Origin of the sequence: Pseudomonas sp. S11P7, assembly GCF_023195435.1 — a bacterium.
Taxonomy (GTDB): Bacteria; Pseudomonadota; Gammaproteobacteria; order Pseudomonadales; family Pseudomonadaceae; genus Aquipseudomonas; species Aquipseudomonas fluorescens_G.
The window spans coordinates 4618351-4733693 of the sequence record NZ_JALPKS020000002.1 but is presented as its reverse complement, the minus strand read 5'-3'; the positions used below and the strand labels follow the sequence as shown (position 1 = coordinate 4733693).

Here is a 115343-nt window from a genome sequence, read left to right as displayed (position 1 = left end):
GCAGCATCGCTCCGTTAGCCGGGTTGGCCACAGGATCGTTAATCACAGGGTTATCGATGTACTGGTTCAGCACACCGGAGGTGATGGTATTCGCGGTGCTGGCGTTCATTTTCTTGATTGCCGCGGTGGGAGTGGCGATGGTCCCGGAAACGGCGACTCGGCGTGCCGGTGCTTTGGGATCCTTGAAGCCTTGTATTTCGGTGAGTGCCAGGGCCCAGGCTGCTTACGTTCGAAGCATACCTCTGTTGCTCGCCATCTGGGCGCTGTGCGGCCTGTACATGTCACTGGCGCCCTCGATTCTTTATGGAGTATTCAACGTGAACAACGCCGGACTCAACGGTCTTACCGTTGCTGCGCTGTGCGGTCCCGCAGCCATTGCAGCGGCAGTTTTTGGCCGCTTCCTCACGCTCTCTCTTTGCGCTGCAGTGGGCGCTATAGCCATGGTCGTTGGGCTGGGTGTCCTGATCATGTCTCTGTTGGGAGGAGGGGTCGTAGTATTTTTCATCGGCACGCTAATTGCGGGAGTCGGATCTGGAGCGGGATTCTCGGCGGTTCTGCAAACGCTGGCGCCACTCGCCAAAGAACATGAGCGAGCAGAGCTCTTCGCGGCGATTTTTGTGGCCTGTTATTTGTCGTTGAGCCTGCCTCCTATCATGGCCGGATTCGGAGTCGGAATTTTTGGTCTGCTAGACACCAGCTGGGTTTATCTCGTCGCGCTGTTGCTGGTAGCGCTGATCACCAGCCTGACGCATTGGCGAGCGTATCGTGATCATCAAATAAGCACGCCAGCTGTCCAGTCATAAGACCCGTAGGAAAGTTAAGTAAGGAAGGTAGCTGCCAGGCGATGCCTGGCAGAGGGGAATGACAGTCGATTTATGGGTTTCGTTTTTAAAGGAACGCCACTGCCGTTGATGATGTTGGTAATGTCTAAAGTGATTCACTTCAAGGCGGGTATGAGTTCCGGTATCCTGCTCGACGCGTGCATCAACAGATCGCCGAATACTCCTCTGTCCCGTCCGCTGCAGGCTTTCCCAGTATTAGTACCCCATGGGGCAATGAATTCGGCTCAATGATTGAGGACGGCGTTCGTTGAGCGGAGACCTGGCTTGACGGCTCATCACTACTGCTGTGGTGGGCACTGGCGCAGAACCGAAAAGTATCATCGCTCAGATGATCTACAGGAAGCTTTCGAGGCCAGCTTTCTGCTGCGGTTGCAGCAGACGTTGATCATGCGGCATGAATCCGCCACCTGCCAATCAACCAGCTTTGCCGTTTGAGTTATTGCTTTTCCCGCCAAACCCTCCGAACCAGCGATCTTTGATCGCGCTGATCGGAGGGTTCACTCGCTCTTATCGAAGCCATCTCGTTCCACCTTCCCTTTCAAATTTTTGATTAGCGCGCTGTACCGTCATTTCCCGATCAGTAATTAGCCACGATCTCTATCGAGCGCAGCTCCGGTGTCAGTGCGGAGATTGTCGTGGACCATGGCTAGAGAATTGGCGACACCGGCGACACCGGCGACAACCCACGTCGGACTTGCCCTGGAGCATGGCGACAAAAGTGGCGACAGTCGCCACTTCTTGCGCATTTTGGCCGTGATGCTTGACCGCCTTTTCGAGTCGGTATAAAAATTGGCGCACGGATCGCTGTCGTTGACAGCACCAGCCCAGGTAGCCAGGACCTCTAAGGCTACGCCACTTTTGTGGTGGTTCTTCCGAAGTGCGATTAGCGTCCGGCGGCTCGCACGGTCACTCCCCAAGAGTGATGGATGCCTACTCGACTTATCTGTCCACTGCGGCAGATGATGCACCTTCCTCGCTGCGCTGCAGCAACCTCACCTCTCTGCACACTTCGCTGCCAGACTGCGTCCGTCTCTTTCTCCCGGAAAGAGACGGACGCTCGTACCACTGCTGCAAGCCACGTCATGCAAGGCATTGCCGCAACTCTCCTCGTGACAATCGGCCTGACAAATCCGATTCGTCGCCCTCCGCAACGATACAGGCACCGGTGCCGCAGCCCATGGAAAGGCTGCACCTGGCTGACAGTCAGGCATGCCCCCAGGCGTCGATGGTGTTGCCTTCTCCCACTCAGGATCTCCAGGTGCCGGACTCGTCAGTCGGCACAGCCTCCGCCCGCCCGTATCTTCGGTACGTCAAGGAGGTCAGGTTCATGGGGTCATGCCCTCGCTCCCGGTCGTAAGGAGCCGTGCGTTCCGCGTCAGTGAACACCTCACAGGCCGCAGGGGCCTTGATCCCTGATAACACTCAACAGCCGTAGCGGGACTAAGTGAGGACAACCAGCAATCACCGAGGAGAGGGCCCATGCAGCAGTTAGATCCGACGCTTGAACTACCACGACCACCTCGACCGTTGATTGAGTCGAATCCAGTGGCCCAGCCTTATCCGGTGCAGGCACTGGGTGGGATTCTTGGGCCTGCGGTTGAGCGCATGGCCGAGGTGATCGGCGTGCCCCAGGCATTGGCTGCGCAATCGGTGTTGGCTGCCTCGGCCCTGGCCACCCAAGGCCATGCGGGGTTACAACTCGACGGAAGAAATTATCCACTGTCGCTGTACCTGATCACCGTGGCCGCGTCCGGCGATCGCAAAACGGCGGCAGATCGATTTGCATTGCTGCCTGCGCGGCAATGGGAGCGTGAGCAGTGGCAGCGCTATCGCGAACAACTTGCCCGGTACCGTGCCGCACAGCGACAGGAGCAGCGTATCAAGCCTGGCGATTCTGAGCCCGCAAACGGAATGTCGCTCGAAGCAGAGCCCTCAGCCCCTAGGCTGATAACCACAGACCCGACTATCGAGGCCCTGATCAAAGGGCTCTGTAATGACATGCCCAGCATGGGGCTGTTCTGTGATGAGGGCGGACAGTTTCTCGGCAGCAGCACCATGAGCCGGGATAACCGTTTGAAAGCGGTCACAACCTTGTCGTCACTTTGGGATGGCAGTCCGATAGATCGCGCGCGCTCCATGGTTGGTGAAAGCCTACGAGCCTATGACCGGCGTTTGAGCCTGCATCTGATGCTTCAACCGTATTTAGCCATGCAGTTACTCAGTGATCCGTTGCTGCAGGGGCAGGGCATCCTCGGTCGCTGCTTGATGACCTGGCCCACCAGCCTGGCTGGGCAGCGCAGTTATCAGTCTGTCGACTTGTCCAAAGACGCTGCCCTAAAGCGCTATCACCACCGCCTTTCTGCCCTGTTTTATCAGCCGTGGTCACTGTCTCCTGATGGTGCTCTGCAGCTATCACCGCTGACCCTCAGTCCGTTGGCTCGTCGTCGCTGGATTGATCTGCATGATGCCATCGAAGCCCAGATGGGTGAGTTTGGCGAGCTGGCCAGCGTACGGCCTAGCGGATCGAAGGCCGCCGACAATCTGCTGCGCGTCGCCGGCATTCTGGCAGTCGTGGAGGAGAGCAGCGTCGTAGAGGTCGACCATATCCAACGGGCCTCCGCTTTAGTCGGCTACTACCTCACCGAGATCCAGCGCCTGACCGAACAGGAACCGGTGTGCCGGGTAAAGGAGGAGGCGGACCGGCTGCTGCGCTGGCTGCAGGCCAAGGATTGGAAGCGCTTTAATATTCGAGAGCTGAATCGCAACGGTCCCCGTTTTGCCCGTAAGAGCAGTCGCCATGCCGCTAAGCTGCTGGTCGAGTTGATTGATCATCAGTGGTTGACCACCGACGGCCACACCTTCGAGGTGCGCCATGTTCAATCTTGATGAAGCACTGCGCAACCATCTAGCTCAGCGCCAAAATGAGCCGAAAGCGCGGTTTGTCGCCGCGAGTGTCGCCACTTTGTCGCCACGCTCAACGCCGGGCAGGACAAGGGTTGTCGCCGCTGTCGCCGCTGTCGCCGCTGTCGCCGCTGTCGCCGCTGTCGCCGCTGTCGCCACCCTCCGTAAAGCTAGCACCTCGACGACAGTCATCATCCAATGGTTGAAAGAGGAGGGCGCGCACCTTTACGTCACCGATAACACGCTGTGTTTTCGCCCGACTGATTGGGCCCAGTTCGCTATCGTGAGTGCCCACTGGCGAGCCCTTTTGCACGATCTCGCGGCAGTCGATCAGGAACAGAAAAATGGCTCGGATCGGTAAGCGAGCGGGACGTAATTTTGGCTTCGGTCGCCAGCTCAGCTATGCCGGACCACAAGCACTGAAAGATCTGTTTGGCGACGGCCATTTTGCTACTGTCAAAGCCCATAGCGATCGCTGGCAGGCATTCGTGAATTGGTGTCGATCCGAGGAAGGGCCGAGGCTCAATGATGCGCGACAGATCGACCGCGAGATCCTCAGGCGGTACGCCGCCTATATGCGGGAGCAAGTTGACCAGGGCAACGTCGGCATCGCCACCGCGCAGAACCGACTGTCAACCGTGAACCGAACGATAGCTGCGCTGCGCGGTGATCAATACGTCAAAATCCCCAGTCCGAGCAAGGCGCTGGGGCTGCAGCGCTCAAGCGTGCGCGGGGAGGCCCCGCAAGGCCAAGATCGTGCTCAGATCGAGTTGATCGCACGCGCACTGTCAGAGCGAGGTCAGCAACGAGTGGCCGCAATTGTGCATCTGGCCCGGGAGACTGGTATGCGTCTGCGTGAGGCGATCTTGGCGGACCTGCCCCGGCTACAACGAGAGGCCGGGCAACTGGGCAAGATCAACATCCAGGACGGCACCAAAGGCGGTCGATCAGGCGCGTCAGCACCGCGCTGGATCGCGGTCACTGATCAAGTCCGTGGCGCCTTGGATAGGGCCTGGGAGGCTTCACCCTGTCGCAGTAGGAACCTATTGGCCCCCAACGAGAGCTACAAAGAGTTTATGCGATCAGTTGTGCGACCGGCACGGGACATCTTGCATGAGCATGGATTGAAAGGCTTTCATGAGCTGCGGGCGGCTTACGCCTGTGAGCGTTATGAGCAACTGACTGGCTTGAATACACCCGTCAATGGCGGCCGTGTTCATCGAGAAGATCGAGAGCTTGATCAGCGTGCACGACAGCAGATCAGCCACGAATTGGGGCATAACCGCATCGATGTGGTGAGTGCCTACATCGGAGGTCGGCGATGACGTCCGAGTTCGACATAGCGTTATTTCTGCGCCCCGTGCTCAAAGGTGCACATGCCACTCGGCAGCGGCACATCAGGCAAGCAGAAAGGATGCACGAGGTGATTCGTCAGCGCTGGGGTTGCGCGACTCCCTGGTCCTGGAGAGAAAAGCACGTGAGATGGTTTCTGGAGCACTACCTGCGATGCTCAGCTCCAGCTACCGTCTACTACTACGACTTAACAGCAAGGTTGATCCGCCGCAGAAAGGCAAAAGTCGTGGTTGCCTGATAGACCTTTAAGCGTGAGCCCCTGAGTAAGGGAATGCGAAGCCTTCCCATACTCAGGGGCTTGGCTGAAGAAGCGCAGGCATACCAGAGATCTAGCGACTGTCGTCACTCCTTTCGGCCTGCTACACGACACGGATCATAGCCGGTGTCGCGTACCTTTTGGATGCTCAGCGAATTGGTACGACATTGCGGCCCCTGGTTTGATTGATGGCAGATGCCGACAGGCTGCCGGTTGCCGCATTCTGGATATGTTCACTCCACCAAGCCATCATCGGACGCCTGCGTTCGATGTAGTCCGTCCTGTTGTAGGCGCTACGAACTTCGTCCTTGTCGACATGCGCCAGCGCGACCTCGATCAGTTCCGGATCCCAGCCATGCTCATTCAGGATGGTGCTCGCCATCGAGCGCAAGCCGTGGCTGACTAAACGGTCCTGAAAGCCCATGCGCTTCAACGCCATGTTGGCGGTCTGGCTATTGGCATGGGTGCGGGGGTTTCTATCTGAGGGGAACACGTATTCTCTGTTACCGCTGAGTTGCTTGAGCGTCTCCAGTAATGAAAGTGCCTGATCGGTAAGAGGGATTGTGTGCTGGCGACGCTTTTTCATGCGCTCTGGCGGAATGGTCCAAATGCGCTTGTCGAAGTCGATATCTGCCCATCGTGTGGTGGCTGCTTCGGCAGGGCGTGTCATCGTGTGCAACTGCCATTCGATCAGGCAGCGGGTCGTGCGTTTGATGCTGGCATTCGCGATTTCCATCATGAGCTCGGGAAGCTCCTCAGGTGGTAGCGCCGCCATGTTCTCTTTCTTGGGTTTCTTGAACACCGCCCGAATTCCATTGAGGGGGTTCGCAAATATCAGCCCGGAGTTGACCCCGTAGGTCATGATCTCGTTGATTCGTTGGCTCAATCGTTTCACGGTTTCGAGGCTCCCTTTGGCCTCGATTGGGCGAAGGATCTTGATAACCATCGGAGCAGTGATTTGAGAGAGCGGCGTTGTTTTCATGCTTGGGAAAACATGCAGCGTCAGCGATCTCCAAATGTCTTCGGCGTAGGCTTTGGTAACGGAGTCTTTCTTCAGCTCGAACCAGGCCGTGGCCACCTTCTCGAAAGTGTGTTCAGTCTCAGCAAGTTTGGCTTGCCTTACCTCATCACGCTGGGTTTTGGGATCAGTGCCCAAAGCGAGCAACTCTCGCGCCTCTGCGGCTTTCTTCCGGGCGTTGGCTAGCGAGAGGTCGGGGTATGGACCAAGCGCCATGTTGATACGGCTTCTGGTCAACGGCTCGCGGTAATTGAAATTCCACATCATCGAGCCGCTGGCGCGTACTCGAAGCTGCAAGCCATCGCCGTCGCTGAGGACGAAGTCTTTACCAGTTGCCTTGACCGCCTTGAGCTGGCGATCGGAGAGGCGGGTTGCGTTAGTAGGCATGGGGGCTACCTCCAGCACCGTTTTGGTATCCTGAAAATAGCATTTGGCAGTCCGGGATACCACCTGGGATACCAAACCGGCTGGAACTCAGAAACTCTCCAAAGCTTCCATAAGCGTTGAAGCCCCTGTATTTACTGGATTTCAGGCACAAAAAAAGACGTCCGTGGACGTCTTTAGATGATGAAGTGGTGGAGCCGGGGGGATTTGAACCCCCGTCCGCCAGTACTCCGCTGTCGGTACTACATGCGTAGCCGTGTCTATTAAGTTAACCCTCAGCGACCCGACGGGCAGGGTGCTTTGGGCGAGTTGTGTAAGTTTTAGCCGCTTCGTCCACAACGTACTGCACGGCGATTCTGTTCTATATGACAATCATTTCGGGTTTACAGACATCCCCTGATGATTGCTGGACCCGAAGGTACCAGGAGCATTGTCAGCTGCAATTAAGCAGCGAGAGCAACACCGTATTGGTCGTCATTGGCAACTATAAGTAGTTGCAACAGTGGATTTACGACTTCTGTTACCAAGTCGGCATGCACCTAGAGTTTCGCAACCGGCGTCGAATCCTAAACGGCCCCGAACTCATTGCCCGGTGAATCTGTTCGGGCAACAAGCGTGCACAGTGTACGTCAAAACCCGAGTGAGGCCAACCCGAAGGTTGGCCTCGAAAGCATCAGTTACGCGTCGGGTTACGGATCTGCATCTTGCTGATGATGCCGTTGGTAACCTCAATGCATTCCTTGTCGTTGCCGGACGCCTGGGCCGCAGTGGCTTTTTCCTGTGCGTCCTTGATGTTATTCATGGAGCTTTCAGGAAGGGACGGCTGGCTAGTGACGAAATCTTTGATGCTTTGAAGATTCCCGGCACAAAGGTCTTTGTCCGCCGCGAACACCGGCGAGGCCAGAAGTGCACCAGTGATAAACAATCCAGCAATTGCAGAATGCTTCATGGGTATCTCCTTGAACGATGGGGGCTCGGTGCTGCCGGACGGTCTGGCGGCGATGCCGAGGTCAAGACAAGCCAGGTCAGTATAGGACCTGTTGGGTTGACCGCTTCGCTGCGCAGGAATTCGGTTTTATTTGCAACGAATGTTAAAAGGCCAGCTCAACCGAGCAGTGCCGATTCAGCCGACCCGCCATAGGTCGGCTCAGGAATCATTTTTTTGTGTCACCCGTAGCATTTTGAATCTCCAGCAACGTTTGCTGGGTTTCAGCGAGACAGTCATCAATCTTGCCTTGCGCCTTCAATGCACGGGCCTTGCTGACGCTGGCCGAAACGCGCGAGTTCAGATCGGGGGAGGTCTGATATTGCGCCTTGGCGTTATCGATTCTCTGCAGATTGGCATCGCACAAATCGGCAGGTTTTTCAGCGGCGAACGAAGCCGACGCCATCATTGAGGCAGTGACAAACAGACCCAACATCACAGAGCGGTTCATGTGTATCTCCTTGAACTGAGGGTTCAGACTTCGCTGACCGTTGAACAGGCCCCGAATGGTCCGGGGCATGTGCAGTGGACTACCGCCTCGCTCAAGGGTTCTGATTTTTTTCCTCGGCAGGCTTTCGCCTGTGTCACCCGATCCACCAGATAAACCAACCCGTGATAGTCAATCCCGCCATGTTGCGTCAGGCCGATTTCGCACGTGCGGCTGGTGGAAATACCTTCGCTGCAATACTGCACCGCGTCCTTGAGCGTGCGCAGCGAATGGCTGTTGAGCTCTGGCGTGGTGAAGCCTTTGTCGCCGGCAAATCCGCAGCAATGAATGCCTTCGGGGATCACCACGTTTTTGCTGCACTTGCGCGCCAGATCGATCAGCGCCTGGCTTTCGCCCAGATGCTGCGTGCTGCAGGTCACGTGCACGGCAATCGGTGCGTCCTGCGGAGTGAAGTCCAGGCGATCGGCCAGATGAGTACGGATGAAACGCACCGGATCGTACAGATCCAGTCGCGATTCGCCGACATCCTGCACCAGCCGTAACGTACACGGGCTGGTGTCGCAATAGATCGGGTCGAGCCCGCCGCGGCTGGCGTGCAGCAATGCGCTGATCAGCTCCTGGCGCTTATGTTCGGCCTGTTCGGCGTAGCCCTTGGAGGCGAACGGCTGACCGCAGCAGAGGTTGTCGAGGTTGTCCGGGAACATCACCTGGTAACCGGCCTTTTCTAGCAGGCCGCGGGTTTTGTCGTAGAGCGACATTTGCTCTTTGTCGCCCGCCGCCGGGCCCATGACCCGTGATACACACGCGGCCAGATACACCACGCGCGGGCGCTCGTCTGCGACGTTCGGGCTGAAGCGAATGGCTTTTTCTGGCTGCGGCATTGCGTTGGTCCACAGCGGCACCTGGCCTTTGGACAAGCGGGTCAGGGTTGCCGACAGCTTTGCCAGACGCGGTGCACCGAGCAGCATCCGCGCGCCGTTGGCGACATGCAGGGTGAAGCGCGCGCCTTGCAGGGTCTTGGCGAAATTTCCTTCGATCCAGTCGGCGGTTTTCTGGTGGGTTGCGTGTCGGCCGCGGAGCTTTTTTACCAGCTCGCCGGTATTGATGCCGACCGGACAGCGTTGCGCGCACAGACCGGTCGCCGCGCAGGTTTCGATGCCTTGGTACTCGTAGGCTTCTTCCAGTTCACGGGTGTCGATGCCAGCGCGTTTTTTCGCCTGAATATCGCGCCAGATGACGATGCGCTGGCGCGGGCTCAGGGTCAGGCCTTTCGATGGGCAGACCGGTTCGCAGAAACCGCATTCGATGCACTTATCCACAATCTCATCGGCGGCGGGCAGTGGTTTCAGGTGTTTGAGGTGGATTTGCGGGTCTTCGCTGAGAACCACGTCCGGGTTGAGAATGCCGTTGGGGTCGAGCAGGCGCTTGAGCTGCCACATCAACTGATAGGCGTCGCTGCCCCATTCCAGTTCGACGAACGGCGCCATGTTGCGCCCGGTGCCGTGTTCGGCTTTCAGCGAGCCGCCGAATTCCACCGCCACCAATTGCGCGACGTCGTCCATGAACGCTTGATAGCGTGCGACTTCTTCCGGGTTGTTGAAGCCTTGGGTGAAGACGAAGTGCAGATTGCCTTCCAGCGCGTGTCCGAAAAGGATCGCTTCGTCGTAGGCATGTTTGTCGAACAGCTCGATCAGGCGATTGACGCCGATGGCCAGTTGTTCGACCGGAAAGGTCACGTCTTCGATGATCACCGTGGTGCCGGTTTTACGCACGGCGCCGACAGCGGGGAAGGTGTCCTTGCGGATCGCCCACAGCTTGGCGTTTTCCACAGGGTCTTCGGTGAAATCGACCTGCTTCTCCACCGGAAAACCGCTGAGCGACGCCATGATCTGCGCCAGTTGTTCCTGCAGCAACGTGGAAGATGCGGCGCGGGATTCGATGAGCAAGGCGCAGGCATTGTTCGACAGCTGCTGTACGAAAGTGGGCATCCCGGGTTTGTCTTGCACCGAGCGCAGACTGCGCCGGTCGAGCAGTTCGACGGCGGACACCGGTTGGCTTTTCAGCACGGTGACTGCGTTGCAGCAGGTTTCCACATCGGGGAAGACGATCAGCGCCGAGGCTTTGTTCGGGTGGTCGATCACCGTGTCGTAGGTCACCGCGCTGATAAAGCCGAGCGTGCCTTCGGAGCCGACCAGCAAATGGCTCAAGATATCCACAGGCTCGTCGAAATCCACCAGGGCGTTGAGCGACAGGCCGGTGGTATTTTTCAGACGATATTTGTGGCGAATTCTCGCAGCCAGTTCGGCATTGGCGCGGGTCTCGCGGCCCAATGTCGCCAAACGCTCGAGCAACTCGCCGTGGCTTGAGCGGAACGCTGCGACGCTGGCTGCGTCTTCGGTGTCGAGGCGCGTGCCGTCGGCCAGCACCAGACGAATCCCGGCCAGGGTGTGATAGGTGTTTTGCGCGGTGCCGCAGCACATGCCGCTGGCGTTGTTGGCGACGATGCCGCCGATTTTACAGGCGTTGATCGACGCCGGGTCCGGGCCGATCTTGCGTCCGAACGGCGCCAGCCAGGCGTTGGCCTGCGCGCCGATGACGCCCGGTTGCAGACGAATCTGCGTGCCTTGGCCACGGATCTCGCGGGCGTTCCAGTTATCCCCAAGCACGATCAACACCGAATCGCTGATCGCTTGACCGGACAGACTGGTACCCGCGGCGCGGAACGTCACCGGCACGTGATCGCGCTGGGCCAGTTTCAGCAATGCCACGACTTCGTCTTCGGATTCGACGCGGATCACCAGTTGCGGGATCAAGCGATAGAAACTGGCGTCGGTGCCGAACGCCAGGGTCGACAGCGGATCGTCGAAACGGCGCTCGGCCGGGATCAATTGATGCGCATCGCGCAGGAACGTCGCGGGTAGACTCATTGGTCCTCCAGAATCAGCACGGCCAGATCTTTCGGGCCATGCGCGCCATACGCCAGGACCTGCTCAATATCGGCGGTTTTCGAAGGCCCGGAGACCAGCAGCGCGTTGGTCGGCATGCCTTGCACCCATTCGAATTCCGCTTGCACCTGGTAGAAGTTATCGCGAATTTCGCTGGCCTTGAGCAGGGCGAAATGCACCGGCGGCACCAGGCTCATCAAGCGTGGCTCTTCGCGAGTTGGCCAGATAATCAGGCTGCCGGTCGCGGCGATGGCGCCGAGGGTGCCGGTAAGGCTGGCCGGGGTGTCGTTGAACAGCTCGGCTTTCCATTCTTCCACCGGCCGGTCGTAGGATTTCAGCGCGGGCAGCCCGGGATTGTTCGCCCAGTGTTGTGTGATGCGTTGCCCGTGCGGTGTCGTCGGTGCGATCAGCAGACTCGACAACTGGCGATCGCGCAGCAATTGCGCGAGCAGCGCCGGCCATGCTTCGGCCGAGGTCAGATGGATTTCGGTGTGTACCGCTTCCATCAATTTGCGCAATTGCGGGATGCGCTGTTCGGCGCTGTAGGTGTAAGGCTGCGTCACCAGATCGACGTCGAAGTTGTCGGCGATTGGCGTGGTGCCCGCCAGACTTTTCCTCAGTTTGCCGAGGATATTGTGTTTGGCGCTCATCAACGATCTCCCTGTTTGGCCAGATGCTCGCGGGCCATGTCGTGCAATGAGCGAGCGGCGGGTTTCGGTGCGCTGTGGTTTTGCGTCCACGGGCCGACATTTTTCGGCGTGAGCGCGCGCAGCCGGGTGGCGAAGAAACCGAACAGGCGATACAGCGTCGGCGAGCTGTTGAGTTTCGCCCAGGCGTTCCAGATGAAGCGCTCCTTGCGCGAATACTTGCTGCCCTGGCCGCGCATCACTTGATGCGGCGAGTCCGGCGCTTTGACGTTCTCTTCGCGCAAGCGGCGCAGAATGGCCGGGATCGGAATTTTCACCGGACACACTTCACCGCAGGCGCCGCACAGCGAGGACGCGCTCGGGTGGTCCGGGACTTTCGCCAGGCCGACCATGTGCGGGGTGATGATTTTGCCGATCGGCCCAGGGTAGACCTCGCCATAGGTGTGGCCGCCGACGCGGGTGTACACCGGGCAATGGTTCATGCAGGCGCCGCAGCGGATGCAGTTGAGGGTCTGGCGCAATTCACTGTCGGCGAAGGCCTGGCTGCGGCCGTTGTCGAGCAGCACCAGATGCACTTCCTGCGGGCCGTCGAGTTCGTGTTCCTTGCGCGGGCCGGAGATCATGTTGACGTAGGTGGTGATCGGAATACCCAGCGCCGAGCGGGTCAGCAGGGACAGCAACGGCACCACGTCGCGCAGGTTTTCCACGACTTTTTCGATGCCGGTGACGGCGATGTGCACCGGCGGCACGCTGGTGGTCATGCGCCCGTTGCCTTCGTTTTCCACCAGCAGCAGGGTGCCGGTCTCGGCCACGGCGAAGTTGACGCCGGAAACGCCAATGTCCGCTTCGAAGAATTTCTGCCGCAAGACTTTGCGACCGATCTGAATGAGTTGGTCAACGTCCTTGGTGTACTCCACGCCAAGTTTGTCGTGGAACAAGGACGCGACCTGACCGGCATTCTTGTGGATCGCCGGCATAATGATGTGTGAAGGCTTCTCGTGGTCGAGCTGGACGATGTATTCCCCCATGTCGGACTCCAGACATTCAATGTCCCGAGCCTCGAGGAAATGGTTCATCTCCATCTCTTCGCTGACCATCGATTTGCCCTTGATCACTTGCCGCGCCTCGTGAGCGCGGATGATCGAGAGGACGATGCCATTGGCTTCGTCCACCGTTTCCGCCCAGTGCACTGTCACACCGTTGCGGGTCAGGTTCTGTTCCAGTTGCTCGAGCAGGTCGGGCAATTTGGACAATGCGCGGGCCTTGATCGAATTGCCCAGTGCGCGCAAATGTTCTCGTTCATGGGCATCACTGAAAGCGGCGGCGCGCTTGGTCATCAGTGAGTCCATGGCAGTGCGGAAGTTGTTCCTTAACTGCTGGTCACCCAAGGCGTTGTGCGCCCGTGTGCGGAAATCTTCTTCTACGGCGACCGTAGGAATAATCGTCGAGGTGCTCATTGCGCACCTCCGGTTCGTTGCCACAGGAAGCTCGCCAGGTGTTGCCCGCGCAGTGCTTCCCGTTGTTTCTCCAGTGCGCCGTTGATGTTCATCAGGCAGCCACAGTCGGCACTGAGTACCTGGTGCGCGCCGGATTCCTTCAGCGCGCGGGTCTTGTCAGCCACCATCGCCCCGGAAATGTCTGGCATACGGACGCTGAATGTTCCGCCGAAGCCACAGCATTCGCTTTCGTGGTCGTGGTTGACCCGCTCCACATTGCTCAACTGCGCCAACAACTCGCGGCCGTGCAGGTGGGTGTTCATTTCGCGGCGTGCCGAACACGAGGTGTGCAGCGCGACTTTCACCGGTTCGCCGCTGTCCTTGAGCTGCACCTTGCAGACGAACAGCAGGAACTCGGCCAGTTCATAAGTGCGGGCCGCGAGGGCCTGAACCTGTTTCAGCGTTTCCGGCTCGTCCTTGAACAAGTCGGCGTAATGCTCGCGCAGCATGCCGGCGCAGGAACCTGACGGCACCACCACCGGATAATCGCCGGCAAACAGCGCCAGTTGCGAGCGCGCCACGGTCCGCGCCTGCTCGGTGTAGCCCGAGGTGTAGGCCGGTTGCCCGCAGCAACTCTGCCCTTGCGGATACTCGACCCGAATGCCTTCGCGCTCCAGCAGATGGATCGCGTCCATCCCGGCTTCGGGGTAGAACAGGTCAACCACACACGTGCCGAACAGGTAGACCCGCGACGGTTTTTCGCGGGGGTATTGCCGAGGTTCGGGCAGTGGCGGCGCCACGCGGGTCGCGTTTGGCACAGCGTTGTAAAAAAGCTCGCTCATCAGGCGTGTCTCCGGGTGGTCCCGGTTATCCGTCTGCGGCGGCTGCTGAATATAAAGTGCATTGCTTTCAGCAGCCTTACAGACCCGGTGGTGAATGGCTGACGCCGGATCACGGGCCGGCGTCGGTTATTGCTGTGTTGCTTGTAGGCTTAATGCACCAGCATGCCGGTGAACCAGTAGGCCTGAGCCAAGGTGATCAAACCGACGATCGTTGCAAAGAATAGGCTGTGCTTGAGGGTGAAGCGGAACAGATCCGATTCCTTGCCCACCAGCCCGGTCGCGGCGCAGGCCACGGCGATCGATTGCGGCGAGATCATTTTGCCGGTCACGCCGCCGCTGGTATTGGCGGCTACCAGCAGGGTGTCGTTGACGCCGATCTGGTGCGCGGTGGTCGCTTGCAGCGAACTGAACAGCGCGTTGGATGAGGTATCGGAACCGGTGAGGAACACGCCGAGCCAGCCGAGGAACGGCGAAAAGAACGGGAATGCGGCGCCAGTGCCGGCCAGTACCAGGGCCATCGTCGATGACATGCCTGAGTAGTTGGTGACGAAGGCGAACGCCAGCACCATGCCGATCGACAGAATCGGCCAGCGCAGTTCGTAAAAGGTTTCTTTCAAAGTGGTCAGACCAGTTTTGAAGTTGATCTTCAGGACCAGCATCGAAATCAGCGCAGAGAAGAAAATCGCCGTGCCGGTGGCGGAAATCGGGTCGAGTTTGAACACCGCTGGAATGGCGGTCGGGTTGGCCACGATCGGCGCAGTCTTGATCACCAGTTGATCAAGGTGCGGAATCGCGAAGTTGAACACCCAGCTGTACATCGAGCCGCCTGCGGCGAACATCGCTTTGAAAGGCTTCAGCGTCCAGATCGTCACCAACACAGTAAGAATCAGAAACGGCGACCACGCCTTGATGATTTCCCCGAGGCTGTAAGGCGAAGCCACGGTGGTGCGCTTCTGGCCGAAACCGCCGACGCTGGCGCTGACCACCGAAGCGGAAACAGCACCGGCGATGTGCTGCCCGGCGGCGCGTTTTGGCTGCCAGATTTTCAGGAACAGCGTCAGGGAAATCAGGCTGGCCAAGGCCGAGGTGATGTCCGGCAGTTCCGGGCCGATGAAGTTCGACGTGAAGTACTGCGTGATGGCGAAGCTCAAGCCTGCGACCAGCGCGGCCGGCCAGGTTTCGCGCACGCCGCGCAGGCCGTCCATCATGAACACCAGCCAGAACGGCACGAACAGCGACAGCAGCGGCAGTTGGCGACCGGTCATGGCGCCGATCTTGAAGGCGTCGATACCGGTGACTTGACCGGCGACGATGATCGGAATCCCCAGGGCGCCGAAGGCTACCGGTGCCGTGTTGGCAATCAGGCACAGGCCGGCGGCGTACAACGGATTGAAACCCAGGCCCACTAACAGCGCAGCGGTGATCGCCACGGGAGCGCCGAAACCGGCGGCGCCTTCGAGGAATGCACCGAAGCAGAAGCCGATCAGCAGCACTTGCAGGCGCTGATCGTCAGTGATCGACAGCACCGAGCTGCGGATGACTTCGAACTGGCCACTCTTGACCGTCAATTTGTAGAGGAACACCGCCGCGACAATGATCCAGGCAATCGGCCAGAGACCATAGGCGAAGCCATACCCGGCCGCGGCGAACGCCATGTCGACCGGCATCTGGAAGGCAAAGATCGCCACGGCAATCGACAGTGCCAGCGTGATGCTGCCCGCGACATGGCCCTTGAGGCGAAACACCGCCAGGGCGAGAAAGAAGAACACGATGGGAATGACGGCCGCGAGTGCGGAGACGCCGAGACTGCCGAGCGGGCTGTAGAGCTGTTGCCAGGTTTGCATAGTGGGGTGGCCCCTAATTGTTGTTGGTCAGGCACTGTCAGCGTTCTTGGTTAATTGGTAAGACCAATTTACAATCGCTGTTGGCTAGGGTAAAAGCCTTGATATCGGTGTGTCAATTTGTCGCCCTAAAACTTTTGTCGAACATGCGGTGCAGATTGCATCTGCTGCGCTTTCGGCAAGTGGCGTCTGCCAGGTGCCTGTAGAGCGCCGATAGGCCAGAATAGACAGCCCGGCGAGCGGTCGGGATCGTGGAGAAATGAGTTATGGGGTTTGATCAGATACGTTCGCGCCGTTTGTCTGACGACATTGTCGAGCGGCTCGAGGGGATGATTCTCGAGGGCACGCTGAAGTCCGGCGAACGGCTGCCGGCGGAACGCACGCTGGCCGAGCAATTTGGCGTATCACGTCCGTCGCTGCGCGAAGCGATCCAGAAACTCGCCGCCAAGGGCTTGCTGGTCAGTCGTCAGGGCGGCGGCAACTATGTGGTCGAAAGCCTGGGGTCGACGTTCAGCGATCCGCTGTTGCAGCTGCTCGAAAGCAACCCCGAGGCGCAGCGGGATCTGCTGGAATTTCGGCACACTCTGGAAGCATCGTGCGCATATTACGCCGCATTGCGCGCCACCGATGTGGATCGCGAGCGCCTGACCGCCTCGTTCGAAGAACTGCAGGACTGCTATTCGCGCCACGACGAAGTGAGTCGGGCGGAGGAGGGGGCCGCCGATGCGAAATTTCATCTGGCGATTGCCGAGGCCAGCCATAACGCGGTGTTGCTGCACACCATTCGCGGGCTGTTCGATCTGCTCAAGCGCAACGTCGTGACCAACATCGGCGGCATGTACAAGCAGCGTACTGAGACTCGCGACATGCTGATCACTCAGCATCGAGAATTGTATCTGGCGATTATCGAGGGGCGCGCGGAGCAGGCGCGAGAAGTGTCCAGCCGCCACATTCTGTATGTGCAGGAAGTGCTGGAAGAGGTCCGGCAGGAGGTTCAGCGGATGGCGCGGGCGGAGCGGCGCAAGGGGATGTAGTTAGTGCTGCAAACGATCGTTCCCACGCAGGGCGTGGGAGCGATCAGGGTGGAAAATTAATCTTCCTTGCCCTTGTTGCGCACCGCGCGCTGCAATTCGCGACCGGCATCGCGTTCGCGCTCGGTGTCACGCTTGTCGTATTCCTTCTTGCCCTTGCCCAGAGCGATCTCGCACTTGACCATGTGCTTGCTCCAGTACCAGGACAGGCAGACGCAGGCGTAACCCTTTTGCTGCACGGCGGCGGCGAGCTTGTCCAGCTCGCGGCGGTTGAGCAGCAGTTTGCGCGTGCGCACCGGGTCAGCGATGACGTGGGTACTTGCGGTCATCAGCGGCGTGATGTGGCTGCCGAGCAACCACGCTTCGCCATCCTTGAGCAGCACGTAGCTGTCGACCAGCTGTAGCTTGCTCGCCCGCAGACTTTTTACTTCCCAGCCGGCCAGGACCAGACCAGCCTCGAACTTGTGCTCGATGAAGTAATCGTGTCGCGCCTTTTTATTTTGCGCGATGGTCCCTGTTGGGTGTTTCTTCTGTTTAGCCATAGGGGCGGCATTATATGGAGTTGTTCGGCTGTCGGCTACGGTGATGCTGCGTGCTTGAGCAGGTTGAGTGAATCCCGGACAATGCGGCCTCTTTTTCTAACGCTTGGGCGTGATAAACGATGTCGACAGACAAGGTTTCTGTCCACGGCAGTTGGGCTAGCCGCTGGGTATTCATACTCGCCGCGACCGGTTCGGCCGTGGGACTGGGTAGTATCTGGAAGTTCCCCTACATGGTCGGGGTCTACGGCGGCGGCGCCTTTGTGCTGATGTTTCTGGCCTGCATCGCACTGATCGGCGTTCCGGTGATGCTCGCCGAAACCCTGATCGGCCGGCGCGCCCGGCAAAGTCCGGCAAATGCTTTAAAGGTGCTGGCACTGGAAGCCGGGCACTCGCCCAAGTGGTCGTGGGGCGCCTTCGCCGGGATGATCACGGCGTTGCTGATCCTGTCTTTTTATAGTGTGGTCGGCGGCTGGTCGCTGGATTACATCGTCGACATGGGCCGCGGCGATTTCCAGGGCGCGACACCTGATCAGGTCGGCGCATATTTCGGCAATGTCATCGCCGATCCATGGCGCCTGACACTTTGGCACACGATTTTCATGCTGCTGTCGGCGTTCGTTATTGCCAGAGGCGTGGTTGCCGGGCTGGAACGCAGCTTGCGCATCATGATGCCGCTGTTGTTCGTGATGATTCTGGTGTTGCTGGGTTACAGCATGACCACTGGGCATTTCATGGAAGGCGTGCATTTCATGTTCGACTTCCATCCAGAAAAAGTCCTTGATGGCTTGCTGCCGGCGATGGGGCACGCGTTCTTCTCGCTGAGCGTCGGCGTCGGCTCGATCATGATCTACGGCGCCTACATGCCGAAAAACACCTCGTTGTCCCGTACGGTAGTGGGTGTCGCCTTACTCGATACGTTCGTGTCACTGGTCGCTGGTCTGGCGTTGTTTCCGATTGTGTTTGCGGCCGGCCTGAACCCGAGTGAGGGGCCGGGGCTGATGTTTGTCAGCCTGCCATTCGCTTTTGGTAACGTGGTTTTCGGCCAATTGATGGGCGTGGTATTTTTTGTGCTGGTCGCGGTGGCGGCGTGGAGTTCGGCGATTTCGCTGCTTGAGCCGATGGTCGCCTACCTGGTCGAGCGCACGAAAATCAGTCGCGCCTGGGTCACGTTCTGGCTGGCCTTTACCTGCTGGTTCGTCGGATTGGGCACGGTGTTTTCCTTCAATATCTGGAAGGAAGCCAAGTTTTTCGTGAACGAAGGCGGAATGTTCAGCCTCTACCAATGGGGCGCGAAGAGCGGGCTGGATTTCTTCGGCGTGATCGATTTCTTCACCTCGCGGATCATGTTGCCCGTCGGTGGCTTGTGTTTCGTGTTGTTCGCCGGATGGGTGATGGGGCGTGAGGCGGTGCGCGACGAGTTGTCGATCCGCAACCCGGCACTGTTTGCCCTGTCCCTGTTCTTGATGCGCTACGTGGCGCCTATCGGCATTCTTGTAGTATTTGCCGCTCAGCTCTGGAAGTAACGCTTACATGACGACACATATTCAACGATCCGCGCTGCTGCCTTACCCGGCGCAGTTTCTCTACGACCTGGTCAATGACGTGGCGCGGTATCCGGAATTCCTGCCGTGGTGTTCGGCTGCCGAGGTGCTGGAAAGCTCGCCGGACCACATGCGCGCCAGTGTCGGCGTGGCCAAGGGCGGCCTCAGCCAGCATTTCGTGACGCGCAATACCTTGGTGCCAGGGCAGTCGATCGAGATGAACCTGGAAGAAGGGCCTTTCAATCAGCTGCACGGCGTCTGGGTGTTCAAAGCGTTGAACGAAAAAGCCTGCAAGATCAGCCTCGACCTTTCGTTCGATTATGCCGGGCCGCTGGTGCGTGCCACGTTGGGGCCGCTGTTCAATCAGGCGGCCAATCAGCTGGTGGACGCGTTCTGCCAGCGCGCCAAACAGATGCATGGTCAGCCCGGTGCTTGAGATTGAAGTGGTGTATGCCGCAGTCGATCGCCAGGTGCTGCGTTCGGTCAATGTGCCGGAGGGCATGACGGTTCGTGCGGCGGTTCAAGCGTCGGGAATCGCTGCTGACTTTCCTGAGCTCAAGCTGGATGAGTGCCCGTTGGGTATCTTCGGTAAAGCGGTCGCGGACACGCGTGTGATTCAGGCGGGCGATCGCATTGAGATCTACCGGCCGTTGCTTGCCGATCCCAAGGAAGTGCGACGTTTGCGGGCAGCTAAAGCGGCAGAGGCCAAGGCCCGAAATCTTTGAGGCGAACAAAACGCAGGCAATAAAAAACCCGGCATGTCCGGGTTTTTTATTGCCTCGCAAAATTATTGCGGCGAGGTGTCCAGCGGTTCTGGCGTTGGCACCGGAACGGTTTCTACGCCATCGACGTCTTTCTGGATCTGGTCCAGCAAGGAGCCTGGCTTGGCTGGTTTTTCAGCTTCTGGCTTCTCGACGTTTTCAGCAGGCGCGGTGACGGTGGTGCCACTGTCCTTGCCGAGAATGGCTTCGTCACGGCTCACACCCGGCATGAAGTCACCGGACAAGCTGACAAGCTGGTCGTTTGAGTTGAAAATAACGCTGACGCGTTCCTGTTGGCGTTCACCGCCACCCGGTTGCAGGCTGTACAGATAATCCCAGCGATCGGCATGGAACGTGTCGGCAAGCAGAGGGTTGCCCATGATAAACCGTACTTGCGGCCGGGTCATTCCCGGGCGTAACTGGTCTATCATGTCCTGCGTGACGACATTGCCCTGCTGGATGTCGATTTTGTAAACCCCGGGGAATGAACAACCGGCGAGTGCGAGCAGTCCCACAAAGGTGAAACTGGTTAGCAAGAGCTTGGTGTTTTGCATCGGTGGGCGACTTCCACTATCTTGGCTGGGACAACGTAAACGCCGATCATACCCGCATTAAGAGAAGCTGCGAAGCAGCATCGCGAGAAAGCTGACCATGGTTGAAAATAGCGAACTACGCAAAGCCGGCCTCAAAGTGACCCTGCCACGGGTCAAGATCCTGCAAATGCTCGACTCCACCGAGCAGCGCCACATGAGTGCCGAGGACGTCTACAAGGCGTTGATGGAAGCTGGCGAGGACGTCGGTCTGGCCACGGTTTACCGTGTTCTGACCCAGTTCGAAGCGGCCGGCCTCGTGGTCCGCCACAACTTCGACGGCGGCCACGCGGTCTTCGAACTGGCTGACGGTGGCCACCACGACCATATGGTCAACGTGGAATCGGGTGAAGTCATCGAGTTCTTCGACGAAGAAATCGAAAAACTTCAGAAATCGATCGTCGAGAAGCATGGCTTCGAGATGGTTGATCACAACCTGGTGCTGTACGTACGCAAGAAAAAGTAAGCATGTCGCGCGAATTTCACGTTCGCGAAACGAACGAAGGCGACCCAAGGGTCGCCTTCGTGCTTTCTGCTACCGGTCAGGCCTTGGCCGTCACCACCATTTTTTTCGCATGGGCCAGGGATTCCTTGGTCAGATCGATGCCGCCGAGCATGCGTGCGACTTCTTCGATACGTTCGTTCTTGCTCAGCTTCGCCACCGCGGTGTGAGTGGCCTTTTCATCGCGCACCTTGTGCACGAACAGATGCTGATGACCCTGTGCGGCCACCTGCGGCAAGTGCGTCACGGTCAGCACCTGGCCGCGCTCGCCGAGACGCCGCAACAATTGGCCGACAATCTCTGCCGTTGGCCCGCCAATACCGACGTCTACTTCGTCGAACACCAGCGTCGGCACGCGGGACGTCTGTGCCGTGATCACCTGAATCGCCAGGCTGATCCGTGAAAGCTCGCCACCAGAGGCGACTTTCGCCAAGGCTTTCAACGGTTGGCCCGGGTTGGCGCTGACCAGCAATTCAACCTGCTCCAGCCCGTTGGGTTGCAGTTCGTCGCCACTGTTGGCTTTCAATTCGATGGTGAATCGACCGCCGGGCATGCCCAGGCGCTGGATTTCCTGTTCCACCGCGCTGGCGAGACTGCCGGCGGCCTGATGGCGCAGATCGCTCAGCTCGCGCGCCTTCTCCTGATAATGACGGGCATAGGAGGCCAGCTCTTCACCCAGGCGCTCGATGGATTCGTCATTGGCGTTGAGCGTTTCGATTTCATCCAGCAGTTTCTGCTGCATTTCTCCGACTTCAGTCGGCTGGATGCGGTGCTTGCGCGCCAATGTGTAGATGGCGTCGAGACGTTCTTCCAGATATTGCAGGCGCGCCGGATCGGCATCGAAATTGTCGAGAAAGCGGTTGAGCTCGCCGACGGCTTCTTCGACCTGGATCTGTGCACTGGTCAGCAGGCTGCTGGCTTCGCCCAGCGCGCCGGCGGAATGATTGACGCTCGACAGGCGGTTGAGGCTGGCGGTCAGCGCGTTCAGCACATTACCCGAATCGCTTTCGCTGCACTGTTCGACCACCTGGCGGCAGATGCCCAGCAAGGTTTCGGCGTTGGTCAGGTTCTTGTGTTCCTGTTCCAGTTGCTCCAGTTCGTTCTCGCCGAGGCCGAGGTTTTCCAGCTCTTCGAGTTGATAGCTGAGCAACTGATGCCGGGCGCGTTGTTCATCGCCGGAATTGGACAGACGCTCCAGCTCCTGACGAGTCTGGCGCCAGCGCTGGGCGGCAAGCTGCACCTGGCGGGCGAGATCGGTGGCGCCAGCGTACTCATCCAGCAAGCGCCGGTGGGTATCGGTTTTCAGCAGCGACTGGTGTTCATGCTGGCTGTGGATATCGATCAGCAATTCGCCTAGCGACTTGAGATCACCCAGCGGGCAGGGCGTGCCGTTGATATAGCCTCGCGAGCGACCTTCGCAGGTGATGACCCGACGCAGTATGCATGGGCCGTCGATGTCCAGATCGCGCTCGGCCAGCCAGGCGCTGGCTTCCGGGATGTCGGCCAGATCGAACGTCGCCAGGATATCGGCCTTGTCGGCGCCCGGGCGAACCACGCCGCTGTCGGCGCGATCGCCTAGGGTCAGGCCCAGCGCGTCGAGCATGATCGACTTGCCGGCGCCGGTTTCCCCTGTGATCACGCTCATCCCGCGATCGAGTTCAAGATCGAGATGTTCAACGATGGCGTAGTTATGTACGGACAGGTGCACCAGCATAAAGGCCGCTCCCAGGCTTGAGGTCTGGTTATTTATACAGTGTTTTGTTCGGGGCTGACAATGCCCCTGCTTAGCTCGATTCGCTTGGTCAAAAAACTTTCTTAGCGCATTCGAGAATGACTGATCAGCACTTTTTTGTAGGGGCAATCGAATCCAGCCCTTGAAGCCTGATTTTGCGGCCCCATATATCGGGGCAGAAGCGCGAGTCAGGCTCGCGGACGTAATTGAAAGGAGAATTCTATGGCTGACGAATCGACAGTTGATCCGCAAAACCCAGAAGCCAATCAGGCGCCCGAAGGTTCGGGTGACGACCTGGCGACCCGTGTACAAGTGCTCGAAGAGCAATTGGCCGCCGCGCAGGATCAGTCTCTGCGTGTAGCTGCCGATCTGCAGAACGTCCGTCGCCGTGCCGAACAGGACGTCGAGAAGGCGCACAAGTTTGCCCTGGAAAAATTTGCCGGCGACCTGCTGCCTATCGTTGACAGTCTGGAGCGCGGCCTCGAGCTGTCGAGCCCGGACGACGAAAGCATCCGCCCGATGCGCGAAGGCATCGAGCTGACGCTGAAAATGTTTCACGACACCCTCAAGCGTTATCAGCTGGAAGCGATCGACCCGCATGGCGAACCGTTCAACGCCGTTCAGCATCAGGCCATGGCCATGCAGGAAAGCGCTGACGTCGAGCCGAACAGCGTGCTGAAGGTGTTCCAGAAAGGCTACCAGCTCAACGGTCGCCTGTTGCGCCCGGCCATGGTTGTGGTCAGCAAGGCGCCTGCGCCAGTTTCGCCTTCTATTGACGAGCAGGCTTGAAATTAGCCGCAAGGCCCCCATTTAGAAGTCAAGCGTTTAAGTATTACCGCAGTCAGCCACCACTGTTGCGGCAAAAAAATCCAAAGTTTCGGGAGAGTGAACATGGGCAAAATTATCGGTATCGACCTGGGGACTACCAACTCCTGCGTCTCCGTGCTGGAAAACGGCAAGGCCAAAGTTATTGAAAATGCTGAAGGCGCGCGCACCACGCCGTCCATCATCGCTTACGCCAACGATGGCGAAATTCTGGTAGGTCAGTCGGCCAAGCGTCAGGCAGTGACCAACCCGCACAACACTCTGTACGCGGTAAAGCGTCTGATCGGTCGTCGTTTCGACGAAGAAGTTGTGCAGAAAGACATCCAGATGGTCCCGTACAAGATCGTCAAGGCTGACAACAATGACGCCTGGGTTGAAGTGAACGGCCAGAAAATGGCGCCGCCACAAATCTCGGCTGAAATTCTGAAAAAGATGAAGAAGACTGCCGAAGACTACCTCGGCGAAGCAGTGACCGAAGCGGTGATCACCGTTCCGGCGTACTTCAACGACAGTCAGCGTCAGGCGACCAAAGACGCCGGCCGCATCGCCGGTCTGGACGTAAAACGTATCATCAACGAACCAACCGCAGCTGCTCTGGCTTACGGTATGGACAAGGCCAAGGGCGATCACACCGTGATCGTTTATGACCTGGGTGGCGGTACTTTCGACGTATCCGTGATCGAGATCGCTGAAGTTGATGGCGAGCACCAGTTCGAAGTGTTGGCCACCAACGGTGACACGTTCCTGGGCGGTGAAGACTTCGACATTCGTCTGATCGACTACCTCGTCGACGAATTCAAGAAAGAAAGCGGCATGAACCTCAAGGGTGACCCGCTGGCCATGCAGCGCCTGAAAGAAGCCGCTGAGAAAGCCAAGATCGAGCTGTCGTCCGCTCAGTCGACCGACGTCAACCTGCCGTACATCACTGCAGATGCCACCGGTCCTAAGCACCTGAACGTGAAGATTTCGCGTGCCAAGCTCGAAGCACTGGTTGAAGACCTGGTTCAGCGCACCATCGAACCTTGCCGTATCGCCATGAAAGACGCCGGTATCGACGTTGGCGCGATCAACGACGTGATTCTGGTCGGTGGTCAGACCCGTATGCCGCTGGTGCAGAAGCTGGTAACCGATTTCTTCGGTAAAGAAGCTCGCAAAGACGTCAACCCGGACGAAGCTGTTGCCATGGGTGCTGCAATCCAGGGTGCCGTTCTGGCCGGTGATGTGAAAGACGTTCTGCTGCTCGACGTCAGCCCGCTGACCCTGGGTATCGAAACCATGGGTGGCGTGATGACCGCGCTGATCGAGAAAAACACCACGATTCCTACCAAGAAATCGCAAGTGTTCTCGACTGCCGATGACAACCAGGGCGCTGTGACCATTCACGTTCTGCAGGGTGAGCGCAAGCAAGCCGCACAGAACAAGTCGCTGGGCAAGTTCGACCTGGCCGACATTCCGCCTGCTCCACGTGGCGTGCCGCAGATCGAAGTGACCTTCGACATCGATGCCAACGGCATCCTGCACGTAGGTGCGAAAGACAAGGCCACCGGCAAGACTCAGTCGATCGTGATCAAGGCCAACTCCGGTCTGTCCGATGAAGAAATCGAGCGCATGGTGCGTGACGCCGAGGCGAATGCCGAGGAAGACCGCAAGTTCGAAGAACTGGCCGCTGCCCGTAACCAGGGCGACGCACTGGTTCACTCGACTCGCAAGATGGTCGCTGACGCCGGTGACAAGGTGACTGCCGAAGAGAAGACTGCAATCGAAGCTGCCGTAGTTGCCCTCGAAGCCGCTGTTAAAGGCGACGACAAGGCTGCCATCGAAGCCAAGGTTGAAGAGCTGTCGAAAGTCTCCGCCCCGGTTGCGCAGAAGATGTACGCCGAACAGGCTCAGCCAGCTGATGGCGCAGCCCCGCAAGGCGAGTCGGCCGAGAAGGCTGATGATGTTGTGGATGCAGAGTTCGAAGAAGTAAAAGACCAAAAGTAAGTTGTTGGTCGTCCGGTTGACTGCCTTGCGGCGGTGACTGGTAGGATGTCGCCGCGCGGGAGCTTGCCTCCCGCGTTGGCGTATCTGGAATACGCGAATTTTTACAGCATGCGACAACGCTCGGATGCTGTCGGTATGGCTGAAGATGCTCCTGCTTTTCATGCTGCAAATACCGAATGAATCAAGACCAGGATCGTTGAATTGACGTGAGTTGGGTCCGGGCCTTCATGGGGGCTCAACGAGTTTGGCGAGGCTCAGGAGGGGTTTGCCGAACGTCCTTAAGAGTGCAAAGAACTTATGGCAAAGCGTGACTATTACGAAGTATTGGGTGTCGAGCGAAGCACGAGCGAAGCGGACCTGAAGAAGGCCTATCGCCGCCTGGCAATGAAGCACCACCCTGACCGTAATCCGGGCGACAAGGCTTCGGAAGAGGCGTTCAAAGAAGCCAACGAGGCTTATGAAGTGTTGTCCGACGCCAGCAAGCGCGCGGCCTACGACCAGTACGGTCATGCCGGCGTCGACCCAAGCATGGGTGGCGGCGGTGCCGGTTTCGGCGGGCAGAACTTCTCCGATATTTTCGGCGATGTCTTCAGCGACTTTTTCGGCGGCGGTCGCGGCGGTTCCCGTGGCGGCGCTCAGCGTGGCAGCGACTTGCGCTACACCCTGGAGCTGAATCTGGAAGAAGCGGTGCGCGGTACCTCGGTGAATATCCGAGTGCCGACACTGGTCAACTGCAAACCGTGCGATGGCTCGGGGGCGAAGAAAGGCTCGTCGCCGTCGACCTGCCCGACCTGCGGTGGTATCGGTCAGGTACGCATGCAGCAAGGCTTCTTCTCGGTCCAGCAGACCTGCCCGCGCTGCCATGGCCAGGGCAAGATCATTTCCGACCCGTGCGATTCGTGCCACGGTGACGGTCGCGTTGAAGAGTACAAAACCCTGTCGGTCAAAGTGCCGGCCGGCGTCGACACCGGCGACCGCATTCGGCTGTCCGGCGAAGGCGAGGCGGGGACGCAGGGTGGTCCGACGGGCGATCTGTACGTGGTCATCAATGTCCGCGAACACGACATCTTCCAGCGTGACGGCAAGCACCTGTTCTGCGAAGTGCCGATCAGCTTCGTCGACGCAGCGCTGGGCGGCGAGCTGGAGATTCCGACCCTCGACGGTCGGGTCAAACTGAAAATCCCTGAAGGCACCCAGACCGGCAAGCAGTTCCGCGTGCGTGGCAAAGGTGTGGCGCCGGTGCGTGGCGGTGGTGCAGGCGACCTGATGTGCCGCGTTGCGGTCGAGACGCCGGTCAACCTGAATCGTCGTCAGCGTGAACTGCTGGAAGAATTCCGCAGCTCGCTGGCCGACGACAACAGCCATTCGCCGAAAACCACCGGTTGGTTCGACGGTGTGAAGCGCTTTTTCGGCGATCTGTAAGGAGTCGGCATGCGACGTATAGCTGTGATGGGCGCTGCTGGGCGCATGGGCAAGATTCTGGTCGAAGCCGTGCAGCAGCGCGCGCCGCTGACTGGTCTGACGGCCGCGGTGGTGCGTCCCGGCAGTACGCTGATCGGTGTCGACGCCGGTGAGCTGGCTTCGCTGGGGCGTATCGGTGTGCCGTTGTCCGGGCATATCGAGGCCGTGGCGGAAGAGTTCGATGTACTGATCGATTTCACGCTGCCGGAAGTGATGCTGAAAAATCTGGCGTTCTGCCGCAAGGCTGGCAAAGCCATGGTCATCGGCACCACCGGGCTGGATGCAGCGCAGAAGCAGTTGCTGGTCGAGGCGGGCAAGGACATTCCGATCGTCTTCGCGGCCAACTTCAGCGTCGGCGTCAATCTGTCGCTGAAGCTGCTCGACATGGCGGCGCGTGTCCTGGGCGATGAAGCGGACATCGAAATCATCGAAGCGCATCACCGGCACAAGATCGATGCGCCGTCGGGCACCGCACTGCGCATGGGCGAAGTCATCGCCAGCGCGCTGGATCGTGATCTGCAGAAAGTTGCGGTCTACGGTCGCGAAGGTCACACCGGCGCCCGTGAGCGTGAAACCATCGGTTTCGCCACTGTGCGCGGTGGTGATGTGGTGGGTGATCACACCGTGCTGTTCGCCTGCGAGGGCGAGCGCCTGGAAATCACGCACAAGGCGTCGAGCCGTATGACCTTCGCCAAGGGTGCGGTGCGTGCGGCGCTGTGGCTGGATGGTCGTGAGCCGGGTCTTTACGACATGCAGGACGTGCTCGAGCTGCGTTGATGCAGTGCTGAACCCGGTGCAAACGCCCTGTTTGCACCGGTTTTTCTCCGCTTGGCGACGACCTGTCGCATTCTCCGGCCTTTAGGGCTCTTTAGCGGTGGACCAAAAAAGCCTTTTTCTGTAAGCTACAGCTTTAGTGTGTCCACTAAAAGCGCGCAGAATAATTCAGTGAAGAAGCGGGGTGACGTGTCCATACGTCACTCCGCTTTTTTACAACCTGCGATCGCCCTTTCATGCGTTATTTACGGAGGGTCTTCTTGACTAAGCCAGCCATACTTGCCCTTGCTGATGGCAGCATTTTTCGCGGCGAAGCCATTGGAGCCGACGGTCAGACCGTTGGTGAGGTGGTGTTCAACACCGCAATGACCGGCTATCAGGAAATCCTTACCGATCCTTCCTACGCCCAACAGATCGTTACCCTGACTTACCCGCACATCGGCAACACCGGCACCACGCCGGAAGACGCCGAGTCCGACCGCGTATGGTCCGCTGGCCTGGTCATCCGTGACCTGCCGCTGGTAGCGAGCAACTGGCGTAACACGATGTCGCTGTCCGATTACCTGAAAGCCAACAGCGTCGTGGCGATCGCCGGTATCGACACCCGTCGTCTGACCCGCATCCTGCGTGAAAAGGGCGCGCAGAACGGCTGCATCATGGCCGGTGACAACATCTCCGAAGAAGCCGCCATCGCCGCTGCGCAAGGCTTCCCGGGCCTGAAAGGCATGGATCTGGCGAAAGTCGTCAGCACCAAGACCCAATACGAATGGCGCTCGACGGTCTGGGATTTGAAAACCGACAGCCACGCGACCATCGACGCTTCCGAGCTGCCGTATCACGTGGTGGCCTTCGACTACGGCGTCAAGGTCAACATCCTGCGCATGCTGGTCGAGCGCGGCTGCCGCGTCACCGTGGTGCCTGCCCAGACCCCGGCTGCCGATGTCCTGGCGCTGAAGCCGGACGGCGTGTTTCTGTCCAACGGCCCGGGTGACCCGGAGCCATGCGACTACGCGATCCAGGCGATCAAGGACGTGCTGGAAACTGAAATTCCGGTCTTCGGCATCTGCCTCGGTCACCAGCTGCTGGCTCTGGCCTCCGGCGCCAAGACCGTGAAAATGGGCCACGGCCACCACGGTGCCAACCACCCGGTGCAGGATCTGGACACCGGCGTTGTGATGATCACCAGCCAGAACCACGGTTTTGCGGTCGACGAAGCCACCCTGCCGGGCAACGTTCGCGCGATCCACAAATCGCTGTTCGACGGCACCCTGCAAGGCATCGAGCGCACCGACAAGAGCGCGTTCAGCTTCCAGGGCCACCCTGAAGCGAGCCCGGGCCCGAACGACGTCGCGCCACTGTTCGACCGCTTCATCAACGAGATGGCCAAGCGACGCTAAGCGTTCGCCTTGAGACTGTAGAGAGAAGCCCTCGAGGGCGGCCCCGGCACCGGTGGCCCCTTCGAGACTTCAGAAATCGATCAAGACGGCTTGCCGACTGACCTGCGGATTTGAGTGACAACCCATGCCAAAACGTACAGACATTAAAAGCATCCTGATTCTCGGCGCTGGCCCGATCGTTATCGGCCAGGCCTGCGAATTCGACTACTCCGGCGCCCAGGCCTGCAAAGCCCTGCGCGAAGAGGGTTACCGCGTCATCCTGGTGAACTCCAACCCGGCGACCATCATGACCGACCCGGACATGGCCGACGCCACCTACATCGAGCCGATCAAGTGGCAGACCGTTGCCAAGATCATCGAGAAAGAGCGTCCGGACGCCGTACTGCCAACCATGGGCGGCCAGACCGCTCTGAACTGCGCCCTGGACCTGGAGCGCGAAGGCGTTCTGGAGAAGTTCGGCGTGGAAATGATCGGCGCCAACGCCGACACCATCGACAAGGCTGAAGACCGTTCGCGTTTCGACAAGGCGATGAAGTCCATCGGCCTGGCGTGCCCGCGTTCCGGCATCGCGCACAGCATGGAAGAAGCCAACGCCGTCCTCGAGACGCTGGGCTTCCCGTGCATCATCCGTCCGTCCTTCACCATGGGCGGCACCGGTGGCGGTATCGCTTACAACCGTGAAGAGTTCGAAGAAATCTGCGCCCGTGGTCTGGACCTGTCGCCGACCAAAGAGCTGCTGATCGACGAATCGCTGATCGGCTGGAAAGAATATGAAATGGAAGTTGTCCGCGACAAAAAGGACAACTGCATCATCGTCTGCTCGATCGAAAACTTCGACCCGATGGGCGTACACACCGGTGACTCGATCACTGTTGCGCCGGCACAGACCCTGACCGACAAGGAATACCAGATCCTGCGTAACGCCTCGCTGGCGGTACTGCGCGAGATTGGCGTCGAGACTGGCGGTTCCAACGTGCAGTTCGGTATCTGCCCGAACACTGGCCGAATGGTCGTGATCGAAATGAACCCGCGTGTTTCGCGTTCCTCGGCACTGGCTTCGAAAGCCACCGGTTTCCCGATCGCCAAGGTCGCGGCCAAGCTGGCTGTGGGTTACACCCTCGACGAACTGTCGAACGACATCACCGGCGGCAAGACCCCGGCGTCCTTCGAGCCGTCGATCGACTACGTCGTGACCAAGCTGCCACGCTTCGCCTTCGAGAAATTCGCCAAGGCTGACGCGCGTCTGACCACTCAGATGAAGTCGGTGGGTGAAGTCATGGCCATCGGCCGGACGTTCCAGGAATCCCTGCAGAAAGCCCTGCGCGGTCTCGAGGTCGGCGTTTGCGGTCTGGACGAGAAACTCGACCTGAGCAACCCGGAAAGCATGAGCGTGCTCAAGCGCGAGCTGACCGTGCCGGGCGCCGAGCGTATCTGGTACGTGGCTGACGCGTTCCGCGCCGGTCTGTCGGTCGAAGACATCTTCGGCATGAACATGATCGACCCATGGTTCCTGGTGCAGATCGAAGATCTGATCAAGGACGAAGAGAAGGTCAAGACCCTCGGTCTGTCTTCGATCGACCGCGACCTGATGTTCAAGCTCAAGCGCAAAGGCTTCTCCGATCAGCGTCTGGCCAAGCTGCTGGGCGTGACCGAGAAGAACCTGCGCACGCACCGTCAGAAGCTCGAAGTGTTCCCGGTCTACAAGCGCGTTGACACCTGCGCCGCCGAGTTCGCCACCGACACCGCTTACCTCTACTCGACGTACGAGGAAGAGTGCGAAGCCGCGCCGTCGGGCCGCGACAAGATCATGATTCTGGGTGGTGGTCCGAACCGTATCGGCCAGGGCATCGAGTTCGACTACTGCTGTGTTCACGCCGCTCTCGCCCTGCGCGAAGACGGCTACGAAACCATCATGGTCAACTGCAACCCGGAAACCGTTTCCACCGACTACGACACCTCCGACCGTCTGTACTTCGAACCAGTTACCTTGGAAGACGTGCTGGAAATCTGCCGCGTCGAGAAGCCGAAAGGCGTGATCGTCCAGTACGGCGGCCAGACCCCGTTGAAACTGGCTCGCGCCCTGGAAGCCGCTGGCGTGCCGATCATTGGCACCAGCCCTGACGCCATCGACCGCGCCGAAGACCGCGAGCGCTTCCAGCAAATGGTCGAGCGTCTGAACCTGCGTCAGCCGCCGAACGCCACCGTGCGTAGCGAAGACGAAGCCGTCCGTGCTGCCGCGAAGATCGGTTATCCGCTGGTCGTGCGTCCGTCCTACGTACTGGGCGGCCGTGCGATGGAAATCGTTTACAAAGAAGACGAGCTCAAGCGCTACCTGCGTGACGCGGTGCAAGTGTCGAACGACAGCCCGGTGCTGCTCGACCACTTCCTCAACTGCGCCATCGAGATGGACGTGGATGCGGTCTGCGACGGCAAAGACGTGGTGATCGGCGCGATCATGCAGCACATCGAACAGGCGGGCGTTCACTCCGGTGACTCCGCGTGCTCGCTGCCGCCGTACTCGCTGCCGGCGCACATCCAGGACGAAATGCGCGAACAGGTCAAGAAAATGGCCCTGGAACTGGGCGTTGTCGGCCTGATGAACGTGCAGCTGGCCTTGCAGGGCGAAGACATCTACGTCATCGAAGTCAACCCGCGCGCTTCGCGTACCGTACCGTTCGTGTCCAAGTGCATCGGTGTTTCCCTGGCGATGATCGCTGCTCGTGTGATGGCCGGTAAGACGCTGAAGGAAATCGGCTTCACCAAGGAAATCATCCCGAACTTCTACAGCGTGAAAGAGGCGGTGTTCCCGTTCGCCAAATTCCCTGGCGTTGACCCGATCCTCGGCCCAGAGATGAAGTCGACCGGTGAAGTGATGGGTGTCGGCGACACCTTCGGTGAGGCTTTCGCCAAGGCCCAGATGGGTGCCAGCGAAGTGCTGCCGACCGGCGGTACCGCGTTCATCAGCGTACGCGACGACGACAAGCCACTGGTTGCAGGCGTGGCCCGTGATCTGATCAACTTGGGCTTCGAAGTGGTTGCCACTGCCGGCACTGCCAAGCTGATCGAAGCCGCAGGCCTGAAAGTGCGCCGCGTGAACAAGGTGACCGAGGGGCGTCCGCATGTGGTCGACATGATCAAGAATGACGAAGTCACGCTGATCATCAACACCACCGAAGGTCGTCAGTCGATCGCTGATTCGTACTCCATTCGTCGCAATGCCCTGCAGCACAAGATCTACTGCACCACCACTATTGCTGCGGGCGAAGCGATCTGCGAAGCGCTGAAATTCGGTCCGGAAAAGACCGTGCGTCGCTTGCAGGATCTACACGCAGGATTGAAGGCATGATCAAACAAGTACCCAATGACCGTCCAGGGCGCGCGCGCCCTGGAAGAAGAACACGCTCACCTGACCAAGGTCGTTCGTCCGAAGCTCAGCCAGGACATCGGTACGGCCCGCGAGTTGGGTGACTTGAAGGAAAACGCTGAATACCATGCCGCGCGCGAACAGCAGGGCATGGTCGAGGCGCGGATCCGTGACATCGAAGGCCGGATTCAGAATCAGGTCGTCATTGATGTCACGACAATCCCGCACACGGGCAAGGTGATTTTCGGCACGACCGTTGAAATCGCCAATGTCGAGACGGATGAAAGCGTCACTTACCAGATCGTCGGTGAGGATGAAGCTGACTTCAAACTCGGCAAGATTTCGGTCGGCTCGCCGTTGGCCCGTGCCTTGATTGGCAAGGAAGAGGGTGACGTAGTCGCCGTCAAAACGCCAAGCGGCGTGATCGAGTACGAGATTGTCGAAGTTCGTCACATCTGAAAGAAGGCGCCCGCTGCATGCGGGCGCCATGCTTTGGCAGCTGGCCCAGATGCTTTGGGTCGGCGGGCTATGGCTGATTCATCTCGGTTTGCAGCCGGCGTTGGGCCAGATTGGCCTGGCGCCGCTGTTGATCGACGAAGTTGCCGGTGCCTTTGAAGTGCTGGTCGTGGGTTTCGCTGCAGTCTGCGTGATCTTTCAGGCTTTGGTGCTGGTACAGGCCGAGGGCCCTGGCAGTCTATGGCGAGATTTTCGCGGGCAGGTACTGCTGATGGCGTTGTACGCGTGTGCGATGTATGTCGCCGTGCGTGTCGGCTGGCCGGATGCGCAGCGCTGGCAGGTGTTCAGTTATCTGGTGCTGGGTTTTTCCGGGCTGGTGCTGGTCATGCAGCCGGTGCCGGGCTGGAGTGGCAGGGTGCGCGAAGCACACCCTTGACCCTGCGCATCACTTGAAGCGATGAACGTTCGACAGCTGCTTGTTGGCGCTGAAGTTCTTGCGGTAGACCAGAGCCATCTTGCCGATGACCTGAACCAGGTCCGCTTTGCCGACCTTGCACAGCTCGGCGATGTGCGCCAGGCGTGACTCGCGATCGAGGATATTGAGCTTGATCTTGATCAGCTCGTGATCGGCCAAGGCGCGTTCAAGTTCGGCTAAAACACCTTCAGTCAAACCGTTGTCCGCTACCGTCAACACTGGTTTGAGGTGGTGGCCGATGGATTTGTACTGTTTCTTCTGCTCTGGAGTGAGCGGCATAATCTGACCCTTTCGTCTGGATTCTGTAAAATGGCGGCCATTTTACCCGAGGGTTCGTGGATCCGCCCAACTAATCACGACCCTTATCATCGAGGTGCCCAATGGCGCGTTCCAAGACAAGCCTTGGTTGGCTGAAAAGACATGTCAACGATCCCTATGTGAAGCAGGCGCAGAAGGATGGCTACCGCTCGCGTGCGAGTTACAAGCTTCTGGAAATTCAGGAAAAATACAAACTGATCCGCCCCGGTATGAGTGTTGTCGACCTCGGTGCCGCGCCAGGTGGCTGGTCGCAGGTCACCAGTCGACTGATCGGTGGGCAGGGGCGTTTGATCGCTTCGGACATCCTGGAAATGGACAGCATTCCGGACGTCACCTTTATTCATGGGGACTTCACCGAGGACTCGGTACTCGGCCGAATCCTTGAGGCCGTCGGTAATTCGCAAGTGGACCTTGTGATTTCCGATATGGCCCCCAATATGAGTGGTACGCCTGAAGTGGATATGCCCAAGGCCATGTTCCTGTGCGAGCTGGCGCTGGACCTGGCGGAACGGATCCTCAAGCCGGGTGGCAATTTCGTCATCAAGATTTTTCAGGGTGAAGGGTTTGATGTTTACCTGAAGGATGCTCGTCGCAAATTCGACAAGATCCAGATGATCAAGCCGGATTCTTCGCGTGGCAGCTCCCGCGAGCAATACATGCTGGCTTGGGGTTACCGCGGCAACGGCGAATAAAAAGGTTTTTCAGCGGGGCGATAGCTTTTTCATATTTTGCCCCGCGCGCATAAACGAATATTGTGTGGAAAGTGTTTCACAAAGGGTTACAGACGGCGCCTGCCAGAGTTGTAGGTAATGTAGTAAGTTAGGCCGGTGAATATCATGCGAAGCGCGCGCCAGTAGCGGAGCTTGCTTCAGAGGGTAGTTAATTGAACGATATGGCAAAGAATCTGATCCTGTGGTTGATCATCGCGGCTGTCCTGGTGACGGTGATGAACAACTTCTCCAGCCCTAACGAGCCGCAGACCCTCAACTATTCCGACTTCATCCAGCAGGTCAAGGATGGCAAGGTCGAGCGCGTCGCCGTTGACGGTTATGTGATCACCGGCAAGCGCACTGATGGCGACAGCTTCAAGACCATTCGTCCGGCAATCCAGGACAATGGCCTGATCGGCGATCTGGTCGACAACCATGTCGTGGTTGAAGGCAAGCAGCCTGAGCAGCAAAGCATCTGGACTCAATTGCTGGTGGCCAGCTTCCCGATCCTGGTGATCATCGCGGTGTTCATGTTCTTCATGCGCCAGATGCAGGGCGGTGCCGGTGGCAAGGGCGGGCCGATGAGCTTCGGCAAGAGCAAGGCACGCCTGCTCTCCGAAGATCAGGTGAAAACCACATTGGCTGACGTCGCTGGTTGCGACGAAGCCAAGGAAGAAGTCGGCGAGCTGGTCGAGTTCCTGCGTGATCCGGGCAAATTCCAGCGTCTGGGTGGTCGCATTCCTCGCGGTGTGCTGATGGTCGGTCCTCCGGGTACCGGTAAAACCTTGCTGGCCAAGGCGATTGCCGGCGAAGCCAAGGTGCCGTTCTTCACCATTTCCGGTTCTGACTTCGTCGAAATGTTCGTCGGCGTCGGTGCCAGCCGTGTGCGTGACATGTTCGAGCAAGCCAAGAAGCACGCACCATGCATCATCTTCATTGACGAAATCGACGCCGTCGGTCGCCACCGTGGCGCCGGCATGGGCGGCGGACACGACGAGCGTGAGCAGACCCTCAACCAGTTGCTGGTAGAGATGGACGGCTTCGAAATGAACGATGGCATCATCGTCATCGCTGCTACCAACCGTCCGGACGTTCTCGACCCGGCATTGCTGCGTCCGGGCCGTTTCGACCGTCAGGTGGTGGTTGGCTTGCCAGACATCCGTGGTCGCGAGCAGATTCTCAAGGTCCACATGCGCAAAGTGCCAATGGGTGACGATGTTGCTCCAGCGGTGATTGCGCGTGGTACTCCAGGCTTCTCCGGTGCCGACCTGGCCAACCTGGTCAACGAAGCTTCCCTGTTCGCTGCACGCAGCGGCAAGCGCATCGTCGAGATGAAAGAATTCGAACTGGCCAAAGACAAGATCATGATGGGCGCCGAGCGCAAATCGATGGTCATGTCCGAGAAAGAAAAACAGAACACCGCTTATCACGAAGCCGGCCACGCCATTGTTGGTCGGGTAGTGCCTGAGCATGATCCGGTTTACAAGGTCTCGATCATCCCGCGCGGTCGTGCGCTGGGTGTGACCATGTTCCTGCCGGAAGAAGATCGCTACAGCCTGTCCAAGCGTGCGCTGATCAGTCAGATCTGCTCGCTGTACGGTGGTCGTATCGCTGAAGAAATGACTCTTGGCTTCGACGGCGTCACCACCGGTGCCTCCAACGACATCATGCGTGCCAGTCAGATCGCACGGAACATGGTGACCAAGTGGGGCCTGTCGGAAAAACTCGGTCCGCTGATGTATGCGGAAGAGGAAGGTGAAGTGTTCCTCGGTCGCGGCGGCGGTGGTCAGGCAGCCAGCTTCTCGGGTGAGACAGCCAAGCTGATCGACTCCGAAGTGCGCAGCATCATCGATCACTGCTACGGCACGGCCAAGCAGATCCTTACCGACAATCGCGACAAGCTCGATGCGATGGCCGATGCGCTGATGAAGTACGAAACGATCGACGCTGAGCAGATCGATGACATCATGGCAGGGCGTACACCTCGCGAGCCGCGTGACTGGACGGGTGGCACGGGTACTCCGCCGCCACCAGTAGTCCGTGACGAGCGTCCGGAAACACCGATTGGCGGTCCGGCTGCTGACGTTTAAGGCTTGAAATGACTTCTGTACAGTCCCTGACCCGGTTGCCTTGTGGCAACCGGGTTCTTGATTTGGCCCGGACGCATGTCATGGGCATTCTCAATGTCACTCCCGACTCCTTTTCCGACGGCGGCCAATACAGCCAGCTGGACGCTGCATTGCGTCACGCTGAAGCCATGGTGGCTGCCGGCGCGACGCTGATCGATGTCGGTGGCGAATCCACGCGCCCAGGTGCGAGGGCGGTATCGCCGCTGGAAGAGCTTGAGCGCGTGGCGCCGATCGTCGAGCTGATCAATCGCGAGCTCGATGTGATCATTTCGGTCGATACCTCGACGCCAGCGGTCATGCGCGAAACCGCGCGACTCGGCGCCGGCCTGATCAATGATGTTCGTTCGCTGCAGCGCGATGGCGCGCTGGATGCGGCGGCGGCTACCGGTTTGCCGGTGTGCTTGATGCATATGCTCGGCGGGCCCGGAAACATGCAGGACAATCCGCAGTATCAGGATGTTACTCGCGAAGTCGGCGAGTTTCTCACCGAGCGCATGAAACAGTGTGCGGTCGCTGGCATTCCTGCCGAGCGCATCATTCTTGATCCTGGTTTCGGTTTCGCCAAAACCCTCCAGCACAATCTAAGCTTGTTCAAGCACATGGAGGCCCTGCATGCGTTGGGCAGGCCATTGCTCGTGGGTGTTTCGCGAAAGAGCATGATCGGACAGGCCTTGAATCGCCCCGTGGGCGAGCGTCTCCATGGCGGTCTGGCCCTTGCTGCGCTGGCATCGGTAAAAGGTGCGTGTATATTGCGCGTCCATGATGTGGCGGAAACGGTAGACGTCGTGCGGATGATCGCGGCCGTAGAATCAGCCGAATAAGAATGATGGAGCGCTTATGAGCAAAAAATACTTTGGTACCGACGGCATTCGTGGCCGGGTCGGCGAATACCCGATTACTCCTGACTTCATGCTCAAGCTCGGATGGGCTGCAGGTATGGCGTTCCGCAAGATGGGCGCCTGCAAGGTGCTGGTCGGCAAGGACACGCGTATTTCCGGTTACATGTTCGAATCGGCGCTTGAGGCGGGCCTGACGTCGGCGGGCGCCGATGTGATGTTGCTCGGCCCGATGCCGACCCCGGCGATTGCCTACCTGTCGCGCACATTCCAGGCTGAGGCTGGGATCGTGATCAGTGCATCGCACAATCCGCACGACGATAACGGCATCAAGTTCTTCTCCGGCAAAGGCACGAAATTGCCAGATGAGCTGGAGCTGATGATCGAAGAATTGCTCGATACGCCGATGACAGTGGTTGAATCCAGCAAGATCGGCAAGGTGTCGCGAATCAACGATGCCTCTGGCCGCTATATCGAATTCTGCAAAAGCAGTGTGCCGACCGGTACCAGCTTTTCCGGTATGAAGATTGTCATCGATTGCGCACACGGCGCGACCTATAAGGTTGCGCCAAGCGTGTTCCGCGAGTTGGGCGCAGAAGTGGTCGTCCTGTCGGCGCAGCCTAACGGTCTGAACATCAACGATAACTGCGGCTCGACCCACATGGGGCCGTTACAGGCTGCGGTGCTGGCTGAGCACGCCGATCTGGGTATCGCCTTTGACGGTGATGGCGATCGCGTTCTGATGGTCGATCACACCGGCGCCATTGTCGATGGTGACGATTTGCTGTTCATCATTGCTCGTGATCTGCATGAGCGCGGCAAGTTGCAGGGCGGCGTGGTTGGCACGCTGATGAGCAATCTGGGTCTTGAGCTGGCGCTTGCCGATCTTTCGATTCCATTTGTTCGAGCCAACGTCGGTGATCGCTATGTCATCGCTGAACTGCTTGAGCGCAACTGGCTGGTGGGCGGCGAGAATTCCGGGCATGTCGTGTGCTTCAATCACACCACCACCGGTGATGCGATCATCGCGGCGCTGCAGGTGCTGATGGCGCTGAAGACCCGTAATGAAGGTCTGGCGCAAACCCGTCAGGCGTTGCGCAAGTGTCCTCAGGTGTTGATCAACGTGCGTTTCGGTGGCGGCGAAAGCCCGCTGGAGCACCCGGCTGTCAAAGAGGCCAGTGCGCGGGTAACCCAGGCAATGGCTGGCCGTGGTCGCGTGCTTTTGCGCAAGTCGGGAACAGAGCCTTTGGTGCGCGTGATGGTCGAAGGCGAGGACGAAACTCAGGTTCGCGGCTATGCCGAAGAACTGGCAAAACTGGTAACTGAAGTTTCTGCCTGATTCGGCTTGCCAGCCTTCATTCTCTTGGGTAACATCTGCGCCCACTTTGACCGACGAGGTACAGCATGCGTCGCCCTATGGTAGCTGGTAACTGGAAGATGCACGGTACCCGCGCCAGCGTCGCTGAGCTGATCAACGGCCTTCGTCATCTGGCCTTGCCAAGCGGTGTTGATGTCGCGGTATTCCCGCCTTGCTTGCATATCAATCAAGTGATTGATGGCTTGAAAGGCAAGTCGATTTCGGTCGGCGCGCAGAATTCTGCGGTGGAAGCCATGCAAGGTGCGCTGACCGGTGAGGTTGCTCCCAGTCAGTTGGTGGATGCAGGTTGTTCCCTGGTGCTTGTCGGGCACTCCGAACGTCGCCAGATAATGGGCGAGCGCGACGGGATGCTGAATCGCAAGTTCGCAGCGGCACAGGCGTGCGGCCTGGTTCCGGTGTTGTGCGTAGGGGAAACCCTTGAGCAGCGCGAAGCCGGCAAGACTCTTGAGGTTGTCGGGCGTCAGCTGGGCAGCATCATCGAGGAGCTGGGTGTCGGTGCCTTTGCCAAGGCAGTCATTGCTTACGAGCCGGTCTGGGCCATTGGTACCGGACTGACTGCAACGCCGCAACAGGCTCAGGATGTGCATAAAGCCATTCGCGAGCAGTTGGCGGCAGAGAATTCTGAAGTCGCACGAGGTGTGCGGCTTCTATACGGCGGCAGCGTGAAGGCGGCCAATGCGGCCGAACTGTTCGGCATGCCGGATATCGATGGGGGGCTCATTGGTGGAGCTTCCCTGAATGCAGATGAGTTCGGTGCGATCTGTCGCGCCGCGGGAAACTGAGAAAATGCTGGAAACAGTCGTAGTCGTTTTTCATCTGCTGGGTGCATTGGGCGTAGTTGCTCTGGTTTTGCTGCAGCAGGGTAAGGGTGCGGACGCTGGCGCGTCTTTCGGAGCAGGTGCTTCAAATACTGTGTTCGGAAGCCAAGGTTCCTCTACCTTTCTTAGTAAGTTTACTGCTATACTTGCCGCCGGTTTCTTCATAACCAGCTTGGGGTTAGGTTACTTTGCTAAAGAGAAGGCTCATCAGCTGACTCAAGCAGGTTTGCCAGATCCAGCAGTGTTGGAAGTACCTAAGCAACAACAACCGGCTTCTGATGATGTCCCGGTGCTTCAAGAGCAAAAGTCGGCTACTCCAGCGACTGACGTACCTCCAGCTCAAGAGCAGAAGTAAGAAGGGTTTCAAACGTAGTTTTGCCGAGGTGGTGGAATTGGTAGACACGCAACCTTGAGGTGGTTGTGCCCATAGGGTGTAGGGGTTCGAGTCCCCTTCTCGGTACCAATTAGTCAGGAAAGCCCGCTGTTGCGGGCTTTCTTGCAGGTGGAAGGTTACATTGACCCTATAAGGGATCGGTCGTATACTTCCGCCCCAGCTTTGTCGCGGGGTGGAGCAGTCTGGTAGCTCGTCGGGCTCATAACCCGAAGGTCGTCGGTTCAAATCCGGCCCCCGCAACCAGTTTAAGGAGCCCCTTTTCAGGGGCTTTTTGTTAGCTGGACACTTTCAACGCCGCTGTTCGACGGCGTTTCAAGGATGGGCGTTATGCCCATTTTTTTATTTTGCAAAGCATGCACATATCATGCACTAGGGGGTTCAGGTGTCGAGCAAGCTAGAAGAGTTGCAGGCCTTGCTGGCCCCGGTGGTCGTGGCCCTGGGCTATGAATGCTGGGGTATCGAGTTTTCGGCTCAGGGTCGGCACTCGATGTTGCGCGTTTATATCGATAAAGAGGGCGGTGTGCTGGTGGACGATTGCGCCATTGTCAGCCGTCAGATCAGCGGTGTGCTGGATGTTGAAGATCCAATCTCCGTTGAATACACCCTTGAAGTTTCCTCGCCAGGCATGGAGCGCCCACTGTTCACTCTTGAGCAGTTCGCCCAGTTCGTTGGTGAACAAGTGAAGATCAAGCTGCGCTCGCCTTTTGAAGGTCGACGCAACTTTCAGGGCCTTCTGCGCGGTGTAGAAGAGCAGGACGTCGTGGTGCAGGTAGATGACCATGAATTCCTGTTGCCGATCGATATGATCGACAAGGCCAACATTATTCCCAGTTTTGACTGAGACGCGGATCCCGCGGATCCAATGGCTTGCGAAAGGCGAGGCGTACGATGAGCAAAGAAGTACTGCTGGTTGTTGAGTCGGTATCCAATGAAAAGGGCGTACCGGCAAGCGTAATTTTTGAAGCGCTGGAGCTGGCTCTGGCCACTGCTACCAAAAAGCGTTTTGAAGACGAAGTTGACCTGCGTGTGGAAATTAACCGCCACACCGGTTCTTACGAGACTTTCCGTCGCTGGACGGTCGTTGAAGAGAATGATCTCGACGATCCGGCCATCGAAACCTGGCCAAGCAAGGTTGCCGAAACGCATCCGGGCGCCAAGGTCGGCGACGTTGTCGAAGAAAAAATCGAATCCATCGAGTTCGGCCGCATCGCTGCACAGACTGCCAAGCAGGTGATCGTGCAGAAGGTTCGCGAAGCCGAGCGCGCGCAAGTGGTTGACGCCTATCGCGAGCGCCTGGGAGAAATCATCTCCGGCACCGTGAAAAAAGTTACCCGCGACAATGTGATCGTCGATCTGGGCAACAACGCTGAAGCGTTGCTGGCCCGTGAAGACATCATTTCTCGCGAAACCTTCCGTGTCGGCGTGCGTCTGCGTGCGCTGCTCAAGGAAATCCGCACCGAGAACCGCGGCCCGCAGCTGATCCTGTCGCGTACCGCGCCGGAAATGCTGATCGAGCTGTTCCGCATCGAAGTGCCGGAGATTGCCGAAGGCCTCATCGAAGTCATGGCAGCGTCCCGTGATCCGGGTTCGCGCGCCAAGATCGCCGTTCGCTCCAAGGACAAACGCATCGACCCGCAGGGCGCTTGCATCGGTATGCGCGGTTCGCGCGTCCAGGCAGTGTCGGGCGAGTTGGGCGGCGAGCGTGTCGACATCGTGCTGTGGGACGATAACCCGGCCCAGTTCGTGATCAACGCCATGTCCCCGGCCGAGGTTGCGGCAATTATTGTCGACGAGGATGCCCATGCCATGGACATCGCCGTTGGCGCAGATAACCTGGCTCAGGCCATTGGTCGCGGTGGTCAGAACGTGCGTCTGGCCAGCCAGTTGACTGGCTGGACCCTGAACGTGATGACCGAATCGGACATCCAGGCCAAGCAGCAAGCGGAAACCGGCGACATCCTGCGCAACTTCATCGACGAGCTGGAAGTCGACGAAGAGCTGGCACAGGTGCTGGTTGACGAAGGCTTCACCAGCCTGGAAGAGATTGCCTACGTACCGGTGGAGGAGATGCTCAACATCGACGGCTTCGACGAGGATATCGTCGACGAGCTTCGCGCTCGTGCCAAGGATCGCTTGTTGACCAAAGCCATCGCTACTGAGGAAAAGCTGGCAGACGCCCATCCGGCCGAAGACCTGCTCTCGCTTGAGGGTATGGACAAGGATTTGGCGATGGAACTGGCGGTGCGCGGCGTAATTACCCGCGAAGACCTGGCCGAGCAGTCTATTGACGACCTGCTCGACATCGACGGCATTGACGATGATCGTGCCGGCAAGTTGATCATGGCCGCCCGAGCCCACTGGTTCGAGTAATTAGGCGCGGCCTGAGGAGAGAAGTGCATGACGCAAGTCACGGTGAAACAACTGGCCGATGAGGTCAAAACACCGGTAGAGCGCCTGTTGCAGCAGATGCGTGAGGCAGGTCTGCCGCACACCGCCGCCGACGAAAATGTGACTGACAGTGAGAAGCAGTCTTTGCTGACTCACTTGAAAAGCAGCCACAAGGCGAAAGTGGAAGAACCACGCAAGATCACGCTGCAGCGTAAAACCACCAGCACCCTGCGGGTGGCTGGTAGCAAGAGCATCAGCGTAGAAGTTCGCAAGAAGAAAGTTTTCGTACAGCGCAGCCCGGAAGAAATCGAAGCCGAGCGCAAGCGTGAACTGGATGAGCGTCGCGCAGTAGAAAATGCTGCCCGTCAGAAGGCTGAAGAAGAAGCCAAGCAGCGCGCCGAAGAAGAAGCGCGTCGCCAGCCTGCTGCTGCGCAAACCGCTGCCAGCGACGCCGTTGCGGCACCGGCTGCAGTGGCCGAGCCTGTGCGTGAAAGCGCGCCGGTGGCTGCTGCTCCAGCGCCGTCTGCTGACGTTCGCAACAAGCAGAACGAACAGCGCCGTCCGGACAAACCGCGTGCCGACGACAACAATCGTCGCAGCGGTGGTGGTGATGGCGAGCGTAAAAACGCTCCGCATCGCGCATCGGTCAAGGAAAAAGCCCCGGCTCCACGCGTGGCGCCACGCACTACCGACGAAGAAAGCGATGGCTTCCGTCGTGGTGGTCGCGGCAAGGCCAAGCTGAAGAAGCGCAACGCCCACGGTTTCCAGAGCCCTACCGGCCCTGTCGTGCGTGATGTGCAAATCGGCGAGACCATCACGGTTGGCGATCTGGCCAATCAGATGTCGGTCAAAGCGGCTGAAATCATCAAGTTCATGTTCAAACTGGGTACTCCAGCGACCATCAACCAGGTGCTTGATCAGGAAACTGCTCAACTGGTAGCCGAAGAACTGGGCCACAAAGTGACCCTGGTCAGCGACACCGCCCTGGAAGATTCCCTGGCCGAGTCCCTGAAGTTTGAAGGTGAGTCGTTCTCCCGTGCACCTGTCGTGACCGTAATGGGCCACGTTGACCACGGTAAGACGTCCCTGCTCGACTACATCCGTCGTGCCAAGGTAGCTGCTGGCGAAGCCGGCGGTATCACCCAGCACATCGGTGCGTATCACGTTGAGACTGATCGCGGCATGGTCACCTTCCTCGACACCCCGGGTCACGCTGCGTTTACCGCAATGCGTGCCCGTGGTGCCAAGGCGACCGACATCGTGATCCTCGTGGTTGCAGCCGACGACGGCGTGATGCCGCAAACCATCGAAGCGGTCCAGCATGCTCAGGCAGCTGGCGTGCCTCTGGTGGTTGCAGTGAACAAGATCGACAAGCCGGGCGCCGATCTCGATCGCATCCGCAGCGAGCTGTCGGTTCACGGCGTGACCTCCGAAGACTGGGGTGGCGACACTCCATTCGTTCCGGTATCGGCAAAAATGGGTACTGGCGTAGACGAGCTGCTTGAAGCCGTTCTGCTGCAGGCCGAAGTGCTCGAACTGAAAGCGACTCCATCGGCTCCTGGCCGTGGTGTGGTGGTTGAATCGCGTCTCGACAAAGGTCGTGGCCCGGTAGCCACCGTGCTGGTTCAGGACGGTACCCTGCGTCAAGGCGACATGGTTCTGGTCGGTTCGAACTACGGCCGTGTGCGTGCCATGCTCGACGAGAACGGCAAGCCGATCAAGGAAGCCGGTCCTTCCATCCCTGTCGAGATTCTCGGCCTGGACGGTACCCCGGACGCTGGCGACGAGATGAGCGTGGTTGCCGACGAGAAGAAAGCCCGTGAAGTGGCTCTGTTCCGTCAAGGCAAGTTCCGCGAAGTCAAACTGGCTCGCGCTCACGCCGGCAAGCTGGAAAACATCTTTGAAAACATGGGTCAGGCCGAGAAGAAGACGCTCAACATCGTCCTCAAATCCGACGTCCGTGGTTCGCTGGAAGCGTTGAACGGTGCCTTGAATGGCCTGGGCAACGACGAAGTTCAAGTGCGCGTAGTCGGCGGCGGCGTCGGTGGTATCACCGAATCCGATGCCAACCTGGCGCTGGCTTCCAACGCTGTACTGTTCGGCTTCAACGTGCGTGCCGATGCTGGCGCACGGAAGATCGTCGAGCAGGAAGGTCTGGACATGCGTTACTACAACGTGATCTACGACATCATCGAAGACGTCAAGAAAGCCCTGACCGGCATGCTCGGCAGCGATGTTCGCGAGAACATCCTGGGTGTGGCCGAAGTGCGTGACGTGTTCCGTTCGCCGAAGTTTGGCGCGATCGCCGGTTGCATGGTGATCGAAGGTGTTGTGCACCGTAACCGTCCGATCCGTGTACTGCGTGAAGACATCGTTATCTTCGAAGGCGAGCTGGAATCCCTGCGCCGCTTCAAGGATGACGCTTCCGAAGTACGTGCCGGCATGGAATGCGGTATCGGCGTGAAGAGCTACAACGACGTCAAAGTCGGCGACAAGATCGAAGTCTTCGAGAAGGTTCAGGTTGCTCGCAGCCTCTGACTCGCGCACTTCAAGGGCCACGATGCACCGTAGCATGCAAATGCGCGGTGCAGCGTCCGGACTCTAAACGCAACGCCCGGTCTGGCATTTGTCAGGCCGGGCGTTTGCCGCTTTCAGACCTTGCGGGTTTCACCGCTGGGCAGTAACAGGTAACAAATCATGGCAAAAGAATACAGCCGTACCCAACGTATCGGCGATCAGATGCAGCGCGAGCTGGCACAACTGATCCGTCGTGAAGTCAAAGACCCGCGCGTGGGTCTGGTCACCATCACCGCAGTGGAAGTCTCCCGTGACGTCGGTCACGCGAAGATCTTCATCACCGTGATGGGCCAGGACAACGCCGAAGACATCGCGCAAAGCATCAAGGTGCTCAATGCCGCCGCAGGCTTCCTGCGCATGCAGCTGGCCCGTGAAATGAAGCTGCGCAGCGTGCCGCAATTGCACTTCCACTATGACGAATCCGTCGTGCGTGGCGCGCATTTGTCGGCGCTGATCGAGCGCGCCGTGGCTGAAGACAATCAGCACGTGGCGGCGCCTGCACCTGAAGACACCAAGGAGTAACTCGGTGGCTCAGGTCAAACGTATCCGTCGTAACGTCAGCGGCATCATCCTGCTCGACAAACCGCTGGGGTTCACCTCCAATGCCGCGTTGCAGAAGGTGCGCTGGCTGCTCAATGCCGAGAAGGCCGGTCACACCGGCAGCCTCGACCCGCTGGCCACCGGCGTGCTGCCGTTGTGCTTTGGCGAGGCGACCAAGTTCTCGCAATACCTGCTCGATTCCGACAAGGGTTACGAAACCCTGGCGCAACTGGGCAAGACCACCACCACGGCCGATGCCGAGGGTGAGGTTTTGCAGGAGCGCCCGGTGACCGTTGGTCGCGTCGATGTCGAAGCGGTTTTGCCGAAATTTCGTGGTCAAATCAGTCAGATACCGCCGATGTACTCCGCGCTCAAGCGTGATGGCCAGCCGCTGTACAAGCTGGCCCGTGCAGGCGAAGTAGTGGAGCGCGAACCGCGTTCTGTTACTATTGCGCGCTTGGAATTGCTGGCCTTCGAAGGCGATACTGCGCGTCTTGCGGTGGACTGCAGCAAGGGCACCTATATCCGCACCCTGGTGGAGGATATCGGCGAGCAACTCGGTTGTGGTGCGTACGTCGCAGAATTGCGCCGTACCCAGGCCGGGCCTTTCACCCTCGCGCAGACGGTGACCCTCGAAGAGCTGGAAGCGGTACATGCCGAAGGCGGCAACGAAGCGGTCGATCGCTTCCTGATGCCATCGGACAGCGGCCTGCAGGATTGGCCGTTGCTGCACTTCTCGGAAGCGAGCGCGTTCTACTGGCTCAACGGCCAGCCGGTACGTGCCCCGGATGCTCCGAAGTTCGGCATGGTACGGGTACAGGATCACAATGGTCGCTTCATCGGCATCGGTGAAGTGAGCGAAGACGGGCGCATTGCGCCGCGTCGCTTGATTCGGTCGGAATGACCGGAACCGGCCTGTGTCACAGCAGATCGGCGAGTGTGGCTGTCAACAGGCACGGTCACGACTCATTTATAGATACAGGGATTTGTCCCTGGCCTGTTGAAACTGTTTTTTTGAAACAGTTTCCTGATAAGGAAGGATTGCCTCATGGCTCTCGACGTTCAAGAAAAAGCTCAAATCGTTGCTGACTACCAGCAAGCTGTTGGTGACACTGGTTCGCCAGAAGTGCAGGTTGCACTGCTGACCGCCAACATCAACAAACTGCAAGGTCACTTCAAGGCCAACGGTAAAGATCACCACTCCCGTCGTGGTCTGATCCGCATGGTAAACCAGCGTCGCAAGCTGCTGGACTACCTGAAAGGCAAGGACGTGAGCCGGTACGCCGCTCTGATCGCTCGCCTGGGTCTGCGTCGCTAATCAGCGATTGCGCTATGAGGTTGGTTGTCTGCCGGACGTCAGCGGTTTTCCGCTGGCGCCTTGCAGGCTCCCAGCCTCAAGTTTTATCTGCACCATGGCTTTACCTGTAGCACCCGGACAATCCACATCGGGCCGATTCCCGAGATTGCCCAAGAATTCGCAAGAAACCGTTTTCCCCAAGAGCCACAAAGAAGGTAGGACACCGTGAACCCGGTAATCAAAAAATTCCAGTTCGGTCAGTCGACCGTTACCCTCGAGACTGGCCGTATCGCCCGTCAGGCCTCCGGCGCAGTGCTGGTCACCGTTGACGACGACGTCAGCGTATTGGTGACCGTTGTCGGTGCCAAGCAAGCCGATCCGGGCAAGGGTTTTTTCCCTCTGTCCGTTCACTACCAGGAAAAGACTTACGCTGCCGGCAAGATCCCTGGCGGTTTCTTCAAGCGTGAAGGCCGTCCTTCCGAGAAAGAAACCCTGACTTCCCGACTGATCGACCGTCCGATCCGTCCGCTGTTTCCTGAAGGCTTCATGAACGAAGTGCAGGTTGTCTGCACCGTCGTTTCCACCAGCAAGAAGACCGATCCGGACATCGCTGCGATGATCGGTACCTCGGCTGCCCTGGCCATTTCCGGCATTCCATTCGACGGCCCGATCGGCGCCGCGCGCGTGGCTTTCCATGAAAGCACCGGCTACCTGCTGAACCCGACTTACGAACAGCAAGCCGCTTCGAGCCTGGACATGGTCGTTGCCGGTACTTCCGACGCCGTGCTGATGGTTGAATCGGAAGCCAAAGAGCTGACCGAAGACCAGATGCTGGGCGCGGTACTGTTTGCCCACGACGAGTTCCAGGTGGTGATCAACGCCGTTAAAGAACTGGCCGCTGAAGCTGCCAAGCCAACCTGGAACTGGGCTCCACAGCCTGAAGCCACCGAACTGCTGGGCGCTATCCGTGCCGAGTTCGGCGAAGCGATCTCCCAGGCTTACACCATCACCATCAAGGCCGACCGTTACGCTCGCCTGGGCGAGCTGAAGGACCAAGTGGTTGCCAAGCTGTCCGGTGAAGAAGGCCAGCCAAGCGCTGCTGAAGTCAAAGCCGCCTTCGGCGAAATCGAATACCGCACCGTTCGCGAAAACATCGTCAACGGCAAGCCACGTATCGACGGCCGCGACACCCGCACCGTACGTCCGCTGAACATCGAAGTTGGCGTTCTGCCGAAGACTCACGGTTCGGCACTGTTCACCCGTGGCGAAACCCAGGCGCTGGTCGTTGCAACACTGGGCACCGCCCGTGATGCACAACTGCTGGACACCCTGGAAGGCGAGAAAAAGACCCGTTCATGCTGCACTACAACTTCCCGCCGTTCTCGGTAGGCGAGTGTGGTCGCATGGGTGGTGCCGGTCGTCGTGAAATCGGTCACGGCCGTCTGGCCCGTCGTTCGGTTTCGGCCATGCTGCCAGCCGCTGACGTGTTCCCGTACACCATCCGTGTGGTGTCGGAAATCACCGAATCCAACGGTTCGAGCTCGATGGCTTCCGTTTGCGGCGCTTCCCTGGCCCTGATGGACGCTGGTGTGCCGATGAAGGCGCCGGTTGCCGGTATCGCCATGGGTCTGGTTAAAGAAGGCGAGAAATTCGCCGTCCTGACCGACATCCTCGGTGACGAAGATCACCTGGGCGACATGGACTTCAAGGTAGCCGGTACCGCCAAAGGTGTTACCGCGCTGCAGATGGACATCAAGATCAAAGGCATCACCGAAGAAATCATGGAAATCGCTCTGGGCCAAGCCCTGGAAGCGCGCCTGAACATCCTCGGTCAGATGAACCAGATCATTGGCCAGTCGCGTACCGAACTGTCGGCCAACGCACCGACCATGATCGCGATGAAGATCGACACCGACAAGATCCGTGACGTTATCGGTAAAGGTGGCGCGACCATCCGTGCGATCTGCGAAGAAACCAAGGCTTCGATCGACATCGAAGACGACGGTTCGATCAAGATCTTCGGCGAAACCAAGGAAGCTGCAGAAGCTGCGCGTCAGCGCGTTCTGGGCATCACCGCTGAAGCCGAGATCGGCAAGATCTACGTCGGCAAGGTTGAGCGCATCGTCGACTTCGGCGCGTTCGTCAACATCCTGCCGGGCAAGGACGGTCTGGTGCACATCTCGATGCTGAGCGACGCTCGCGTAGAGAAGGTCACCGACATTCTGAAAGAAGGCCAGGAAGTGGAAGTGCTGGTACTGGACGTGGACAATCGCGGCCGTATCAAGCTGTCCATCAAAGACGTGGCAGCTGCCAAGGCTTCGGGCGTTTAATCACCCCCCAGCCTTAGCGCAATGAAAATGCCCCGCCGTGCAAACGGCGGGGCATTTTTTTGCCCGCGAAATACCCGGACATTCTGCGAAGTTGCCGGACCACAACAGCGGTGCTAGTTTTAGCCCACCGCCCGTGTAGCTCAGCCGGTAGAGCAGCGCACTCGTAACGCGAAGGTCGCAGGTTCGATTCCTGTCTCGGGCACCATCCTCGCTTATTTCACCTTGCGGCTCAGATCCTCGACGGTACGTTTGAGCTGATCCATGGCCCGATCCTGGTCGTTGACCTTCTGCTTCAAATTCGAAATCTCGCTGCTGCTGGAATTGGAACTGGAGCCGCTGTTGCGTTTGAGGTCTTCAACCTGGCGGCCGAGGGTTTCCAGTTCACGGTCCTGTTCCTTGACCTTGTTCTTCAGTTCGTCCAACTCTCTGCTGCTGGAGTTTGAGCTGGAACCGCCGCTTCGCTTGAGCTCTTCGATCTGCCGCGATTGATCGTTGAGGGTATCGCGCATCTTGCGCAACTCATCGATGCTCACATCGCTTTCAATCACGACGGTCTTGCCGTAATCGTTGTGAATCAGTGAAACCTTGTCATTGTAGGAAGGACTGCTATTGCTCAGCTCAATGGCCATCGCACTGGCGGGCAGGGTCAGGGCAGCAATCAAAGCGGTAGTGGAGACAACAGCGGAGATTTTCGAGAAGCTGCGCATCACTGGTTTTCCTTGTGAACAGCGAAGTGAGTGCCGATGTGGCACATCGCTATGACTTGAAATCGGCATTTATGTTCCGCAAGTCAGCTTTTTGTGCGAGAGATGTAAAGAGCCGTGTAATTCGTCATGCAAACGTCCTATATTCGGTGCCTGCATGAGCATCGCTTAGCAGTTTTCAGATGATCCCGAATGGTTCCGAAGGCCGGCCACGCCGCGTCAGAGAGATCCTTGATGATCCAGATCCATCCTCCATTCTTAGATCAACGAGAACGCCATGACTGAATTAACTCAAGAGCAGCGTCACGAACAAGCGCTGGAAAAATACCTTCTGGACGTGCCCGATCTGAAGGAAGAGATCAAGGACTTGAGTCCCGATGATCAGAAAGACCAGATTCAGTGGGCCTTTGAAGACGAAGCCGAGGCTCAGGGCTTGCAGCCGTGGGAGTTGACGCTCAAGTACACCAGCTCGCCGGAGGAGTTCGAGGCCCAACGCCTCGTGCTGCACAAAGAGGCGGCTGAAGTATTGGGTGTCGAATGGGATGAGTACTGCGAGATGAACAATCTCGTCGTCTAAAAGCAGCTACAAGTTTCAAGCGGCAAGCTACAAGTCAAAGCAAAAGCGTTGTGGCTTGCAGCTTGTAGCTTGAAACTTGCCGCTGCTGTTAGAGGCTGAGGCGCATCGACAGGTCCACCGCTTTGACATCCTTGGTCATTGCACCAATCGAGATGTAATCCACCCCGGTTTCGGCGATCGGCAGCAGCGTGCTTTCGTTGATGCCGCCGCTGGCTTCCAGTTTTGCCTTGCCGCCGTTCAGGCGCACGGCTTCGCGCATGTCGTCCAGGCTCAGCTCATCGAGCATGATGATGTCGGCACCGGCGTCCAGTGCCTCCTTCAATTCCTGCAGACTTTCCACTTCGATCTCGACCGGTTTGCCCGGGGCGATCTTGTGTGCGGCGGCGACGGCTTCGGTGATGCCACCGCTGGCAGCAATGTGGTTTTCCTTGATCAGGAATGCGTCATAGAGGCCGATGCGATGGTTATGGCAGCCGCCGCAGGTCACGGCGTATTTCTGCGCCAGACGCAGACCCGGCAGGGTTTTGCGCGTGTCGAGCAGCTTGACCTCGGTTTGCCCGACGAAGTCGGCCAGGTACTGCGCGCGCGTGGCGACGCCGGAGAGCAGCTGGAGAAAATTCAGCGCGCTGCGTTCACCGGTCAGCAGCGAACGCGCCGGGCCTTCCAGATGGAAAAGTGGCTGATTGGGTTTGACCCGTTCGCCATCGATCACTTGCCAATGCACCGCTACGCGCGGATCAAGCTGACGGAACACCGCATCGACCCACGCCGTGCCGCAGATGACGGCATCGTCACGGGTGATGATGGTGGCTTTGGCCAGACGTTCGGCCGGGATCAGTTGTGCGGTGATGTCGCCGCTGCCGACGTCTTCGAGCAACGCACGGCGCACGTTGGCTTCGATTTCGGCGGTCAGATCGGCGAGACGTAGATTCGGCATAACGGGCTCCACAAACAAAGTGGCCCGATTATAGGGGCAGGGTGCGAGCCAACCCAAGGTGAGAACAGACGTGCCGGCCTGCAGCCGGTCGATTTTCTTTGAGCAAACCGGCGATATCGTGGTCATTGAAGGGGCGCACCTAGGGGAAACCCTGACGGCTCTGGCGCGGGTGACACGTTATGAAAGATAATCCGCCTTGCATTTGACGTCATAGCATTGACGTCTGATCGAGCCTGTGGGAGCAAGCCTGCTCGCGAATGCATTTTTTCCGTGACATTGATGCGGCCGACACACCGCCATCGCGAGCAGGCTCGCTCCCACAGGGGATCGGGGTTGCTTGATCGAACGAATCACCGTTTCAGGAGGCTTGGATGCACAGCGACGGAAAAGTAGTGCCTTTGCACAAGGCTGCTATCGATCAGGCGAATCACTCGCCGCTCGCCCGCCTGCCGGTGATTCTGCTTCAGGTCCGCGACAAGGCCGCGCAGCAATTGCGCCACGGCTTGCAGGAGCTGTTCGATAATGCCGACGATACCTTGTTCGAAATGGCCGACCGGGCGCGCAACGATGTCGAGCAGAACATCTTTTTCGAAGCGATGCGTGACCTGCGCCTCAAGCGCAAACACATCGAACGCGGCTTTCTTGAGCAGTTTTTCGAAGCCTTCGTCGGCCTGACCCAATACGACCCCACCCAAAATGCCTTGCCGCGCACGTTGCTGTTCGACGAGGCGGCGCCGCGCACCGACGACATGGAGCGCAGCGTGGCCATTGAAACCATGGTCCGTCGCGTGCTCAAGCGTGACGGCTTTGCCCTCGATCAGTTGACGGCGCGGCTCATCGCGTTGCTCGGCAAGACCCTCGACGACCAGCACAACCCGCTCGGCCCGGCGCTGCTCTGCGAATTCTTTCTGCAGGCCGGTCGCAATCTGGGCGTGGAGATCAAGGTCAAGCTGATCCTGCTCAAGCTGTTCGAGCGCTATGTCCTGGCCGAAACCGAGCAGCTATACGCCGAAGCCAATCAATTGCTGCTCGCCACCGGCGTGCTGCCGGAACTGAAACCCGCGCCGGCGCGGCGTGCGCTGGATCGTGCGGCTGCCCATGTCGAGCGCGACGAACATGAAGAGTCGCCGCCCGCCGATGACGATGTGCAGCAAGTCTTCGCTGCGTTGCAGCAGTTGCTCGTGCAGGTGCGCGGTACGGTCGCGCCAACCCTGGAACCGAGTGCTGCGGCGCAACCGATCTCCACCCGCGACTTGCTGCGTCTGCTCTCGCATTTGCAGCACTACGTGCCGGCGCTGGCGACTCAGGATGATTTTGATCTGCGCAACCAGCTCGAACAATTGCTGACCCGGGTCAGTGTCAGAAGTGGCAAGTCGCGGATCGTCGGCGATGCAGACGAAGACGTGATCAACCTGATTGCCATGGTTTTCGAGTGCATTCTCGAAGACCGCAATGTGCCGGATTCGCTCAAGGCACTGATTGCCCGTTTGCAGATTCCGATGCTCAAGGTCGCGGTGCTCGACAAAAGTTTCTTCAGCCGCGGCACGCACCCGGCGCGGCGCCTGCTCAACGAAATCGCCGAGGCGGCGATGGGCTGGGGCGATTGCGATGGCGACGCGCGCGACAGTCTGTATCTGCGCATCGAACAAGTGGTGCAGCGCTTGCTCACCGATTTCGTCGATGACCCGGCGATTTTCTCCGAGCTGCTGGCTGACTTTCTCGCCTTCACCAGCGACGAACGCCGCCGCAGCGAACTGCTGGAACAGCGTTTGCGCGATGCCGAAGAAGGTCGGGCGCGAACCGAGCTGGCGCGGCGCCGGGTCGAACAGGTGTTGAATCAGGCGTTGCTGGGCAAAACCCTGCCGCCGTCGGTGGTCACGTTTGTCGAGAACGCCTGGAGCAAAGTCCTGCTGCTGACCTGCCTGAAACATGGCGATCAGTCCGCCGAATGGCAGGCCGACGTGCAGACCATGGAACAACTGATCTGGAGCGTGCAGCGCCATGAAGACGCCGAATCCAGCCTGCGCCTGCTGGCGCTGGTGCCGGGGCTGCTCAAGTCGTTGCGTGATGGCTTGAACAGCTCAGCATTCGATCCGTTTGCCACCAGCGAGTTTTTCAGCGAACTCGAAGCGCTGCACGTCAGTGTGCTGGAGCGTTCCGCTGAAGCCGATCAAGCCGCGCCGATGATCGAAGTCTCACAAAAGATCGTGCTGCCTGCCGCCGACGAGGGCGATACCACGTTGCCGACGGTGCGCCTGCCCCACGATGATCCCGGTCTGCGCCAGGTAGCGCAATTGCGCGTGGGCAGTTGGGTGGCATTCACTGAAGACGATGAGCACACGCTGCGCTGCAAACTCGCCGCGATCATCGATGCCACCGGCAAATATGTCTTTGTCGATCGCACCGGAATGAAAGTACTCGAGCGCAGCAAGACCGCGCTGGCCCTGGAGTTGCGTCGCGGTGTGGCACGCGCGCTGGACAATACCTTGCTGTTTGACCGTGCGCTGGAGTCGGTGCTGGGCAATCTGCGTCGACTCAATCGCGGCAAGTGATCGCGCGCCGGTGGCCGATCACGGCATACTGGGCGCCAACACAGTCGGCGTTGAAGGAATCGGTATGCAGTTGGATCCCGCTAGCGGGTGGTGTCACGGGGTGCAGGTCTGTCCATCGCCCAACTTCAATGAACGCCCGAGCGACGAAATCTCCTTGCTGGTCATCCACAACATCAGCCTGCCGCCGGCGCAGTTCGCCACTGGCAAGGTCCAGGAGTTTTTCCAGAATCGTCTGGATGTCACCGAACATCCCTATTTTGCAGGGATTGCCGACTTGCGCGTCTCGGCGCATTTTCTGATCGAACGTGACGGTACGGTCACCCAGTTTGTCTCCTGTCTGGAGCGGGCGTGGCATGCCGGCGTTTCGATGTTCGAAGGCCGCGATACCTGTAACGATTTTTCCGTGGGCATTGAGCTCGAAGGCACCGATGATCTGCCGTTCACCGACGAACAATATCGCGCGTTGACTGCGTTGACGCGGCAGTTGCAGAAACGTTTTCCGGCGATCACCGATCAGCGTATCTGTGGCCACAGCGATATCGCTCCGGGGCGCAAGACCGATCCGGGACCGGCATTCGACTGGGCGCGTTACCGCGCGGCCCTGGCACAAGAGGAAGGACAATGAGTTTTCTGGTGTTACTGCTGGCGCTGTGGATCGAGAAGTTTTCGGCCTTGCGCCATCGGGTTCAACGCGATGGCGGATGGATCCGCGAACTGCACAAGCTCGAAAGCAGCCAGCGCATGGCGGGCAAACCGTGGCTGGTGCTGACGATTCTGGTGCTGTTGCCGGTGGCGCTGCTGGCGCTGTTACTGCTGGTGCTGGAACCGGTGGCGTATGGCTTGCTGGCCTTGCCGGTGCATTTGCTGGTGGTGATTTACAGCCTGGGGCGTGGCGATCTGCTCGGCGGTCTCGGGCCGTTTCGCGATGCCTGGCGCCGCGAAGATCTGCAAGCGGCGGCGCATGTGGCCAAGCGCGACCTGAACATCTGCGCCGACAGCGGCGAGCAGTTGCTCGAACGCGTGCAGGCGCATCTGTTGTGGCAGGCCTATCAGAGTTTCTTCGCGGTGATTTTCTGGTACTTCGTCCTCGGGCCGGTGGCGGCACTGGCGTATCGCTTGCTGGCGCTGGCCCAGGAGCACGGGCAAAACCCGGCGCTGGTCGAGCGCGCCGCGCAACTGCGCCATGCGTTTGACTGGTTGCCGGTACGTCTGCTGGCGGCGAGTCTGGCGCTGGTCGGCAACTTCGTCGCGGTCAGTCGGGTGATGCTGCATGAATTGCTCAACTGGAACATCAGCGCGGCGCAACTGATCAACCGGGTCGGCCTGGCGGCCGGAGAAATCCCGCCCCCGGCGCTCGGGCCAGAAGGCATCAACACCCTCGACTGCCTGTGGGAACTGCTGCTGCGCGCAGCCGTGCTGTGGTATGCCGGATTCGCCCTGTGGACCGTGCTGGTGCACTGATCCCGACGTGCCGAGGGCGCAACGCCCTCGGCAGCGCTGCCGTTAACCTTAAGTTACAAAAACTCCCTTCGATTTGAGCTATACAGAGATAGCGCCCGATAGTGGCTATCTGCTGTCGCTGCGCGCCTGCCAATAAAAACAAGAAAAACCAAGGGAGACTTCCAGTGAAGAGCTTGCTCTATCCCGCCGTCTCGCTGATGAACCGCTTGAGCTTCGGCATGAAGTTCAGCCTGATCAGCGTGCTGTTTCTGGTGCCGATGCTGGTGACCAACTTTTATCTGGTGCGTGATTCCTATCGCGAACTCCAGGGTACCCGGGTCGAGCTGCAAAGCCTCGACCTGCTGGGCAGCAGCCTGACCCTGCGCCGCGATCTGGAAACCCTGAACAATCTGGTGCAGATCAACGTCACCCTCGGCCAGTCCGGCAAAGCGGGAAATCTCGAAGCGCAGATCACCACGCTCGAACAAGCCGTGCTGACGCGTCTGCAAGGGTTGGCGGCGATGACCGACGACCCCGAGCAGATCAAACTCTTCGATGGCAAACGCGATGAAATGATTGCCGCGTTCAAAGCCCAACAAGCGGAAAAATCGTTGCAAAGCAAAAGTGCGCTGATCGGTAAACTGCTCACCAGCGCGCAGATTTTCAGCCAGATCATCAGCAGCCAGGCCGGGTTGAGCCGCGACAACCAGAGCGACATTCGTCAACTCAGCGAACTGGTGACGCTCGTTACGCCCAGCGTCACGCAAACCCTCGGCGAAGGCCGGGCGATGGGTGCCTACTCGCTGGGCCAGGGTTTTCTCAATAGTTCATCGAGCACCCGCTTCGATGAACTGCTGGTGCAGATCGAAAAGCTCCAGGCCGAATATGCCTTGAAACTACAGGACGCCCTCGCATCCAGCAGCGCTGCGCATGAGTCCCTCAACGCCCCGGCCGAAAGCAGCAAGGCGTCGTTGAAACAGGCCAGCGAACTGTTCGAAGAGCAGGTGGTGATGGCCGATACGCTCGATGCGCCGTGGCAGGCGTTTTACGATCAGGTCACCGGGCTGATCGACAAGACCTACCAGCTCAATGACGCCACGCTGAAGTTTCTCGACCGGCAATTGCAGCAACGCTTGAGCGAGAACCGCACGCACATGGTTCTGCAAGCCGTGGCGCTGTCACTGGTATTTGTGCTGATTTTCTATCTCTACGGCGGCTTCTACGCCTCGACCCGCACCACGCTCAAACGCCTCGGCGCGATGATGGACAACGTCGCCGCCGGCGACATGACCGTCAACTTCAAGGCCAGCAGCCGCGACGAACTCGGCGAGCTGGGCGAGGTGTTCAACGGTACCGTGAAGAAGATTCACGACTTGATCGAGCGGGTCGGGCAGACCGTCGCTGAAGTCGAACGTCAGGCCGTGCAGGTGGAAAATGTCTCGGCGCAAAGCAATCAGGCGGTTGCCGGTCAGCGCACGCAGATCGAGCAAGTGGCGACTGCAATGAATCAGATGTCGGCGACCTCGCTGGAGGTCGCGCGCAGTGCCGCCGCCGCTGTAAGCAGCGCCCACAGCGTCAATGAAGAGACCGTCAGCGGCCGCGGTCTGGTCGAGTCGCAGCAGGGCAGCATTGCCGCGCTGGCCAGAGAAATCGACCAGTCGGTCATGGTCATCAATCAGTTGGCCAGCGACAGTCAGTCGATCAGCCGTGTGCTCGAAGTGATCAAGAGCATCGCCGAACAAACCAACCTGCTGGCACTCAACGCGGCGATCGAAGCCGCGCGTGCCGGCGAACAGGGGCGCGGTTTTGCCGTAGTCGCCGACGAAGTGCGCACGCTGGCCAAACGTACCCAGCAATCGACCGAAGAAATCGAACAGATGATCGCCAAACTGCACGGCGGTGTCGGCGCGGCGGTGAAAGCCATGGGCATCAGCCATCAGATGGCCAACGGCACCGTCGACCAATCGGCCAAGGTGCAGCAGGCGCTGGAAAATATCCTCGGCGCGGTGGGCATGATCGTCGATCAGAACCAGCAGATCGCCGCTGCAGTTGAACAGCAGACCGCCGTGGCCCACGACATCGACCAGAACATCGTCGAAATCAACCGCGCCGGCGAGCGCACGGCGCAGGGCGCGCACCAGACCGAAGATGCCAGTCGGGCGCTGTCGGCGCAGGTGGTGGAGCTTAAACAGCTGATCAGCGCGTTTCGCGTCTGAAAGGCCGGCATCGGATCAAAAGTGTGGGAGCGAGCCTGCTCGCGAAGGCGGTGGGTCAGGCACTGTCGATGTCACTGACAGATTGCTTTCGCGAGCAGGCTCGCTCCCACAGGGGGCAGCGGTGTTACCAGTCGAACACTTCGCAGCAGTTGGCGGTGCTGGCGGCGGCCAGTTGTTCAGGTGAAATGTGCATCAATTCAGCCAGCGCCGCACAGATCGCCGGCAGATGTGCCGGGCTGTTGCGCTGGCCCGGATACATCGCTGGCGCCATGTCCGGTGAGTCGGTTTCCAGCACCACCGACTCCAGCGGTAACTCCGGCAGCACCCGATGCATGCGCAACGCCTGCGGCCAGGTCGGTGCGCCGCCCAGCCCCAGTTTGAAACCGAGCTTGATGTATTCGCGCGCTTCTTCGCGGCTGCCGGCGAAGGCGTGGATGATCCCGGCACGTTTGAGCTTGAAGCGTTTGAGTGTTGCGATCACCGCCGCGTGACTGCGGCGTACATGGATCAGCGCCGGCAGTTGGAAATCTGCGGCCAATTGCAGTTGCGCCTCGAACAGCGTCTGCTGCCGCTCGCGGTCGAGGGTTTCGACGAAGTAGTCCAGGCCGATCTCGCCCACCGCGCACAGTTGCCGATGACCGTGCAGGCGCGTCAGCCAGTCACCCAGGGTTTGCAGGTCTGCGGGCTGATGCTGATCGAGAAACACCGGGTGCAGACCGAACGCCGCGTATAGATCGGCATCGCTCTGCACCAGGTCCCACACCCGTTGCCAGTTACCGCTATGCACGCCGAGGACCACCATTCGCCGCACCCCTAGGGCGCGGCTTTCGGCGAGCAACGCCGAGCGATCGGCGTCGAAGTCGGGAAAGTCCAGGTGGGTGTGGCTGTCGATCAGCTCCACGGTTCAGTCCCGGTGAATACGCTGCTTGAACGTACGCGCGATGGCTTGCACGCCGGGGGCGTACTCCGATTGTTCGACGGCGGCGAGCGCCAGTTCCAGCGCCTTGTCGGCGATCAACTGGTGCTGCTGGGCCATGGCATTGACCGGCAGCGGCAGGAAGTCCAGCAACTGCGTGTCGCCGAAGGTGCCGAGACGCAGCGGCCGCGATTTCAGCGGGAAGTCGTGCAGCGCATCGAATACACCCTGCAGCAAAACGTAGGACGTGGTGATCAGCGCGTCGGGCAAATGCCCCAAACGTTGCAGGAGTTCTTCCATCAGTTGCTGGCCGCACTCACGGCTGAAGGCTTCGGCGTGTTCGACCAGCACTTCGCCTTTGAAGTCGCTCAGTGCCTGGCGGAAACCAGCGGCACGCTCCTGACTGATGCTCAGTTCCGGGCGCGCGCCGAGCAGCACGATCTGCTTCGGCTGCGGGTCGAGCAGGCTCTGGGTCAGGTGCAGGCTGGCTTCGCGGTCGTCACTGATCACCGAGCAGAAATGCTCCGGCTCCATGACCCGGTCGATGGCGATGATCGGCAGCCCTTTGGCCTGCAACTGCCGATAGCTGTCATCGCTGGCCGGCAGGCAACTGGCGACGATCAGCGCATCGCAACGGCGCGCGCGGAACAGTTGCAGCAGCTGACGTTCGCTCTCAGGCGCATCGTCGGAACTGGCGATCAGCAATTGATAACCGCGAGCCCGCGCGCCTTGCTCGAGCAGCTTGGCGATTCGCGCGTAACTGGGGTTTTCCAGATCCGGCAGAATAAAGCCCAGCGTGCGCGTATGGCGGCTGCGCAGGCCGGCCGCTTGCGGGTTTGGGGTAAAGCCGTGCAAATCGACCACCGCGCGCACGCGCTCGACGGTCGCTGTGCTGATGCGTTGCTGTTCGGCCTTGCCGTTGATGACGTAGCTGGCGGTGGTGACGGAGACGCCGGCCAACCGCGCGATATCACTGAGTTTCAACCCGGGATTTCCTTGTTTTTTCGAGCTTGCCTCGACATTTTCGCCAATCCTACCCGATTCGGGCAGTCGACCTATTGCCTACGCACTTCCGACAAGTTGGACTTCAACGATGAGACATTATCGAGTAACGTGCCGATCAATCTAGATTAAACGTTTCAGCAAGCGTATTTTCTACGTTTTAGACGCCTTTGGCCGGTTCTGCCGTAAAACCGCCAAAACTGCCGCTCAAAAAGCGCGGCCGAGCGCCTAAGCTGTGACCATCAAAACAATACCTGGCCTGTATCGGGCCAAAAAGGAGATTGCATGCTCGAGCTCACTATAGAGCAGATATCCATGGGCCAGACGGCCGTGGATAAACCCGCCGCCCTGCAAATTTTGGCCGATCATCTGGTTGCCGATGGCCTGGTCGCCGATGGCTATCTCGCCGGCTTGCAGGCCCGGGAAGCCCAGGGCTCGACCTTTCTCGGCCAAGGTATTGCCATTCCGCACGGCACCCCGGAAACCCGCGATCAAGTGTTCGCCACCGGCGTGCGCCTGATGCAGTTTCCCGAGGGCGTCGATTGGGGCGATGGGCAGATTGTCTATCTGGCGATCGGCATCGCGGCCAAATCCGACGAGCACCTGCGCCTTTTGCAACTGCTGACCCGCGCCCTCGGCGAAACCGATCTGGGCCAGGCCCTGCGTCGTGCCAGCTCGCCGGAAGCACTGCTGAAGTTGCTGCAAGGCGCGCCGCAGGAGCTGGCGCTGGATGCGCAAATGATCGGCCTCGGCGTTTCTGCCGACGATTTCGAAGAACTGGTCTGGCGTGGCGCGCGTCTGTTGCGTCAGGCCGATTGCGTCAGCAACGGTTTTGCCGGCGTGTTGCAGCAGGTCGAAGCGCTGCCGCTCGGCGATGGTCTGTGGTGGTTGCACAGCGAGCAAACCGTGAAGCGCCCGGGCCTGGCGTTCGTCACCCCGGACAAACCGATGCGCTACCTCGGCCAGCCACTCAGCGGCCTGTTCTGTCTGGCCAGCCTCGGCGAAGCGCATCAGGCGTTGCTTGAGCGCTTGTGTGCGTTGCTGATCGAAGGTCGCGGTCACGAGTTGGGCCGTGCCACCAGCAGCCGCAAAGTCCTCGAAGTGCTCGGCGGTGAGTTGCCTGCCGACTGGCCGAGCGCACGTATTGCGCTGGCCAACGCCCACGGTCTGCATGCGCGGCCGGCAAAAATCCTCGCGCAACTGGCGAAGAGTTTCGACGGCGAAATCCGTGTGCGCATCGTCGACAGCCAGGACAGCGCGGTGTCGGTCAAAAGTTTGAGCAAACTGCTCAGCCTCGGCGCCCGTCGCGGTCAGGTGCTCGAGCTGATCGCCGAGCCGAGCATCGCTGCCGATGCTTTGCCGGCGCTGCTCGCCGCCATTGAAGAAGGCCTCGGTGAAGAAGTCGAGCCATTGCCTGCGGTCAGTCAGCAGCGTGAAGTAATGGCCGACATTGCCGAAGTGCTGGTCGCCCCGGCCTCTGGGAGCCTGCTGCAAGCCATTCCTGCCGCACCGGGCATTGCCATCGGCCCGGCGCATGTTCAGGTGCAACAAACCATTGATTACCCGTTGCGCGGCGAGTCCGCCGCCATCGAGCGTGAGCGCCTGACGCAAGCGCTGAGCGAGGTGCGCACAGACATTCAGGGCCTGATCGAACGCAGCCAGGCCAAAGCCATTCGCGAGATTTTCATCACCCACCAGGAAATGCTCGACGACCCGGATCTCACCGACGAAGTCGACACCCGCCTCAAGCAAGGCGAGAGCGCCGAAGCGGCGTGGATGGCGGTAATCGAAGCCGCGGCGAAACAGCAGGAAGCGTTGCAGGACGCCTTGCTCGCCGAGCGCGCGGCGGATCTGCGCGACATCGGTCGCCGTGTGCTGGCGCAGTTGTGTGGCGTGCAAACCGCGAGCGAGCCGGAGCAGCCGTACATTCTGGTGATGGACGAAGTTGGCCCGTCCGACGTTGCGCGTCTGGACCCGGTGCGCGTCGCCGGGATTCTCACCGCCCGCGGCGGCGCCACTGCGCACAGCGCAATCGTTGCGCGTGCCCTTGGCATTCCGGCGCTGGTTGGCGCAGGCGCCGCGGTGTTGCTGCTGGAGCCGGGCACGCCGTTACTGCTCGACGGTCAGCGCGGGCGCCTGCATGTCGACGCCGATGCCGCGACCCTCAAACGTGCCGCCGAAGAGCGCGACACCCGTGAGCAACGCTTGAAGATCGCCGCCGAACAACGTCATCAACCGGCACACACCACCGACGGTCACGCCGTCGAAGTGTTCGCCAACATCGGCGAAAGCGCCGGTGTGACCAGCGCAGTCGAGCAGGGCGCCGAAGGCATTGGCCTGCTGCGCACCGAACTGATTTTCATGGCCCACCCGCAAGCGCCGGATGAGGCCACGCAAGAAGCCGAATACCGCCGCGTCCTCGACGGCCTTGCCGGGCGTCCGCTGGTGGTGCGCACGCTCGATGTCGGCGGCGACAAACCGCTGCCGTATTGGCCGATCGCCAAAGAAGAAAACCCGTTCCTCGGCGTGCGCGGCATTCGCCTGACCTTGCAGCGTCCGCAGATCATGGAAGCGCAACTGCGCGCCCTGCTGCGTTCGGCGGATAACCGGCCGCTGCGGATCATGTTCCCGATGGTCGGCAGCGTCGAAGAGTGGCGCCAGGCCCGCGACATGACCGAACGCCTGCGTAAGGAAATCCCGGTCGCCGATCTGCAACTGGGGATCATGATCGAGGTGCCCTCGGCCGCGTTGCTCGCACCGGTGCTGGCCAAGGAAGTCGATTTTTTCAGCGTCGGCACCAATGACCTCACGCAATACACCCTGGCCATTGACCGTGGTCACCCGACGCTGTCGGCGCAGGCGGACGGCTTGCACCCGGCGGTGCTGCAACTGATCGACATCACCGTGCGCGCAGCCCATGCCCATGGCAAATGGGTCGGCGTCTGCGGCGAGCTGGCGGCCGATCCGCTGGCGGTGCCGGTGCTGGTCGGCCTCGGTGTCGATGAACTGAGCGTGTCCGGCCGCAGCATCGCCGAAGTCAAGGCGCGCATCCGCGAACTCAGCCTGACCCAGGCGCAAACCCTCGCTCAACAGGCCCTGGCCGTGGGCAGCGCCAACGAAGTGCGCGCATTAGTGGAGGCCCTGTAATGGCCAAGATTCTCACCCTGACCCTCAACCCGGCGCTCGACCTCACCGTCGAGTTGCCGCAGCTGGAGGCCGGTCAGGTCAATCGCAGCGACGAAATGCACACCCACGCCGCCGGCAAAGGTGTGAACGTCGCGCAGGTACTCGCCGACCTCGGCCATCAACTGACGGTCAGCGGTTTTCTCGGTGAGGACAATCTGCAAGCGTTCGAAACCCTGTTCGCCAAACGCGGCTTTGTCGACGCGTTCATCCGCGTGCCGGGTGAGACGCGCAGCAACATCAAGATCGCCGAACAGGACGGCCGCATCACTGACATCAACGGTCCCGGGCCGGTGGTCGATGCAGCGGCGCAGCAAGCGTTGCTTGAGCGTCTGTTGCAGATCGCACCGGGGCATGACGCGGTGGTGGTCGCCGGCAGTTTGCCGCGCGGGGTCTCGGCGCAGTGGCTGCGTGAGCTGATCGAAAAGCTCAATGCGCTCGGCCTGAAAGTCGCCCTCGACTCCAGCGGCGAAGCCTTGCGCGCGGCGCTGCAGGCCGGGCCTTGGTTGATCAAGCCGAACACCGAAGAACTGGCCCATGCGCTTGGTTGTGAAGTGGTTTCCCAAGTCGCCGAAGCGCAAGCCGCCGCACAGTTGCACGCGCAAGGTATCGAGCATGTGGTGATCTCCCACGGCGCAGACGGCGTGAACTGGTTCAGCGTCGGCTCGGCGCTGCACGCGACGCCGCCGAAGGTCAGCGTCGCCAGCACCGTCGGTGCCGGTGACTCTTTGCTGGCCGGCATGCTCCACGGTTTGCTCAGCGCCGATACGCCCGAGCAAACCCTGCGCACGGCCACGGCGATTGCCGCGATGGCGGTGACCCAGATCGGTTTCGGCATCAACGACGCCGCGCAACTGGCGCAGCTCGAACAGGGCGTGCGCGTGCGCCCCCTGACAGAACAATAAGAGGGTTTGTGATGAAGTTAGCCATTGTTACGGCTTGCCCGAACGGCATGGTCACCAGTGTGCTGTGCGCACGTTTGCTCGATGCCGCAGCGCAGCGTCAGGGCTGGAGCACCAGCGTCGAAGTGATTGATCCGGCGCACCCGGAGCGCGAGTTGTCGGCGGCGACCATCGCAGCGGCGGAGTGGGTGTTGCTGGTCACTACCGGCCCGATCGACATGAGTCGTTTTGTCGGCAAGCGGGTGTTCCAGATCGCCCCGGCGCAGGCGCTGCAGGATGTCGAAGCGGTGCTGCGCCGTGGTGCTGAAGAGGCTGAGGTCTACGTCGCCAGCGAAGCAGTACCGGCGGCAGACACGTCGCGTGCGCCGCGCATTGTGGCGATCACCGCATGCCCGACGGGCGTCGCCCACACCTTCATGGCGGCCGAAGCGTTGCAGCAGACCGCCAAGCGTCTGGGCTACGAATTGCAGGTCGAAACCCAAGGCTCGGTCGGCGCGAAAACCCCGCTGAGCGCAGCGGCGATTGCCGATGCGGATGTGGTGCTGCTGGCGGCGGACATCGAAGTCGCCACCGAGCGTTTTGCTGGCAAGAAAATCTATCGCTGCGGCACCGGTATCGCCTTGAAGCAGTCCGAAGCCACGCTGAAAAAAGCCTTGGCCGAAGGGGTTGTCGAAAGCGCAGCGGGCGAGGGCAACGTCCCGGCCAAGTCAGAGAAAACCGGTGTCTACAAACACTTGCTGACCGGTGTCTCGTACATGCTGCCGATGGTCGTGGCCGGCGGTTTGCTGATCGCCCTGTCGTTCGTCTTCGGCATTACCGCGTTCAAGGAAGAGGGCACGCTGGCGGCGGCGCTGATGCAGATCGGCGGCGAGACCGCGTTCAAGTTGATGGTGCCGCTGCTCGCCGGCTACATCGCCTACTCGATTGCCGACCGCCCGGGCCTGGCGCCGGGGATGATCGGTGGTTTGTTGGCGGGCACGTTGGGCGCCGGGTTTATCGGCGGGATCATTGCCGGTTTCATTGCCGGTTACGCGGCGAAAGCGATCAGCCGTTATGTCGCGTTGCCGCAGAGTCTGGAGGCGCTGAAGCCGATTCTGATCATTCCGTTGTTCGCCAGCCTGATCACCGGTCTGGTGATGATTTACGTGGTTGGCAAACCGGTCGCCGGCATGCTCGCGGCGCTGACGCAATTTCTCGACAGCATGGGCACCACCAACGCGATTCTGCTCGGTGTGCTGCTCGGCGCAATGATGTGCGTCGACCTCGGCGGGCCGATCAACAAAGCCGCGTATGCGTTTTCGGTGGGGCTGCTGGCGTCGCAGAGTTACGCGCCGATGGCCGCGACCATGGCCGCCGGCATGGTGCCGCCGATCGGTCTGGGCATCGCCACGTTCATTGCCCGGCGCAAGTTCGCCCAGAGCGAACGCGAGGCGGGCAAAGCGGCCTTCGTCCTCGGCCTGTGCTTTATCTCCGAAGGGGCAATCCCGTTTGCCGCGAAAGACCCGCTGCGGGTGATCCCGGCGGCCATCGCCGGCGGTGCTCTGACCGGCGCGTTGTCGATGTACTTCGGCTGCAAGCTGATGGCGCCGCACGGTGGTTTGTTCGTGCTGGCGATCCCGAATGCGATCAATCATGCGTTGTTGTATCTGCTGGCGATTGTCGCCGGAAGTCTGGTGACGGCGGTGGTGTATGCGCTGCTCAAGCGGCCTGAGGTGGTTGAACTGGCGCTGGAGCCGGCCAAGGCTTAGCTGACACGAAAAACCTGTGGGAGCGAGCCTGCTCGCGAAAGCGGATCGTCAGATGACGAGGTTGTAGCTGGCAGGACGCCTTCGCGAGCAGGCTCGCTCCCACCGGGACCTGTGTTGTCATTCCGGGTTCATGAACCCATGCTTAAGTTTTCCCTTTTGCAGGGAGAACACCATGAGCGATTTCAACCTCGGCCGGCGTCGCGTCATGCAAGCGGTCGGTGCCGGGCTGTTGCTGCCGGGGCTGGCGCCGGCGGTGATTGCGTCGGTCAAGGATCGTCCACAACTCACCGATGGCGTGCAATCGGGCGACCTGCTCGGCGACCGCGCGATGATCTGGAGCCGCAACGATCGCCCGGCACGCATGGTGGTCGAGTGGGACACCCGCAGCCTGTTCGGCAATCCGCGCAAATTCGTTTCGCCACTGGCCGATGCCCGCAGCGACTTCACCGCCCGTGTCGAGCTGACCGGGTTGCCCGCCGATCAGGCGATTTTCTATCGCGTGTACTTCGAAGATGCCCAGACCGGCGTTGCCAGCGAACCGTGGTTCGGCCACCTGCGCAGCGTGCCCACGGCCAAGCGCGATATCCGTTTTGTCTGGAGCGGCGACACCGTCGGCCAGGGTTTCGGCATCAACCCGGACATTGGCGGCATGCGCATCTACGAAGCCATGCGCCTGCGCCTGCCGGACTTCTTCCTCCACAGCGGCGACACCATCTACGCCGACGGCCCGGTGCCGGCACAACTGACCACCGAAGACGGCCGCATCTGGCGCAACCTCACCACCGAAGCCAAGAGCAAAGTCGCGCAGACCCTCGACGACTATCGCGGCAATTACCGCTACAACCTGATGGACGAAAATATCCGCCGCTTCAACGCCGAAGTGCCGCAGATCTGGCAGTGGGACGATCACGAAGTGGTCAACAACTGGTCGCCGGGCAAACAACTCGATGAGCGCTATCAGGAAAAAAATATCCACACCCTGGTCGGGCGCGCGCGGCAGGCGTGGCTGGAATATGCGCCGATGCGCTTGCAAGCGGCCGATGGCGGCGGGCGGATTTATCGCAAGCTGAGCTATGGGCCGATGCTCGATGTGTTCGTGCTGGACATGCGCAGTTACCGCGAGGCCAACGACGACAATCTGGGGGCGGCGAAACCGTTTCTCGGGCGTGAGCAACTGGACTGGCTCAAGCGTGAATTGCAGGCTTCGAAGGCGCAGTGGAAAGTCATCGCCGCCGACATGCCCATCGGGCTCGGTGTGCCCGACGGCGAAGTCAGTCCGGGCGTCGCACGCTGGGAAGCCGTGGCCAATGGCGATCCCGGCCCGGCGCAGGGCCGAGAGCTGGAGATCGCCGAATTACTCGGTTTCCTGCGCGCGCAGCAGGTGCGCAATTTCGTGTTTTTAACGGCGGATGTGCATTACTGCGCGGCGCATCACTATCACCCGGACCGGGCGGCGTTCCAGGATTTCGAACCGTTCTGGGAGTTCGTTGCCGGGCCGTTGAATGCCGGGAGTTTTGGGCCCAATCCGTTGGATAAAACCTTTGGACCGCAAGTGGTCTTCGAGAAAGCCCCTGCCGCGCAGAACACCTCGCCGTTTGCCGGGTTTCAGTTTTTTGGCGAGGTGAATATCGAAGGGCAGAGCGGGGAGATGAGTGTGGTGCTGCGGGATCTGGATGGGGTGGCGGTGTTTGAGCAGAAGTTGCAGCCGGTTTGAAGATCAAAAGCTTACCCTCACCCCAGCCCTCTCCCAGAGGGAGAGGGGGCCGACCGAGGTGTCTTGCGTCCTGCATCGACCTGCAAGACCGAGGCGATTATGGACGGAGCTGCATTATCGTTTCGGCTTCTGATGCGGTTCCCGGCCGTTCTACATCTGGATTCGGTGAAGGACACTCAGGTCGGCGTCGATCTCAAGCATCCCCCATCAGTCCCCTCTCCCTTTGGGAGAGGGTTAGGGTGAGGGGCTTTTCTCTCAGGCGTCAGTAAACGTCGCGGCGGTAGCGGCCCTGTTCGATCAGACGTTCGACTTCGGCGCTGCCGAGGATATCGGTGAGCACCTGATCCACGCCTGAGGCCATCCCCTGCAGGCTGCCGCAGACGTAAATCACCGCACCTTCCGCCAGCCACTTCTTCAACTCATCAGCCGATTCACGCAAGCGATCCTGCACGTAAACCTTCTCGGCCTGATCGCGGGAAAATGCCAGGTCCAGGCGCGCCAGATCGCTGTTGATCAGCCACTCTTCCAGCTCGGCGCGGCAGAGGAAATCGTGTTCGCGATTACGCTCGCCAAACAGCAGCCATTGGCGTTGCTGACCATCGGCAATCCGTGCCTTGAGCAAACTGCGCAAGCCGGCCAGACCGGTGCCGTTGCCCAGCAGGATCATCGGCACGGGCTCGTTGGGCAGATGGAAGCCGCTGTTGCGGCGCACGCGCAGGCTGATGCTGCCGCCCACTGGCGCGTGTTCGGTCAGCCAGCCGGAACCGATGCCGAGAGTGCCGTCGGCGTGCTGTTCCTGACGCACGATCAGTTCCAGCACGCCGTCGGCGGCGATCGAGGCGATCGAGTATTCGCGCATGGCCAGCGGCACCATGGCATCGACCAGCGATTGGGCATGCAGGCCGACCAGATGTGCGCGGTGTTCCGGCAATTGGCGCGAGGCCAGTGCCACTTCCAGCGGCTCGCTGAGGCCGTTGATTTTCACCGTGGTCTCGCCACGAATGCCGAGGCCGTCGAGGAAATGTTCGATCGCCCACGGGCAGTTGCGCGGCAGCACTTCGACCAGATCGCCGGCCAGCCAGCTGCTGGTGTCCGGCGCTTTGAGGCCGAGCAGATAGACCGGCGCGCCGCTGCTGTCGGGGTTCATCAGTTCACGCCGCAGCAGCGTCCAGTTGGCGTAGCTCGGCGCCTGCCAGGTTTCGCTCGGCGCCTGACCGGTGAGCTGGCCGAGTTGGGTTTGCCAGTGACGCAGAGCGTACGGGTCGCCGCTGTCGACTTCTACTGGCGCGAACAAGGTCTTGCCGCCGTGCTCGCCCAGCCACTGATGCAGGCGTTTGGCGAAGCCGCAGAAGTGTGCGTACTGGCGGTCGCCGAGGCCCAGCACCGCGTAGTTCAGGCTGTCGAGGGTCGCGGCCTGGCTCAGCACCTTGCGCTCGAAACCGCGCGCGCTGTCCGGCGCTTCGCCGTCGCCGAAGGTACTGACGACGAACAGGGCATTGCTCGAATCGCGCAGATCCTGCTCGCTGACGTTGGCCAGCGGCTGCACGTTGACTGGCAGTCCGGCAGCTTGCAATTGCCCGGCGGTCTGCCAGGCCAGTTGTTCGGCAAAACCGCTCTGGCTGGCGAAACCGACCAGCCACGCCGAGGCATCGCCGGCCGGTTGCTCAAGGCCTTTGCGCGCGTCCTTGATCTGCTTTTTCTTGCGTCGGCGGTCGAGGTACAGCAACCATCCGGTGATGAAGAACAGCGGCATGCACACCGCCGCAACGGTCACGATGATGCGCCCGACGAGGCCGAAATAGCTGCCGACGTGCAGCGCGTAAATGCTGGTCAGCAGTTGCGCCTTGAAGCTTTTGTCGGCGTAGCGGTCGACGCGTTTGACCAGGCCGGTGGCCGGGTCGAGGGTGATCTGGTTCAGCGCGCGATCATGCGGCGAGCTGTCGAGCAGGTAGAACACCGTCGCCGGTTGGCCGGCCACCGCAGGCATGCGAATGTTATACGCGGCCAGGCCCGGGCCGGCGGCGCTGTAGATGCTGCTCCACATTGCTGCGTAGTCGGCAGTCGGTGCCGGGCCTTCGGGGGCCGGGCCGCGACCGCCGCGCACGCGCTCGTTTTGCGGTGCATCGGACAGCAGGCGCGTCAGGCCTTTGTTGTACCACTCGTAGGACCACGACAACCCAGTCAGCGCCAGCAGCAGATAGACCAGCAAACACCAGGTGCCGGCGACCGAATGCAAATCCCAGTTGAACGCCCGACCCTTTTTCTTCCAGTCCAGCGTCAGCCACACGCGCCAGCTGTTCCACTGCCGTGGCCAGCGCAGGTACAAACCGGACAGGCAGAAAAACAGCAGCATCAAGGTGCAGGCGCCGGTGATGTTGCGCCCGGTATCGCCCATCGCGAGGAAACGGTGCAGTTGCAGCATCAGGCCAAAGAAATCCTGGCCGACGGCATCACCCTTGAACTCGGCGGTGTAGGGGTCGAAGTAACGCATTTCGCCGCGCCGCTGGCCTTTGGGCGGGGTGAAGTACACCCGCGCCGCGTTGCCGCTGTCGGTTTCGACCCAGAGCATGGCGACTTTCTTGCCGGACGCGCCTTCGATGCGCTCCACCAGTTCGACCGGCGGCAGCACCCCGGCGACCTGTTTTTCCACTTGCAGGACGGAAGGATTCAGCGCCCGCAGGATCTCGTCCTGAAACGAATAGGCCGCCCCGGTGATGCCCATCAAGGCCAGCACCAGCCCCGCGGTGATGCCAAAAAACCAGTGCAACTGGAACAGGGTTTTCTTCAACACGTCACTCGCCGTCCGTTCGAAAGTTGTCATCACGGCGCGCATTATGCCGTGGGTTGTCGTGAAGCGTTTTTCGTAACACGCAAAAGCCCCGTTCAATTGAATGAACGGGGCCTGGCCTTGCGGCATATCTCATGTGGGAGCGAGCCTGCTCGCGAATGCGGTGGGTCAGTGACGATGATGCCGACTGAGTTACCGCTTTCGCGAGCAGGCTCGCTCCCACATTTGCCTCTGTTTTCACATCGGTCAGAAGTGGAAGTTGGTGCTCAACAGCGCCGTACGGCCCGCCGCCTGGTTGGCGAAGTGGGTCGAGAAGGCTTTGTCGTAATAGGTTTCGTCGGTCAGGTTCTGCACGTTGAGTTGCAGGTCGACGTTCTTGGTCAGCTTGTAGGCGGCCATCGCGTCGTAACGTACATAGGAATCGACCATCGTGGTGTTGGCGACACTGCCGTAGACGTCGTCGACATAGAACGCGCCACCGCCGATCGTCAGCTTCGGCGTGACCTGGTAAGTGGTCCACAGGCTGGCGCTGTTTTTTGGCGTGTTCGGCAGATCGTTGCCGTCGTTGGCGCGGCCCAACGGACCGCCGTCAACCTGTTCGCTGTCCATGAACGCGTAACCGGCGAAGACCTGCCACTTATCGGTGAGCTTGCCGCTGGCCGACAGCTCGAAACCTTGCACGCGGGTCTTGCCAGCGTTTTCGTACGAGCTGGTGTCAACCTGCACGCGGGCGTTTTCTTTCTCGGTGCGGAAGATGTCAGCGGTCAGCGACAGGCGATCATTGAGCAGATCCCACTTGGTGCCGATCTCGTAGTTCTTGGTGGTTTCCGGCTCCATGTCGCTGCTCAGCAGGTTGCCGCTGCGATCCGGCGTGCCGCCCAGCGGGTTGCCTTCCTGGCCTTCGCCCAGGGTGTTGCCCGGCGGCGTGGCGGAGGTGGCGTAGGAGGCGTAGATGCTGCCGTTTTCCGCCGGTTTGTAGACCACACCGAACTGGCCGGTAACGAACTCGCTGGTGTCATCGCCCTTGGAAGTGGTGCGACCGGCTGCGTTGTAGGTCTTGTAATCGGTGTCGAAGTGGTCGTAACGCAGGCCCATGTTCACCAGCCACTGCTCGGACAGCTCCAGCGTGTCGAACACGTACAGCGCGTAAGTGTCGGCCTGGGTGTCGGTGCCGGCGTAGTTGCGCGAGATCGCGCCGTTCCACGGATCGTTCGGATTCGGATTCGACAGCGAGGTGCAGTTGTAACCGCTGGCGGCACCGATCAGGCCCGGGTTGCAGTTGGTCGTGACCGCACTGGTGCGCGGCGTGGTGTCGGTGTTGACGTTGTACGAGGATTTCTCGCTCTGCTCACGGGTGTATTCGACCCCGGTGGAGAAGCTGTTCTTGAAACCGGCCACGTAGAACGTCCCGAACAGGTCGGTCTGGTTGGTGGTGGTTTCGGTGTTGCTCACCCGTGTATTGGCGCGACGCCAGACGCTGCCATTGTTGACGTTGCCCTTGCTGTCGTCCGGCTGAGTGAGGATGTAATCCTGCATGCTGGTGCCGTGGCGCAGGGTGTTCTTGAGCGTCAGCGAATCGTTCAGGTCATGCTCGATGGCGAAGGTCGCGGTGTCAGTGCGGCCCTTGCGGAAGTCGCGGTCCAGACCGTAGAAATTGTCGTGATCGCCACCGGCGTACGGCTTGTCCGGATTGGACTTGGTGCGCGCGGCCGAACCACCGGTTGGACATGGTGTACGGGATGCCCGAATCCGGCGTGTCGTTGCTTTCCAGATGGTAGTAATCGAGGTTGACGCGGGTGTCGGTGCCCAGGCCAAACGCCAGCGACGGTGCGATACCCCAGCGGTCGTAATCGACCTTGTCGCGACCGGCGACGTTGCTCTCGTGGCTCATCAGGTTGAGACGGCCGGCAGCGCTGTCGCTGAACTGATAGTTGCCGTCGAGGGTGTAGCGCTGGGTCTGGTCGGAGCCGTAGGTGAAGCCGCCGTCGAACGAATTGCCCAGATAGGCTTTCTTGCTCACCAGGTTGATGCTGCCGCCGGCCGCGCCACGACCGCCGATGGCGGAGTTCGGGCCCTTGCTGACTTCGATGTTTTCGACGGCGAAGATCTCGCGGCTCTGCGAACCGGTGTCGCGCACGCCGTCCAGGTAGGTGTCGCCCTGCGCGTCGAAACCGCGGATGAACGGACGATCGCCCTGCGGGTTGCCGCCTTCACCGGCGCCGAAGGTGATGCCCGGCACGGTGCGCAGCGCGTCCTGCATGTTCAGCGCGCCGGTGTCTTTGAGCACCTGTTGCGGAATGACAGTGACCGAGCGCGGCGTATCGACCAGCGGCGCGGTGTACTTGGGCGAGGAAGCCTTTTCGACTTGATAGGACGTCGAGTCCTGAGCTTCGCCAGTGATGGCGGTGGCGTCCAGGGCGATGGCATTACCGGAGGCTTTGCTCTCGGTCTTTTCCGCGGCGAACACCATCTGGCCTGCGGAGCCGGCGGTGATTGCCACGCCGATTGCCGAGGCGAGCAGACGTGGTGAACTGACCGGTAATTGTGCGTGTTGACGTGCCATTTTTATTCCCCTCCCCAAGGATTTGAGGCGGCGGAATATAGGGTAAACAGGTATTTGTATCAATTGCGAAAAATTACTATTCGCGACAAATTTACATTCTTTACAATTTAACCTTACGGTTTTTACCAGTTCATTCGTCCCCGGCGTTTTACACGGGCAATAAGAATCAATACCATTGCCGCCTCTTTGCCATCAGGTGACATCGCCATGCTGCTGCACATTCCCGGACTGTTCGCCAAAGAAGAGGTGCAGCGTATCCGTCAGGCGCTGGAGCAGGCCGATTGGGCCGATGGCAAGATCACTGCGGGCTTTCAATCGGCCAAGGCCAAGCATAATCTGCAACTGCCCGAAGGCCATCCGCTGGCCAAGGAAATCGGCGCGGCGATGCTCGAACGGCTGTGGAAAAACCCACTGTTCATGTCCGCCGCGCTGCCGCACAAGGTCTTTCCGCCGTTGATCAACTGTTACACGGCCGGCGGCAGTTTCGATTTCCACATCGACAACGCCGTACGCCAGCCCAAGGGCAGCATCGAGCGCGTGCGTACCGATTTGTCGGCCACGTTGTTTTTCAGTGAGCCTGCGGATTACGACGGCGGCGAGCTGGAGATTCAAGACACCTACGGCACGCAACAAGTGAAACTGCCGGCCGGCGACATGGTGTTGTATCCGGGCACCAGTCTGCACAAGGTCAACGCCGTCACCCGTGGCGCGCGTTATGCCTCGTTTTTCTGGACGCAAAGTCTGGTGCGCGAAGACAGCCAGCGCGCGTTGCTGTTCGAGATGGACGGGGCGATTCAGCAACTCACGCATGATGTTCCCGACCACCCTTCGCTGATCCGCCTCACCGGCACTTATCACAACTTGCTGCGCCGCTGGGTCGAGGTATGAGTTTCCAGTTGCGCCGCGAGGAAGTCCTCGATGCGGCCGGGTTGACGGCGATGCTTGAAGAAAGCCCGGCCCGTGCCGCACAGGCGATTCTGCTGGCAGCAGGTGAGGGCGAAGTCGAAGCGCAGGCGTTGCTCGGGCAGATCTTGCTCGATGGCCGAGGCATCGCTCAGGATCAACCGCTGGCGCTGCGCTGGTTCGGTATTGCCGCCGAGCGTGGGCATCTGATGGCGCGCAACATGCTCGGGCGCTGTCATGAGCATGGCTGGGGTTGTGTGGCGGATGCGTTGGTCGCGGCGCAGCATTATCGGATCGCCGCAGAAGCCGGGCTGGATTGGGCGATGTACAACCTCGCCAATTTGCTCGCCACCGGGCGCGGTGTCGCGGTTGATCATCTGCAGGCGCTGGCGCTGTATTCGCGCGCGGCTGAACTGGGCCATGCGAAATCGATGAATCTGCTGGGGCGCTATCTGGAAGAAGGGCAGGTGTGCCCGGCGGATCTTACGGCGGCGCGTGATTGGTATCGGCGCTCGGCTGAGGGCGGGGATTTTCGTGGGCAGTTCAGTTATGCGGCGGTGTTGGCGGCGGAGGGCAGGATTGATGAGACGCTCGTTTGGCTGGAGAAAGCCTTGGTGGGTGGCAATCTGAATTTTCTGCGGGTGGCGAGTCAGACGCTGGCTGATGCGGCAGATCCGAGGGTTCAGGCGATGGCGGCTCGGTACTCGGCTCGGTACACAGAATTGCAGCGCGGCTGAAACCGCAAAGCCCTCACCCTAGCCCTCTCCCAGGGGGAGGGGGGACCGACCGCGCCGTTCTCGCGCTATACATCGACCTGAAATATCCAGTGAACTCAATTTTTGAAAAGCATACACATAGGCTCCCTCTCCCTCGGGAGAGGGCTGGGGTGAGGGGCCTCGGTTTGAAGCACAACGAAGATTCCCAACCGAACACCCACAAAAAAGCCCACAAAATCGTGGGCTTTTTCACTTGCAGCTAACAGCTCAAAACTTGCCGCTGCCTGTTAAACGTAATACGACTTCAACGGCGGAAACCCGTTGAATTCAACCGCGCTGTAACTGGTGGTGTAAGCCCCGGTCGACAACCAGTACAGACGATCACCAATCGCCAGGTTCAGCGGCAGGCCGTACTTGTAGTTCTCGTACATGATGTCGGCGCTGTCGCACGTCGGACCGGCGATGACCACTTCTTCCATCTCGCCTTTCTTCTCGGTCCAGATCGGGAACTTGATCGCTTCGTCCATGGTTTCGATCAGGCCGGAGAACTTGCCCACATCGGTGTACACCCAGCGCTCGACGGCGGTGCGGGATTTACGCGCCACCAGCACCACTTCGCTGACCAGGATGCCGGCGTTGGCGATCAGCGAACGGCCTGGTTCCAGAATGATTTCCGGCAGGTCATCACCGAAATCTTCCTTCAGGAAGCGAATGATTTCTTCGGCGTAGGTTTCCAGGCTGTTGGTGCGGGTGATGTAGTTGGCCGGGAAGCCGCCGCCCATGTTGATCAGCTTGAGGTGGATGCCGTCTTCTTCTTTCAGGCGCTCGAAGATCACTTTGACCTTGGCGATCGCTGCGTCCCAGACGCTGATGTCGCGCTGCTGCGAACCGACGTGGAACGAGATCCCGTAAGGCACCAGGCCGAGGTCGCGGGCGAGGATCAGCAGGTCCATGGCCATGTCGGTCTGGCAGCCGAACTTGCGCGACAACGGCCAGTCAGCGGTGGTCGAGCCTTCGGTCAGGATGCGCACGTAAACTTTCGAGCCCGGCGCAGCCTTGGCGATGTTGCGCAGGTCGGCTTCGGAGTCGGTGGAGAACAGACGCACGCCTTTCTCGTAGAAGTAGCGGATGTCCTTGGATTTCTTGATGGTGTTGCCGTAGCTGATACGGTCCGGGCTGACGCCGCGGTCCATGACCTTGTCCAGCTCGTAGATCGAGGCGATGTCGAAGCTTGAACCTTTATCCTTGAGCAGGTCGATGATCTCGACCGCCGGGTTGGCCTTGACCGCGTAGTAGACCTTGGCGAATTCGAAACCGGCGCGCAGGTCATCGTAGGCCTGGGCGATCATCGCGGTGTCGATCACCACGAACGGGGTTTCCTGTTTGTCGGCGAACGCCTTCATTTTGTCAAAAGTGGCGCGCGCGAAATAATCTTCGACCTTGATCGACATGCTGGGAACTCCTACTGGCAAACAAAAAGTATCAATGGGTGCAAATGAACGCCCTCCGTATCCCCACTTTGGTTCGCCTACTTCCCAAGGCATGTCGCCGAAAGCAAAAAGGCCCAGGGATGTGCAGCTATCCCTTGGCCTTGCTGTCTCGTCGTCAGTACTTGAGCCGGATGGATCGTTTCCAGCATGGACGTTCGGCGCGAACTTTAGGGCGTGAGGGGGTTGAGATCAACTAAAAATGTCGCGTTTTTGCACGCTTCTGACGTGCGACGCGTTCATCACTCCTTGTAGCCGACCGAGATGACGGAAAGATGTTCCCGGCAATTTTTCGAGTGTTAAACATACCTGCACGTTCGCGGCTTTTGGCGGCGAAGTCAGTGGTAAGTGTGATGGCGGCAACATCGGCGATGTTAGCGGCGATGGAGGGGCGGGAGGGGGATTTTAGGTGTTTCAGACAGTAGGTTCGAGGGCCATTCAGAGGAGCGGGTGTTGAGATTCTTTTCCGGCTCGTGAATGAAGAAAAAATTACGCAAATCCTGTGGGAGCGAGCCTGCTCGCGAAGGCAATTTCACAATCGACATAGCAGCGACTGACATTGCGCTTTCGCGAGCAGGCTCGCTCCCACAGGGATTTGTGTTTTACCGATTAATCAGGCGACCACGGCCTCAGCCGGCGAGACGATGTTGGTCTTCATCCCCGCGAGCGCCCAGAACTCAAGTACGCGGCAATCGACTCCTGCGTCACCTCGCCGAGGAACACCCGCTCGGCATCCATCACTGGCAACCATGAGCGATTGAACTCGTACATGCGCGACAGCAGGATGCGCAAGTGCTCGTCGTACGCCGCGGTGGCGTTGAACTCACGCAGGAACTGCGCGCAGGTGCCGGTCTGGCGATGCAGGTCGCGACGGCGGACATAGCCCAGCGCCTTGTTCTCGGCGCAGGTGACCACGACGTAGCGACGGTCATGTTCGTCCATCAATTCCAGCGCATCGGCCACCGGCGTTTCCGGACTCACCGACGGCGCGTTGTCTGCCGCGTCTTCGGCTTTCACCAACAGCAAACGCTTGAGCGTGCTGTCCTGACCGACGAAGTTGCTGACGAAATCATCCGCCGGGTGCGCGAGCAGGGTGTCCGGATGATCGATTTGCAGCAGTTTGCCGGCGCGGAAGATCGCAATTTTGTCGCCAAGCTTGATCGCCTCGTCGATGTCATGGCTGACCATGATCACGGTCTTGTTCAGCGCGCGCTGCATCTCGAAGAATTCGTTCTGGATCATCTCGCGATTGATCGGGTCGACCGCGCCGAACGGCTCGTCCATCAGCAGCAGCGGCGCGTCGGCTGCCAGTGCGCGGATCACACCGATACGCTGTTGCTGGCCGCCGGACAATTCACGCGGATAGCGATGCAGATACTGCTTGGGCTCGAGCTTGATCATGCTCATCAGTTCGCGGGCGCGGTCGTGGCATTTCTGTTTGTCCCAGCCGAGCAGCTTCGGCACCACGACAATGTTCTCTTCGATGGTCATGTTCGGGAACAGACCGATCTGCTGGATCACATAACCGATGTTGCGGCGCAGGGTCACTTCGTCGAGGTCGGTGGTGTCTTCGCCGTTGATCAGGATCTTGCCCGAGGTCGGTTTGATCAGGCGGTTGATCATTTTCAGCGTGGTGCTTTTGCCGCAACCCGATGGCCCGAGGAACACGCAGATCTCGCCTTCATTGACGGTCAGGCTCACCGAGTCCACGGCTTTCACATCTTTGCCGTTGCTTTGGAAAGTTTTGCTGAGTTTTTGAAGTTCGATCATTTCAGGAGTCCTTTTGGAGTCAACGAGCGTTGCAGCCATTGGAGAAAGAGGTCGGCGAAGATCGCCAGAAGACTGACCAGCAGCGCCCCGACGATGAGCATCGACATGTCGCTGCGGCTGATGGAGGCGAGGATCAGCACACCAAGACCGCCGGCGCCAATGGTCGCGGCGATGGTCATCACGCCGATGTTCATCACCACGGCGGTGCGCACGCCGGCGAGGATCACTGGCACGGCGATTGGCAGTTCAACCATGCGCAGACGCTGGCCGAAGGTCATGCCGATGCCGCGCGCGGCTTCGCGAATGCCCGGCTCGACGCCGGTGAGGGCGAGGTAGGTGTTGCGCATGATCGGCAGCAGTGAATACAGGAACACTGCGGTGATTGCCGGCAGCGGGCCGAGGCCCTGGCCGAACTTCGAATAGAACGGCAGCAACAGGCCGAACAGCGCGATCGACGGTACGGTCAGCAGCACCGTGGCGCTGGCCTGCAACGGGCCGGCGAGGGCCGGAAAGCGCGTCATCAGAATGCCCAGCGGCACGCCGATCACGATCGCCAGGGTCACGGCGATGCCGACCAGGGTGATGTGCTGCCAGGTCAGGTGCATCACCTGCTGCCAGTCGAGATGGGAAAAGGCGTTCAGAAATTCCATGACTTCTCCTCTCTTAATTCAATGGGTGCTGGCGCAGGAAATCGGCGGCAACGGACGATGGGCTTTCGTGGTCGACGTCGACCCGCGCGTTGAGCTGGCGCATGGTTTCGTCGTCGAACAGTTCGGCCAGCGGCTTGAGTTGTTCGGCCAGTTTCGGGTTGGCGTCCAGCGTGGCCTGACGCACCACGGGCGCGGCGGTGTAGTCGGGGAAGTAATGCTTGTCGTCGGCCAGCAACTTCAGGCCGAAGGCGTTGAGGCGGCCGTCGGTGGTGTAGACCAGACCGGCAAATACCTGACCGTTGCGCAGCGCGGTGTAGACGAGGCCGGCGTCCATTTGGCGGATGTTCTTGCGGGTCAGGTTCATGTCGTAGAGCTTGACCATGCCGTCGAGCCCGTCGGAACGGTTGGCGAACTCGGTATCCAGCGCCACCAGGTGATTGCTCTTGGCTTCGGCGCGCAGCACGTCGTTGAGCTGGCTGATGTTGCCGATCTGCGGATATTGCTCAGCGATTTTTTTCGGCAGGGCGAGGGCGTAGGTGTTGCTGAATTTCGACGGCGTCAGCCAGATCAGACCTTTCTTTGCGTCGAGTTCCTTGACCCGGGCGTAGGACTGCGCGCTATCGAGTTTTTCGGTGACATGGTTGTAGGCCACCAGCGACACGCCGGTGTACTCCCAGAGCAGGTCCAGCTGTCCGCTTTCGTGGGCACTGCGGGCGAGGTTGCTGCCCAGACCGCCGGTGATCTGCGCGTCATAACCTTTGCTGCGCAGGTATTGCGCGGTGATTTCGGCGAGCAGGGTCTGCTCGGTGAAGACCCGGGCGCCGAGGCGAATCACCGGTTTTTCAGCGGCTTGTGCGATTCCTGCAAGCAGCAGGAAGCAGCCTAGGATCAAGCTGAGTCGTTTCATAAATATTCCTTCACAACGCCTTAAGACGGGCGCAAACCGCGTTCCAGCCAGAGACGGCTGGCAAGGGTGACCACGCCATCGAGCAACAACGCCAGCAGCGCGGTGCACGCGGCGCCAAGCAGCAGTTGCGGCTGATTGTTCAGAGCGATGCCGGGGAAGATCAGGCTGCCAAGGCTGTTGGCGCCGATCAGGAACGCCAGCGGTGCGGTGCCGACGTTGATCGCCAGCGCCACGCGCACGCCGCCGACAATGATCGGCACGGCGTTGGGCAATTCGACTTTCCACAGCACCTGTCGCGGCGTCATGCCGATGCCGACGGCCGCTTCTTTCAGCGAGCCCTGGACATTTTTCAGGCCTTCGTAGGTGTTGCGCACAATCGGCAACAGGGAGGCGAGGAACAAGGCGAAGATCGCCGGGCCGCTGCCGATGCCGAGGATGCCCAGCGCGATCGCGAGCACGGCCAGCGGTGGCACGGTGTTGCCGATATTGAAGATCTGCATGAAGCGTTCGGCGCGGCCGACCATGTTCGGGCGGCTGAGGAAGATACCGGCGGGGATGCCCACGACGAGGGCGGCCAGCATGGAAGCGAGGACGAGAACCAGATGAGCTTGCAGGTAAAACAACAAATCGTCGCGGTAATGTTCGATCGTGTTGATGCCGATCCAGTGGACCAGCAGGGCCAGGAGCGCGATCACCACCGCACCTCCCATCAGCCCTTTGCCATAGCGGATAGCCACAGGCGGACTCCTTTTTTTGTAGTCGGCGAGCGCTGCTCCGCGTGGCAAGCCATTCCTGGCTGCCGAAGTCAGCGTTCGCGAAAAGTAGCCGTTTTCCAGCACCGGCCAAGCGGCGTGAAAGCGAGCCATGAGCGCAGCCTCGTCAGGCTAACTTGCTGATTTTTCAGCCCCTGACGAAGATTCGTAACAGGGGATGGACGTCTCCTTGCTTTAAAAGGTTCCCATCTGAGGCAGCATTTGGCCACCCTTAATGTGCTCAACGGTTCGGTTATTGTCCTGAGTTGGGCTATAATCGCGGCCCTTTTTTGAATCACCGCCAGGCGATTTCCCATGACCCAACAGGCCGCCGAAGTCGCGAAACGCCGCACTTTCGCCATTATTTCCCACCCCGATGCCGGTAAAACCACGATCACCGAGAAGCTCCTGTTGATGGGCAAGGCGATTGCGGTGGCCGGTACGGTGAAATCCCGTAAATCCGATCGCCATGCGACCTCCGACTGGATGGAGATGGAGAAGCAGCGGGGTATTTCCATTACCACGTCGGTCATGCAGTTCCCCTATCGCGAACACATGATCAACCTGCTCGACACCCCGGGCCACGAAGACTTCTCCGAAGACACCTACCGCACCCTGACCGCGGTGGACTCGGCGCTGATGGTTCTCGACGGCGGTAAAGGTGTCGAGCCACGGACCATTGCGCTGATGGACGTCTGCCGTCTGCGTGACACGCCGATTGTCAGCTTCATCAACAAACTCGACCGTGACATCCGCGACCCGATCGAACTGCTCGACGAGATCGAAGCCGTTCTGAAGATCAAGGCGGCGCCGATCACCTGGCCGATCGGCTGCTACCGCGACTTCAAGGGCGTGTACCACCTGGCCGATGACTACATCATCGTTTACACCCCGGGCCACGGTCACGAACGCACCGAAACCAAGATCATCCAGAAACTCGACTCCGACGAGGCGCGCGCGCATCTGGGCGACGAGTACGAGCGTTTCATCGAACAACTGGAACTGGTGCAGGGCGCCTGCCACGAATTCAACCAGCAGGAATTCCTCGACGGTCAACTGACCCCGGTGTTCTTCGGTACCGCGCTGGGCAACTTCGGTGTCGATCACGTGCTCGACGCCGTTGTGGATTGGGCGCCGCGCCCGCTGGCCCGTGTCGCCAACGAGCGCACCGTCGAGCCGGTCGAAGAGAAATTCTCGGGCTTCATCTTCAAGATCCAGGCGAACATGGACCCGAAACACCGCGACCGCATCGCCTTCATGCGAATCTGCTCCGGCAAATACGAAAAAGGCATGAAGATGCGGCATGTGCGCACCGGCAAGGACGTGCGCATCGGCGACGCCCTGACGTTCTTCTCCTCCGAGCGTGAACAGTTGGAAGAGGCCTACGCCGGCGACATCATCGGTCTGCATAACCACGGCACGATCCAGATTGGCGATACCTTCAGCGAAGGCGAAGTCCTCGGTTTCACCGGTATTCCGCACTTCGCCCCGGAACTGTTCCGTCGTGTGCGTCTGCGTGATCCGCTGAAATCCAAGCAGCTGCGTCAGGGCTTGCAGCAGTTGGCGGAAGAGGGCGCGACGCAGGTGTTCTTCCCGGAGCGCAGCAACGACATCATTCTTGGCGCCGTCGGTGTGCTGCAGTTCGATGTGGTCGCGAGTCGTTTGAAAGAGGAATACAAGGTCGAGTGCTCGTATGAGCCGATCACGGTGTATTCGGCGCGCTGGATCGAGTGCAGCGACAAGAAGAAGCTTGAGGAGTTTTCCAACAAGGCGGTGGAGAACCTGGCACTGGATGGCGGTGGGCATTTGACCTATCTGGCGCCGACGCGGGTGAATCTGGCGTTGATGGAAGAGCGCTGGCCGGATGTGAAATTCCGTGCGACGCGGGAACATCATTAAGCTTTGAGTTGTTGTTCTGCAAGCCCCTGAGGTGTAGGCCTTGGGGGCTTTTTTTTGTTTTGGTATTGGCGGCCTCTGGGCCGACCATGTTCTGGTTGTTTTGGGGGCATATCCGTTTTTTGGGGTGTTGCGGCTGGCGGTTTCGCCCTTACGGCGAGGCACTTTTTCCAGGCGCCGAAAAAGTACCCAAAAAGGCTTGCTCCTGCGTTCGGCCCTCGCAGGCTCGGGTCCCTTCGCTCCGGGATCGATCCGGGCGCAGCGGCTACGGTTTGCTTCGCTGCACCTCCTTCCGCTGTGTACGACTTCGTCGTACGGTCGCTGCGCTCCCACGCCCGGATCAATCCCTCCACTCAGCCTTCCGATGTCGCTGGTTAGGCAAGATCAAGATCAAGAGCACGCGAGCTAACGCTCATTGTTGAGTGGTTAGAAGCGTCGCATGGCTTGAGATTTTCGGTGGATTCGCCCCTCACCCCAGCCCTCTCCCCTTGGATAGGGAGCCGATTTTGGTTGGCTTTGAAGTTTGAGTTCGACTCGGTATCACAAGTCGGCGTAACTCTTGAATTCACCACGGTCAGTCCCCTCTCCCTCCGGGAGAGGGCTAGGGTGAGGGTGTTTTTTGCTGCTGCTTGAAAATGAGGAACTGTCAGGCATGCCGAACTTTCTGTAAGCAATTTGCTTCAGCAGCGTAGCCCGACTCTGCTTTTATATCGTCAGGCCCTAGCCTCGCGACATTCCCCTTGATCCGGTTTAGTGTTCAAAGATCTTTCGCCCTCAGCGGACGTTTCATGCTCAAAGGACTGACCCATCTCCTGCGCCCCAACGGCTATTTCACTCCAATGGCCTGGGTCCTCGCAGCGCTGTTGTTCATCAATCGCCTCAGCGCCATGGTCAAGCTGTTCATGGCGTTGTACCTGCGTCAGGAGTTGGGTTTTGCGATTGAAACCGTCGGCTGGCTGCTTTCGGCTTATGGCGCGGGTTTGCTGGTGGGTTCGATGCTCGGCGGTTGGCTCAGTGATCATGTGCGCACGGCGCGGCTGACGGCGGCGCTGTTTTTTGTTTCGGTGTGGGTGCTGATGCTGCTGGGGCTGGTGACGCAGGTGGTGTGGCTGGCCGGTTTGTTGTTGCTCAGTGGTGTGATTGACGGAGCGATTCGTACGCTGCATCAGCGGCTGATCATGGAATATTGCGAAGCCGCACAGCGTTCGCGGGCGCAGGCCCTGAGTCGGGTGGCGCGTAATCTGGGCATGGCCGCCGCCGGGGTGGCGGGTGGGGTGTTGGCGCAGGCGGATTTTCGTTGGGTGTTTTTCGTCAGTGCGGCGATGACGATGCTGGCGTTGTTGTGGTTCGTCCGCACGACGTGGCGTCGACCGATCCTGAAACAGGGGCAATCGCTGGATGTCGCTGCCGGCTCGCCGTATCGCGACCAGCCGTTCCTCTGGTTGCTGGCGGCGACGGCCGTATTGGGCATCGCGTTCGACACGGTCTACAGCACGCTGGGCAATTATCTGCGTGATTACTACCACCTGAGCACCGAAGCGATTGGCTGGCAGTTCGGGCTCAATGCGCTGTTGGTGATTGCATTGCAGATACCTCTATCGCACTCGGTCGAACGCTGCGGTGCGCGTTGGCAAATGCTCGTCGGCAGTGTGCTGTTGGCCTGTGGGCTGGGGATGTTGCCGTTCGGTTCCGGGTTGGCTTTTGTCTGTTTTTCGACGCTGATCTGGACGCTGGGCGAGGCGTTGTTCATGCCGCCGCTGAATGTACTGGCGATGCAGTTTGCCCAGAGCGGCAAAAGCGGTCAGTACTTCGGGCTGTTCTTCATGAGCTGGAGCGCCAGCGCATTAGTGTCACCGGTGCTCAGCGGGCAGCTCTATGGCGAGTTTGGCGGGCACAGTGTCTGGCTGATGAGTGCGCTGCTGGTGCTGCTCTCGATTCCGCTGACCTGGCAGGCGACGCGCGCCGCTTAGCTGTTTCAGTTATCGGCGTTATTCGAAAGCAATCTGTCCATCAAGGGCATTTCTGCCCGTGCCGTGGCGTCCTACGTGGTGAGTCGGACGGTTCGCAACTAGATTTCACACCAAGCCAATCCGGCAAGCATGTCTTAGCGCAACAGGATGGAGTCGGCCATGAAAAGCAGATTGCTACGGGTTTTGATGCTGTTGAAAGTGATGGTAATGCTGTCCCTTGGCACCGCGACGGCGTGGGCCGAGTGTGAAGATCACGATTCGCAGGCGTTTAATGGGCAGGTCGGGCACAGCGGGCTGATGATTGCCAAGTCCGAGTCGGAGCCGGGGGATATGAATCAGGCCGGCAGCTCCGATGATGACGACTCGACGACCGACGAGCCGGACAGCGATGACCCGGATGATGAGGGCGACAGCCAGACGTAGATTGCAGGCAAAAGAAAACCCCTTCGGCCTCGACTGATGCGCAATCGGGGTGAAGGGGTTTGGTTAACGCATGATTCCTGAATCGATACAAATCCGCTGTGGGAGCGAGCCTGCTCGCGAAGGCGTCATTACAGTCAACATTATCGGTGACTGATGAACCGCTATCGCGAGCAGGCGAAGGCCTACAATTGGCTTTGTGTCGCTCTGCGGATCGGCTTACGCCGCGCCGTCGAGGAATTGTTCGGCGTAGTGGCAAGCCACCTGCCGGTTATCCAGTTCACGCAACGCCGGTTCTTCCGTGCTGCAACGCTCGGTCGCGTACGGGCAGCGCTTGTGGAAAGCGCAGCCCGGTGGCGGGTTCAGCGGGTTGGGCAACTCGCCGACGATCTTGATTTTCGGCTTGTTCGGGTCCGGGTGAATGGTCGGGGTCGCCGACAGCAGCGCCTGGGTGTACGGGTGCAGCGGGCGCTCGTAGATGGCGTTTTTCGGGCCCAGTTCCACCGGGCGGCCGAGGTACATCACCATCACGTCATCGGCTACGTGCTGCACCACCGCGAGGTTGTGCGAGATGAACACGTAGGCAGTGTTGAACTCTTGCTGCAGGTCCATGAACAGGTTCAGCACCTGGGCCTGAATCGACACGTCCAGCGCCGAAGTCGGTTCGTCCGCCACCAGCACTTTCGGTTGCAGCATCATTGCCCGGGCCAGGGCGATGCGCTGGCGCTGACCGCCGGAGAACATGTGCGGATAGCGCTGGTAGTGCTCGGGACGCAAGCCGACCTGCTTCATCATCGCCTGGACTTTCTCGCGACGTTCAGCAGCGGAAAGATTGGTGTTGATCAGCAGCGGTTCGCCGAGCTGGTCACCGACTTTCTGCCGAGGGTTCAGCGACGCGTAAGGGCTTTGGAAAACCATTTGCACGTCTTTGCGCAGTTGCTTGCGCTGAGCCTTGTCGGCACCGGCCACTTCCTGGCCGGCGATTTTCAGCGAGCCGGACGATGGCTCTTCAATCAGCGTCAGGGCGCGGGCGAGGGTGGATTTGCCGCAGCCTGATTCGCCGACCACGGCGAGGGTCTTGCCGGCTTCCAGTTCGAACGACACGCCGTTGAGTGCGCGCACGGTCGCATGGCCCTTGAACAGGCCACGGGAGACTTCGTAGTGACGGGTCAGGTCGCGGGCGGTAAGTACGACGGCCATTACGCCACCTCCTGGTTCAGCGGGTAAAAGCAGCGGGCGAGGCTGTTGCTTTTCGGGTCAAGGCCGGGACGCTGTGCGCGGCAGTTGTCCTGCACGTACGGGCAGCGCGGCGACAGCAGGCAACCCTGCGGACGGTCGTAACGGCCCGGGACGATACCCGGCAAGGTCGACAGGCGTGAGGCGCCGAGGCTGTGCTCGGGAATCGCCTTGAGCAGCGCTTCGCTGTATGGATGCGCAGGGATGTCGAACAGTTGCGGGACCTGACCGACTTCCACGGCCTGGCCGGCATACATTACGCAGACGCGTTGAGCGGTTTCGGCGACGACGGCGAGGTCGTGAGTGATCAGCACCAGGCCCATGTTCTGTTCTTTCTGCAACGCCAGCAGCAGATCCATGATCTGCGCCTGAATCGTCACGTCGAGCGCGGTGGTCGGTTCGTCGGCGATCAGCAGTTTCGGCTCGCCGGCAATTGCCATGGCGATCGCGACGCGCTGGCTCATGCCGCCGGACAGTTGGTGCGGATAGGCATCCATACGGCTGGCGGCGCCCGGGATTTCAACTTTTTCCAGCAGTTCGATGGCACGCTTGCGCGCTTGCTTGCCGGACATTTTCAGGTGCAGGCGCAGCACTTCTTCGATCTGGAAACCGACGGTGTAGCTCGGGTTCAGCGCGGTCATCGGATCCTGGAAAACCATCGACAGGTCTTTGCCGACGATCTGCCGACGCTGACGGTTGCTCAGCTTGAGCATGTCCTTGCCGTCGAAGCTGAGCGAGTCAGCGGTGACGATACCGGGATGCTCGATCAGGCCCATCAGCGCCATCATGGTCACGGATTTACCCGAACCCGACTCGCCAACGATGGCCAGCACTTCGCCTTTGTCGACTTTCAGGTCGAGGCCGTCGACCACCGGAGTAGCGCTCTTGTCGCCGAAGCGGACGTTGAGATTCTTGATTTCTAGCAGTGACATGGGAATCTCCTCAGGCGGCGTTCTTGAGTTTCGGGTCCAGCGCATCGCGCAGGCCGTCGCCCATCAAGTTGATTGCCAGCACGCTGAGCAAAATGGTCAAACCAGGCAGACTGACTACCCACCAGGCGCGTTCGATGTAGTCGCGGGCCGAGGCCAGCATGGTGCCCCACTCAGGGGTTGGCGGTTGCACGCCGAGGCCGAGGAAGCCCAGTGCGGCGGCATCGAGGATCGCCGAAGAAAAGCTCAGGGTCGCCTGCACGATCAGCGGCGCCATGCAGTTGGGCAGCACGGTGATGAACATCAGACGCGGCAGACCGGCACCGGCCAGACGCGCGGCGGTGACGTAGTCGCGGTTCAGTTCGCCCATCACCGCGGCACGGGTCAGACGCACGTACGACGGCAGCGACACCACAGCAATGGCGATCACGGTGTTGATCAGGCCAGGGCCGAGGATGGCGACGATCGCCACGGCCAGTAGCAGCGACGGCAGGGCGAGCATGATGTCCATCAGACGCATGATGGTCGGGCCGATCATCTTCGGGAAGAAACCGGCGAACAGACCCAGCAGAATCCCCGGAATCAGCGACATCACCACCGACGACAAGCCGATCAGCAGCGACAGGCGCGAGCCCTGGATCAGGCGCGACAGCAGGTCACGACCGAGTTCATCGGTGCCGAGCAGGAACTGCAACTGGCCGCCTTCGAGCCACGCCGGCGGCGTCAGCAGGAAGTCGCGGTATTGCTCGCTCGGGTCATGCGGTGCGACCCACGGCGCGAAGATCGCGCAGAAAATGATCAGTAGCATGAACAGCAGGCCGGCAACCGCGCCCTTGTTTTTCGCGAAGGCTTGCCAGAATTCTTTGTACGGCGACGGGTACAGCAGGCTTTGATCCACGGCGGACGTGGCGGTGGCTACTGAGGATGTTGGAGTGCTCATGGGTATTGACCTCAGCGCTGATGACGGATGCGTGGGTTGGCAAAGCCGTAGAGGATGTCCACCACGAAGTTGACCAGAATCACCAGGCAGGCGATTAACAGGATGCCGTTTTGCACCACCGGATAGTCCCGGGCGGCGATGGCTTCGATCAGCCATTTGCCGATGCCGGGCCAGGAGAAGATGGTTTCGGTCAGGACCGCACCGGCCAGCAGTGTGCCGACCTGCAGGCCGACCACGGTGAGTACCGGGATCAACGCGTTACGCAGACCGTGGACGAACACCACGCGCGACGGCGACAGGCCTTTGGCCTTGGCGGTGCGGATGTAGTCTTCACGCAGCACCTCGAGCATCGACGAACGGGTCATCCGCGCGATCACCGCCAGCGGAATGGTGCCAAGCACAATGGCCGGCAGGATCAGGTGATGCAGGGCATCGAAGAACGCGCCGACGTCATCGGCCAGCAGCGTGTCGATCAGCATGAAGCCGGTTTTCGGCTCGATGTCATACAGCAGGTCGATCCGCCCGGAAACCGGCGTCCAGCCCAGGCTTACCGAGAAGAACATGATCAGGATCAGGCCCCACCAGAAGATCGGCATCGAGTAGCCCGCGAGGGAGATGCCCATCACCCCGTGGTCGAACAGCGATCCTCGTTTGAGTGCCGCAATCACCCCGGCCAGTAGCCCGAGTATGCCGGCGAACAGCAGGGCGGCCATGGACAGTTCCAGGGTCGCCGGGAAAAGGGAGGTGAACTCGGTCCACACGCTTTCACGGGTACGCAACGACTCACCGAGATCGCCTTGGGCCAGTTTGCCGATGTAGTCCAGATATTGGGCATACAGCGGCTTGTTCAGCCCCAGGCGTTCCATTGCCTGAGCGTGCATTTCGGGGTCGACCCGACGTTCGCCCATCATCACTTCCACGGGGTCGCCCGGAATCATGCGAATCAACGCGAAAGTCAGCAAGGTGATGCCGAAAAACGTGGGGATCAACAACCCCAGTCGGCGGGCAATAAAACTAAACATCTTGTGTGGTACCTCATCAGCCGGTTAGGCGTGTCCGGCGTCCCTCAGGTCAGGGACGCCGGGCGTTTCTTATCTACTTCACCTGGGTGGTGGCGAAGTTATTGGTTGTGAGAGGGCTGATGTGGTAGCCCTCTACATTTTTGCGCATTGCAGTGAACATCCGAGTATGGGCCATGCTGATCCATGGCTGGTCCTGATTAAACAGCACTTGCGCCTGCTCGTAGAGCGCGGCGCGTTCGGCCGGATCTACTTTAGCCCGTGCCTGATCCAGCAGCGCCTGGAATTTCTCGTTGCACCAGCGCGCGTAGTTTTCGCCGTTCTTGGCCGCCTCGCAACTGAGCATAGGCGTCAGGAAGTTATCCGGGTCGCCGTTGTCGCCCGCCCATCCGGCCGACACCATGTCGTGCTCGCCGGCCTTGGCGCGCTTGAGCATTTCGCCCCATTCCATCACGCGAATGTCGATCTTGATCCCGACTTTCGCCAGGTCAGCCTGCATCATCTGCGCGCCGAGCATCGGGTTGGGGTTGGTAGGGCCGCCGCCGTTGCGGGTGAACAGGGTGAACACGGTGCCTTCCGGTACGCCGGCTTCCTTGAGCAGCTTGCGCGCGGCGTCGAGGTCGCGTGGCGGGTTTTTCAGGTCGTGGTTGTAACCGAGCAGAGTCGGCGGGTACGGGTTGACCGCCACCGACGCGTTGCCTTTGCCGAACAGCGCGTTGACATAGGCTTCCTTGTCGAAAGCAATGTCGATGGCTTTACGCACACGCACGTCGCTCATGTATTTGTGCTGGGTGTTCATGGCGATGTACGAAACGGTCATCGCGTCCAGCTCGTCGACTTTCAGGTTGCTGTCTTTCTTGATGCTCGGAATGTCGTCCGGCTTCGGATACAGCGCGATCTGGCACTCGTTGGCCTTGAGCTTCTGCAAACGCACGTTGTTGTCGGTGGCGATCGCCAGAATCAGCGCGTCGGCCGGTGGCTTGCCACGGAAGTAGTCCGGGTTGGCCTTGAAGCGCACCTGCGCGTCCTTGGCGTAGCGCTGGAAGATGAACGGGCCGGTGCCGATCGGCTTGTTGTTCAGATCGCCGGTCTTGTTGGCCTTGAGCAACTGGTCAGCGTATTCGGCCGGGTAGATCGACGAGAACGCCATGGCGATGTCGGCCAGGAACGGCGCTTCGCGGCGGGTCAGGGTGAACTTGACCGTGTTGTCGTCGATTTTCTCGACGCTTTTGAGCAATTCCTTGAAGCCCATGCTTTCAAAGTACGGGAAGCCCACGCTCGACAGTTTGTGCCACGGGTGATTCGGGTCCAGCTGACGCTGGAAGCTCCAGACCACGTCGTCGGCGTTCATGTCGCGAGTCGGCTTGAAATATTCGGTGGTGTGAAACTTGACGCCTTTGCGCAGATGGAACGTGTAGGTCAGGCCGTCTTCGCTGATGTCCCAGGACTCGGCAAGTGCCGGGATCACCTCGGTGGTGCCGGGTTTGAAGTCGGCGAGGCGGTTGAAGATGGTTTCGGCCACAGCATCCGCCGTGACTGCAGTCGTGTACTGGACCATATCGAAGCCTTCCGGGCTGGCTTCGGTGCAGACCACCAAGGGTTTGGCCGAGACGCCGACAGCGACACTCAGCAACGCAGCCGCGATGGCCGCACGTAGGGGAAGCATTTTCATCGATAACCCTCTGCAATCGGTTGAAGACAAAAAACCGAACGGCCGACTCATCATGAGTCAGCCGTCGGTTGGCGTTTTTACAGAATGTTGAACGGGATGGTGGTCACGAGACGGAACTCGTTGATGCTGCCGTCCGCCTGGTTTTCGCTGGCGCGGTGCGCGGTGTAAGTGCCGCGAATCGTCGTTGCTTTAAGCGGGCCGCTCTGTACCGCGTAGGTTGCACCGACGCCGTATTCATAGTGGTGCTCGCCGTCCATCGCCTGCACGCCGTCATAGCCGCCACCCTTGTAGTGAGTGCCGTCGATGCCCCAGCCGCGCGCCTGGTAGATGTTGAATTTCAGACCCGGCACGCCGTATTCGGCCATGTTGATGCCGTAGGAAACCTGGAAGGATTTCTCGTTCGGGCCGTTGAAGTCCGAGAGCAGGGAGTTGGCCAGGTAGATCCCGTTGGTTTCGTGCAGGTAGTCGAAGTACTCGTTACCGTTCACTTCCTGATACGAGAAGGTCAGGGTATGCGCCAGGTGGGTCAGGCCGAACGACAGCGAGTAGGTGTCGTTGTCGATGTCGCCCAGCAGCTTTTTGCCTTCGTCGACGGTCTTGTAGTAGTTCAGGCCGGTGGTCAGGCTGAGGATCGAGCTGTCACCCAATACGTGGGTGGCGCCGAAGTAGTACTGGTTCCACAGGTCTTCGGCCTGGGTGCCCCACAGGCTGGTGGTCAGGCTGGCGAACGGCTGGTACGAGATACCGGCGGTGTTGACGTGGTCGGCTTCGGCGTTGATGTCGCCGTACTCGGAGCGGAACTTGCTCAGGCTTTCTTCGGTACGCGGCGAGACGCGGTCGAAGGTGGCCAGGTCGAACGACAGGTTATTCAGCTCTTCGCTGTGCAACGCAATACCTTCGAAGCTCGATGGCAGCGGACGGTTGCCGATCACGTCGACCTGCGGGCTGCTGAAGTTCATGCGGCCGGCGGTCAGGGTGGTGTTGGAGATGCGTGCCTTGACGTTGGCCAGGCCCACTTTGCTCCACTGACCCTGGGCGTCGCCGCCTTCTTTGGTCAGGGTACGGTTGTTGCCGGCGCCTGGGCGGGTGCCCGGTGCGCCACCGTTGTTGGATGCCAGGTTTTCGCGGTCACGCTCCAGCGCGATGGCGTTGTACGCGGCCACTTCGGTGCTGAAACCGACGGTACCTTCGGTGAAGCCCGAGTTGTACTTGATGATCGTGCCTTGCACCCAGTTGATGCGACGGTCGGTTTCGTTGGATTGGCCGTTCTTGCGGTAAGCGAACTTGCCGCCGCGCTTGAGTTGTTCATTGGCGTACCAGTTACGGGTCGAACCGCTGATCGATTGCCCTTCGAGGAAACCGGTGGCTTCGGCCTGGGCGCTCTTTTCGTTGACGGTAACCGGCGTGAACGCCTGGCTTTGGGTTTCCGCATAAGCCGTAGCGGTGATGCTGCTGATGGCCAGGGCCAGTATCGCGGTGCTGCTCAGTTTCATGGGTGAAGCTCCTTTACTTTCTTTTTATCCCGGCTTTTTTTGGTATGCCGGTTATTGGTTTAGAACTCGTTCACACATCGCAAACGTTTGCAGAAGGCCTGATGGGCGAATTTCGGCAAAGCGCTTGCGTGAGGGGAGTAGACGGCTCCCCTCAGCGTTGCGGCTAATCGGTGGGTTTAATCGATACTGACGCCCGAAAATACGTTGCGGCCGAACGGGCTGACTTTGAAGCCCTCGACCTTGGCGCTTAACGGTTGGTTGACCGTCGAGTGGGCGACTGGGGTGATCGGCACTTGCTGTTTAAGCAATTGCTGGGCCTGTTTATAAAGCACGGTGCGCTGCTCACGGTCAGTCACGACTTTGGCTTGTTTAATCAGCTTGTCGTACGCCGGATCGCACCACATCGAGTAGTTATTGCCGCCAATCGCGTCGCAGCTGTACAGGGTGCCGAGCCAGTTGTCCGGGTCACCATTGTCGCCGGTCCAGCCGATCAGGCTGACGTCGTGTTCGCCATTCTTGGTGCGCTTGATGTACTCGCCCCATTCATAGCTGACGATCTTCACTTTCAGACCGATCTTGGCCCAGTCGGCCTGGAGCATTTCGGCCATCAGTTTGGCGTTCGGGTTGTACGGGCGCTGCACCGGCATGGCCCACAGGGTGATCTCGGTGCCTTCTTTCACGCCGGCAGCCTTAAGCAGTTCCCTGGCTTTTTCCGGGTTGTAGGCGGCGTCCTTGACGGTGTCGTCGTAGGACCATTGGGTCGGTGGCATGGCGTTGACGGCCAGTTGACCGGCGCCTTGATAAACAGCGTTGAGGATCCCTTGTTTATTCACCGCCATGTCCAGCGCCTGGCGTACTTCGAGCTGGTCGAAAGGCTTGTGGCGGACGTTGTAGGCGATGTAGCCGAGGTTGAAGCCGGGCTTGGAGATCAGTTGCAGTTTCGGGTCGGCTTTCAGCGCTTCGACATCGGCCGGGCGCGGATGCAAAGTGATCTGGCACTCGCCGGCCTTGAGCTTCTGTACTCGTACCGAGGCGTCGGTGTTGATCGCGAAGATCAGGTTGTCGAGCTTGACCCGGCTCGGATCCCAGTACTGTTTATTAGCCGTGTAACGGATGTTCGAATCTTTCTGATAACTCTTGAACACGAACGGCCCGGTGCCGATCGGTTTCTGGTTGATGTCGCTCGGCTTGCCTTCGGCCAGCAGCTTGTCGGCGTATTCTGCGGACAGGATTGCGGCGAAGCTCATGGCGATGTTCTGGATGAACGCGGCGTCGACACTATTGAGCGTGAACTCCACGGTCAGCGGCCCGGTCTTCTCGACCTTGGCGATGTTCTTGTTCAGGCTCATCCCGTTGAAATACGGAAACTCGGTCGGGTAAGCCTTACGGAACGGCTGCTGCGCATCGAGCATGCGATTGAACGTAAACAGCACGTCGTCGGCGTTGAAGTCGCGGCTCGGTTTGAAGTAAGGGGTCGTATGAAATTTCACGCCTTCACGCAGGTGAAAGGTGTACTTCAGACCATCCTCGGAAATATCCCACGTTGTTGCCAGGCCAGGTACGACATTGGTCGCGCCTTTTTCAAACTCGACCAGGCGGTTGTACAGCGGTTCGGCGGCGTCGTTATCGGTGGCCGTCGTGTATTGCGCGGTATCGAAACCCGCCGGGCTGCCCTCGGAGCAGAACACCAGGCTTTTCGGTGCGGCGAAACTGGTGGACGACACGGCCAACAGGCCGGCACCCAGCAATGCGGAAAACTTCAAGGTATGGCGCATGACGCTCCCTCTTTTTAGTGTTGTTCAATGTGCCCCTCGTCTCATCCACAGACGTTTTGGCGCCATTGAGCTCAAACCCGTACGTACGGCAAACCGGTGGCCCACGCAGATACTGGTCAGTACGCGACGGTAGGCACCGTGCTTCTGGCAGTAAATACGTAAATGCCTTAATGCTCGTAGGAAAAGTCGACGTGCCTATACCGAAGCAATCATCTACTACGGATTTTGGTGTAGGCCTTTTCCTTTTTCCCGGTAGAAAAAGCAACGGCGACGTCAGAAACGCCGCCGTTGCAATGTCTTATTTGCTGACGCTGACGCCGTAGAAAGAATTCAAGCCGAATGGGCTGATCTTGAAATCCTGCACGTTGGCGCGCATGGGTTGGTACACCGTCGAGTGAGCGATAGGTGTCATCGGAACTGCATCTTTGAGGACGTGTTGCGCCTGTTTGTACAGTTCGGTGCGCTTGCCCTGATCGGTCGTGCGTTTGGCTTCTTTCACCAGACCGTCGAACTTCTTGTCGCACCACTTGGAGAAGTTGTTGCCGCTGAGCGAGTCGCAACCGAAGAGCACGTTCAGCCAGTTGTCCGGATCACCATTGTCACCGCTCCAGCCAATGATCATGGCCTGGTTCTCGCCACCTTTGGAACGCTTGATGTACTCGCCCCACTCGTAGCTGGTGATCTTCACTTTCAAGCCGATCTTGGCCCAGTCGGACTGGAGCATTTCGGCCATCAGCTTGGCGTTCGGGTTGTACGGACGCTGAACCGGCATCGCCCACAGGACGATTTCGGTACCTTCCTTGACGCCGGCTTCCTTGAGCAGCTGTTTGGCTTTCTCAGGATCGTATTTGGCATCTTTGATCGTGGTGTCGTAAGACCACTGGGTCGGCGGCATGGCATTGACGGCCAGTTGGCCTGCGCCCTGGTAAACCGAGTCGATGATCTGCGGCTTGTTTACGGCCATGTCCAGCGCCTGACGAACACGCAGGTCAGCCAGCGGGTTGGCCTCGTTGCTGCCCTTGACCTTGTCCATGACGTTGTAGGCGATGTAGCCAAGGTTGAAACCGGCCTGGTCAGGCATCTTCAGCGCTTTGTCTTCTTTCAGCGCCTTGAGGTCGGCCGGACGCGGGAAGAGGGTGACCTGGCACTCGTTCTTTTTCAGTTTCTGGATACGCACCGACGGGTCGGTGGTGATGGCGAAGATCAGGTTGTCGATCTTCACGTCTTCGGGCTTCCAGTAATCCTTGTTGCCGGTGTAACGGATGTTGGAATCTTTCTGGTAGCTCTTGAACACAAACGGACCAGTGCCGATCGGCTTCTGGTTGATATCGGCAGCCTTGCCTTCCTTGAGCAACTGGGCCGCATACTCGGCGGACTGCACGGAAGCGAAGCTCATGGCCATGTTCTGGATGAACGCAGCGTCGACTTCTTTCAAAGTGAACTTGACGGTGTGGTCGTCGACTTTATCGATCTTGGTGATGTTGGTGTCCATCCCCATGTCGGTGAAGTACGGGAATTCGGTCGGGTACGCCTTACGGAAAGGGTCGTCCTTGTTGATCATGCGGTTGAAAGTGAACAGCACGTCGTCGGCGTTGAATTCACGAGTCGGCTTGAAATACGGGGTGGTGTGGAACTTGACGCCTTCACGCAGGTGGAAGGTGTACGTCAGGCCGTCATCGGAAATGTCCCACTTGGTCGCCAGACCAGGAATCACAGCGGTGCCGCCGCGTTCGAACTGGGTCAGACGGTTGAACATGGTTTCGGCTGAGGCGTCGAAGTCGGTTCCGGTGGTGTACTGGCCTGGATCAAAACCGGCCGGGCTGCCTTCGGAGCAGAACACCAGGTTAGTCGCAGCGGATGCGAAAGGTGCGGAGGCTAACAAGCCTGCGCCGACTAAAAACGGAATGACCGCGTGTTTAAGCATGTTGGCCTCATGATTTGTTGTCATTTTTTAGTAGTGAGGTACGACCTCGTGAGTCGTGCCTGCGGATACTTATGCAGGGGCCATACCCAATGCAAGATCCAGAGCGGTCGGCGGCGTCAAAGCGTGGCACGAACGTACCTTAATGTCGCATCCGTATAACTTCTGACGCATTTGACCGTTTGCGGACGGTTTTTACGGTGCAAATCGAGCCCCAAAACAGTGCGCTGGTCACGTTGTGCGCGCTGCGTTGGGGCTCGGTGTTACCTATTTATACCCACGCCATAGAAGGGGGTGAGACCGAACGGGCTGATGCGGAAATCAGTGACCTCCTTGCGCAGTGGCTGGAACACCGTTGAATTGGCAATCGGCGTGATCGGCACTTGTTGTTTAAGGATCAGTTGCGCCTGTTGATAAAGCTTTATCCGTTGCGCCTTATCGGTAGCAACTTTGGCTTGCTGAACGAGCTTGTCATAGGCCGGATCGCACCATTTGGCATAGTTGCTGCCCTTCACGGCGGCGCAGCTGTAAAGCACACCCAGCCAGTTGTCCGGGTCGCCGTTGTCGCCGGTCCAGCCATAGATCATCGCGTCGTGCTCGCCATTTTTCGCGCGTTTGATGTACTCGCCCCATTCATAGCTGACGATGTTGGCCTTGATGCCGATTTTCGCCCAGTCCTGCTGGATCATTTGCGCCGACATGCGTGCATTCGGGTTCGATGCGCGCTGCACTGTCATCGCCCAGAGGTTGATGGTTGTACCCGGCGCAACCCCTGCTTCTTTCAGTAGCACCCGCGCTTTTTCCGGGTCATATGGCGCGTCCTTGATGTTCGGGTCGTACGACCATTGCGCGGGCGGCAAGGCGTTGTGTGCCAACTGGCCGGCGCTTTGGTAAACAGCCTTGATGATCGCCGGTTTATCGATGGCCATGTCCAATGCCTGACGCACCTTGAGCTGATCCAGAGGTGGATGAGTGGTGTTGTAGGCGAGGAAGCCGAGGTTGAAACCGGGCTGCTTGAGCACGCGCAGGTTCGGGTCTTTTTCCATCACTTCGATATCGGCGGGGCGCGGGTAGCCGCTGACCTGGCATTCGCCAGCCTTGAGTTTTTGCAGGCGCACCGCAGCGTCCGGGGTGATCGAGAAGATCAGGTTATCGATCTTCACGTCTTCAGGTTTCCAGTAGGCCTTGTTGGCGACGTAGCGGATCTGCGAATCCTTCTGGTAGCGCTTGAACACGAACGGGCCGGTGCCGATGGGCTTCTGGTTGAGGTCGGCGGCTTTACCTTGCTTCAACAGTTGCGCGGCGTATTCGGCCGACTGCACCGAGGCAAAGCTCATGGCGAGGTTCTGCACGAAGGCGGCGTCGACGTTGTTGAGGTTGAAGCGCACGCTGTGCTCGTCGAGTTTTTCCACCGATTTGATCGTGGTGTTCAGGCCCATGTCGGTGAAGTACGGGGACTCGGCGGGGTAGGCCTTGCGAAAGGCGTTGTCCGGATCGAGCAGGCGCTGGAAGGTGAACAGGACATCGTCGGCGTTGAAGTCGCGGGTCGGGGTGAAATAGTCGGTGCTGTGGAATTTCACTCCTTCGCGCAGGTGGAAGGTGTATTGCAGGCCGTCGCTGGAGACGTCCCATTTTGTCGCCAGGCCGGGTTCGATGTCGGTGCCGCCGCGCTGGAATTGGGTGAGGCGGTTGAAGACGGTTTCGGCGGAGGCGTCAAAATCGGTGCCGCTGGTGTATTGGCTGGGGTCGAAGCCGGCGGGGCTGGCTTCGGAGCAGTACACAAGCGTTGTGGCGGCGTGCGTGATCGGGGCTATGGCTGTTAGTGCGAGGGTGATCAATAGTGGTTTGAGGGTGAATCTTGGCATGGAGTCCCCGGGGATTTGCTGGTTATGCTTTTCAGGGTAGCGGGGATTTGCGGGGCTTCGGAAATATCGTTTTTTGTGTTGGGGTGTCTGTCTCGGTATATAGCGGCTTATGTTGTGTTGTTTTGGGTGTATATCCGTTGCTGCGGTAACGGCGGCTTATGGTTTCGCCTGACGGCGACTCACTTTTTTTACAAACGCCTAAAAAAAGTAAGCAAAAAAACGCTTGCTCCTACGTACGGCCCTCGCAGGCTCGGGTTCCTTCGCTGCGGGATCGATCCGGGCGCAGCGGCTACGGTTTGCTTCGCTGCACCTCCTTCCGCTGTGTCTGGCTGCGCCAGACGGTCGCTGCGCTCCCACGCCCGGATCAATCCCTCCACTCAGCCTTCCGACGTCGCCGGTGACGCAAGATCAAAAGCAGGCGAGCCGACACTCGGCCTATTGAGTGGTGAGAAGCGACGCATGGCTTGGGATTTTCGGTGGATTCGCCCCTCACCCCAGCCCTCTCCCCTCGGAGAGGGAGCCGATTCGTGGGCCGTTCAAAACCTGAGTTCTATTCGGTATTGCACGTCGGCGTGGCTTTCGCATTCACCGCGGTCAGTCCCCTCTCCCTTCGGGAGAGGGCTAGGGTGAGGGTTGGCTTTTGGCTGTTTAAAACTGTGTCAGATAACCAGAACCTTCCCACAGGGTTTTCAGGTTGTCCGTCGGACGCTCGCTCTCTAGGCTCTGGGTGTCGCTGAATGTTCAGTGATCGGGTGTGAGAACCCGCTGAGCTTGAAACTGGCACCAGTAAGACCATAATTGCGGCCGGCTTATCAGCTGTCGCGATGCCTTATGGCGGCTGTGTGCGGGCAGACTTCGGTCTGGCCGGTTTTCTGCTCACCGGTTTCTCACTCCGCACATAGCTGCCACCCTTCGTCACGTGAGAAATGGCTAAGGGCGGCTCGAATTACGAGCAGATTTGTATGAAAGATAAAATTGTCCCCGACCCACCCCTTGAACCCACAACCCCTCTCGAAGACGCCGCCCGCGCCGACGATCAAATCAAGAATCGCGAAGCCATAAAGCGTGCTCTCGATTTCTATCTCTGCCCTCCACCCAGCAAACCGCATCCACCAAGCACGATGTTTCTGATCCAGCCCGACATCGACACTGAGAGCCTGCTGGCTCACGCCTGCGAATCCCTTGCTTCAGCGAACACGCTGGCCAGCGATTTCGCCGATCAGCTCAGTCGTCCGCAGCGCAATACGGCGCTGGCGATTCAGCAGATCATCATGCTGGCGGAGCTGGCGGTGAATCGGGCGCTGGATCGGGTTGATCCACGTAGCTGATTCGTCGAAGCACCGAGTCATCGTTGTTCGCGAGCAGGCTCACTCCTACAGGGGAATGCATTTCAAAGTGTGGGAGCGAGCCTGCTCGCGAAAGCGGTGGAACATTCACCACAAATCCCCGGCATAAAAAAACCGCCGACCCTTCACAGATCGGCGGTTTTTCATTCAGCCCAAATCAAATCACTGCATCAACACTTCAATCGAGCCATCGGCGGTCATGCTGACCTGGCTGGTGCCGGCTTCGACTTCCGGTGTAACCGGTGCTGAATCCATGGCGGCGGCTTTCATCATCATTGGGGCGCGCAGGTACGGTTGTGGATAACCGTTGCTGTTGAGGTTCAGGTTGACGATTTTGTAGCCTTTGCCGCCCAGGGCGTCGGTGGCCAGTTGTGCGCGGGCCTTGAAGGCGCTGACGGCTTCTTTGAGCAACTGGTCTTCGCTGGCCTTGCGGGTCGGGTCGGCGATGGCGAAGTCCATGCCGCCCATTTTCAGGTCGGTCAGCAGCTCGCCGGTGAGTTTCGACAGGGCGGCGAAGTCGGTGCTTTCCAGGCGCAGTTCGGCGCGTTCGCGCCAGCCGGTGATTTTCTGGCCTTTGGTGTCGTAGATCGGATAACTGTTGCGGCTGCCCGTGCGCAGGGTGATGTCCTTGACTTGCTTGGCCTGGGCCGTTGCCTTGTTCATCGTGGTGCTGATGGCGGCGGCGAGTTTGGCCGGGTCGGTGTTCTGCTCTTCGGTGTAGAGCGTCACGATCATCTGATCGCGGGCCACTTCCTGGCTGACTTCGGCGCGCAGGGAAATCTGGTTGTAATGCAGCTCATCGGCGGCCAGGGCCGGGAGGCTGGCGATGCTGCCGACGGTCAGGGCGAGGAGGGCGGCGCTGCGGCGAAATGTGTGCATGAAAGCTCCTTGAGGGGGCGCAGGTGATGGTTCGAGCCTGCGTGAACCATCAGACTCCAGAAAGCAGCTGCAAGTTGCAAGCTTCAAGCTGCAAGTAAAAGCAAGAGCAAGAACTGCGGCGCTTTTGATATTGCTTGCCGCTTGAAGCTTGCAACTTGCAGCTGCCTTCCTGTGGTCGTTTGCCGCACTTTCGCCTCTCACGCCCGTGCCTTGGTTATACTCCGTGCGATCCGCCTGGAGCGCTCATCAGGAGAGCTCATGCTCGCCCCCGTACAACTGACTTCCGCCACTCGCCAGAACCTCTGGCGGCTGACTTTCATTCGCACCCTGGTGCTCGCCGCGCAGGCCGGCTCCGTGGGCCTGGCCTACTGGCTGGAGCTATTGCCGTTGCCGTGGGTGCAACTGGCGATGACCCTCGGCTGTTCGATTCTGCTCTGCGTGTTCACCGCCGTGCGTCTGCGCACATCGTGGCCGGTGACCGAGCTTGAATATGCGCTGCAACTGGCGTGCGATCTGGTGATCCACAGTGCGCTGCTGTATTTCTCCGGCGGTTCGACCAATCCGTTCGTTTCCTATTATCTGGTGCCGTTGACCATCGCCGCGGTGACGCTGCCGTGGCGCTATTCGGTGATCCTGTCGGGCATCGCGCTGGCGCTGTACACCGTGATGCTGACACGTTTCTACCCGCTGGAAACCTTGCCGGTGGCCCGCGAGAATCTGCAGATCTACGGCATGTGGCTGAGCTTTGCGCTGGCGGCGGCGGTGATTACCTTTTTCGCGGCGCGCATGGCCGAGGAGTTGCGCCGTCAGGAAGAGTTGCGGGCGATTCGCCGTGAGGAGGGCCTGCGTGATCAGCAATTGCTCGCCGTCGCCACTCAGGCCGCAGGTGCTGCCCATGAACTCGGCACGCCGCTGGCGACCATGAGTGTTTTGCTCAAGGAAATGCAGCAGGACCATCCCGACCCGCTGTTGCAGGACGATCTCAAGGTGCTGCAGGATCAGGTCAAGCTGTGCAAGGAAACCTTGCAGCAACTGGTCCGTGCCGCCGAGGCCAACCGGCGTTTGGCGGTGGAGATGCAGGATGTCACTGACTGGCTCGACGAAGCGTTGAACCGCTGGCACTTGATGCGCCCGGAGGCCAGTTATCGCTTCCAGCGTCTCGGCCAGGGCAGCGTGCCGCGCATGGCGCCGCCGCCGGATCTGACCCAGGCGCTGCTCAATCTGCTGAACAATGCCGCCGACGCTTGCCCGGAAAACCTCCAGATCACCCTCGATTGGGATGCCGAGACGCTGACCATCAGTATCCGTGACCACGGCGCCGGTGTGCCGCTGGCCATTGCCGAGCAGATCGGCAAACCGTTTTTTACCACCAAGGGCAAAGGTTTCGGCCTGGGCCTGTTTTTGAGCAAGGCCAGCGTGACACGCGCCGGCGGCTCAGTGAAACTCTATAGTCATGAGGATGGCGGCACGCTCACCGAGCTGCGCCTGCCGCACGGCGCCCGAGGAGACCTAACATGAGTGACGAAATCCAAGTCGAAGGCGAAGAACTGCCGCATTTGCTGCTGGTCGATGACGACGCGACCTTCACCCGCGTGATGGCGCGTGCCATGGCCCGCCGTGGCTTTCGCGTCAGCACCGCCGGTTCCGCCGAAGAAGGCCTGACCATTGCCCAGGCCGATCTACCGGATTACGCCGCGCTCGACCTGAAAATGGACGGTGACTCCGGTCTGGTCCTGCTGCCCAAGCTGCTGGAGCTGGACCCGGAAATGCGCGTGGTGATCCTCACCGGTTATTCGAGCATTGCCACGGCGGTCGAAGCGATCAAACGCGGCGCCTGCAACTACCTGTGCAAACCCGCCGATGCCGATGACGTGCTGGCCGCGCTGCTCTCCGAGCACGCCGACCTCGACAGTCTGGTGCCAGAAAACCCGATGTCGGTCGACCGCCTGCAGTGGGAGCACATTCAGCGCGTGCTCACCGAACATGAGGGCAACATCTCCGCCACTGCCCGCGCCTTGGGCATGCATCGCCGCACCCTGCAGCGCAAACTGCAGAAGCGCCCGGTTCGTCGCTGAACCTGCGCTGAACGACTATCGCCAGCCCTCGCGATCAAACGCACCGATCATCTATGATCGGTGCGTGTCTGTTCTTATCTTTATCGAGCCTTATCCATGAATCAGAACGCTGAATATTCCGCGGTCAACGATGCTGTGCGCGGGCAGTTTTTTCGCAAGGTCTGGGCGATGACCACGCCTTACTGGCGCAGCGAAGAGAAGGGCAAGGCCTGGACACTGCTGATCGCCGTGATCGCGCTGACGTTGTTCAGCGTGGCCATTTCGGTGTGGATCAACAGTTGGTACAAGGATTTCTACAACGCTTTGCAGAAGAAGGACGAGGCAGCCTTCTGGCAGCTGATCCTGTATTTCTGCGGCATCGCTGCGGTGGCGATTCTTGGTGCGGTGTATCGCCTGTACCTGACGCAGATGCTGACCATCCGCTGGCGGGCGTGGCTGACTGAAAAGCACTTCAAGCGCTGGCTCGACCACAAGAACTATTACCAGCTGGAGCAGGGCGGTTACACCGATAACCCCGACCAGCGGATTTCCGAAGACCTCAATACCTACACCGCCAATACCCTGAGCCTGGGCCTCGGGCTGCTGCGCACGATCGTCAGTCTGGTGTCGTTTTCGATCATTTTGTGGGGCGTGTCGGGCAGTATCGAAGTCTTTGGTATCGAGATTCCCGGCTACATGTTCTGGTGTGCGCTGCTCTATGCGGCCGTCGGCAGCTGGCTGACGCACCTGATCGGTCGTCGCTTGATCGGCTTGAACAACCAGCAACAACGCTTCGAAGCGGACCTGCGTTTCTCCATGGTGCGGGTGCGTGAGAACGCTGAGAGCATTGCGCTGTACAACGGCGAGCCGAATGAAAATCGCCGCTTGAGCAGCCGTTTCGGCCTGGTCTGGCACAACTTCTGGGACATCATGCGCGTGTCCAAGCGCCTGACGTTCTTCACCTCCGGCTATGGCCAGATCGCAATTATTTTCCCGTTTATTGTCGCGGCGCCGCGTTACCTGTCCGGCAAGATCGAACTCGGCGAGCTGATGCAAATCAACTCGGCGTTCGGCAACGTGCAAGAGAATTTCAGCTGGTTCATCACCGCCTACGCGGATCTGGCCGCGTGGCGCGCGACCTGTGATCGTCTGCTGAGCTTCCGTCAGGCCATGACCGACAACGAAGAGCGGGCACCGGCGATTGATGTGCAGAATCAGGGCAGCGAATTGCAGGTGCATAACCTCGGGCTGGACCTGGCCGACGGCCGTCATCTGTTGACCAGCGCCGACATGACCGTGGAACCGGGTGAGCGAGTGATGCTCAGCGGGCGTTCCGGCAGCGGCAAGTCGACTCTGCTGCGGGCGATGGGGCATTTGTGGCCGGCGGGGCATGGCAACATTCGCCTGCCAGCGGCGCGCTATCTGTTTCTGCCGCAGAAGCCATACCTGCCGATCGGCACCTTGCGTGAAGCGCTGAGTTATCCACAGCCGGGCGAGACTTACCCAACAGAGCGTTATGCCCAGGTGCTGGAAACCTGCCGATTGCCGCATCTGGTTAATCGTCTGGACGAAGCCAATCACTGGCAGCGCATGCTGTCGCCGGGCGAACAGCAGCGTCTGGCCTTCGCCCGCGCGCTGCTTTATGCGCCGCAATGGTTGTACATGGACGAAGCGACCTCGGCGATGGACGAGGAAGACGAAGCGACGCTGTACCAGGCGCTGATCGATCAGATTCCGGGGTTGAGTATCGTCAGCGTCGGCCATCGCAGCAGCCTGAAACGCTTCCATCCACGGCATGTGCGAATCGATAGCGGGCATTTGGTGGAACAAACCGTAACTGCCTGAATAATGCGATACCCCTGTGGGAGCTGGCTTGCCAGCGATGGCGGCAGGGACAGACGACATCTATGTCGCTTGGTATGGCCTCATCGCTGGCAAGCCAGCTCCCACAGGATTTGTGTGGAAACGGAAAGTGATCGTACAACCCGCTTGAGCTATGATGGCCGCAAGCCGAACTTTCGAGACAAGATGCAGACCATGGAAAAGCTGATGGACACCCCGCGCCTCCCGCGCAAGCGCCGCAGTCTGGCTCAGGAACTGGTGACGGTGCTGAGCGAGCAGATCCGCGATGGTCTGCTCAAACGCGGCGACAAGTTGCCCACCGAGTCGGCGATCATGGAAGCCCATGGCGTCAGCCGCACCGTGGTGCGTGAGGCGATTTCCCGTCTGCAGGCTGCAGGTCAGGTGGAAACCCGCCACGGCATCGGCACCTTCGTGCTCGACACGCCGAGCCCGAGTGGTTTCCGTATCGATCCGGCGACCGTCGTCACCCTGCGTGACGTGCTGGCGATTCTCGAATTGCGCATCAGCCTCGAAGTCGAATCCGCTGGCCTCGCCGCGCAACGCCGCAGCCCCGAGCAACTGGCAACCATGCGCGCCGCCCTTGATGCATTGAACGAAAGCGCCTCGCATGCCAGCGACGCGGTGTCGTCAGACTTCGCTTTTCACCTGGAAATTGCATTGTCCACCGGCAACCGCTATTTCACCGACATCATGACCCACCTGGGCACCAGCATCATTCCGCGTACCCGTTTAAATTCGGCGCGCCTGGCTCATGATGATCAGCAGCACTACATGGGCCGCCTGAGCCGCGAGCACGAGGAAATCTACGACGCGATCGCCCGTCAGGATTCTGATGCCGCGCGTGCGGCGATGCGGTTGCACCTGACCAACAGCCGCGAAAGACTGCGCCAGGCCCATGAAGAGGCGCAGGCGCAGGGGTGATGGTTCAGGGTTCCAGACCCACGTCTATTTCATTTGATTCTGTTTCATTGCCGCTCTGCCTGGTGACGGTGTACTTCAGGTACGCGCGATCGCCCACTCTGACACCGTGGGCTAAATCCTGCTTTGGGATGTTGAAGGGAATGGGCTGCCCGACTTCACTCTCCGAGACCTCGCGCTTGTAGGTGACAGGCTTGCCGTTAGTGGTTCGCAGATCAAGCGTGATGACATCTCGAATCGCCGAGTGCAGGTATGGAGGCACCTCAGCTACGGTCGGATCGTTGATTTCACTAAGCCTGAGCACGTTGTTTTTCGCCTCCAGGAATACAGGGTCGGCCAATGGGCTTGTTTTGTTGGTCATTTTTCAAAGTCCTTTTGTTGAATCAATGAACAGTGGGCGCACGGTGCCCCAATGGCATCCGTGCGCAGCCATTAAAGGACTGGTGAATACGCAGCGGCACCTGTAAGAAATACCAGTCCCGACCAACGGTCAGCCCTCAAACGCACAACCCGTCAAGCCTCGACTCGCAACCTCAACGCCTGCGAATACGGCTCCATACTCGACTCATCACGAAATTTGTAGCGCAGCTCCACCTCGCGGCCCAGGTACGGTTGCAGCGCTTCTTTCGGCAGTTGCACTTCGATGTCGAACAGCTTTTCCATTTCATCCTCGGCGTCGTCCCAGGCGCCCGTGTCCACTTCATCACCTTCCCATTCTGGCTCTTCACCATCGCTGCCGAGGATCGCGTAAACGCTCCAGTTCGCTTCGAAATCGCTGGAATCCGGAACCTGCACAGTGAGGATTTCCGGCAATCGCGAGAGCTGAAGCGTGACGCAGTCATCCTGAGCAGGGGCGGCATTAGAAAGGGTGGGGGCGGCAAAATGCATCGACATAACGGCTTCCTTTGAGTGGTCCGCCACGATCCTTCGTGGCAGTCGACCCACTTTACGAGCCGCTCGCCCTCAATGACTTAAACGAATCCAGACCAGATATTTCCGTGAACGGAAGCCGCAAAGACGGGCTCTGCAGCGATTTTTTCAGCGCTCGAGCCAATCTTGTCCGACAAAAAGTGCCGACAACGATGAAATGCAGTTGACGGTTGTCTTTTAAGTTGTACGATGACCTACAACTTCAGCCAAGGCTGAACGGTCCACTCACAATAAAACGTTGCTACCAGGGTGTTCGAATAATGAATCCACAAGAACTGAAGTCCATCCTCTCTGCCGGCCTGCTGTCGTTCCCGGTGACCGATTTCAACGCGCAAGGCGATTTCAACCGCGCGGGCTATATCAAACGCCTGGAATGGCTGGCTCCGTATGGCGCTTCGGCCCTGTTCGCAGCGGGCGGCACCGGTGAGTTCTTCTCCCTGGCGGCCAGCGAATACTCGGAAATCATCAAGACTGCCGTCGACACCTGCGCTACCAGCGTGCCAATCCTCGCCGGTGTGGGCGGTTCGACCCGTCAGGCCATCGAATACGCTCAGGAAGCCGAGCGTCTGGGCGCCAAAGGCCTGTTGCTGCTGCCGCACTACCTGACCGAAGCGAGCCAGGACGGCGTTGCGGCTCACGTTGAAGCCGTGTGTAAATCGGTGAACATCGGCGTGGTCGTCTACAACCGCAACGTTTGCCGCCTCAACGCGCCGCTGCTGGAACGTCTGGCCGAGCGCTGCCCGAACCTGATCGGTTACAAGGATGGTCTGGGTGATATCGAGTTGATGGTGTCGATCCGTCGCCGCCTCGGTGATCGCTTCAGCTACCTGGGTGGTCTGCCGACCGCCGAAGTCTACGCCGCGGCCTACAAGGCACTGGGCGTGCCGGTCTACTCCTCGGCGGTGTTCAACTTCATCCCGAAAACCGCGATGGACTTCTACCACGCGATCGCTCGTGAAGATCACGCCACCGTCGGCAAGATCATCGACGACTTCTTCCTGCCGTATTTGGACATCCGCAACCGCAAGGCCGGTTACGCCGTGAGCATCGTCAAGGCAGGCGCAAAAATCGCCGGCTATGACGCAGGTCCGGTGCGTGCGCCGCTGACCGACCTGACCGGCGAAGAGTACGAAATGCTCGCCGCGCTGATCGACAAGCAAGGCGCGCAGTAATCCCGAGTAAAGCGAGGCCGCTGAGCAATCAGCGGCTTTTTGCGTAAAGGCTTTTAGAGTTGAGGGCTGCCCTGTGACAACAGCAAAACGCTACGACAACTACATCAACGGCGAGTGGGTCGCCGGTGCCGATTACTCGGCCAACATCAACCCGTCCGAATTGAGCGACAACATCGGCGACTACGCCAAGGCTGACCTGAATCAGGTCAACGCTGCCATCGACGCCGCCCGCGCAGCATTCCCGGCGTATTCCACTTCGGGCATTCAGGCCCGTCACGATTCGCTGGACAAAGTCGGCACCGAAATCCTCGCCCGTCGCGAAGAGCTCGGCACGCTGCTGGCTCGCGAAGAAGGCAAGACCCTGCCTGAAGCCATCGGCGAAGTAACCCGCGCCGGCAACATTTTCAAATTCTTTGCCGGTGAATGCCTGCGTCTGTCCGGCGATTACGTGCCGTCGGTGCGTCCGGGCGTCAACGTCGAAGTCACCCGCGAAGCGCTGGGCGTGGTCGGTCTGATCACCCCGTGGAACTTCCCGATCGCCATCCCCGCGTGGAAAATTGCACCGGCTTTGGCCTACGGTAACTGCGTGGTGCTCAAGCCTGCCGATCTGGTACCGGGCTGCGCCTGGGCGCTGGCGGAAATCATTTCCCGCGCCGGCTTCCCGGCCGGTGTGTTCAACCTGGTAATGGGCAGCGGTCGCGTGGTTGGCGAGGCGTTGGTCAACAGCCCGAAAGTCGATGGCATCAGCTTCACCGGTTCGGTGGGCGTTGGTCGCCAGATCGCGGTCAACTGCGTTGCGCGCCAGGCCAAGGTGCAGCTGGAAATGGGCGGCAAGAACCCGCAGATCATTCTCGACGACGCCGACCTCAAGCAAGCGGTCGAGCTGTCGGTGCAGAGCGCGTTCTACTCCACCGGCCAGCGCTGCACGGCGTCGAGCCGGCTGATCGTCACCGCTGGCATTCACGACAAGTTCGTCGAAGCGATGGCCGAGCGGATGAAGTCGATCAAGGTCGGCCACGCCCTGAAAGCCGGTACCGACATCGGTCCGGTGGTTTCCCAGGCGCAGCTTGAACAGGACATGAAGTACATCGACATCGGCCAGTCCGAAGGTGCGCGTCTGGTCAGCGGCGGTGGTGTGGTGACGTGCGATACCGAAGGTTACTTCCTCGCGCCAACCCTGTTTGCCGACAGCGAAGCGTCGATGCGCATCAGCCGCGAAGAGATCTTCGGCCCGGTGGCCAACGTCGTGCGCGTGGCGGACTATGAAGCAGCATTGGCGATGGCCAACGATACCGAATTCGGTCTGTCGGCCGGTATCGCCACCACTTCGCTGAAGTACGCCAACCACTTCAAGCGCCACTCCCAGGCCGGGATGGTGATGGTCAACCTGCCGACCGCCGGTGTCGATTACCACGTACCGTTCGGGGGCCGTAAAGGTTCGTCCTACGGCTCCCGTGAGCAGGGCCGCTACGCGCAAGAGTTCTACACGGTCGTGAAGACTGCCTACATCGGTTCCTGATACATGCAATACCTGTGGGAGCTGGCTTGCCAGCGATTCGGGCAACGCGGTGCTTCAGGCACGCCGCGCTGATGCCATCGCTGGCAAGCCAGCTCCCACAAAGACCAAAGAATGTTTTACCCGCATAAAAATAATCAGTGGGAGTACATCTACATGCAATCGTCCAAGCCGACTCACGTCCGCTATTTGATCCTGCTCATGCTGTTTCTGGTGACCACGATCAACTACGCCGACCGTGCCACGATCGCCATTGCCGGCTCCAGCCTGCAAAAGGATCTGGGCATCGACGCCGTCACCCTCGGCTATATCTTCTCCGCATTCGGTTGGGCCTACGTGGCCGGGCAAATTCCCGGTGGCTGGCTGCTCGATCGCTTCGGCTCGAAAAAAGTCTATGCGCTGAGCATTTTCACCTGGTCGCTGTTCACCGTGCTGCAAGGCTTTGTCGGTGAATTCGGCATGTCCACCGCAGTGGTTGCGCTGTTCATGCTGCGCTTCCTCGTGGGCCTGGCCGAAGCGCCATCGTTCCCCGGCAATGCGCGCATTGTGGCGGCATGGTTCCCAACGGCTGAACGCGGCACCGCCTCGGCGATCTTCAACTCGGCGCAGTACTTCGCCACCGTGTTGTTCGCGCCGCTGATGGGCTGGATCGTCTACCGCTTCGGCTGGGAACACGTGTTCATCGTCATGGGTATTCTGGGCATCATCTTCTCGCTGGTCTGGTTGAAGGTTATCCACAGCCCGCGTCAACACCCGATGGCCAATGACGCCGAAGTCAATTTCATCGCGGAAAACGGCGGCATGGTCGACATGGACCAGAACGGCAAAAAAGCCGATGGGCCGAAGTGGGACTACATCCGTCAGTTGCTGACCAACCGCATGATGCTCGGCGTGTATCTGGGCCAGTACTGCATCAACGGCATCACTTATTTCTTCCTGACCTGGTTCCCGGTGTACCTGGTGCAGGAGCGTGGCATGACCATTCTCAAGGCCGGTTTCATTGCGTCGTTGCCGGCAATCTGCGGCTTCATCGGTGGTGTGCTTGGCGGGGTGATTTCCGATTACCTGCTGCGCAAGGGCCACTCGCTGACTTTCGCCCGCAAGGCACCGATCATCGCTGGTCTGCTGGTGTCGAGCAGCATCGTAGCGTGCAACTATGTTGACGTGGAATGGATGGTCGTCGGCTTCATGGCCCTGGCATTCTTCGGCAAAGGCGTGGGCGCACTGGGCTGGGCGGTGGTGTCCGACACCTCGCCGAAGCAGATCGCCGGTCTGAGTGGCGGCCTGTTCAACACCTTTGGCAACATTGCCTCGATCACCACACCGATCGTGATTGGCTACATCATCAGCTCCACCGGTTCGTTCAAATGGGCGCTGGTGTTTGTCGGTGCCAACGCACTGGTCGCGGTGTTCAGTTATCTGGTGATCGTCGGCCCGATCAAGCGTGTGGTTTTGAAAGAGCCGCCAACCAAGGGCGGTAATGAAGCCACCGGCAATTTGTCTCAAGCGCATTCCTGAGGAGCGGCGTCATGCAGTTGATTGAGCATTCCGACTCGCCGCGCTACATCCGCCTGCACGAGCGGGACAACGTTGTAGTGGTGGTCAACGACCAGGGCGTGCCGGCCGGCACCGAGTTTGCCGATGGCCTGGTGACGGTGGACTTTGTGCCGCAGAGCCACAAGGTCACCCTGGAAGACATCCCTGAGGGCGGCGCGGTGATTCGCTACGGGCAGATCATCGGTTATGCCTTGCAGCCGATCCGTCGCGGCAGTTGGGTCAAGGAAGATCAACTGCGCATGCCGACCGCGCCGCCGCTGGACAGCCTGCCGCTGTCCACCGACGTGCCGGACGCTCAGGCTCCGCTGGAAGGCTTCACCTTCGAGGGTTATCGCAACGCCGACGGCACCGTCGGCACGCGCAACATTCTCGGCATCACCACCACCGTGCAGTGCGTCACCGGCGTGCTTGATCATGCGGTGAAAAGGATCAAGGAAGAGCTGCTGCCCAAGTACCCGAACGTCGATGACGTGGTGGCACTGACCCACAGCTACGGCTGCGGCGTGGCGATCACCGCCACCGACGCCTACATTCCGATCCGCACCGTGCGCAATCTGGCGCGCAACCCGAACCTGGGCGGCGAGGCGCTGGTGATCAGCCTGGGCTGCGAGAAATTGCAGGCCGGGCAGGTGATGCACGAGGATGATGCCTCGGTCGATCTCAGTGATCCGTGGTTGTATCGCTTGCAGGACTCCAGTCACGGCTTTACTGAAATGATCGAGCAGATCATGGAACTGGCTGAAGTGCGTTTGAAGAAACTCGACCAGCGCCGCCGCGAAACGGTGCCCGCGTCCGAGCTGATTCTGGGCATGCAGTGCGGCGGCAGCGATGCCTTCTCCGGCATCACTGCCAACCCGGCGCTGGGTTTTGCCTCGGATCTGCTGCTGCGTGCCGGGGCGACGGTGATGTTTTCCGAGGTCACCGAAGTCCGCGACGCGATCTATCTACTGACTTCGCGGGCGCAAACGCAAACCGTGGCTGAAGAGCTGGTACGCGAGATGGACTGGTACGACCGTTATCTGGCCAAGGGCGAGGCCGATCGCAGTGCCAACACCACGCCGGGCAACAAGAAGGGCGGGTTATCGAACATTGTCGAGAAGTCGCTGGGTTCGATCGTCAAGTCGGGCAGCAGCGCGATCAACGGCGTGCTCGGCCCGGGCGAGCGCTTCAAGCAGAAGGGTTTGATTTTCTGTGCGACGCCGGCCAGCGATTTTGTCTGCGGCACCTTGCAACTGGCGGCCGGGATGAACCTGCATGTGTTCACCACCGGGCGTGGCACGCCTTACGGGCTGGCGATGGCGCCAGTGGTCAAGGTCTCGACGCGAACCGAACTGGCGCAGCGCTGGCCGGATCTGATCGACATCGATGCCGGGCGCATTGCTACCGGGCGCGCAACCATCGAGGAATTGGGCTGGGAGCTGTTTCACTACTATCTGGATGTGGCGAGCGGCAAGCAACAGACCTGGGCGGAGAAGCACAAGCTGCATAACGACATTACCTTGTTCAACCCGGCGCCGATTACCTGATCGTTTCATGGAAGATCAAAAGCCCCTCACCCCAGCCCTCTCCCGGAGGGAGAGGGGCCGATCCGGGGATGTGATCGTTCCCACGCTCTGCGTGGGAACGATCAGGGTGAAAGTGGCTTATTATTAGCCTCCTATCGACGCTCACCCAAGGCACCCCCGGCATGCTGGCAATCTTCCTCGAAACCCTGAACATCACCGCGCCGGTATTCGCCATGCTGTTTCTCGGTGTGCTGCTCAAGCGCATCGACTGGATCAACGACAACTTCATCCACACCGCCTCGTCGCTGGTGTTCAACGTGACCATGCCGGCGCTGCTGTTTCTCGGCATTCTGCACGCGGACCTGCACGCCGCTCTGCAACCGTCCCTGCTGATCTACTTCTCGCTCGCCACCCTGGTGAGCTTTGCCGTGGCCTGGGGCTGGGCGATTTTCCGTTGTCCGCGCGAAGATCGTGGCATCTACACCCAGGGCGCGTTTCGCGGCAACAACGGCGTGATCGGCCTGGCACTCGCGGCAAGCATGTACGGTGACTACGGGATTTCCCTCGGGGCGATTCTCGCGGCGCTGGTGATTCTGTTCTACAACACCCTGTCGACCATCGTCCTGGCGGTCTACAGCCCGGTGATCAAGTCTGACCCGTGGAGCATCTGTAAAAGCGTGTTCAGCAATCCGCTGATCATCAGCGTGATCGCCGCGGCGCCGTTTGCCTATTTCAAGATTGGTTTGCCGGGCTGGCTGGAGACCTCGGGCCAGTATCTGGCACAGACCACATTGCCGCTGGCGCTGATCTGCATCGGGGGCACGCTGTCGCTGGCGGCGCTGCGCAAGAGCGGCAAGATGGCGCTCAGTTCCAGTCTGGTGAAAATGGTCGGCTTGCCTGTGCTGGCGACGCTGGGCGCGTGGCTATGGGGCTTTCGCGGGGCGGAGCTGGGGATTCTGTTTCTGTACTTTGGCAGCCCGACGGCCGCGGCGAGTTTCGTCATGGCGCGGGCGGCGCAGGGCAATCATGAGCTGGCAGCGGCGATTATCGTGCTGACCACGTTGATGGCGGCGATCACGACCAATGTCGGGATCTTTGTGTTGCAGTGGGGCGGGTGGATCTAAGCGAAAGATGTTCGATGATTTTTCCGGCCTCATCGCGGGCAAGCCCGCTCCCACAGGGATCTCGTTGTTGACGAAATTTGATTAACAACCGAAAAACCTGTGGGAGCGGGCTTGCCCGCGATGAGGCCCGCGCCGTCACTCAGGTTTCTGGTAGGTATCGATCACTTCCTGCGCCGCGCGAAACGCATCGATCGCCGCCGGCACCCCGGCATACACCGCACAATGCAGCAGCGCCTCACGAATCTCCTCCACCGTGCAGCCATTGTTCAGCGCGCCGCGCACATGGCCCTTCAATTCTTGCGGGCACTTCAGTGCGGTCAGCGCGGCGAGGGTGATCAGGCTGCGGGTTTTCAGCGGCAGGCCTTCGCGATTCCATACCCCGCCCCAGGCATGCTCATTAACGAAATCCTGCAAGGGTTGGGTGAACTCGGTGGCGTTGCCCAATGCGCGATCGACGAACGCGTCGCCCATTACCTGACGACGGATTTCAACTCCGGACTGCTTCGATTCGGTCATGGCATATCCTTCTTGTGATGTTGACGGCGCCAGGCGCGTATCGACGTGAACAACAAAAACATCAACAGCGGCGGCAAGACATAAAACAGCATCAGTCGCTCGAGTCGGCCGGCCAGCGGCATGCCGGTGGTGAACGACACCACATGCAGCCCGTAGACCAGGTACAAACCGAGCAACAGCAAACCTTCGGCGCGGGTCACGCGATAGCCGGAATAGAACACCGGCAGGCATAGCGCCGCGACGCCAAGCATCACCGGCAGGTCGAAATCCAGCGCGTTCGGCGAGACCGACAGTGGCGTCGGTGCGATCAGCGCAGTGAGGCCCAGCACCCCGAGCAGGTTGAACAGGTTGGCGCCGATCACGTTGCCGACGGCGATGTCGCGTTGCCCGCGCAGTGCGGCGATCAATGAGGTAGCCAGTTCCGGCAATGAAGTACCGACCGCAACCACAGTCAGGCCGATCACCCGCTCGGAGAAACCCAGATCGGTGGCGACCACAACCGCGGCGCCCAGCAACAGATGCCCGGCAAACACCAGCATCGCCAGCCCGACGCTGATCATCAGCAAACTGCCGAACCACGACGCCTGGGCGACGTCAGGTTGCTCGGAATGCGGCCGTGTCGAGTGACGTGACTGACGCAACAGCAGGCCGAGGTACAGCGCCAAAGCGGCAAGCAACAAGATGCCGTCGAAGCGGCCGATCTCTTTGTTCCAGGCCAGCAGAAACACCAGCAGGCTGGCGCCGATCATCAGCGGAATATCCAGTCGCACCAGTTGCCGCGAAACGCGCAGCGGAATGATCAGCGCCGACAGCCCGAGCGTGACGAGGATATTAAAGATGCTGCTGCCGACCACGCTGCCGACGGCAATGTCCGGGTTGTGCGCCAGCGCTGCCTGGAGGCTGACGGCCATTTGCGGTGCGCTGCTGCCGAGGGCGACGATGGTCAGGCCGATGATCAGCGGCCGTACATGCAGGCGCGCTGCCAGACGCACCGCCGCGCGCACCATCAGTTCGGCACCGAAGATCAGCAGGCACAGGCCGGCGACGAGTTCGATCAGGCTGATCAGGGGCAGGTCGGCTAATCCGAAAATGGTCAGCGCTCCATTAATCGAGGGCCTGTACGCGAACCCGCGCGGTGCCGCTGCGCAGCATGCCGATCTGCTCGGCGGCCTCGCGCGACAAGTCGATCAGCCGGCCACGGGTGTGCGGGCCGCGGTCGTTGATGCGGACCACGACCGATTCGTCGTTTTTCAGGTTGGTGACTTTCACTCGCGTGCCGAAGGGTAATTGGCGGTGGGCGGCAGTCAGGGAATGCTGGTTGAACGCTTCGCCGCTGGCGGTGCGTTTACCGTGGTGCTTGGCACCGTAGTAGGAGGCGACGCCGCTCTGGTCGTAACCGTGCGGGTCGATGGTGTCGGTGCTGGCGCAACCGGCCAGCAGGGAGAGCAGGGCACAGCCGCCGAGCAAGCGTTTCATTCGAATACTCCAAAGTGATCGTTCCCACGCTCCGGCGTGGGAATGCATCCCGTGACGCTCTGCGTCACACCGCAATGGACGCGGAGCGTCCGGGGCGGCATTCCCACGCAGAGCGCGGGAACGATCCCCGAGCGCGGGGCCGGAATCAGCCTTCGAGCTTGCTTTTCAGCAGTTCGTTCACTTGCTGCGGGTTGGCCTTGCCTTTGGAGGCCTTCATCGCCTGACCGACGAAGAAGCCGAACATCTTGCCGCGCTTGGCTTCATCCGCTGCACGATACTGTTCGACCTGCTCGGCGTTGGCCGCCAGCATTTCATCCAGCACCGCCGAAATCGCGCCGGTGTCGGTGACCTGCTTCAGGCCGCGCTTTTCGATGATCTCGTCAGCACTGCCTTCGCCGTTGGCCATCGCTTCGAACACCACTTTGGCGATCTTGCCGGAGATGGTGTTGTCCTTGATGCGCTGCAGCATGCCGCCCAGCTGTTCAGCGGAAACCGGCGATTCGTCGATGTCCACGCCTTGCTTGTTGAGCAGGCTGCCCAACTCGACCATCACCCAGTTCGCCGCCAGTTTCGCGTCGCCGCCGATGGCCGCGACTTTCTCGAAGTAATCCGCCTGCTCACGGCTGGTGGCCAGCACGTTGGCGTCGTAAGCCGACAGACCGAACTGGCTCTGGAAGCGTTCGCGCTTTTGCGGCGGCAGTTCCGGCAGGGTGGCGCGCACCTCGCCGAGGAACGACTCTTCGATGACCACGGGCAGCAGGTCCGGATCGGGGAAGTAACGGTAGTCGTTGGCTTCCTCTTTCGAACGCATCGGACGGGTCTCGTCCTTGTTCGGATCGTACAGACGGGTCTGCTGGATCACTTTGCCGCCGTCTTCGATCAGCTCGATCTGGCGCTGGATTTCGGAGTTGATCGCCTTCTCGATGAAACGGAACGAGTTGACGTTCTTGATCTCGCAGCGCGTGCCGAACTCGACCTGGCCTTTCGGACGCACCGAGACGTTGCAGTCGCAGCGCAGCGAACCTTCGGCCATGTTGCCGTCGCAGATGCCCAGATAACGCACCAGCGCGTGGATCGCCTTGACGTAAGCCACGGCTTCCTTGGCGCTGCGCATGTCCGGTTCGGAGACGATTTCCAGCAGCGGCGTGCCGGCACGGTTCAGGTCGATGCCGGTGGCGCCGTTGAATTCTTCGTGCAGGCTCTTGCCGGCGTCTTCTTCAAGGTGCGCGCGGGTGATGCCGACGCGTTTGACCGTGCCGTCTTCCAGGGCGATGTCCAGGTGGCCTTTACCGACAATCGGCAACTCCATCTGGCTGATCTGATAGCCCTTCGGCAGGTCCGGATAGAAGTAGTTTTTGCGCGCAAACACGTTGTGCTGACCGATCTCGGCGTCAATCGCCAGACCGAACATCACCGCCATGCGCACCGCTTCCTGGTTGAGCACCGGCAGCACGCCGGGCATGCCCAGGTCTACGAGGCTGGCCTGGGTGTTCGGCTCGGAGCCGAAGGTGGTGGAACTACCGGAAAAGATTTTCGACCGGGTGGTGAGCTGAGTATGAATCTCCAGCCCGATCACGACTTCCCATTGCATGTGTGTCTCCTCAGAAGCCGGTTGGGGTGCGGGTGTGCCAGTCAGTGTTGAGCTGATACTGGTGGGCAACGTTCAACAGGCGACCTTCCTGGAAATACGGTGCGAGCAACTGCACGCCCACCGGCAGGCCGTCGACAAAACCGGCCGGCATCGACAGGCCCGGCAGGCCGGCGAGGTTGGCGGTGATGGTGTAGACGTCTTCCAGATAGGCAGCGACCGGGTCACTGTTTTTCGCGCCGAGCTTCCAGGCCGGGTTCGGCGTGGTTGGGCCGAGGATGATGTCGAC

At 59.8% G+C, this 115343-nt stretch carries 91 protein-coding genes, 3 tRNA genes, 1 other RNA gene and 5 pseudogenes (2 of these 100 only partly in view); 59 read left to right on the top strand and 41 right to left on the bottom strand.

Features of this window, described 5'->3' with window-relative positions:
* The 5 genes from M0746_RS21865 to M0746_RS21845 form a co-directional block, all read left to right on the top strand.
* Window positions 1-803: the 3' portion of an MFS transporter gene (locus M0746_RS21865; RefSeq protein WP_223025728.1), read on the top strand. The gene continues 442 nt to the left of window position 1, outside the view; 803 of the gene's 1245 nt are visible here — the last part of the coding sequence; the start codon falls outside the window, past its left edge; it ends in the stop codon at window positions 801-803.
* A 1518-nt stretch (window positions 804-2321) separates the two neighbouring features.
* Window positions 2322-3728 carry a YfjI family protein gene (locus tag M0746_RS21860; RefSeq protein WP_258450555.1) on the top strand — a complete coding sequence of 469 codons (1407 nt, stop codon included), beginning with the start codon at window positions 2322-2324 and terminating at the stop codon, window positions 3726-3728.
* On the top strand, window positions 3715-4104 hold the full coding sequence (locus M0746_RS21855) for a hypothetical protein (RefSeq protein WP_258450554.1): 390 nt from the start codon (window positions 3715-3717) through the stop codon (window positions 4102-4104). The genes M0746_RS21860 and M0746_RS21855 overlap by 14 nt, the downstream gene beginning before the upstream one ends.
* Window positions 4088-5068, top strand: a complete 981-nt coding sequence (locus M0746_RS21850; protein WP_258450553.1) for an integrase domain-containing protein — start codon at window positions 4088-4090, stop codon at window positions 5066-5068. The genes M0746_RS21855 and M0746_RS21850 overlap by 17 nt, the downstream gene beginning before the upstream one ends.
* A complete protein-coding gene (locus M0746_RS21845) occupies window positions 5065-5334 on the top strand; it encodes a hypothetical protein (protein WP_258450552.1) in 270 nt (89 codons plus the stop codon). Before M0746_RS21850 ends, M0746_RS21845 begins: the two co-directional genes overlap by 4 nt.
* A 166-nt stretch (window positions 5335-5500) precedes the next feature.
* On the opposite strand, the gene M0746_RS21840 is transcribed toward M0746_RS21845, so the two are convergent.
* From M0746_RS21840 to M0746_RS21800, 9 genes and pseudogenes are all read right to left on the bottom strand, one after another.
* Window positions 5501-6757, bottom strand: a complete 1257-nt coding sequence (locus tag M0746_RS21840) for an integrase domain-containing protein (protein ID WP_258450551.1) — start codon at window positions 6755-6757, stop codon at window positions 5501-5503.
* Between the two features lie 186 nt (window positions 6758-6943).
* Window positions 6944-7332: a transfer-messenger RNA gene (gene ssrA / locus M0746_RS21835) on the bottom strand.
* A gap of 95 nt (window positions 7333-7427) precedes the next feature.
* Complete coding sequence (locus tag M0746_RS21830) at window positions 7428-7703, bottom strand: hypothetical protein (protein WP_208938800.1); 276 nt, start codon at window positions 7701-7703, stop codon at window positions 7428-7430.
* A gap of 205 nt (window positions 7704-7908) precedes the next feature.
* Window positions 7909-8190 carry a hypothetical protein gene (locus tag M0746_RS21825; protein ID WP_258450550.1) on the bottom strand — a complete coding sequence of 94 codons (282 nt, stop codon included), beginning with the start codon at window positions 8188-8190 and terminating at the stop codon, window positions 7909-7911.
* Window positions 8191-8312: 122 nt separating this feature from the next.
* Window positions 8313-11114: pseudogene (locus M0746_RS21820) on the bottom strand (FAD-binding and (Fe-S)-binding domain-containing protein); the annotation flags it as partial.
* Window positions 11111-11782, bottom strand: coding sequence for a LutC/YkgG family protein (locus M0746_RS21815; RefSeq protein ID WP_258450549.1), 672 nt, complete (start codon window positions 11780-11782; stop codon window positions 11111-11113). The pseudogene M0746_RS21820 and the gene M0746_RS21815, both read right to left, overlap by 4 nt.
* Window positions 11782-13236 carry a LutB/LldF family L-lactate oxidation iron-sulfur protein gene (locus tag M0746_RS21810; RefSeq protein WP_258450548.1) on the bottom strand — a complete coding sequence of 485 codons (1455 nt, stop codon included), beginning with the start codon at window positions 13234-13236 and terminating at the stop codon, window positions 11782-11784. The genes M0746_RS21815 and M0746_RS21810 overlap by 1 nt, the downstream gene beginning before the upstream one ends.
* Complete coding sequence (locus M0746_RS21805; protein ID WP_258450547.1) at window positions 13233-14057, bottom strand: (Fe-S)-binding protein; 825 nt, start codon at window positions 14055-14057, stop codon at window positions 13233-13235. Before M0746_RS21805 ends, M0746_RS21810 begins: the two co-directional genes overlap by 4 nt.
* Before the next feature lie 149 nt (window positions 14058-14206).
* The gene (locus tag M0746_RS21800; protein WP_258450546.1) at window positions 14207-15901 is read right to left on the bottom strand and encodes a lactate permease LctP family transporter; all 1695 of its coding nucleotides are present in this window, start codon (window positions 15899-15901) and stop codon (window positions 14207-14209) included.
* Window positions 15902-16164: 263 nt separating this feature from the next.
* On the opposite strand from M0746_RS21800, the gene M0746_RS21795 reads away from it, so the two are divergent.
* The gene (locus M0746_RS21795) at window positions 16165-16932 is read left to right on the top strand and encodes an FCD domain-containing protein (protein WP_258450545.1); all 768 of its coding nucleotides are present in this window, start codon (window positions 16165-16167) and stop codon (window positions 16930-16932) included.
* Window positions 16933-16988: 56 nt separating this feature from the next.
* On the opposite strand, the gene smpB is transcribed toward M0746_RS21795, so the two are convergent.
* Entirely contained in the window at window positions 16989-17471 is a 483-nt protein-coding gene (smpB, locus tag M0746_RS21790) for an SsrA-binding protein SmpB (protein ID WP_007953781.1), read from the bottom strand.
* A gap of 119 nt (window positions 17472-17590) precedes the next feature.
* On the opposite strand from smpB, the gene M0746_RS21785 reads away from it, so the two are divergent.
* The 3 genes from M0746_RS21785 to M0746_RS21775 are packed head-to-tail and all read left to right on the top strand — an operon-like array spanning window position 17591 to window position 19737.
* Window positions 17591-18994, top strand: a complete 1404-nt coding sequence (locus M0746_RS21785) for a sodium-dependent transporter (protein WP_258450544.1) — start codon at window positions 17591-17593, stop codon at window positions 18992-18994.
* Window positions 18995-19001: 7 nt separating this feature from the next.
* Window positions 19002-19448, top strand: coding sequence for a type II toxin-antitoxin system RatA family toxin (locus tag M0746_RS21780; protein ID WP_258450543.1), 447 nt, complete (start codon window positions 19002-19004; stop codon window positions 19446-19448).
* Complete coding sequence (locus tag M0746_RS21775) at window positions 19429-19737, top strand: RnfH family protein (RefSeq protein WP_258450542.1); 309 nt, start codon at window positions 19429-19431, stop codon at window positions 19735-19737. The genes M0746_RS21780 and M0746_RS21775 overlap by 20 nt, the downstream gene beginning before the upstream one ends.
* A 62-nt stretch (window positions 19738-19799) precedes the next feature.
* On the opposite strand, the gene M0746_RS21770 is transcribed toward M0746_RS21775, so the two are convergent.
* Window positions 19800-20327, bottom strand: coding sequence for an outer membrane protein assembly factor BamE (locus tag M0746_RS21770; protein WP_258450541.1), 528 nt, complete (start codon window positions 20325-20327; stop codon window positions 19800-19802).
* A 97-nt stretch (window positions 20328-20424) separates the two neighbouring features.
* Between M0746_RS21770 and fur the strand changes: the two genes are divergently transcribed.
* A complete protein-coding gene (fur, locus tag M0746_RS21765; RefSeq protein WP_016771770.1) occupies window positions 20425-20829 on the top strand; it encodes a ferric iron uptake transcriptional regulator in 405 nt (134 codons plus the stop codon).
* 76 nt (window positions 20830-20905) lie between these two features.
* On the opposite strand, the gene recN is transcribed toward fur, so the two are convergent.
* Window positions 20906-22579, bottom strand: a complete 1674-nt coding sequence (recN, locus tag M0746_RS21760) for a DNA repair protein RecN (RefSeq protein ID WP_208938789.1) — start codon at window positions 22577-22579, stop codon at window positions 20906-20908.
* A gap of 240 nt (window positions 22580-22819) precedes the next feature.
* Between recN and grpE the strand changes: the two genes are divergently transcribed.
* The 8 genes from grpE (at window position 22820) to M0746_RS21720 (ending at window position 33293) form a co-directional block, all read left to right on the top strand.
* Window positions 22820-23386: a nucleotide exchange factor GrpE gene (grpE, locus tag M0746_RS21755; RefSeq protein ID WP_090281700.1), complete on the top strand. Its 567-nt coding sequence runs from the start codon at window positions 22820-22822 to the stop codon at window positions 23384-23386.
* 102 nt (window positions 23387-23488) lie between these two features.
* On the top strand, window positions 23489-25405 hold the full coding sequence (dnaK, locus tag M0746_RS21750; RefSeq protein ID WP_090281701.1) for a molecular chaperone DnaK: 1917 nt from the start codon (window positions 23489-23491) through the stop codon (window positions 25403-25405).
* Window positions 25406-25702: 297 nt separating this feature from the next.
* The gene (gene dnaJ, locus M0746_RS21745; RefSeq protein ID WP_258450540.1) at window positions 25703-26827 is read left to right on the top strand and encodes a molecular chaperone DnaJ; all 1125 of its coding nucleotides are present in this window, start codon (window positions 25703-25705) and stop codon (window positions 26825-26827) included.
* A 9-nt stretch (window positions 26828-26836) separates the two neighbouring features.
* A complete protein-coding gene (dapB, locus tag M0746_RS21740) occupies window positions 26837-27643 on the top strand; it encodes a 4-hydroxy-tetrahydrodipicolinate reductase (RefSeq protein WP_090281703.1) in 807 nt (268 codons plus the stop codon).
* A 257-nt stretch (window positions 27644-27900) separates the two neighbouring features.
* Entirely contained in the window at window positions 27901-29037 is a 1137-nt protein-coding gene (gene carA, locus M0746_RS21735) for a glutamine-hydrolyzing carbamoyl-phosphate synthase small subunit (protein ID WP_258450539.1), read from the top strand.
* 124 nt (window positions 29038-29161) lie between these two features.
* Entirely contained in the window at window positions 29162-32383 is a 3222-nt protein-coding gene (gene carB, locus M0746_RS21730; RefSeq protein ID WP_039759558.1) for a carbamoyl-phosphate synthase large subunit, read from the top strand.
* A gap of 15 nt (window positions 32384-32398) precedes the next feature.
* Complete coding sequence (greA, locus tag M0746_RS21725) at window positions 32399-32860, top strand: transcription elongation factor GreA (RefSeq protein ID WP_258450538.1); 462 nt, start codon at window positions 32399-32401, stop codon at window positions 32858-32860.
* A 28-nt stretch (window positions 32861-32888) separates the two neighbouring features.
* On the top strand, window positions 32889-33293 hold the full coding sequence (locus tag M0746_RS21720; protein WP_258450537.1) for an MFS transporter: 405 nt from the start codon (window positions 32889-32891) through the stop codon (window positions 33291-33293).
* 9 nt (window positions 33294-33302) lie between these two features.
* On the opposite strand, the gene M0746_RS21715 is transcribed toward M0746_RS21720, so the two are convergent.
* Window positions 33303-33611 carry a YhbY family RNA-binding protein gene (locus tag M0746_RS21715; protein ID WP_016771761.1) on the bottom strand — a complete coding sequence of 103 codons (309 nt, stop codon included), beginning with the start codon at window positions 33609-33611 and terminating at the stop codon, window positions 33303-33305.
* A gap of 101 nt (window positions 33612-33712) precedes the next feature.
* Between M0746_RS21715 and rlmE the strand changes: the two genes are divergently transcribed.
* From rlmE to M0746_RS21635, 16 genes and pseudogenes are all read left to right on the top strand, one after another.
* Window positions 33713-34342: a 23S rRNA (uridine(2552)-2'-O)-methyltransferase RlmE gene (rlmE, locus tag M0746_RS21710; RefSeq protein ID WP_090281706.1), complete on the top strand. Its 630-nt coding sequence runs from the start codon at window positions 33713-33715 to the stop codon at window positions 34340-34342.
* Window positions 34343-34542: 200 nt separating this feature from the next.
* A complete protein-coding gene (gene ftsH, locus M0746_RS21705; RefSeq protein WP_090281707.1) occupies window positions 34543-36450 on the top strand; it encodes an ATP-dependent zinc metalloprotease FtsH in 1908 nt (635 codons plus the stop codon).
* Between the two features lie 8 nt (window positions 36451-36458).
* The gene (gene folP, locus M0746_RS21700; protein ID WP_258450536.1) at window positions 36459-37310 is read left to right on the top strand and encodes a dihydropteroate synthase; all 852 of its coding nucleotides are present in this window, start codon (window positions 36459-36461) and stop codon (window positions 37308-37310) included.
* A 16-nt stretch (window positions 37311-37326) separates the two neighbouring features.
* Complete coding sequence (gene glmM, locus M0746_RS21695; RefSeq protein WP_208938786.1) at window positions 37327-38664, top strand: phosphoglucosamine mutase; 1338 nt, start codon at window positions 37327-37329, stop codon at window positions 38662-38664.
* A gap of 65 nt (window positions 38665-38729) precedes the next feature.
* The gene (gene tpiA, locus M0746_RS21690) at window positions 38730-39485 is read left to right on the top strand and encodes a triose-phosphate isomerase (protein WP_208938785.1); all 756 of its coding nucleotides are present in this window, start codon (window positions 38730-38732) and stop codon (window positions 39483-39485) included.
* Between the two features lie 4 nt (window positions 39486-39489).
* Window positions 39490-39876 (top strand): preprotein translocase subunit SecG, encoded by a 387-nt coding sequence (secG, locus tag M0746_RS21685; RefSeq protein ID WP_027610782.1) that lies wholly within the window; start codon window positions 39490-39492, stop codon window positions 39874-39876.
* A gap of 22 nt (window positions 39877-39898) precedes the next feature.
* Window positions 39899-39984 (top strand) — tRNA-Leu (locus M0746_RS21680).
* A gap of 97 nt (window positions 39985-40081) precedes the next feature.
* Window positions 40082-40158: transfer RNA gene (locus M0746_RS21675), tRNA-Met, on the top strand.
* A gap of 139 nt (window positions 40159-40297) precedes the next feature.
* Window positions 40298-40756 (top strand): ribosome maturation factor RimP, encoded by a 459-nt coding sequence (rimP, locus tag M0746_RS21670; protein WP_206415519.1) that lies wholly within the window; start codon window positions 40298-40300, stop codon window positions 40754-40756.
* Window positions 40757-40803: 47 nt separating this feature from the next.
* A complete protein-coding gene (gene nusA, locus M0746_RS21665) occupies window positions 40804-42285 on the top strand; it encodes a transcription termination factor NusA (RefSeq protein WP_208938784.1) in 1482 nt (493 codons plus the stop codon).
* 27 nt (window positions 42286-42312) lie between these two features.
* A complete protein-coding gene (gene infB, locus M0746_RS21660; RefSeq protein ID WP_093104770.1) occupies window positions 42313-44841 on the top strand; it encodes a translation initiation factor IF-2 in 2529 nt (842 codons plus the stop codon).
* A 159-nt stretch (window positions 44842-45000) separates the two neighbouring features.
* Window positions 45001-45402 carry a 30S ribosome-binding factor RbfA gene (gene rbfA / locus M0746_RS21655; protein ID WP_016771753.1) on the top strand — a complete coding sequence of 134 codons (402 nt, stop codon included), beginning with the start codon at window positions 45001-45003 and terminating at the stop codon, window positions 45400-45402.
* 4 nt (window positions 45403-45406) lie between these two features.
* Window positions 45407-46324: a tRNA pseudouridine(55) synthase TruB gene (gene truB, locus M0746_RS21650; protein WP_166220454.1), complete on the top strand. Its 918-nt coding sequence runs from the start codon at window positions 45407-45409 to the stop codon at window positions 46322-46324.
* Between the two features lie 144 nt (window positions 46325-46468).
* Window positions 46469-46738 carry a 30S ribosomal protein S15 gene (rpsO, locus tag M0746_RS21645; RefSeq protein WP_016771751.1) on the top strand — a complete coding sequence of 90 codons (270 nt, stop codon included), beginning with the start codon at window positions 46469-46471 and terminating at the stop codon, window positions 46736-46738.
* Between the two features lie 204 nt (window positions 46739-46942).
* Window positions 46943-49047, top strand: a pseudogene (gene pnp / locus M0746_RS21640) (polyribonucleotide nucleotidyltransferase).
* 129 nt (window positions 49048-49176) lie between these two features.
* Window positions 49177-49252, top strand: a tRNA-Thr gene (locus M0746_RS21635).
* Window positions 49253-49259: 7 nt separating this feature from the next.
* Here M0746_RS21635 and M0746_RS21630 read toward each other — a convergent pair.
* Window positions 49260-49754 (bottom strand): hypothetical protein, encoded by a 495-nt coding sequence (locus tag M0746_RS21630; RefSeq protein WP_258450535.1) that lies wholly within the window; start codon window positions 49752-49754, stop codon window positions 49260-49262.
* Between the two features lie 274 nt (window positions 49755-50028).
* Here M0746_RS21630 and M0746_RS21625 point away from each other — a divergent pair, with 274 nt between their 5' ends.
* Window positions 50029-50328 carry a DUF6388 family protein gene (locus M0746_RS21625; RefSeq protein ID WP_258450534.1) on the top strand — a complete coding sequence of 100 codons (300 nt, stop codon included), beginning with the start codon at window positions 50029-50031 and terminating at the stop codon, window positions 50326-50328.
* Between the two features lie 88 nt (window positions 50329-50416).
* Here M0746_RS21625 and nadC read toward each other — a convergent pair whose 3' ends face one another.
* Window positions 50417-51265, bottom strand: a complete 849-nt coding sequence (gene nadC, locus M0746_RS21620; RefSeq protein ID WP_093104768.1) for a carboxylating nicotinate-nucleotide diphosphorylase — start codon at window positions 51263-51265, stop codon at window positions 50417-50419.
* 371 nt (window positions 51266-51636) lie between these two features.
* On the opposite strand from nadC, the gene M0746_RS21615 reads away from it, so the two are divergent.
* The 5 genes and pseudogenes from M0746_RS21615 to M0746_RS29560 all read left to right on the top strand — a co-directional run bounded on the left by M0746_RS21615 (window position 51637) and on the right by M0746_RS29560 (window position 57473).
* On the top strand, window positions 51637-53817 hold the full coding sequence (locus tag M0746_RS21615) for a DUF1631 domain-containing protein (RefSeq protein WP_258450533.1): 2181 nt from the start codon (window positions 51637-51639) through the stop codon (window positions 53815-53817).
* 64 nt (window positions 53818-53881) lie between these two features.
* Window positions 53882-54442, top strand: coding sequence for a 1,6-anhydro-N-acetylmuramyl-L-alanine amidase AmpD (gene ampD / locus M0746_RS21610; protein WP_258450532.1), 561 nt, complete (start codon window positions 53882-53884; stop codon window positions 54440-54442).
* A complete protein-coding gene (gene ampE / locus M0746_RS21605) occupies window positions 54439-55278 on the top strand; it encodes a regulatory signaling modulator protein AmpE (RefSeq protein ID WP_258450531.1) in 840 nt (279 codons plus the stop codon). Before ampD ends, ampE begins: the two co-directional genes overlap by 4 nt.
* Window positions 55279-55475: 197 nt before the next feature.
* Window positions 55476-56567 (top strand): annotated as a pseudogene (locus M0746_RS29565) (methyl-accepting chemotaxis protein); the annotation flags it as partial.
* Window positions 56544-57473 carry a methyl-accepting chemotaxis protein gene (locus M0746_RS29560; RefSeq protein ID WP_446731305.1) on the top strand — a complete coding sequence of 310 codons (930 nt, stop codon included), beginning with the start codon at window positions 56544-56546 and terminating at the stop codon, window positions 57471-57473. The pseudogene M0746_RS29565 and the gene M0746_RS29560, both read left to right, overlap by 24 nt.
* 124 nt (window positions 57474-57597) lie before the next feature.
* On the opposite strand, the gene M0746_RS21595 is transcribed toward M0746_RS29560, so the two are convergent.
* Window positions 57598-58374, bottom strand: coding sequence for a TatD family hydrolase (locus M0746_RS21595; protein WP_258450529.1), 777 nt, complete (start codon window positions 58372-58374; stop codon window positions 57598-57600).
* 3 nt (window positions 58375-58377) lie between these two features.
* The gene (gene cra, locus M0746_RS21590) at window positions 58378-59373 is read right to left on the bottom strand and encodes a catabolite repressor/activator (protein ID WP_258450528.1); all 996 of its coding nucleotides are present in this window, start codon (window positions 59371-59373) and stop codon (window positions 58378-58380) included.
* A 303-nt stretch (window positions 59374-59676) separates the two neighbouring features.
* Here cra and ptsP point away from each other — a divergent pair, with 303 nt between their 5' ends.
* The 4 genes from ptsP (at window position 59677) to M0746_RS21570 (ending at window position 66938) form a co-directional block, all read left to right on the top strand.
* Window positions 59677-62538: a phosphoenolpyruvate--protein phosphotransferase gene (gene ptsP / locus M0746_RS21585; protein WP_258450527.1), complete on the top strand. Its 2862-nt coding sequence runs from the start codon at window positions 59677-59679 to the stop codon at window positions 62536-62538.
* Window positions 62538-63479 (top strand): 1-phosphofructokinase, encoded by a 942-nt coding sequence (pfkB, locus tag M0746_RS21580; RefSeq protein WP_258450526.1) that lies wholly within the window; start codon window positions 62538-62540, stop codon window positions 63477-63479. Before ptsP ends, pfkB begins: the two co-directional genes overlap by 1 nt.
* 11 nt (window positions 63480-63490) lie before the next feature.
* On the top strand, window positions 63491-65224 hold the full coding sequence (locus tag M0746_RS21575; RefSeq protein WP_258450525.1) for a PTS fructose-like transporter subunit IIB: 1734 nt from the start codon (window positions 63491-63493) through the stop codon (window positions 65222-65224).
* 172 nt (window positions 65225-65396) lie between these two features.
* Window positions 65397-66938, top strand: coding sequence for an alkaline phosphatase D family protein (locus M0746_RS21570; protein WP_258450524.1), 1542 nt, complete (start codon window positions 65397-65399; stop codon window positions 66936-66938).
* Between the two features lie 262 nt (window positions 66939-67200).
* Here the strand turns inward: M0746_RS21570 and M0746_RS21565 are convergent, their stop codons facing one another.
* Together M0746_RS21565 and M0746_RS21560 are read right to left on the bottom strand one after the other, a co-directional pair.
* Entirely contained in the window at window positions 67201-69729 is a 2529-nt protein-coding gene (locus M0746_RS21565) for a PepSY domain-containing protein (RefSeq protein ID WP_258451514.1), read from the bottom strand.
* A 243-nt stretch (window positions 69730-69972) separates the two neighbouring features.
* Window positions 69973-72289, bottom strand: a pseudogene (locus M0746_RS21560) (TonB-dependent receptor).
* 207 nt (window positions 72290-72496) lie between these two features.
* Here M0746_RS21560 and M0746_RS21555 point away from each other — a divergent pair.
* Together M0746_RS21555 and M0746_RS21550 are read left to right on the top strand one after the other, a co-directional pair.
* Window positions 72497-73177 (top strand): Fe2+-dependent dioxygenase, encoded by a 681-nt coding sequence (locus M0746_RS21555; RefSeq protein WP_258450523.1) that lies wholly within the window; start codon window positions 72497-72499, stop codon window positions 73175-73177.
* On the top strand, window positions 73174-73929 hold the full coding sequence (locus tag M0746_RS21550) for a tetratricopeptide repeat protein (protein WP_258450522.1): 756 nt from the start codon (window positions 73174-73176) through the stop codon (window positions 73927-73929). Before M0746_RS21555 ends, M0746_RS21550 begins: the two co-directional genes overlap by 4 nt.
* A gap of 266 nt (window positions 73930-74195) precedes the next feature.
* On the opposite strand, the gene M0746_RS21545 is transcribed toward M0746_RS21550, so the two are convergent.
* The 5 genes and pseudogenes from M0746_RS21545 to M0746_RS21525 all read right to left on the bottom strand — a co-directional run bounded on the left by M0746_RS21545 (window position 74196) and on the right by M0746_RS21525 (window position 79432).
* Window positions 74196-75359 carry a type III PLP-dependent enzyme gene (locus M0746_RS21545; protein WP_258450521.1) on the bottom strand — a complete coding sequence of 388 codons (1164 nt, stop codon included), beginning with the start codon at window positions 75357-75359 and terminating at the stop codon, window positions 74196-74198.
* Window positions 75360-76008: 649 nt separating this feature from the next.
* Window positions 76009-77165 (bottom strand): annotated as a pseudogene (locus tag M0746_RS21540) (osmoprotectant ABC transporter ATP-binding protein OsmV).
* A complete protein-coding gene (locus M0746_RS21535; RefSeq protein ID WP_090281735.1) occupies window positions 77162-77815 on the bottom strand; it encodes an ABC transporter permease in 654 nt (217 codons plus the stop codon). Before M0746_RS21535 ends, M0746_RS21540 begins: the two are co-directional and overlap by 4 nt.
* A gap of 13 nt (window positions 77816-77828) precedes the next feature.
* Window positions 77829-78722 carry a glycine betaine ABC transporter substrate-binding protein gene (locus M0746_RS21530; RefSeq protein WP_258450520.1) on the bottom strand — a complete coding sequence of 298 codons (894 nt, stop codon included), beginning with the start codon at window positions 78720-78722 and terminating at the stop codon, window positions 77829-77831.
* Between the two features lie 20 nt (window positions 78723-78742).
* Window positions 78743-79432 carry an ABC transporter permease gene (locus M0746_RS21525; RefSeq protein ID WP_172833351.1) on the bottom strand — a complete coding sequence of 230 codons (690 nt, stop codon included), beginning with the start codon at window positions 79430-79432 and terminating at the stop codon, window positions 78743-78745.
* 357 nt (window positions 79433-79789) lie between these two features.
* Here M0746_RS21525 and M0746_RS21520 point away from each other — a divergent pair, with 357 nt between their 5' ends.
* From M0746_RS21520 to M0746_RS21510, 3 genes are all read left to right on the top strand, one after another.
* On the top strand, window positions 79790-81373 hold the full coding sequence (locus M0746_RS21520; RefSeq protein ID WP_093104726.1) for a peptide chain release factor 3: 1584 nt from the start codon (window positions 79790-79792) through the stop codon (window positions 81371-81373).
* A 785-nt stretch (window positions 81374-82158) separates the two neighbouring features.
* Window positions 82159-83340 carry an MFS transporter gene (locus M0746_RS21515; protein ID WP_258450519.1) on the top strand — a complete coding sequence of 394 codons (1182 nt, stop codon included), beginning with the start codon at window positions 82159-82161 and terminating at the stop codon, window positions 83338-83340.
* Window positions 83341-83499: 159 nt separating this feature from the next.
* Entirely contained in the window at window positions 83500-83763 is a 264-nt protein-coding gene (locus tag M0746_RS21510) for a hypothetical protein (RefSeq protein ID WP_258450518.1), read from the top strand.
* 216 nt (window positions 83764-83979) lie between these two features.
* Here the strand turns inward: M0746_RS21510 and M0746_RS21505 are convergent, their stop codons facing one another.
* From M0746_RS21505 to M0746_RS21465, 9 genes are all read right to left on the bottom strand, one after another.
* Window positions 83980-84960, bottom strand: coding sequence for a peptide ABC transporter ATP-binding protein (locus M0746_RS21505; protein WP_208938762.1), 981 nt, complete (start codon window positions 84958-84960; stop codon window positions 83980-83982).
* On the bottom strand, window positions 84960-85928 hold the full coding sequence (locus M0746_RS21500; protein WP_258450517.1) for an ABC transporter ATP-binding protein: 969 nt from the start codon (window positions 85926-85928) through the stop codon (window positions 84960-84962). The genes M0746_RS21505 and M0746_RS21500 overlap by 1 nt, the downstream gene beginning before the upstream one ends.
* Window positions 85929-85938: 10 nt before the next feature.
* A complete protein-coding gene (locus M0746_RS21495) occupies window positions 85939-86865 on the bottom strand; it encodes an ABC transporter permease subunit (RefSeq protein ID WP_208938760.1) in 927 nt (308 codons plus the stop codon).
* Window positions 86866-86876: 11 nt separating this feature from the next.
* Window positions 86877-87887, bottom strand: a complete 1011-nt coding sequence (locus tag M0746_RS21490) for an ABC transporter permease subunit (RefSeq protein ID WP_258450516.1) — start codon at window positions 87885-87887, stop codon at window positions 86877-86879.
* A 73-nt stretch (window positions 87888-87960) separates the two neighbouring features.
* Complete coding sequence (locus M0746_RS21485; protein ID WP_258450515.1) at window positions 87961-89556, bottom strand: ABC transporter substrate-binding protein; 1596 nt, start codon at window positions 89554-89556, stop codon at window positions 87961-87963.
* A gap of 77 nt (window positions 89557-89633) precedes the next feature.
* Entirely contained in the window at window positions 89634-91049 is a 1416-nt protein-coding gene (locus M0746_RS21480; RefSeq protein ID WP_258450514.1) for an OprD family porin, read from the bottom strand.
* Window positions 91050-91225: 176 nt separating this feature from the next.
* Window positions 91226-92824, bottom strand: coding sequence for an ABC transporter substrate-binding protein (locus M0746_RS21475; RefSeq protein WP_258450513.1), 1599 nt, complete (start codon window positions 92822-92824; stop codon window positions 91226-91228).
* 298 nt (window positions 92825-93122) lie between these two features.
* Window positions 93123-94748 carry an ABC transporter substrate-binding protein gene (locus M0746_RS21470; RefSeq protein WP_258450512.1) on the bottom strand — a complete coding sequence of 542 codons (1626 nt, stop codon included), beginning with the start codon at window positions 94746-94748 and terminating at the stop codon, window positions 93123-93125.
* A 260-nt stretch (window positions 94749-95008) separates the two neighbouring features.
* Window positions 95009-96610, bottom strand: a complete 1602-nt coding sequence (locus tag M0746_RS21465; protein ID WP_258450511.1) for an ABC transporter substrate-binding protein — start codon at window positions 96608-96610, stop codon at window positions 95009-95011.
* A 926-nt stretch (window positions 96611-97536) separates the two neighbouring features.
* On the opposite strand from M0746_RS21465, the gene M0746_RS21460 reads away from it, so the two are divergent.
* The gene (locus tag M0746_RS21460) at window positions 97537-97938 is read left to right on the top strand and encodes a DUF6124 family protein (RefSeq protein WP_258450510.1); all 402 of its coding nucleotides are present in this window, start codon (window positions 97537-97539) and stop codon (window positions 97936-97938) included.
* 180 nt (window positions 97939-98118) lie between these two features.
* On the opposite strand, the gene M0746_RS21455 is transcribed toward M0746_RS21460, so the two are convergent.
* Complete coding sequence (locus M0746_RS21455) at window positions 98119-98835, bottom strand: SIMPL domain-containing protein (RefSeq protein WP_258450509.1); 717 nt, start codon at window positions 98833-98835, stop codon at window positions 98119-98121.
* A gap of 258 nt (window positions 98836-99093) precedes the next feature.
* Here M0746_RS21455 and M0746_RS21450 point away from each other — a divergent pair, with 258 nt between their 5' ends.
* The 4 genes from M0746_RS21450 (at window position 99094) to M0746_RS21435 (ending at window position 103673) form a co-directional block, all read left to right on the top strand.
* Window positions 99094-100353 (top strand): ATP-binding protein, encoded by a 1260-nt coding sequence (locus M0746_RS21450; protein WP_258450508.1) that lies wholly within the window; start codon window positions 99094-99096, stop codon window positions 100351-100353.
* Window positions 100350-100910 (top strand): response regulator transcription factor, encoded by a 561-nt coding sequence (locus M0746_RS21445; protein ID WP_003221630.1) that lies wholly within the window; start codon window positions 100350-100352, stop codon window positions 100908-100910. Before M0746_RS21450 ends, M0746_RS21445 begins: the two co-directional genes overlap by 4 nt.
* A gap of 96 nt (window positions 100911-101006) precedes the next feature.
* Entirely contained in the window at window positions 101007-102734 is a 1728-nt protein-coding gene (locus M0746_RS21440; protein ID WP_258450507.1) for an ABC transporter ATP-binding protein/permease, read from the top strand.
* Between the two features lie 192 nt (window positions 102735-102926).
* Window positions 102927-103673 carry a FadR/GntR family transcriptional regulator gene (locus M0746_RS21435; protein ID WP_258450506.1) on the top strand — a complete coding sequence of 249 codons (747 nt, stop codon included), beginning with the start codon at window positions 102927-102929 and terminating at the stop codon, window positions 103671-103673.
* A 4-nt stretch (window positions 103674-103677) separates the two neighbouring features.
* On the opposite strand, the gene M0746_RS21430 is transcribed toward M0746_RS21435, so the two are convergent.
* Together M0746_RS21430 and M0746_RS21425 are read right to left on the bottom strand one after the other, a co-directional pair.
* Window positions 103678-104031: a hypothetical protein gene (locus tag M0746_RS21430; RefSeq protein ID WP_258450505.1), complete on the bottom strand. Its 354-nt coding sequence runs from the start codon at window positions 104029-104031 to the stop codon at window positions 103678-103680.
* Window positions 104032-104183: 152 nt separating this feature from the next.
* Window positions 104184-104564 carry a hypothetical protein gene (locus tag M0746_RS21425; protein ID WP_258450504.1) on the bottom strand — a complete coding sequence of 127 codons (381 nt, stop codon included), beginning with the start codon at window positions 104562-104564 and terminating at the stop codon, window positions 104184-104186.
* A 296-nt stretch (window positions 104565-104860) separates the two neighbouring features.
* On the opposite strand from M0746_RS21425, the gene kdgD reads away from it, so the two are divergent.
* From kdgD to M0746_RS21400, 5 genes are all read left to right on the top strand, one after another.
* Window positions 104861-105772 (top strand): 5-dehydro-4-deoxyglucarate dehydratase, encoded by a 912-nt coding sequence (kdgD, locus tag M0746_RS21420; RefSeq protein ID WP_007915340.1) that lies wholly within the window; start codon window positions 104861-104863, stop codon window positions 105770-105772.
* Window positions 105773-105845: 73 nt separating this feature from the next.
* Window positions 105846-107291 carry an aldehyde dehydrogenase family protein gene (locus M0746_RS21415; RefSeq protein ID WP_208938748.1) on the top strand — a complete coding sequence of 482 codons (1446 nt, stop codon included), beginning with the start codon at window positions 105846-105848 and terminating at the stop codon, window positions 107289-107291.
* Window positions 107292-107444: 153 nt separating this feature from the next.
* Complete coding sequence (locus M0746_RS21410; protein WP_258450503.1) at window positions 107445-108806, top strand: MFS transporter; 1362 nt, start codon at window positions 107445-107447, stop codon at window positions 108804-108806.
* An 11-nt stretch (window positions 108807-108817) separates the two neighbouring features.
* Window positions 108818-110371 (top strand): galactarate dehydratase, encoded by a 1554-nt coding sequence (gene garD, locus M0746_RS21405; RefSeq protein ID WP_208938746.1) that lies wholly within the window; start codon window positions 108818-108820, stop codon window positions 110369-110371.
* 161 nt (window positions 110372-110532) lie between these two features.
* Window positions 110533-111474, top strand: a complete 942-nt coding sequence (locus tag M0746_RS21400; protein WP_208938745.1) for an AEC family transporter — start codon at window positions 110533-110535, stop codon at window positions 111472-111474.
* A 135-nt stretch (window positions 111475-111609) separates the two neighbouring features.
* Here the strand turns inward: M0746_RS21400 and M0746_RS21395 are convergent, their stop codons facing one another.
* The 5 genes from M0746_RS21395 to gatA all read right to left on the bottom strand — a co-directional run.
* On the bottom strand, window positions 111610-111990 hold the full coding sequence (locus M0746_RS21395) for a carboxymuconolactone decarboxylase family protein (protein WP_090281760.1): 381 nt from the start codon (window positions 111988-111990) through the stop codon (window positions 111610-111612).
* Window positions 111987-113048, bottom strand: coding sequence for a calcium/sodium antiporter (locus M0746_RS21390; RefSeq protein WP_208941143.1), 1062 nt, complete (start codon window positions 113046-113048; stop codon window positions 111987-111989). Before M0746_RS21390 ends, M0746_RS21395 begins: the two co-directional genes overlap by 4 nt.
* 46 nt (window positions 113049-113094) lie before the next feature.
* On the bottom strand, window positions 113095-113466 hold the full coding sequence (locus M0746_RS21385; RefSeq protein WP_258450502.1) for a septal ring lytic transglycosylase RlpA family protein: 372 nt from the start codon (window positions 113464-113466) through the stop codon (window positions 113095-113097).
* A gap of 145 nt (window positions 113467-113611) precedes the next feature.
* Entirely contained in the window at window positions 113612-115057 is a 1446-nt protein-coding gene (gatB, locus tag M0746_RS21380; RefSeq protein WP_090281763.1) for an Asp-tRNA(Asn)/Glu-tRNA(Gln) amidotransferase subunit GatB, read from the bottom strand.
* A gap of 10 nt (window positions 115058-115067) precedes the next feature.
* Window positions 115068-115343: the end of an Asp-tRNA(Asn)/Glu-tRNA(Gln) amidotransferase subunit GatA gene (gatA, locus tag M0746_RS21375; protein WP_258450501.1), read on the bottom strand. 1176 nt of this gene lie beyond the right edge of the window; only the last 276 of its 1452 coding nucleotides appear in the window; its start codon lies off the right edge, out of view; its stop codon occupies window positions 115068-115070.

What these genes read in the sequence shown, in the direction of transcription:
- M0746_RS21475 (WP_258450513.1), bottom strand. Translation starts at nt 92,824, where the DNA reads ATGCGCCATACCTTGAAGTTTTCCGCATTGCTGGGTGCCGGCCTGTTG.
- ampD (WP_258450532.1), top strand. Translation starts at nt 53,882, where the DNA reads ATGCAGTTGGATCCCGCTAGCGGGTGGTGTCACGGGGTGCAGGTCTGT.
- M0746_RS21800 (WP_258450546.1), bottom strand. Translation starts at nt 15,901, where the DNA reads ATGCAAACCTGGCAACAGCTCTACAGCCCGCTCGGCAGTCTCGGCGTC.
- M0746_RS21510 (WP_258450518.1), top strand. Translation starts at nt 83,500, where the DNA reads ATGAAAAGCAGATTGCTACGGGTTTTGATGCTGTTGAAAGTGATGGTA.
- tpiA (WP_208938785.1), top strand. Translation starts at nt 38,730, where the DNA reads ATGCGTCGCCCTATGGTAGCTGGTAACTGGAAGATGCACGGTACCCGC.
- greA (WP_258450538.1), top strand. Translation starts at nt 32,399, where the DNA reads ATGACCGTCCAGGGCGCGCGCGCCCTGGAAGAAGAACACGCTCACCTG.
- M0746_RS21555 (WP_258450523.1), top strand. Translation starts at nt 72,497, where the DNA reads ATGCTGCTGCACATTCCCGGACTGTTCGCCAAAGAAGAGGTGCAGCGT.
- grpE (WP_090281700.1), top strand. Translation starts at nt 22,820, where the DNA reads ATGGCTGACGAATCGACAGTTGATCCGCAAAACCCAGAAGCCAATCAG.
- pfkB (WP_258450526.1), top strand. Translation starts at nt 62,538, where the DNA reads ATGGCCAAGATTCTCACCCTGACCCTCAACCCGGCGCTCGACCTCACC.
- M0746_RS21395 (WP_090281760.1), bottom strand. Translation starts at nt 111,990, where the DNA reads ATGACCGAATCGAAGCAGTCCGGAGTTGAAATCCGTCGTCAGGTAATG.
- M0746_RS21630 (WP_258450535.1), bottom strand. Translation starts at nt 49,754, where the DNA reads ATGCGCAGCTTCTCGAAAATCTCCGCTGTTGTCTCCACTACCGCTTTG.
- M0746_RS21470 (WP_258450512.1), bottom strand. Translation starts at nt 94,748, where the DNA reads ATGCTTAAACACGCGGTCATTCCGTTTTTAGTCGGCGCAGGCTTGTTA.
- M0746_RS21460 (WP_258450510.1), top strand. Translation starts at nt 97,537, where the DNA reads ATGGCTAAGGGCGGCTCGAATTACGAGCAGATTTGTATGAAAGATAAA.
- dapB (WP_090281703.1), top strand. Translation starts at nt 26,837, where the DNA reads ATGCGACGTATAGCTGTGATGGGCGCTGCTGGGCGCATGGGCAAGATT.
- dnaK (WP_090281701.1), top strand. Translation starts at nt 23,489, where the DNA reads ATGGGCAAAATTATCGGTATCGACCTGGGGACTACCAACTCCTGCGTC.
- nusA (WP_208938784.1), top strand. Translation starts at nt 40,804, where the DNA reads ATGAGCAAAGAAGTACTGCTGGTTGTTGAGTCGGTATCCAATGAAAAG.
- smpB (WP_007953781.1), bottom strand. Translation starts at nt 17,471, where the DNA reads ATGGCTAAACAGAAGAAACACCCAACAGGGACCATCGCGCAAAATAAA.
- M0746_RS21830 (WP_208938800.1), bottom strand. Translation starts at nt 7,703, where the DNA reads ATGAAGCATTCTGCAATTGCTGGATTGTTTATCACTGGTGCACTTCTG.
- M0746_RS21495 (WP_208938760.1), bottom strand. Translation starts at nt 86,865, where the DNA reads ATGAGCACTCCAACATCCTCAGTAGCCACCGCCACGTCCGCCGTGGAT.
- M0746_RS21770 (WP_258450541.1), bottom strand. Translation starts at nt 20,327, where the DNA reads ATGCAAAACACCAAGCTCTTGCTAACCAGTTTCACCTTTGTGGGACTG.
- M0746_RS29560 (WP_446731305.1), top strand. Translation starts at nt 56,544, where the DNA reads ATGACCGTCAACTTCAAGGCCAGCAGCCGCGACGAACTCGGCGAGCTG.
- M0746_RS21530 (WP_258450520.1), bottom strand. Translation starts at nt 78,722, where the DNA reads ATGAAACGACTCAGCTTGATCCTAGGCTGCTTCCTGCTGCTTGCAGGA.
- M0746_RS21505 (WP_208938762.1), bottom strand. Translation starts at nt 84,960, where the DNA reads ATGGCCGTCGTACTTACCGCCCGCGACCTGACCCGTCACTACGAAGTC.
- M0746_RS21490 (WP_258450516.1), bottom strand. Translation starts at nt 87,887, where the DNA reads ATGTTTAGTTTTATTGCCCGCCGACTGGGGTTGTTGATCCCCACGTTT.
- M0746_RS21795 (WP_258450545.1), top strand. Translation starts at nt 16,165, where the DNA reads ATGGGGTTTGATCAGATACGTTCGCGCCGTTTGTCTGACGACATTGTC.
- M0746_RS21410 (WP_258450503.1), top strand. Translation starts at nt 107,445, where the DNA reads ATGCAATCGTCCAAGCCGACTCACGTCCGCTATTTGATCCTGCTCATG.
- M0746_RS21855 (WP_258450554.1), top strand. Translation starts at nt 3,715, where the DNA reads ATGTTCAATCTTGATGAAGCACTGCGCAACCATCTAGCTCAGCGCCAA.
- M0746_RS21385 (WP_258450502.1), bottom strand. Translation starts at nt 113,466, where the DNA reads ATGAAACGCTTGCTCGGCGGCTGTGCCCTGCTCTCCCTGCTGGCCGGT.
- M0746_RS21430 (WP_258450505.1), bottom strand. Translation starts at nt 104,031, where the DNA reads ATGACCAACAAAACAAGCCCATTGGCCGACCCTGTATTCCTGGAGGCG.
- M0746_RS21615 (WP_258450533.1), top strand. Translation starts at nt 51,637, where the DNA reads ATGCACAGCGACGGAAAAGTAGTGCCTTTGCACAAGGCTGCTATCGAT.
- fur (WP_016771770.1), top strand. Translation starts at nt 20,425, where the DNA reads ATGGTTGAAAATAGCGAACTACGCAAAGCCGGCCTCAAAGTGACCCTG.
- M0746_RS21465 (WP_258450511.1), bottom strand. Translation starts at nt 96,610, where the DNA reads ATGCCAAGATTCACCCTCAAACCACTATTGATCACCCTCGCACTAACA.
- M0746_RS21785 (WP_258450544.1), top strand. Translation starts at nt 17,591, where the DNA reads ATGTCGACAGACAAGGTTTCTGTCCACGGCAGTTGGGCTAGCCGCTGG.
- M0746_RS21850 (WP_258450553.1), top strand. Translation starts at nt 4,088, where the DNA reads ATGGCTCGGATCGGTAAGCGAGCGGGACGTAATTTTGGCTTCGGTCGC.
- folP (WP_258450536.1), top strand. Translation starts at nt 36,459, where the DNA reads ATGACTTCTGTACAGTCCCTGACCCGGTTGCCTTGTGGCAACCGGGTT.
- dnaJ (WP_258450540.1), top strand. Translation starts at nt 25,703, where the DNA reads ATGGCAAAGCGTGACTATTACGAAGTATTGGGTGTCGAGCGAAGCACG.
- M0746_RS21625 (WP_258450534.1), top strand. Translation starts at nt 50,029, where the DNA reads ATGACTGAATTAACTCAAGAGCAGCGTCACGAACAAGCGCTGGAAAAA.
- M0746_RS21825 (WP_258450550.1), bottom strand. Translation starts at nt 8,190, where the DNA reads ATGAACCGCTCTGTGATGTTGGGTCTGTTTGTCACTGCCTCAATGATG.
- M0746_RS21400 (WP_208938745.1), top strand. Translation starts at nt 110,533, where the DNA reads ATGCTGGCAATCTTCCTCGAAACCCTGAACATCACCGCGCCGGTATTC.
- M0746_RS21450 (WP_258450508.1), top strand. Translation starts at nt 99,094, where the DNA reads ATGCTCGCCCCCGTACAACTGACTTCCGCCACTCGCCAGAACCTCTGG.
- M0746_RS21525 (WP_172833351.1), bottom strand. Translation starts at nt 79,432, where the DNA reads ATGGGAGGTGCGGTGGTGATCGCGCTCCTGGCCCTGCTGGTCCACTGG.
- M0746_RS21515 (WP_258450519.1), top strand. Translation starts at nt 82,159, where the DNA reads ATGCTCAAAGGACTGACCCATCTCCTGCGCCCCAACGGCTATTTCACT.
- M0746_RS21545 (WP_258450521.1), bottom strand. Translation starts at nt 75,359, where the DNA reads ATGTCGATCAAGGTCGAAGATTATTTCGCGCGCGCCACTTTTGACAAA.
- M0746_RS21520 (WP_093104726.1), top strand. Translation starts at nt 79,790, where the DNA reads ATGACCCAACAGGCCGCCGAAGTCGCGAAACGCCGCACTTTCGCCATT.
- kdgD (WP_007915340.1), top strand. Translation starts at nt 104,861, where the DNA reads ATGAATCCACAAGAACTGAAGTCCATCCTCTCTGCCGGCCTGCTGTCG.
- M0746_RS21720 (WP_258450537.1), top strand. Translation starts at nt 32,889, where the DNA reads ATGCTTTGGCAGCTGGCCCAGATGCTTTGGGTCGGCGGGCTATGGCTG.
- recN (WP_208938789.1), bottom strand. Translation starts at nt 22,579, where the DNA reads ATGCTGGTGCACCTGTCCGTACATAACTACGCCATCGTTGAACATCTC.
- infB (WP_093104770.1), top strand. Translation starts at nt 42,313, where the DNA reads ATGACGCAAGTCACGGTGAAACAACTGGCCGATGAGGTCAAAACACCG.
- M0746_RS21435 (WP_258450506.1), top strand. Translation starts at nt 102,927, where the DNA reads ATGGAAAAGCTGATGGACACCCCGCGCCTCCCGCGCAAGCGCCGCAGT.
- gatB (WP_090281763.1), bottom strand. Translation starts at nt 115,057, where the DNA reads ATGCAATGGGAAGTCGTGATCGGGCTGGAGATTCATACTCAGCTCACC.
- M0746_RS21425 (WP_258450504.1), bottom strand. Translation starts at nt 104,564, where the DNA reads ATGTCGATGCATTTTGCCGCCCCCACCCTTTCTAATGCCGCCCCTGCT.
- M0746_RS21860 (WP_258450555.1), top strand. Translation starts at nt 2,322, where the DNA reads ATGCAGCAGTTAGATCCGACGCTTGAACTACCACGACCACCTCGACCG.
- M0746_RS21485 (WP_258450515.1), bottom strand. Translation starts at nt 89,556, where the DNA reads ATGAAAATGCTTCCCCTACGTGCGGCCATCGCGGCTGCGTTGCTGAGT.
- carB (WP_039759558.1), top strand. Translation starts at nt 29,162, where the DNA reads ATGCCAAAACGTACAGACATTAAAAGCATCCTGATTCTCGGCGCTGGC.
- ampE (WP_258450531.1), top strand. Translation starts at nt 54,439, where the DNA reads ATGAGTTTTCTGGTGTTACTGCTGGCGCTGTGGATCGAGAAGTTTTCG.
- nadC (WP_093104768.1), bottom strand. Translation starts at nt 51,265, where the DNA reads ATGCCGAATCTACGTCTCGCCGATCTGACCGCCGAAATCGAAGCCAAC.
- M0746_RS21500 (WP_258450517.1), bottom strand. Translation starts at nt 85,928, where the DNA reads ATGTCACTGCTAGAAATCAAGAATCTCAACGTCCGCTTCGGCGACAAG.
- M0746_RS21550 (WP_258450522.1), top strand. Translation starts at nt 73,174, where the DNA reads ATGAGTTTCCAGTTGCGCCGCGAGGAAGTCCTCGATGCGGCCGGGTTG.
- glmM (WP_208938786.1), top strand. Translation starts at nt 37,327, where the DNA reads ATGAGCAAAAAATACTTTGGTACCGACGGCATTCGTGGCCGGGTCGGC.
- rbfA (WP_016771753.1), top strand. Translation starts at nt 45,001, where the DNA reads ATGGCAAAAGAATACAGCCGTACCCAACGTATCGGCGATCAGATGCAG.
- M0746_RS21570 (WP_258450524.1), top strand. Translation starts at nt 65,397, where the DNA reads ATGAGCGATTTCAACCTCGGCCGGCGTCGCGTCATGCAAGCGGTCGGT.
- M0746_RS21455 (WP_258450509.1), bottom strand. Translation starts at nt 98,835, where the DNA reads ATGCACACATTTCGCCGCAGCGCCGCCCTCCTCGCCCTGACCGTCGGC.
- M0746_RS21440 (WP_258450507.1), top strand. Translation starts at nt 101,007, where the DNA reads ATGAATCAGAACGCTGAATATTCCGCGGTCAACGATGCTGTGCGCGGG.
- M0746_RS21840 (WP_258450551.1), bottom strand. Translation starts at nt 6,757, where the DNA reads ATGCCTACTAACGCAACCCGCCTCTCCGATCGCCAGCTCAAGGCGGTC.
- M0746_RS21480 (WP_258450514.1), bottom strand. Translation starts at nt 91,049, where the DNA reads ATGAAACTGAGCAGCACCGCGATACTGGCCCTGGCCATCAGCAGCATC.
- M0746_RS21805 (WP_258450547.1), bottom strand. Translation starts at nt 14,057, where the DNA reads ATGAGCGAGCTTTTTTACAACGCTGTGCCAAACGCGACCCGCGTGGCG.
- M0746_RS21810 (WP_258450548.1), bottom strand. Translation starts at nt 13,236, where the DNA reads ATGAGCACCTCGACGATTATTCCTACGGTCGCCGTAGAAGAAGATTTC.
- M0746_RS21715 (WP_016771761.1), bottom strand. Translation starts at nt 33,611, where the DNA reads ATGCCGCTCACTCCAGAGCAGAAGAAACAGTACAAATCCATCGGCCAC.
- garD (WP_208938746.1), top strand. Translation starts at nt 108,818, where the DNA reads ATGCAGTTGATTGAGCATTCCGACTCGCCGCGCTACATCCGCCTGCAC.
- M0746_RS21445 (WP_003221630.1), top strand. Translation starts at nt 100,350, where the DNA reads ATGAGTGACGAAATCCAAGTCGAAGGCGAAGAACTGCCGCATTTGCTG.
- ftsH (WP_090281707.1), top strand. Translation starts at nt 34,543, where the DNA reads ATGGCAAAGAATCTGATCCTGTGGTTGATCATCGCGGCTGTCCTGGTG.
- M0746_RS21845 (WP_258450552.1), top strand. Translation starts at nt 5,065, where the DNA reads ATGACGTCCGAGTTCGACATAGCGTTATTTCTGCGCCCCGTGCTCAAA.
- rpsO (WP_016771751.1), top strand. Translation starts at nt 46,469, where the DNA reads ATGGCTCTCGACGTTCAAGAAAAAGCTCAAATCGTTGCTGACTACCAG.
- M0746_RS21815 (WP_258450549.1), bottom strand. Translation starts at nt 11,782, where the DNA reads ATGAGCGCCAAACACAATATCCTCGGCAAACTGAGGAAAAGTCTGGCG.
- M0746_RS21575 (WP_258450525.1), top strand. Translation starts at nt 63,491, where the DNA reads ATGAAGTTAGCCATTGTTACGGCTTGCCCGAACGGCATGGTCACCAGT.
- ptsP (WP_258450527.1), top strand. Translation starts at nt 59,677, where the DNA reads ATGCTCGAGCTCACTATAGAGCAGATATCCATGGGCCAGACGGCCGTG.
- M0746_RS21775 (WP_258450542.1), top strand. Translation starts at nt 19,429, where the DNA reads ATGGTCAGCCCGGTGCTTGAGATTGAAGTGGTGTATGCCGCAGTCGAT.
- M0746_RS21535 (WP_090281735.1), bottom strand. Translation starts at nt 77,815, where the DNA reads ATGGAATTTCTGAACGCCTTTTCCCATCTCGACTGGCAGCAGGTGATG.
- rlmE (WP_090281706.1), top strand. Translation starts at nt 33,713, where the DNA reads ATGGCGCGTTCCAAGACAAGCCTTGGTTGGCTGAAAAGACATGTCAAC.
- secG (WP_027610782.1), top strand. Translation starts at nt 39,490, where the DNA reads ATGCTGGAAACAGTCGTAGTCGTTTTTCATCTGCTGGGTGCATTGGGC.
- M0746_RS21780 (WP_258450543.1), top strand. Translation starts at nt 19,002, where the DNA reads ATGACGACACATATTCAACGATCCGCGCTGCTGCCTTACCCGGCGCAG.